Genomic DNA, 106,801 nt, shown 5'->3' with positions numbered 1-106,801 from the left:
GGGAGGTTCAATGGAATGAAACGTCGTTGTTGGGCGGTGTTTTTGTCGGGGTGTTGGGGGGGGGGGGTCCCCCCCCCCCCCCCCCCCCCCCCGCCCCTCTCACGTACGTACGCCACCACTCGTCTCACGTACGTACGCCACCACTCCTCTCGCGTGCGTACGCGACCACTCGCGGCTCAGCCCGCGATCGCCTCGTACAGGCTGAACGCCGACAGCACCAGCATCAGACAGGCCGCCACCTTGGTGATCAGCCGCAGCGGCACCCGCTTCATCAGCGCCTGGCCGCCGACGATGCCCAGGCCCGCGACCGCCCACAGCGCCAGCACCGCGCCGATGCCGACGGAGACGGGGTTGTCGTAACGGGCGGCCAGGGTCGCCGTCATGATCTGGGTGATGTCGCCGAACTCGGCGATCAGGATGAGCATGAAGCCCGCGCCGGAGACCTTCCAGAAGGACTGGTCCTTCGGCGGCTTGATCTCCTCGTCGTCATCGCTCTTCTTCAGCAGGAGCACCAGGGCTCCCACCAGGAACAGCACGCCCACCACCGTCTGCACGATCCACTGCGGCAGCAGGGTCAGCACACTGCCCGCCGCGATGGCGATGCAGACGTGGACCAGGAAGGCGGCGGCGACACCCACGAAGACGTAGCTCGCGCGGTAGCGGGTGCCGAGCATCAGACCGGCGAGAGCCGTTTTGTCGGGGAGTTCGGCCAGGAACACGGTCCCGAAGGTGATGGCCATGATGGTGAAGCTGATCATGGGATGAGGTTTCCTCAATCGGTCGGGCTGCCCGCCGAGAGACCTGCTTGTTTCCGGGGTCGCTTCGGCACGGCAGCGGCATCGAAAACGTTTCGAGTACAACTGCGGCCGAAGGTCTCGCTGGCGGACGGGACCCTTGAGTCCCCACCCGCCTCCGGGCGCCGGCTGAGCGTGCTCAGCAGTATGTCGACGGTCCGGCGAAGAGCTACTCCCCTTCTGCTCGATACAGGATACGGGACAGATGTACGAGCGCGCCCCTCAAGCTCCTCACGCCCCTCACGCCCTTCATGCCCCCCACGCCCCTCACGTTCGGTGCAGCCTCCCCCGCCCCACCAGCTCCAGCACCCCCGCCACCGCCACCGCCTGCACCGCGAGCAGCGCCACCAGTACGAACAGCTGCACCACCCCCGCCATCACCGGTGACGCCCCGCCCAGCAGCATCCCGACGAACGCGCCCGGCAGCGTGACCAGCCCCACGGTCCGCGTCTGGTCGAGCCCCGGAATGAGCGCGTCCGACGCGGCCGGCCTGGCCACCTCCAGCCGCGCGTCCCGGTCGGTCAGCCCCAGTGCGAGCCCCGCCTCCACCTCGCCGCGCCGCACCTTTAGCTCGTCCAGCGCGCGCCGCCCGCCGAGCGCCGTCGCGGTGAGCGCACCGCCGATGAGAATGCCGGTGACGGGGACGAGGGTGATGCCGCTCGGCGGGACGAGGCCGGTGAGCAGGAGGGCCGCGACCACGGGCGCCACCCCGGCGCCGATCGGCACGGCCGCCCACCACCAGGTGCCGTTGGGGGTGATCCGGCGGCCTGCGGTGCGTACGGCGACCCCGTACATCAGCAGCAGGAACGCGAGCAGCAGCCACCCCGAGCGGGCCACCCAGCCGATGGCCAGCGCCACGACCGCGAGCTGCACGGTGGCCCGCGCTCCGGCGACCGCGACGCGGCGGCCCTGCGCGCGGGTGGAGTCGGCGGACAGCCGGGCGCAGGCGGCGACGGTGACCGCGAGGGCGAGGAGTACGGCGAGGACGGCGCCCAGGGTGAGGTTGACGGGGAGCAGCACGGCCCCACCCTAGGCAGGCCCCGCTCCAGGCAGGCCGCGCTCCAAGATCTCCAAGAAGGGCCGCACCTCACGAGCCGACGGCCGCCAACTCCCCTGCGGTGTCGGCCCCGTGTCCACCCGGTGTCGGATCGGTGGATCCGGTGAATCCCTTGATATGACGTGCCCATGTCGCCACGCTGTTACCTGGCGCACGCCTCCCGGAAACCCGGCGTCGCCACGATGGCCGGGCCGCGCGGGAGTTGACGGGACGCGTGGCTCGACTTCCCCCCACATCACGGGAGTTCACATGTCACGCCATGCCTCCACCCGCTCCGCGAAGTTCTACGCGCGTCGCATACCGGTCGCGGGCGGTGCCGCCGCCCTCGCGGTCACCGGCTTCCTCGTCACCACCCCCACCGCCGCCGCCTCGCCGCCCCCGCCGGTCGACGCGGCCACCGCCCGCACCTACCTCGCCGCCCTGAAGGTGCAGGCCGAGGGCAGTTCGGACGGCTACAGCCGGGAGAAGTTCCCGCACTGGAGCACCCAGTCCGGCGCCTGCAACACCCGCGAGGTCGTCCTCAAGCGGGACGGCAAGGACGTCCAGCAGGACGACAAGTGTGCCGCCGTGAAGGGCAGTTGGTACTCGGAGTACGACGGTGCCACCTGGACCGCCGCCTCCGACGTCGACATCGACCACATGATTCCGCTCGCCGAGGCGTGGCGCTCGGGCGCCAAGGCCTGGACGACCTCCGACCGCCAGGCCTTCGCCAACGACCTGACCCGCCCGCAGCTCATCGCCGTCACCGACAACGTGAACCAGGCGAAGAGCGACCAGGACCCGGCGGAGTGGCTGCCGTCGCGGACCGCGTACAAGTGCACGTACGCCCAGATGTGGGTGCACGTGAAGCACCACTGGAAGCTCACCGTCGACCAGGCGGAGAAGACCGCCCTGGAGGGTGTTCTCAAGAACTGCTGACCCCGACGCGGTGACCGGCACGGCCGCCGCCACCGTCAACGGCAAGGTCAACAGCAAGTTGACGCGCGGAACTTACCCGTTCCCCTCCGTCGTTCCGTACCGTACGGGGCTGGCCCCGCACGGGGGACGACGGAGGAGGACACATGACCGGGCTGCGCCTGGGACCAGTACTGAGGTACGTCGACTGGGAGGCCGGCGACGCCGCGACCGTCTGGGTGGAGGCGGACCGGCCCTGCACGGCGGAGGTCGTCTGCGAGGGCGGTGGCGGGGGCACGGCGGAGACCTTCCAGATATCCGGCCACCACTACGCGCTGATCCCGGTGACCGGCCTGCGCCCGGGCACGTCGACGCCGTACGAGGTGCGGCTCGGCGGCACCCCGGTGTGGCCGCTGCCCGGCTCCGGCTTCCCGCCGAGCACCATCAACACCCCGCTGCCGCACGCGGACACGGCCCGGATCACCTTCGGCTCCTGCCGCTGGGCGGCGCCCGCCGAGGGCGAGAAGGACCCGGCGGGACCGGACGCCCTGGACACCCTGTCGGCGCGCATCGCGAGCGACCCCGGCGGCGAGCGACCGGACGTGCTCCTGCTGCTCGGCGACCAGGTGTACGCGGACGAGATATCGAAGGCCACCCGCCGCTGGCTGGCCGCGCGCCGCGATCTGCGCGAGCCGCCGGGCGTGGAGGTCGCGGACTACGAGGAGTACACCCGCCTCTACTACGAGTCCTGGCTCGACCCGGAGGTGCGCTGGCTGCTGTCCACCGTCCCCACCTGCATGATCTTCGACGACCACGACGTCATCGACGACTGGAACACCAGCGCCGCCTGGGTCGCCGACATGCGGGCCACCCCGTGGTGGAACGAGCGCATCCTCAGCGGGCTGATGTCGTACTGGGTCTACCAGCACCTGGGCAACCTCTCCCCCGCCGAGCTGGACACCGACGAGCTGTACGCGGCGGTGCGCGCCACGCCCGACGGCACGGACGCCCTGCGCCGGTTCGCCGCCCGCGCGGACCAGGACCCGGCGTGCGTGCGCTGGAGCTACCGGCGCGACTTCGGCTCCGTACGGCTGCTGATGGTGGACACCCGGGCGGCGCGGGTCCTGAAGGAGGGCGCGCGGGCGATGCTCGACGAGGACGAGGCGCGCTGGCTCGCCGACCAGGCGCTGGACGACTCCCGCCCGTACGACCACCTCCTGATCGGCACTTCGCTGCCCTGGCTACTGCCGCCGCTGATCCACGACGCGGAGGGGTGGAACGCGGCGCTGGCCTCGGGGGTGCGGGGCGGGCGCTGGGCCCGGTTCGCGGAGGACCTGCGCAGGCGCTCGGACCTGGAGCACTGGGCCGCCTTCCCGGCCTCCTTCGAGCGGCTCGCCCGGCTGATCGCGGAGGCGGGCAGCGGGCCCGGCGCCCCGGCGACGGTGTGCGTGCTGTCGGGGGACGTCCACCACGCGTACATCGCCGAGCCCACCCACTGGCCGGCGGACGCGGTGCCGGACACGGCCAGGGTCTTCCAGCTGACCTGCTCGCCGGTGCACAACGGCATCCCGTCGTCGATCAAGCTCGGGTTCCGCTTCGGCTGGAGCGCGACGGGGCAGCGGCTGGGGCGGCGGCTGGCCCGGCACGGCCGGCTGGAGCGTGCGGTGCTGCGCTGGCGGCGGACGGGCGGCCCCTGGTTCGGGAACCAGCTGATGACCCTGACATTGCGCGGCCGGACTGCCGAACTGCGCCTGGACCAGGCACAACGGATCCGCGGCGGGAACAAGGGGAACGGCCCGGCACGCCTGACGACCGCGATGACCACAAATCTGACACACGACTGACACAAAGGAGTCAATTGGCGTAAGAGAAGCGCCACTTGGGAGCTAAAACCGGCCATGACTGGAATGTTGAACTTGCAAGTACAGTGAGGGTTACCTAACCTCCTGGGCATCGCACGTCCCCCTTCGGGCTGCGTCCGCACGACGTCCCCACTGCCCGCGAGGCCTTCCCCGGCCGACCGAAGGAGTCCCCCACCCATGACCCCTCCCGACGCTCCTCCCACCTCCTCCCCGTCGAACGCGCTGTCCGCACGGCTGACGGAGTCCCGTCCGTACGCCCTCGCCCTGTTCCGCTTCGTCACCGGCCTGCTCTTCGCGTGCCACGGCGCCGCGTCGCTCTTCGGCGTGCTGGGAGGCGCGGGCGGCACCGGCGCGACCGTCCCCGCCGGAGCCTGGCCCGGCTGGTACGCCGCGGTGATCCAGCTGGTCGGCGGGACGCTGATCGCGCTCGGCCTGTTCACCAGGTCGGCGGCGTTCATCTCCTCCGGGTCGATGGCGTACGCGTACTTCGTCATGCACCAGCCGGAGGCACTGTGGCCGATGCAGAACGGCGGCGAGGCCTCCGCGATGTTCTGCTGGGTGTTCCTGCTGCTGATCTTCACCGGGCCGGGCGCCGCCGCGCTGGACGGGCTGCTGGCGGGCCGCCGCTCGCAGGCGGCCGTACGCCCGGAGGAGCAGCGGGCCACCGCTGCCGCCGCCTGACCCTCGTGACCCGGCCGGTGTGCCGGGGCTGTCAGGACCGCTCCCGCTCGGCGGACCGGACAGCCCCGGCGCACCGGCCCTCACTCGTTCCTGGAGCCACTTCGCTCCACTGCGCACCCACGGCGCACCGTCGCGCACCGGGCTGCCGTGAAGGCCGTCACACCCGCCCGCCCCGCGACGTGATCTCCCCGACATCACCCGTCCCGGGGGCCTTTCGGCCCTGTCACCGGGCGTAGGCTGGATCGCTGTTAAGCCGCCCCTGCCGCTCCCCATGCGACGTCGCGGCGTTGTCCTGACCAATCGGGGAGTCCGCAGTGCTGGAGAGTCTTGGGTCGTTGACCGGCGGCCCATGGATATACGCCGTGATCGCCGTCTCGATCGTCCTCGACGTGTTCCTGCCGATCCTGCCGAGCGGCGTCCTGGTGATCACCGCCTCCACCGCGGCAGCCGCGGGCGCGACCAACGCCACCGTCCCGGACTCCTTCTCCCAGGACCTTCCCGACCTGCTCCTGCTGGCCCTGTGCGCGGCCACCGCCTCGCTGCTCGGCGATGTGGCGGCCTACCGGCTGGCCTGGCGCGGGGGTGCCCGGCTGGACGCGGCCATTGCCCGCTCCCGCCGCCTGACCGCCGCGCAGGAACGTCTCGGCACCGCTCTCAGCCGGGGCGGCGGCATCCTCGTCGTGATCGCCCGCTTCGCACCGGCCGGCCGGTCGGTGGTCTCGCTGGGCGCGGGCGCGGCACACCGCGCGGCGAAGGAGTTCGTCCCGTGGTCGGCCCTGGCGGGCGTCGCGTGGGCCGTCTACAGCGTGGGGCTCGGCTACTTCGGCGGCCAGTGGCTGGGCGCGAGCTGGCTGAGCACCGGCCTGTCGGTGCTGGCCCTGTTCGTCGCCGGAGCGCTGGCGGCCTACGTGGTGCGGCGCCCCCGCACTTCCAGCCCCGCCAACAGCTTGGCGGTCGCCTCGGCCACCTCCCCCACGGCCTGATCGAACACCGCCTGGTTGTGCGCGGCGGGCGCGCGGAACCCGGAGATCTTCCGTACGTACTGCAGAGCTGCGGCGGCGATCTCCTCCTCGGTGGCCTCTTCGGGAATGGCGGGCGGACGGAGCGTCTTGATGCTGCGGCACATACAACAACCGTAGCCAGCCCCACTGACAACGGCCCGCCGTCAGCCCGTTGATCTCCATCGGGTGACCCTCCGCCGCTCACGGCACGTCGCGCGCGCCGTACGGCTACGACTTGACCGGTCCGTAGCCCGTACGAGACGGAGGCACCCACCGTGCAGACCGCCGCCCTGCTCCTCCTGCCCCTCCTCCTCACCGCCCCACCCCCTCCTGCCGCCCCCAAAGCCCCGCCCGTCACCGTCACCACCACGCTCCACAAGGCACTCGCCGCCCTCCCGCAGGCCACCGACGCCCCCGCCGGATACGCCGCCACCGAGTTCACGCACTGGACGGACGAGGACAAGGACGGCTGCAACACCCGCGCCGAAGTCCTCCTGGAGGAGGCCACCACACCCCCGGCCGCCGACACCCGCTGCATCCTCACCGGCGGCGCCTGGCACTCGTACTACGACAAGAAGGACCACACCTCCCCCACCGCCCTGGCCGTCGACCACCTCGTCCCGCTGGCCGAGGCCTGGCGCTCGGGCGCGGGCACCTGGTCCCCCGACGACCGCCGCCGGTTCGCGAACGACACCGAGGACCCCCGTACCCTCGCGGCGATCACCGCGGCGGAGGACCGCCACAAGGGCGACCAGGACCCCGCCCACTGGGAGCCCTCCGACGACAGCGCGGACTGCCGCTACGTCGCCGAATGGACCGCGGTGAAAAGCCGCTGGCGCCTCACCGCGGACAAGGCGGAACACACCGCCCTGACCACCATGGCGGCCGAGTGCCCGGCAGAACCCCTGACGTACACCAAGGCCCGCTGACCAGGCCACGCATCCCCTGGACACGTCGAAGGCCCCGACCTGGTCAGGTCGGGGCCTTCGACGTTCTTCCTGGTGGGCGCGGACGGTTTCGAACCGCCGACATCCGCCTTGTAAGGGCGGCGCTCTACCCCTGAGCTACGCGCCCGGGCACGAGGCAACAGCGTACATGGCCGCGCGGGCTGCTCCGCAATCCGGATGCCGAGGTCAGGTCGGGCACGGGGCGCGGTCGGATGGGGTGGCCGGACGCGGTGCGGGGGTTAGCCCTACCCCCGATCCGGTGGGCGCCCGGATCGTCCCGGGTGCACACCTCTTTTTAGAGTGAGGTCCACACCGACCGCTTGCAGCAGGGGGAACACCACCATGTCAGTCCGGAAAGCAACCAAGAACCGCGCTCTTCTCGCCGCCGGCGGGGCCGTGCTCCTGGCGCTCGCCGTGACCGGCTGCGGCGGTGCGGAGGCTTCGGACGCACCGGTGGAGAAGAAGTCCTTCCCCTTCAGCGGGAAGGCGCTGAACATCGAGGGCGACAGTACCCGGCTGGAACTGGTGCCCGCCGACGTCAAGGACATCGAGGTCGAGCGGCAGGTGGACGGCTGGGTGTTCCTGGGGAGCGGGCCCGACCCGGTGTGGGAGCTGAAGGGGGACAAGCTCCGTCTGCTGGTGAACTGCGAGGGCCTGTCGGCGAACTGCGAAAGCCGGCACAAGGTGAAGGTGCCGCGCGGCGTCGCGGTGACGGTCGACGACGACAACGGCGCCGTGCACGCCACGGACTTCGACACCGATCTGAAGGTCACTTCCGACAACGGCGAGATCATCGTCAAGAACGTGCGCGGCAAGCTGGACCTGGAGACCGACAACGGGGAGATCAAGGGCGAGGGAATCGGCACGAAGTCGGTGAAGGCGAAGACCGACAACGGCCAGATCGAGCTCGGGTTCACGGTCGTACCCGACCTGGTGGACACCGAGAGCAGTAACGGCTCCGTCCAGGTCTCCCTCCCGAAGGCGACGTACAAGGTGGAGACCAGCACCCAGAACGGCGGGGTGACGGTGGACGTCCAGAAGTCCGACAACAGCCCCCACCACGTGAAGGCGAAGACCGACAACGGCGAAGTCACCCTCCAAAGCGCGAACTAACCGGGCCGTGTGTTCGTCATTACCTGGTGGGACAATGAACCAGGCAGGGCGGACACAGCACGGGAGAGGGATGTGACGGCGACACACGCGCAGCACACGCAGCGAGTAAGCCGTCGGGGAGAACGCCGTCCGGAACCCGGGACCTCTCCGCAACCCGGTCCCCGCACGGGTCCGGGTGCCTTCCGGGACGTGCTGGCGCTGGCGCTCCTGCCGCTTCCGCTGATCGCCGTGGCCGCTGCCGCGCTGCCCCTGTCCTTCGCGGGCGGGGGCACCCGGCGCTGGTTCGGCGGGCGGAACGAGAGCGCGCGGGCGGACGCGCAGGCGGCGAAGGACGCGGCCGCCGCGGCGTTCTACGAGCTGGACACGGCGCAGCGCGACCTGCGGATCTCGATCGAGACGATCACGGCGGTGGACAGTTCCCCGGCCGCGCAGCGCACGGCGCAGCAGTTCGCCTCGCTGGGGCAGCGCATCGACGAGGTCAGTCACCTGTACATCACGGCTGTCGATGCCCACGACCTGGACCGCGACGATCTGGACGCGGGTGACGCCTCGCGCGCCCGGGCCGAGCTGGGCAGGGCCAAGGACGAGCTGGTACGGGTCAAGGGCGAGCTGGACCGCTTCCAGCAGGGGCTCGGGCCGCTGCTGGACAAGGCGGAGACGCAGCTCGCCCGGCTGGCCCCCGCGGTGGAGCGGGCCCGGCAGTCGTTGCTCGCGGCGAGCAACGCCCTCGACGCGGTGAGAGCCGCGGGGCTGCGGGCGGACGACCTCGCGGCCCGGCTGGCGGCGCTGGGCCCCGAGCTGACCCGGCTGAACCAGGGCGCCGGGCAGCACGGAGTGCCCGAGACCCTGGCCCGCGCGGAGCACGTACAGCGGGACGCCGAGGCGGTACGGGCCGAGGCGGCGCGGCTGCCGGAGCGGGCGGCCGAGATCGACAAGCGCCTGGTGTCGCTGCGCACCCGCGCGCAGGCCCTGACCACCCGGGCGGGCAAGGTCGACCCGGTGCTGAGCGAGCTGCGGCGGCGCTTCACCGCGGCGTGCTGGCAGGACCTCCAGCAGGTCCCGGCCCAGGCCAGGGAGAACGTGACGCTGGCCGAGCAGCGCCTCAAGGAGGCGTCGAAGGCACGGGACGAACAGCGCTGGCCCGACGCGACCTCGCTGCTGAGCACCGTACGGGCGCTGCTGAACGGCACGGACGAGGCGGTCTCCGCGGCGGGCGACCGTCTGCAGCGCCTCAACGCCGTGTCGAAGGACCCGGAGCAGGAGATCCAGCGCACCCGCTTCGCCATCCGTGACGCGCAGCGCCTCGCGATGGCGGGCCGGCACACCCCCGATCCGCGCCACGCACGTCCGCTGGACGACGCGGTGGCCCGGCTGGAGCGTGCGATCACCGCCCTGGAGGGCCGTCACCCGGACTACTGGCACTTCCTCACGGAGACCGAGGCGGTACGCCGGACCGTCGCCCGGGTCGTCTCGGAGATCCGCGAGGAGCGGGGCGCGGGAGCGTAGGCGCACCGCCTAGTCTGGTGCCATGCCCCGTTACGAGTACCGCTGCCGGCCCTGTGACTCCACCTTCGAGCTGACCCGCCCCATGGCGGAGTCCGGCGCACCCGCCGTCTGCCCGGACGGCCACCAGGACACGGTGAAGCTGCTCTCCGCGGTGGCCGTGGGCGGCAGCGCCGCCACCTCGGGTCCCGCCCCGTCGGGCGGTGGTGGCGGCTGCTGCGGCGGTGGGTGCTGCGGCTAGCCGCGACAGCCTAAGCGGGTCACCGCTTGCGGGAGAGCGTGATGCCGTCCGAGACCGGCAGCATGACGCTCTCCATCCGTTCGTCCTCCCCCACGTGGATGTTGAACGCCTTGATGGCGGCCGCGCTCCCCGTCGCTTCCGGGTCGACGACCGCGCCGTGGAAGAGCACGTTGTCGCTGACGATCAGCCCGCCCCGGTTCATCCGGGGCACCAACTCCTCCCAGTACGCGATGTAGTTGCCCTTGTCGGCATCCAGGTAGACGAGGTCGATGTGCGGCTCGGCGGGCATCGCCCGCAGGGTGTCCAGCGCGGGTGCGATCCGCAGGTCGATCCGGTCGGCGACCCCCGCCTTGGCCCAGGCCTCCTGCCCGTACGCGGTCCATTCCTCCGACACGTCGCAGGCGATCAGGGTGCCGTCGGCGGGCAGCGCCTGTGCCATGGACAGGGTGGAGAACCCGGTGAACGTGCCGACCTCGACGATGTGCCGGGCTCCGGTGAGCCGGACCAGGAACGCGAGCAGCGGCCCCTGCTCCGCCGCCGACTGCATGCCCGCTTCGGCGGGGAAGCGTGTGTAGGTGGTGTCGATCAGCTCGCGCTGGACAGCGTCCAGCGGCGGGTTGTTGGCCAGGACGTAGTCGTACAACTCAGTGGTGATCGTGGTGCTGTTGCCCTTGGTCATTCACTGCTCCCCAGGTATCTGAGTACGGCCAGAACGCGGCGACTGTAACCGGTGCTCTGGTTCAGCCCCAGCTTGTCGAAGATGGCGTTGGCGTGTTTCTCCACGGCGCTCAGCGAGATGTGCAGCCGCTTCGCCACGGAGGGGTTGGTGTGGCCCTGGGCCATCTCGCCCAGGACCTCGCGCTCGCGCTCGGTGAGCCGGGACAGCGGATCGCTGCCGTTGGAACGCCGCACCAGTTGCCGGACGACCTCCTCGTCGAATGCCGCCTGCCCTGCCGCCACCCGTTCCAACGCGTCGAGGAACTCGTCGACTTGGACCACCCGGTCCTTGAGGAGGTAGCCGACACCGCCGGATGCGTCGGTGAGCAGTTCGGTGGCGTACCTCTTCTCGACGTACTGGGAGAGGACCAGCACCCCGACCCCGGGGCGGCGGCCCCGGATGTCGAGGACGGCACGCAGTCCTTCGTCGGTGTGGGTGGGTGGCATCCGGACGTCCGCGACCACCACGTCGGGCGGGTTTTCCTCGACTGCGGCAAGGAGTGCTTCGGCGTCCCCGACGGCGGCGAGGACCTCGTGCCCCTCCTCGGCGAGCAGTCTCACCAGTCCCTCCCTCAGCAAGGTCGAGTCCTCGGCCAGGATTACGCGCATGGGATCTCCGCGGTGATGGTGGTGGGGCCGCCGGGCGGGCTGTCGACCGCGAACCTGCCGTCGAGGGCGGCGACACGTCTGCCGAGTCCTATCAGTCCTCCGCCGGTCGGGTCGGCGGACCCCGCCCCGTCGTCCGCGACGCTGACCTTCAGGAGGCTGCCGCGCCAGTCGAGTTGGAGCCGGAGCATGGAGGCGCCCGCGTGCTTGACGGCGTTGGTGACGGACTCGGCGACCACGAAGTAGGCGACGCCGGCCGCAGCGGGCGGCGGTTCCGTGTCGAAGCCCTCGTAGTGCACCAGGACCGGCATCTGGACGCGGGAGACGACGGTCTCCACCGCCGCGCGCAGACCGGCCTCGTCGAGCACGGTGGGGTGCACCCGCCAGGCGACCTCGCGCAGTTCGTCGAGGGCCCGCCGGCTCTCCTCGTGCGCCTGGAGCAGCAGGTGGCGGGCACGCTCGGGGTCCTGGCTCCGGCGGGCGCGCCCGATCAGCATGCCCAGGGCGACGAGCCGTTGCTGCACTCCGTCGTGCAGGTCCCGCTCGATGCGCCGGCGCTCGTCCTGGACCGCTTCGACGACCCCGGCGCGGCTGGCGGCGAGTTCGGCGATGCGGTGTTCCAGGAGGGAGGAGTTGCTGGGGCCGAGGAAGTGCCGGGCCAGCCTTCCCTCCAGGACGGCCAGTCCGAAGACGCCCTGGAAGGAGAGCAGGAAGAGCAGGAGCCCGGCGGCACTGGAGTACGCCACCGTGAGCGGGTTGTCGATGTCCTCGATCAGCCAGCCGTAGGCGAAGAAGGTGCCGAAGCCCGCGCCCGCCACCACGTACGCGAGGACAACTGCCCCCAGCAGGCCCGGTATCCAGCGGACGGTGAGGTACCGCAGTGCCTGGGTGCCGTCGTACGCGGCGGAGACCCGGATGTCGAGCAGGGAGGCGAGCCGGGTCCGCTCCACCGCGGCCAGCCGTATCGCCACCGCGCACAGGGGACGCAGCATCATTCGCCGCCCCCTCCGCCAGGCCAGGACGGGCAGCAGGACGATTCCCGCGATCAGGGTGAGGGCCAGCTCGAACGGCGCCGTGCAGGCGCCCAGCGCCAGCCCCGCCGCGAGCTCAACTCCCCTTCGCACCAACGCTTTCATGATCCGAAGGTAGCCCGGCGGGTCCGGCCCGCACATTGCGGGAAACCGCAGTCTTCTCCTGCGGTGTACCGCAGTCGATCCTGCGGTTTCCTTCAGTGTGCCTTCAGGCTCGGTTCACTAGCGTGGAAGGCATGATCGAAAGCAGCGCACCTCAGTGGATCAACACCCTCATGGACACCTTGGGGGCGCCCGGCGCCGGCCTGGCCATCGCCCTGGAGAACCTCTTTCCCCCGCTCCCGAGCGAAGTGATCCTGCCGCTGGCCGGATTTGCCGCGGGGACGGGCCAGATGAGCCTGTGGGCGGCCCTGCTGTGGACCACGGCCGGTTCGGTGATCGGCGCCCTCGCCCTGTACGGGGTGGGCGCGCTGCTCGGGCGCGAGCGGACGGTGGCGATAGCCGCGAAGCTGCCGCTGGTGAAGGTGGCGGACATCGAGCGGACGGAGGCGTGGTTCGCCAAGCACGGGACGAAGGCGGTGCTGTTCGGCCGGATGATCCCGATCTTCCGCAGCCTCATATCCGTGCCCGCGGGGATCGAGCGGATGCCGATACCGGTGTTCCTCGGGCTCACCACGCTGGGCAGCGCGGTGTGGAACACCCTGTTCGTGCTTGCCGGGTATCTGCTGGGCGACAACTGGGAGGAGGTGTCGGGTTATGTGTCCGTGTACTCGAAGGTGGTCCTGGTCGTGGCGGGGCTCGCGGTGTTGGCCTTCGTGGTGGTCCGGGTGGTCAGGAAGAGGAAGGGGCGCAGGCGCCTGGAGCGGACGGGCTCCGGGACGGCTGTCAGCGAGCGGGCCGGTGCCGGTCTGCCGCGCGAATGAACTGCCGCAGGATTTCCTCTCCCGCGGCGATCCCGGTCTCGGGCAGGGCGGTGATCGCCGGGGAGCTCCAGCCGGCGTCGGCGAGTTCGCCGTGGCCGGGGCGCCAGCCGAGGTCGGCGGCCGCCAGGAGGTCCGCGTCGAGCAGGGAGTCCCCGGCGGCGAGGGTGAGCGTGGCACCGGTGCGGCGGGCCACCTCGACGACGGCGGCGCTCTTGGTGAGCGGGTCGGGCACGACGTAGATCTTGCGGCCCTGGAGGGAGACGTTCCAGCCGTGTGGTGCGGCCCAGGCGGCGAGTTCCTTGACCCAGCCGTCGGGGAGCAGGGCGCGTTCGACGACCAGGTACGCGAAGAGGTCCTCGGCGACCCGGTCCTTGAGCAGCCAGCCGGGGTCGGCCGTACGGGCCAGATGGGCGCGGATCTCGGCGAGCGGGGCGCACTCGTCGGCGAGCCGCCGGGTGACCTGCTCCTGCCAGTCCCGGTCGGTGACGCCGTCGACGAGGAGGTGCCCGCCGTTGGCGCAGATCGCGAACCGCGGTGCGGGGCCCGGGAGATGGATGCGGTGGTACTGCTCCCGGGTGCGGGTCGTGGTGGGTACGAAGAGCGTGCCGGGGGCGCCGGACGCCAGCTCGGTGAGCAGTCCGGCGGCGGTCTCCGTGACGTAGGAGAGGGGTTTGCCTTCGTAGACCTCGACGCACAGCAGGCGTGGTGCCTCGGCGTCGGGCATGCGCAGGCCGAGGGCGGCGGACGAGTAGATCAGGGTGCGGTCGAGGTCGCTGGCGACCAGTACGGGTCCGGTCCCGGGGGTGGGGAGGGTGCTCACTTGGTGTCGACCGCCTTGCCGTCGACGCCGGTCGCACCCCGGGTGAAGCGGGGGTGGATGAGTCCGACGCAGGTGTACGGGAGGTGGTCGACCTCCTCGATGGGGACGCCGCGCTGTTCCGCCAGGAGGCGTACGTGGCGGAGGTCGCTGCCCGCGCCGCGTCGGGCGAGGATCTTCCAGGGGACGCGCCGCAGCAGGACGCGGGTGGTCTCGCCGACTCCGGGCTTGACGAGGTTGACGTCATGGATGCCGTAGTCCTCGCTGATCCGCTCGACGGCGGCCCAGCCCTCCCAGGTGGGGGTGCGGTCCCGGCCCTGGAGTGCCTTGACCTCGGTGTCGACGGCGTCGGTCACCTCGTCGAAGCGGGCGGCGATCGTGTCGAGGAAGAGCCCGGAGACGTCGGTGTCCGCGAGTTCCCGGTAGAACTTCCCGCCGTGGAAGTCGTCCGGCCCGACCAGGTCGGAGCGGAGCACGGTGCGCGAGATCAGGCCGGAGACCGTGGAGTTGAGGCAGGCGGACGGGATGAGGAAGTCCTCGCGGGTGCCGAAGGTGCGGACACAGGAGCCGGGGTCGGCGAGTACCGCGATCTCCGGGTCGAAGCCGTGGAGGGTGTCGTCGATGCCCGCGTCCTTGTGGAACTCGGCTATCGCGTCGGCGAGTTCGCGGGTGATGGCTCCCTTGCCGGTCCAGCCGTCGACGAAGACGACGTCCGCCGGGTCGTGGTGGGCGGCGAGCCAGCGCAGGGCGTTGGCGTCGATGCCCCGGCCCCGGACGATGGACACCGCGTAGTGCGGCAGGTCGAGGCCGTGCCGGTACTGGGCCCAGCGCCGCATCAGTACGCCGACGGGGGTGCCGGCCCGGGCGAGCGAGACCAGGACGGGGCGGGGAGAGCGCTCGGCGAGGACGGTTTCGGTGACGGTGCCGACGGCTTGGGCGATCCGGGCCGCCGACTCCTCCAGCGCGGAGCGGAACAGTTCCTGGTACTCGGCCGTCGGCTGGTACTCGACCGGCAGCGACTCCGCGTAGTGCGCGCCGCCCGCCTGGATCGCCTCCTCGCGTTCCTCCGTGGGCGCCTCCAGGGTCAGGTCGGAAAGGTCCTGGAGGAGCCAGCCGACGTCCTCCGGCGCGTAGGAGGAGAAGGCGGGCCCCCTGAGGGGCTCGGGGAGGAGACCGGGGCGGGGTTCGGGCACGGACGGCTCCTGGGCGGGCGGGGAGGGACGGGGGACGTACGAGGGGAGGACCGCGAGCAGGACGCGGTCCGTGTGCGCGGCGAGGCGGGCCAGGAGGCCGTCGGGGGCGTGCAGCGCGGAGGTGTCGGCGACCGAGTCGACGACGACGACCACGGCGTCGAAGCCGGCTCCGGCGACGTTGTAGGCGTAGCGCTCGCCGGGGCCGTCGGCGGGGTCGTCGTGGGCGGGGAAGACCAGCCGGGTGCGGATGGCGTAGCCCGGGTCGTCCACGGCGAGTACGGGCGAGCGGGTGGTGGTGGAGAAGCGGATGTCCGCTCCGGTCCGCTGCTCCAGGGCCTCGCCGATGCGCAGCGGCGCGTACATCAGCTCCTCGGATCCCAGGATCAGCACGCGGGCTCCGGCGTCCGGGCCGGACAGTGCGTCGCCGAGCCTGGCGGCCATGCCGGGGAGGGCCGCCTCAAGGGCCGTTCGGTGCTCGGGCAGGAATCCGTGCCGTCCGCCGTCGGGGACGCCGACGGGCCAGCCGAGGTCCACCCGCACCACCTCGGGGGCGGACGTGGCCTCGGGGGCGCTCTCGGGCGCGGGGGCCGCTTCGGGGGATGCGGGGGAATCCGGGGATCCGGGCAGGCCGTTCGGCGGCTGCTGCGGCTCCTGCGGCTGCTGTTGCCTGGATTCCTCTGCCGCCACCAGGTCCTGTCCCTTGGCCAGGACGCCTTCGGGCAGGCGGACCGTTCCGGAGGCGCGGGCGATCAGGTCGACGCGGGCGCCGATCTCGGCGGCGAAGTCGGTGAGGCGGTCGTGGTCCTGCGGGGAGCGCATGTCGACCAGGGCGACGACGACGTACCGCTCGCGGGGGTGGCGGGCGTGCAGGTCCCGGATGGTGTTGAGGACGGTGTTGCCCGTCGAGAACTCGTCGTCGACGAGCACCAGCGGGCCGTCCCCGGTGAGCAGTCCGGGGTTCTCCGGCAGCAGCAGGTGGGAGGTGGCGTGCGAGTGGGACTCCTCGAATCCGCCCGCCGTCGCGACTCCGGCGACCGGGCGCCGGGTGGAGTGGAGGTAGGGGGCGAGGGCGAGGCCGTCGGCGACGGAGTGGCCCAGGCCGGTCGCGGTCTCGGCGTAGCCGAGGACGACCGCCCGTGCGGCGTCCCGCTCGCCCAGGAGTTCGCGCACCCGCCGGCCCAGCGCGAGCCCGGCGCCGTACACCAGCGAGGGCTTCTGCGGGACGTGCTTGCCGAGGATGTTCGAGACGAGGAGGTGGGCCCGCTTGGGGTTGCGGCGCAGCGCCAGCCCCAGCAGGCCGGCCAGTTCCTCACCGCCCGAGGGGCCCGTGGCACCCGAGACACCCGGGGATCCGGTGCCCGCACCGGCGTGCTCGTCTCCGTGGCCGTGCCCGACGAGCTCCACGCCCAGCCGTTCGGCCACCCAACTACCGGACCACACCACGTCGTTGCTCTCTCTTCCTTGTTCCACGGATCAGTCCGTGAGGCCCGTGAGGCCGGCCGTCAGCAGTTCCACGAAGCCGATGTCCTCGCGCGCCACTCCGAAGGCCTCGGCGCGCAGCAGGGTGCGCTCCGCCCAGGCGCGGTGCGGCTTCACCTCGTTCATCTTGTTGGTGTAGGCCGAGCGCAGCACTCCGCCGCCGTCGCGGTCCGGCTGGAGGATGTCCCGGGCGTCGCTGAACTCCTCGTGGCTGACCACCGACAGCGCGTGCACGGGCAGTACGTGCGAGGGGTGGATGCAGGTCTTGCCCTGGAGCCCGTTGGCCCGGTCGAGGCCGATCTCGCGCAGCAGGCCGTCCATGTCGTGCTCGATGAGGGAGGTGCGCAGTTCCTCGGCGCGGCCCTCCAGGAAGGGGCTGCGGCGCAGCTGCGGCTTGAACATCCGCTCCTGGACCCGGAAGTACTCCCAGACCGGCCCGGTGATGGTGAAGCCGGTGCCGTCCGAGCGGCCGAGGACGTTGACGACGTCGCCGATGGCACCGGCCACGATCTGGACGTCGTACGCCGTCATGTCGGGCGCCCTGCGCAGTCCGTAGGCGGAGCAGAAGTCGGTGACGCCCAGGCGCAGGGCGAGCACCCGGTCCCGGTACTTGTCGACGGTGCGGGCGATTCCGGCGAGGGTTTCGGCCCTTGTCTCCAGGTGCAGGAGTTCCGGGGACTCCAGGACCGGCATCACGAAGAGCCGCTGCCCGCCGACGGCCTCGGCCTCGGCGAGGGCCTCCAGGAAGGGGACGCCACGCTCCTCGGTGAACTTCGGAAGTACGAATCCGGACAACACACGGGCCGAGGCCCCGAACCGGCGCACCAGGTCGGGTATCTGCCCGGGCTCCCGCACCCGCACGAAGAGCAGCGGCGCTGCCGGGACGCTCTCCCCGCCCGGAGTGGCCGGGGTGGCCGAGGTGCGGTCCGCGAGGGCGGCGAACTGCCTCACGAGGTTCTCCTCGGCGCCCTTGACCTCGGCGTCGTCGATGGAGTCCTCCAGGCAGAGCACCATGGACACCACGCCGCGGCCGGCCTGCTTGAGTACGTCGTCGGCGAGGCGGGGCCGGGTCGCCGGGCTGTAGAGCGTGGCGCCGAGCGCGGCCGAGAGCAGCGGCGCCGGGGAGTTCGCGTCGAACTCGCAGGGCTCCTGGTGAAAGATCCGCTGCCGCAGAGCGGACGGGATATGCCCGAAATGACGCATCTGATACCCCCGAATTCCTGCTCTGAGCTGCCTTGTGTGATCCGTCAAAGACCCGCGTGTGCCCTGTCGGGCCCGGATCCGTGGCTTGTTATGGCCGGTAATAGTACGTAGGAGCGCATGTCCAGAGTTCCCCTTGTGCGTGAATTCCAGGTAACCCGGTCCGATCGGTCCTGCTCATGACCGTACGGGAACCGGCCCCCGCGTTGTCCGCACGGGCCGGAGGAAGGCAGGATGACGGGCATGAAGCAAGCGATGCTGAAGGGCGCGAACGTTCCGCTCGCCGCCACGGCCGTCCGGGCCGTGCTCCGCTGGACCCCCGGCCCCGGCATCCCCAGCGTGGACGCCTCCGCGCTGCTTCTGGGCGGCGAGGGCAGGGTGCGCTCCGACGAGGACTTCGTCTTCTACAACCAGCCCCGGCACCCCTCCGGCCTGGTCCGCCGGCTGGCGCTCAAGCGGGTCGCCGAGGGCATGACGGACACCATCGCCGCGGATCTCACCTCGCTCGACGCCTCCGTCGACCGGGTGGTGATCGCCGCCTCCTTCGAGATCAACAGCGGTCCTGCCACCCTCGACCTCGTCCGTGACCTCCGGATCCTGCTGTACGACGCGGGCCCGGGCGCCGCTGCCGACGGCGAGCCGCTCGCGCTGTTCGACGTGAAGCCGGAGACCGGTGAGGAGACCGCCGTCATCTGCGGCGAGATCTACCGGCGCGGTGAGGGCTGGAAGTTCCGCGCGGTCGGGCAGGGCTATCCGACCGGGCTGATCGGGCTGGCCACGGAGTTCGGGATCTCCGTCGACGAGGGCGAGGGCGAGGGCGAGGCGGAGGGTGCGGCCTCGGTCAACGGGGACGGACCCGCGCAGTCCGCCCCGCCCCGTCCGGTGCCGGACCCCTCCGCGGTGACGGCCGCCGTGCCTGCCTCGCCGCCGTTCCCCGCTCCCGCGCAGGGCCAGGCTCCCGTACAGCCGGTGCAGCCGCCGCCCGCCCAGCCGGCCTACGGCTATCCCCCGTCCGCGCCGCCCGCGGCTCCGGCGGAGCCCGCGTACGGCTACCCGCAGTCGGCCTCCGCCCAGCCCGCCTACGGCTATCCGCAGCCGGCCCCCGCTGCCGCGCCCGCCCCGGACCCGAACTTCCGGCTCCCGCCGCAGGGCCCGCAGTTCATCCGCGCCTGACCGGTCCGGCAGGTCCGGGCCACCCCGCAAGTCCGGGCCACCAGGCAGGTCCGGGCCGCCAGGCAAGTCCGGTCCGCCAGCTCCGGCCGGGCCGTCCACTGCGTCCGCACCACCCGGGCCGTCCGCCGCGCTACGCCTTGGCCTTGTAGCCGCGGCCCCACTGGAGGCCCCACCCGTACAGCCGGTCCAGTTCGGCCTGGAAGCCGTACACGAACTTCACCTCGCGGCGCACGATGAGCCCGTCCTTGGCGTTCTCGATGCTGAAGACGGCGCAGGAGCGGGCCTGCGGGGCGCGTTCGTCGAGTTCGATCTCGATCCTCGGCCCGTTGCTCGGGTAGAGCGTGACGACCGCGTGCGTGCGGTCGAAGGCGGGGGTCTGGTCGTAGATGTAGACGAAGACCAGCAGCCGGGCGATCTCGTCGCGGTGGTCGAGGTTGATGAATATGGTCTCGCCGGAGGGGGCGCCGAACCGGTCGTCGCCGCTGAGCTTCACGTACGGCGGGCCGTTCATGTCGCCGAAGAAGCCGCCGAGCGGCTGCACCACGCCCTTGGAGCCGTCCTTGAGCTCGTAGAGGCAGCCGAGGTCCAGGTCGACGTTGACGACGCCCTGGGTGTGCGCCTGGACGACCTCGGGCTGGAAGAACCGCAGGGAGCGCGAGACCAGGTTGCCGCTGTGCTTGGTCCGGCCGCCGATGTCGGAGGTGCGCATGCGCCAGGAGAGGTTGACGCGCAGGCTGCCGGTGTCCGCGCCCTGTTTGCTGAGCGAGACCACCGGGTGCCGTTTGGTCAGCTCGATGGAGTTCGTCGCGGCGCTGCCCGAGTCGAACTGCACCTCGTTGCTCTGCCACAGGCTGCTGATCCGGTCCCAGACGGCCATGCGGTCCTCCCCCAAGATGGCTCTTCGGATGGCTCCGTGCCCACGGCACCCATGCACCCCGGACACCCCAAAAGGGGCGGCCCCGCGGACTCGCGCCGCGCGTGGCCGCCCCGTTTCAGAGCGTTCCTCAATACAGGCCGGGTCACACCCCGGAACCGGACACCGTCAGTGCGGGTCAGACTCCGGAGGGGACTTCGGCCTGTTCACTCGGTTTTTTTCCGCCCTCGGCCGCGATCCGCTTGTTGCGGCGCACGGAGGACCAGAAGGACCAGGCGATCAGGAGGACGCCGATGCCGCCGGTGATGACCTCGTGGATCTCGTACTGGATGGTCACGAGCAGGATCACGGCGAGGGCGCCGATCGCGTAGTGCGCGCCGTGCTCCAGGTAGACGTAGTCGTCCAGGGTGCCCTGGCGGACCAGGTAGACCGTCAGCGAACGCACGTACATCGCACCGATGCCGAGTCCGAGCGCCATCAGGACGATGTCGTTGGTGACCGCGAAGGCACCGATCACGCCGTCGAAGGAGAACGAGGCGTCCAGGACCTCCAGGTAGAGGAACATGAAGAACGCGGCCTTGCCCGCCAGGGCCACGCCGGTGTTCTTCTTGCCGGCGCGCTTGGCCTCTTCCTCGGCCTCGTGCTCGCGCTCCTCCTCCTCTTCGAGCTTGTCCTCGAAGAAGCTGGAGAGACCGCCGACGATCAGATACGTGATCAGACCGGCGACGCCCGAGATCAGTACGGTCTCGGCCTTGTTGACGTGCGTGCCGCCGTGCTGGTGGGCGTTGACGGCGAACGTCATCGAGGTCACGAGCAGGACGATCAGCGCGATGCAGACCGACAGCATGTCGACCTTGCCCAGCTTGGCCAGCGGACGCTCCAGCCAGGCGAGCCACTTGATGTCCCGGTCCTCGAAGATGAAGTCGAGGAAGATCATCAACAGGAACATGCCACCGAAGGCGGCGATCGACGGGTGAGCGTCGGTCACCAGCTGCTTGTACATGTCCTTGTCGGTCATTGCCAGATCGACGGCCTCGATGGGCCCGATCTTGGCGCTGATGGCGACGATGACCACGGGGAAGACCAGGCGCATGCCGAACACGGCGATGAGAATGCCGATGGTGAGGAAGATCTTCTGCCAGAAGGCATTCATCTTCTTCAGGATCCCGGCGTTGACCACCGCGTTGTCGAAGGACAGCGAGATCTCCAGGATGGACAGGATCGCCACGATTCCGAAGCCGGTCCACCCCCCGTAGAGAACCGCCGCGACCAGGCCGAGCGCGGTTACCGCGAACGACCAGCCGAAGGTTTTCAGAACCACTGGCTACCTCTCGTCGAGTACATCTCTCCCCCGCGTGTGCGGGGCTTTACGAAACGTTGACCCCGAAGTCTAGAGCGATGCCCCGCAGCCCGGACGCATACCCCTGCCCAACGGCGCGGAACTTCCATTCTCCGCTGTACCGGTAGACCTCGCCGAAGATCATCGCGGTCTCGCTGGAGGCGTCCTCGCTGAGGTCGTAACGGGCGAGTTCCTGGCCGTCGGCCTGGTTGACGACGCGGATGAAAGCGTTGCTGACCTGGCCGAACGTCTGGCCGCGGTTGTCGGCGTCGTGGATCGAGACCGGGAAGACGATCTTGTCGACGGTCATCGGGACCTTGGAGAGGTCGATGAGCAGCGACTCGTCGTCACCGTCACCCTCGCCGGTGAGGTTGTCGCCGGTGTGCTCGACGGAGCCCTCGGGGCTGGTGAGGTTGTTGTAGAAGATGAAGTACTCGTCACCGAGCACCCGGCCGTCCTTGCACAGCAGTGCGCTGGCGTCGAGGTCGAAGTCGGCCCCGGTGGTGGAACGTGCGTCCCAGCCGAGCCCGATCAGCACCTGAGTGAGGTTCGGAGCGGCCTTCGAGAGGGAGACATTGCCTCCCTTGGCGAGCGTGACGCCCATGATCTTTCTTCCTCCCCGCGGCGGTGGAGCAGTGGATTAGGCGCGTCCGGCGCCGCACTGGTGGGTGCGGCGCCGGACGGAAGTGGGCCTGGCAGGAACCGGGGCCGTGCCTCACTGCGAGGCGTACGAGCCGTACGAGGTCGTACGGGACGCGCGCGAGCGCACAAGGCGCACACGGCGCGCGAGCCGTACAAGCCGTACGAGGTCGCGGGAGGCCCTGGTCCGGCTCAGACGTTGACGCCGAAGTCCTGCGCGATGCCGCGCAGGCCGGAGGCGTAACCCTGACCGATGGCACGGAACTTCCACTCCGCGCCGTTGCGGTACAGCTCGCCGAAGACCATGGCGGTCTCGGTCGAGGCGTCCTCGCTGAGGTCGTAGCGGGCGAGCTCGGCGTTGTCGGCCTGGTTCACGACGCGGATGTACGCGTTGCGGACCTGGCCGAAGCTCTGCTGGCGGGTCTCGGCCTCGTAGATCGAGACCGGGAAGACGATCTTGGAGACATCGGCCGGTACGCCGGCCAGGTTCACCTTGATGACCTCGTCGTCGCCCTCGCCCTCACCGGTGAGGTTGTCACCGGTGTGCTCGACGGAACCGTCGGGGCTCTTGAGGTTGTTGAAGAAGACGAAGTTCGAGTCGTTGGCGACCTTCCCCGCGTCGTTGGTCAGGATCGCGCTGGCGTCGAGGTCGAAGTCGCCGCCGGTGGTGGTGCGCGCGTCCCAGCCCAGACCGACGACGACTGCCGTCAGGTTCGGGGCGGCCTTGGACAGCGAGACGTTTCCGCCCTTGCTGAGGCTGACTCCCACGAGTCCTCCAAAGTGTGTCGAGGGGCTCAGGTGAGGCCCTGCCCCCGTAGTGCAGCTGGCATCGGATCAACGTATTGATCCTAGTGACCGGTTCCCCGTCACGGCAGGACTTAAGTCCCGAATTCCTCGGGGCTCAAGGCTCCCGCCCGGATCAGAGCGTGTCGAGGGCCTTGACGTACTCGTCCGGATCCCGGGCGTCCGGCAGGCCGTTGACGACCGTCCAGCGCACCACGCCCGCCTTGTCGATGACGAACGTGCCGCGGACGGCGCAGCCCTTGTCCGTATCGAAGACGCCGTACTCCCGCGAGACGTTGCCGTGCGGCCAGAAGTCCGACAGGAGCGGGTACTCCAGGTTCTCCTGGTCGCCGAAGACACGCAGGGTGTGCATGGAGTCGCAGGACGCGGCCAGCAGTTGGACGTCGTCGTTGACGAACCTGTCCAGACCGGCCTGGAGGGCGGCCAGCTCGCCGGTGCAGACCCCGGTGAAGGCGAAGGGGTAGAAGAGGAGCAGCACGTTCTTCTCGCCCCGGAAGTCCGACAGGCGCACGGTGCGGCCGTGGTTGTCCTTGAGCGCGAAGTCCGGGGCCTCGGTGCCCACCTCGATCGCCATGGATATCTCCTGCCTCGCGCTGGGCCGTTCGGGTTTCCCCGAAGCCTACGCAAGGACGCGGACAGAACACCGAAGGACCCCCGCCGGCCTGCGCCGGCGGGGGTCCTTGGGGTACTTCGTCTGAGGTGTTTCCGGCTGTTAGCGCTTGCCGGACTTCGCCGCCTTCGGCGAGACCAGGCGGCTGCCCGTCCAGTCCTTGGCCGCGTTGACGCTCTTGGTCTGGGAGAGACCGGCGGTGGTGGCGGCTTCGTTGATGTCGCTCGGCTCGACATAGCCGTCACGGCCGGTCTTGGGAGTCATCAGCCAGACGGTGCCGCCGTCCTCGATGAGCGTGGTGGCGTCCACCAGCGCATCCGTCAGGTCGCCGTCCTCGTCCCTGAACCACAGGACGACGGCGTCAGCCACGTCGTCGTAGTCCTCGTCGACGAGTTCGCCGCCGATGATCTCCTCGATGGCTTCGCGGAGCTCCTGATCGACATCGTCGTCGAAGCCGATCTCCTGGACCACCTGCTCGGGCTGGAAACCCAGCCTCGCGGCAGGGTTGGTCCGCTCCTCCGCGTGGTCCGCGGTCGCGCTCACGGATTGCCTCCTGATCTGTTTTCGGGAAGTGCTTTTTCAGCAATGTGCCTGAGCCGCGCGCGTGCGCGGCATTGGCCGTAGTCCACACGGGCGGGACCGATCGCGCAAGTACCCGGCCGCCCGGACCGCCGAAACGGTGACGGATGGGACGCCTCCGCCGCAACTTCTGACGGCCCGGAAAGGCCGCGCAGTGATTCATCCCACACCATTCGCGACGCTTTGCCACGTTTCGTTCCTCCACTCCGCCAATCGGGGGCGAACGGTTTTACGAAACGCACGAACGGGCGGGGCGTAAGGTTGCGATTTGGTCGATGCCGGTCATTGACGACGGCGGGGCAGTCGGTCCGCGACGGTGGTTACCCCTCGGTAGAGATGACGTTTACGTCCCCTGGGTACACGATGGACAGCGGCGCGACGCCCAGACCGTGACACCCCCATACGTGGTCAATTCCCTACCAGCGAAGGAACAGCGTGGCTTCCGGATCCGATCGCAACCCGATCATCATTGGCGGCCTGCCGAGCCAGGTCCCGGATTTCGATCCCGAGGAGACCCAGGAATGGCTCGACTCGCTTGACGCGGCCGTCGACGAGCGGGGCCGCGAGCGGGCCCGCTACCTGATGCTCCGCCTGATCGAACGTGCCCGCGAGAAGCGCGTGGCCGTGCCCGAGATGCGCAGCACGGACTACGTCAACACCATCGCGACCAAGGACGAGCCGTTCTTCCCGGGTGACGAGGAGATCGAGCGCAAGGTCCTCAACGCGACCCGCTGGAACGCGGCCGTGATGGTCTCGCGCGCCCAGCGCCCCGGCATCGGGGTCGGCGGCCACATCGCCACCTTCGCCTCCTCCGCCTCGCTGTACGACGTGGGCTTCAACCACTTCTTCCGCGGCAAGGACGAGGGCGACGGCGGCGACCAGATCTTCTTCCAGGGCCATGCCTCCCCCGGCATCTACGCCCGCGCGTTCCTGCTGGACCGGCTGACCGAGACGCAGCTGGACGCGTTCCGCCAGGAGAAGTCGAAGTTCCCCAACGGGCTTTCGTCGTACCCGCACCCGCGGCTGATGCCGGACTTCTGGGAGTTCCCGACCGTCTCGATGGGCCTGGGTCCCCTCGGTGCGATCTACCAGGCCCGGATGAACCGCTACATGGAGGCGCGCGGCATCGCCGACACCTCCAAGTCGCATGTGTGGGCGTACCTCGGCGACGGCGAGATGGACGAGCCCGAGTCGCTCGGCCAGCTCTCCATCGCCGCCCGGGAGGGCCTCGACAACCTGACCTTCGTCGTCAACTGCAACCTGCAGCGCCTCGACGGCCCGGTGCGCGGCAACGGCAAGGTCATCCAGGAGCTGGAGTCGCAGTTCCGCGGCGCCGGCTGGAACGTCATCAAGCTGGTCTGGGACCGCTCCTGGGACCCGCTGCTCGCGCAGGACCGCACCGGCATCCTGGTCAACAAGCTCAACACGACCCCGGACGGCCAGTTCCAGACGTACGCGACCGAGACCGGCGCGTACATCCGCGAGCACTTCTTCGGCGACGACCAGCGGCTGCGGGACATGGTCAAGGACATGTCCGACGAGCAGATCCTGCACCTGGGGCGCGGCGGTCACGACCACAAGAAGGTGTACGCGGCCTACGCGGCGGCCAAGGCGCACAAGGGCCAGCCGACCGTCATCCTGGCGCAGACGGTCAAGGGCTGGACGCTCGGACCGAACTTCGAGGGCCGCAACGCGACCCACCAGATGAAGAAGCTGACCGCCGAGGACCTCAAGCGGTTCCGCGACCGGCTGCACATCCCGATCGCGGACAAGGACCTGGAGGACGGCGCCCCGCCGTACTACCACCCGGGCCGCGACTCGGAGGAGATCCAGTACATGCACGACCGGCGGCAGAGCCTCGGCGGCTACGTGCCGTCGCGCGTCGTGCGCGCCAAGCCGCTCGTACTGCCCGAGGACAAGACGTACGCGGCTGCGAAGAAGGGTTCCGGCTCGCAGTCGATCGCCACGACCATGGCGTTTGTACGTGTACTGAAGGACCTCATGCGGGACAAGGAGATCGGCAAGCGGTTCGTGCTGATCGCGCCCGACGAGTACCGCACCTTCGGTATGGACGCGTTCTTCCCGAGTGCGAAGATCTACAACCCGCTCGGCCAGCAGTACGAGGCAGTGGACCGCGATCTGCTCCTCGCGTACAAGGAGTCGCCGACCGGTCAGATGCTGCACGACGGCATCTCCGAGGCGGGCTGCACGGCCTCGCTGATCGCCGCGGGATCGGCGTACGCGACGCACGGCGAGCCGCTGATCCCGGTGTACGTCTTCTACTCGATGTTCGGTTTCCAGCGCACCGGTGACCAGTTCTGGCAGATGGCCGACCAGTTGTCGCGCGGTTTCGTACTGGGTGCGACCGCCGGGCGTACGACGCTGACCGGTGAGGGTCTCCAGCACGCGGACGGCCACTCGCAGCTGCTCGCGTCCACCAACCCGGGCTGTGTCTCCTACGACCCGGCCTTCGGGTACGAGATCGCGCACATCGTGCAGGACGGCCTGAAGAGGATGTACGGCGAGAACGCCGAGGACGTCTTCTACTACCTGACCGTCTACAACGAGCCGATCCAGCACCCGGCCGAGCCCGAGAACGTGGACACCGAGGGCATCCTCAAGGGCATCTACCGCTACAAGGCCGGGGAGCAGGGCTCCATCCCGGCCCAGATCATGGCGTCCGGCGTGGCCGTGCCGTGGGCGGTCGAGGCGCAGCAGATCCTCGCCGACGAGTGGAACGTCAAGGCCGACGTCTGGTCCGCGACGTCCTGGAACGAGCTGCGGCGCGAGGCCGTCCAGTGCGAGGAGCACAACCTGCTGCATCCCGAGGAGGACATCCGGGTGCCGTACGTGACGCAGAAGCTCACGCACGCCGAGGGTCCGTTCGTGGCCGTTTCCGACTGGATGCGTTCGGTTCCGGACCAGATCTCGCGTTGGGTTCCGGGCCCGTACACCTCGCTCGGTGCGGACGGCTTCGGCTTCGCCGACACCCGTGGGGCGGCCCGTCGCTTCTTCCACATCGACGCGCAGTCGATCGTCCTGGCGACGCTCTCCGAGCTGGCCAAGGAGGGGAAGATCGACCGCTCCGCGCTCAAGCAGGCGGTGGACCGCTACCAGCTGCTCGACGTACGGGCGGCCGACCCGGGCGCGGCAGGCGGCGACGCCTGAGCCGGACGAGCAGCACAGGTAACAACTGATGCCCCCACCGGGTAACGGTTGAGGAAGGCGGCGGGCCCCAAGGGTCCCGCCGCCTTTCCGCGTTCCCTACGATGCCCGGCATGAAGCAGCAAACCGCTCAGGTCCGGTGGGAGCGGCGCACCCAGAACCCCCTTCTCGTCCTCGCGCTGGTCTTCGCCGCCGCGTACGCCGTGCCGATCGTCGCGCCGGGCGCGGCGGATCCGGTGCTCCGGGCCTGTTCGCTGGTCGAGTGGGCGGTGTGGGCGATCTTCGCCGCCGACTACCTCGTACGGCTGGCGCTGGCTCCGGGGAAGTGGCTGTTCGTCCGCAGCCATCCGCTGGACCTGCTCGCCGTACTGCTGCCCCTAGCCAGGCCGCTGCGGCTGCTGCGGCTGGTGTCCACCCTGGTGCTGGTGGGGCGGCGGGCCCGGATGGCGTCGCAGATCACCCTGACCGCGTACGTCGGGGGCTCGGTGGTGGGGCTGCTGATGTTCGGCTCGCTGGCGGTCCTGGAGGTCGAGCGCGACGCACCGGGCGGGAACATCAAGACGCTGGGCGACGCGCTCTGGTGGTCCGTCACCACCATGACGACCGTGGGCTACGGCGACCACTCCCCCACCACCGGGCTCGGGCGGGTGCTCGCGGTCGGGCTGATGCTGTCGGGAATCGCGCTGCTCGGTGTGGTGACGGCGAACATCGCGGCCTGGTTCATCTCCCGTTTCGAGCGGGACGACGCCGAGGAGCGCCGTCAGACGGAGCTGATCGAGGCGCTGGTGCTGGAGGTCAAGGAGCTGCGGGCGGAGGTGGGCCGGCTCTCCTCGGACGGTGCGCCCGGGATACCGGCCCAGCGGCCCGCCCCCGGCGTCAGCTCTCCCACACCTTGAACGCCCGCACCCGGTAAGGGGACTGGGGCACCCAGCTGCCGCCGCCGGGGTAGGTGTCGAACTCGCCCGTCTCGGCGCACTCGGCCGACTGGTAGGTGGTGACGGGGCGGCCGGTGCGGTTGGCCAGCGCCTGCGCGTCGGTGCCCGGCGGCAGGGGTACGCAGGACTCGATGTCGGTGCCGGCCAGTTCGTGGGCGTACCGCTTGCCCTTGAAGCCGGGCTTCTGCCAGAGGCAGAGTTCACCGGCGGCACAGCTGCCGAGGGTGACGCCCCGCGCGGGGGCGGGGGCAGGAGCAGAGGCAGGTGCCGTCTGGGGCAGCAGGGTCGTGGCCGCCGTCAGGGTCGCGGCGAGTGCGGTGGTGCGCAGCAGGCTGTTCATCCGGATCGTCCCCCGTGGTCGTGTACGGATCTTCGGTGGATCCACCGTGACCTGCGCGAACGGGCCTGGGAAGGGGCCGCGTACCGGATCACCCTGATAGGCGACAGCCCCGCCGGAACCGGTCCGACGGGGCTGTGGGGGCGCGGAGTTGACGCTTCCGCGAGAGGTGCCGGCGTACGTGGACGTACGTGCCGGCGTACGTCAGATGTGGACTCCGCCGCCCGCGGCGTCCGCGTTCGCGCCGCGCTTGGTGAAGAGAGCGACGAACGCGGCGACCACGGCGACGATTCCGCCGATGGTGAAGGCGAAGCCCATGCCCGACACGAACGTGTCATGGACGACACCGGTGATCGCCTTGATTCCCTCGGGCGTCATGCCCGGTGCCTTGGCGAGCTCCTGCGTCGGGACCATGCCGAACTCGGCGGCCTGCTCCAGCTGCGGCGAGGCCGGACCCGGAATGCCCGCGTCCTTCCAGTTGCCCGCGAACTCGGCGTTGACGCGCGAGGACATCACGGCGCCGAGCACGGCCGTGCCCAGCGCGCCGCCGACCTGCATACCGGCCTGCTGGAGGCCGCCGGCCACGCCGGACAGCTCCAGCGGGGCGTTGCCGACGATGACCTCGGTGGCGCCGACCATGACCGGGGCGAGACCGAGGCCGAGCATCGCGAACCACAGGGACATGGTGAGCGTGCCGGTGCCGGTGTCCAGCGTGGACATCCCGAACATGGCGACCGCGGTGAAGACCATGCCGCCCACCAGCGGGACCCTCGGCCCGAACTTGGTGATCAGCAGGCCCGCGACGGGCGAGGAGACGATCATCATGCCGGTCAGCGGCAGCAGGTGCAGTCCGCTGTCGACCGGGCTCATGCCGTGCACGCCCTGGAGGTAGAACGTCACGAAGAAGAGGCCGCCCATGAACGCGAACGCCATCAGCACCATGAGGACCACACCGGCCGACAGCGGCACGGAGCGGAACATGGCCAGCGGAATCAGCGGTTCCTTCGCCTTGGTCTGCCAGAGGGCGAAGAGGACGAACAGGACCACCGAACCGCCCACGCACAGCCAGGTGTTCGTACCGCCCCAGCCCCAGGACTCCCCGGCCTTGATGAGGCCGTAGACCAGTGCGCCCATCGCGCCGGAGAGCAGCAGGATGCCCGGGATGTCGAAGGAGCGCGGCGCGTTCTCGGCGCGGTGGTCGCGCAGCACGATCAGGCCGAAGACCAGCGCGACGACGGCGACCGGCACGTTGATGAAGAAGACCGACTGCCAGCTGACGTGCTCGACGAGGAGACCGCCGACGATCGGGCCGCCCGCGGTGGAGGCGCCGATGACCATGCCCCAGATGCCGATCGCCATGTTCAGCTTCTCGGCGGGGAAGGTGGCGCGCAGCAGGCCGAGCGCGGCCGGCATGAGCAGTGCGCCGAACAGGCCCTGGAGCACGCGGAAGGCGATGACCAGGCCGATCTCCTGGGAGAAGCCGATGGCGGCCGAGGCGGCGGCGAAGCCCGCGATGCCTATCAGGAAGGTCTGCCGGTGGCCGAAGCGGTCACCCAGCTTGCCCGCGGTGATGAGCGCGACGGCGAGCGCGAGCAGATAGCCGTTGGTGATCCACTGGACGTCGGCCAGCGAGGCCTTGAGGTCGGCCTTGATGGCGGGGTTGGCGATGGCGACGATGGTGCCGTCGAGGGCCACCATCATCACGCCGATGGCCACGGCGAAGAGCGTCAGCCACGGGTGGCCGCGAAGCCCCTTGGCCTTCTGCGGTACGGGGTCGGGGCCCGGCGGCACCTTGTTGAGCGTGGTCTGTGCAGTCATGCGGTCAGATTAGTGTCAGTCGCTGACACTTGACGAACCAATTCACTAGCCGGTAACTGTCACGTAGCTCACAGGTAAGGTGAGCAGGCAAAATTCAGGAGAAACAGGACCCAGGGGCGATGGCGGACAAGCTGAAACGTACGGGCGCCGCACGCGGGCTCACCCCGGTGTGCGGTCTGCGCGAGCGCAAGAAGCAGCGCACCCGGGACTCGCTGCTGCGCGTCGCCCTGGAGCTGTTCACCACCCAGGGGTACGAGCGGACGACGGTCGACGAGATCGCTGCCGCCGTCGAGGTCTCGCAGCGCACCTTCTTCCGCTACTTCGCCTCCAAGGAGGACGTCGCCTTCACCGTGGTGTCGATGGTGGAGGCCCGCTTCCTGGCGGCGGTCAGCGAGCGGCCCGCCGACGAGGACCCGCTGACCGCCCTGCGCAACGCCGTGACCTGGGCGTGGGAATCGGTCGGCGAGGCCATCGAGGCCGTCATCCCGATCGAACTGCACATGCGGACCTACCGGATGATCGAATCCACTCCGGCACTGCTCGCCGTCCACCTCCGGCGCTCCACGGAACTGGAGGACGCCATGGCAGGTGTCATCGCCGAGCGGGAGGGGCTCGACGTGGACGCCGATCCCCGGCCCCGGATCGTGGTGGCCGCGTTCGGCGGGGTGATGCGGCTGACCGGGCGGATGTGGGGGCAGCGGGAGGACGCGAGCCTGGACGCCATACGGGAGATGACCGCGCGCTGCCTGGATCATCTGGGCCCGGCACTGGCCGGGGACTGGCGTCAAGAAATCCGTGCGTAGCACACCCGTATACACAGGCTGACCTCCACACCTTTATCGAAACGTGATCCGCGTCACGGAATACGCACGGGCCCCGGTGAACCTCCTAGGGTGTCCCGCAGTGACTTCCTTCGACTCCTCCCCCTCCGTAACCGCATGGCGGGCACTCCTTGCCCTGTCCGTGGTGTTCGTGATGCTCGCGATCACCGGCTGGACCGCCATCCACCACCAGCGGGACAACGACGTGTCCCTCAAGGAGGCCTTCGCCTCGTGGCAGCACGGCCGGATCGACGGCCGTGACCTTCCCGACCCGCAGGGCCCCCCGCAGCGGGTGGCGAGCTTCTTCGACGGCCTGACCGCGCTCCAGCAGGGGCGGCTGGTCCATGAGTACCCCCTGGTCGTCGGCAACCTCAACGGGGCTCCCGTACCGCTGCGCTTCGAGGCGAACCGGCGGGCGCTGAGCCAGGCGCAGGTGATCGAGCGCAGGCGGATGGAGGACCCCCGGGTCTCCAGGGCGGGGAAGCAGGACGCCGACCGGCGGCTGCACCGGTTCGCGGCGCTGCTGCGCGAAGGACGCAAGGTGCTGGCCTTCGACCCGGACGGCGGCGGACGGGTCGCGGAGGTCTTCGGCGATCTGGAGCGGGCCCAGCGGATCTCGGTCGTGGTGCCCGGTGTGGACACCAACGTCGTGAACTTCGAGCGGACCTACCGCAAGTACTCCTCCCCGGTCGGGATGGCGAAGTCGCTGTACGCGGCGGAGCGCGAGGCGGCGCCCGCCAAGCGGGTCGCCGTCATCGCCTGGGCCGACTACACGGCGCCGGTGGGGCTCGGCATGGACGCGATGGTCGGGGCGCCCGCGCAGGCGGGTGCGCGGCGGCTGGTGGCGATGACCGGGTCGCTGCCCGGGGCCGGCTCCGTACCGGTGTCGCTGTTCTGCCACAGCTACGGGTCGGTGGTGTGCGGGGTGGCCGCGCAGGACCTGCCGGAGCGGGTCACCGACATAGCGGTCTCGGGCAGCCCCGGCATGCGGGCGGACACCGCCGCCGAGCTGGGGACCAGGGCCCGGGTGTGGGCGATGCGGGACGCCGACGACTGGATCCAGGACGTGCCGTACCTGGAGGTCGGCGGGCTCGGGCACGGGACGGACCCGGTGTCGCCGGAGTTCGGGGCGCGGGTGCTGTCGGCGGCGGACGCCGTGGGGCACACCGGCTACTTCGAACCGGGCACGGTCAGCGTCGGCAACTTCGCGCAGATCGGTGTCGGCAGTTACGACGGGGTGAGCTGTGCGGGCGGCGGGGACGCCTGCCGCAACGGAATCGGGGAGAACGGTGGGGACGGCGATGCCAGTGACGACGGGTACGGGGCTGCCTGAGGTGTCTGACGCGCGTAGAAGGCGGGAAATCGAGGTGGCCGCCGAGGGGCGACGTCCGGCCGGACGCCGCATACGATGAGCCGCATGGGTGATGTGCTGGCCGGAATTCATGCCACCTGGGAGTTCGACAGCGACTCCGTGCTCATCCGCTTCGAACGGGGGATACGTACGCCGAAGCTGCTCTCCGCGCTCGGTGAGCGGCGCATCCCGCACGAGGCGCTGGCCGATGTGACGCTGACCCCGGGCAAGCGAGGCACCGTCGTGCTGCACGCGGTGCCCAGACCCGGCGCCGATCCGCTGATGGAGGCGGCCGCCGGACAGCTCAAGGAGAGCTCCGACCCGTACCGGCTGGTGCTGCCCGCCGAGCGCGAGGTGCTCGCCGAGTACTACGCCGACGAGCTGCGCGCCAAGCTGCGCGGCAGCGTCACGGACTTCGGGGAGCCCGCCGAGCGGTTCCTGGTGGCGCCGCCGCAGGGGCCGCTGCACTTCAAGGCGTACGACGGGAAGGCCAGCTTCGACGGGACGCACGTGGCGTTCCGCTGGTTCTGGACCGGTGCGTCGTCGGCGAAGTGGAAGGTCGGCGACCAGAACTTCCCGGTGGCCTCGCTGAGCGGGGTCGAGTGGCGCTCCCCCGATGTCCTCGACGGGCACCTGCGGCTGCTGCGCAGGGACGGCGGTGCCGCGGAGGACAGCCCGGGGCAGGCGGACCAGGACCCGGCGGCGGTGGTGTTCGGCCTGGGCTACGGGCCGGTGCACGAGTCGCTGCCGTTCGCCGCCGCCGTGCTGGCCGCGGTACGGAGCACCCCGGGAGCGGTGGACCCGGGGCGCGAGCGGGTCGCGGTCGAGGCGGGCGTGGGCACCGGGCGGCGCGAGCCTGCGGACATCGTGGAGCGGATCCGCCACCTCGGGGACCTGCACCAGGCAGGACTGGTGACGGACGAGGAGTTCTGCGCGAAGAAGGCGGAACTGCTGGCGGAGCTGTAGTCGCGAGGGGCGGGCGGGACGCCTGGGACAGGAGTGCCCTGAGGTAGTACCGGGGTATGAGGGCCTGCTCAGACCCCGGGTATGACGTGGGAGGACGGGTGCGCTGCCTACGCTGAGGGAGCCATGAACGAACCGAACCGGCCCTCCTCGGCTTCCCCGCCCGCCTCGGCTTCCCCGCCCGCCGCGGCGCCCCCGCCCTCCGAGTCCTCGTCGGCCCCCGGCGGGTCCGCGGCGCCCCCTCGGCAGCCCTCCTATCCGCCCCCGCCCTCGGCCGCGCCGCCGGGCGGCCTGTCGGGCGGCCTGTCGGGCGGCCTGTCGGGTGCCCGGACGATGGACGGGCTGTTCGCGGCCGGGAGGCGCCAGCTGCGTGCGCTGCTGCACGCCGTCACCCATCCCTCGCACCCGCCGACGCCGCTGCTCCAGCAGGCGCCCAAGCGGTGGCAGCGGCTGCTGCCGTACTTCGTGGTGGTCGCCCTCACCGTCACCCTGCTGCCGGTCACGGTGCAGGTGCTGGCCAATGACTACGGCGTGCCGGGCGGCATCGCGGGCGCGCTGGCCGTCGCGCAGTCGGTGCCCTTGCTCCTGATCGCCCACCGGCCGTTGCAGGCCTGGTGGATCGTCTTCCCCGCCGGGGTGATCGGCAGCCTGTTCATCCTGAAGGGATCCGAGGGCAGTGCCATCTGGCCGTGGCCGGCGCCCACCATCGTCGGTTCGCTGTTCCTGCTGTTCGCGCTGGCGCTGCGGGAGCGCCGCCAGGCCCTGATCGGGGTCTGGATCGCCACCGCGCTGGCCGGGATCGTCCTGGGGCAGCTGGAGCCGGAGGCCAGCGACGGCACCAATGTGCTGACGATCGTGCTGAGCGGCGCCGTGCTCGTCATCGGCGGCGCGCTGCGGGAGCGCGGTGAGGCGCAGCGCAAGCTGGTGGAGCAGGAGACCATCAGCGTCGCCGAGCGGGCACAGCGGCAGCTGCTTGAGGAACGGACCCGGATCGCCCGGGAGTTGCACGACGTCGTCGCCCACCACATGTCGATGATCACGGTGCAGGCCGACTCGGCCCCGTACCGGATCAGCGGTCTCCCGCCCGAGGCCGAGGAGGAGTTCGCGTCGATCGCCTCCAGCGCGCGGGAGTCGCTGACCGAGATGCGGCGGCTGCTCGTGGTGCTGCGCAGCGAGGGCACCGAGGGCGAGCGGGCGCCGCAGCCCGGCCTCGACAAGGTGCAGCAGCTGGTGGAGGCGACGGTACGGGCCGGGGTGCCGGCCGAGCTGTCGATGGCGGCCGAACTGGTGGCGACCGAGGGGAAGTTGGCAGTGCCGCAGGCGGTGGACCTGTCGGCGTACCGGATCGTGCAGGAGGCCCTCGCCAATGTGGTGCGGCACGCGCCGGGGGCGGTGACCCGGGTGTCCGTACGGGCGGAGGAGACGGATCTGCTGGTGCTCGTGGTCAACGGGCCCGCCCCCGAGCCCACTTCGCCGAACTCGCGGGCCGCGCGGGTGGAGGCGAAGGGGGCGGGCGGACACGGCCTGGTGGGGATGCGCGAGCGCGTACGGTTGACCGGCGGCACGCTGGACACCGGGCCGCTGGCGGACGGGGGGTTCAGGGTGGCGGCACGGCTGCCCCTGTCGGGGGCGGGCACGACGGCTCCTCCCCGGTCGGCCCGTTCTGCGGGAACAACACAAGAGACGGCTGAGCCGGCAGAGACGGCAGACACAGAGAAGGACTCCCCCGCCACATGACCATTCGCGTGATCATCGTTGACGACCAGGCCATGGTGCGGGCCGGATTCGCCGCACTGCTCTCGGCGCAGGCCGACATCGACGTGGTGGGCGAGGCGCCGGACGGACGGCAGGGCGTGGAGGTCTCCCGTTCCACGCATCCGGACGTGGTGCTGATGGACGTACGGATGCCGGAGATGGACGGACTGGCCGCCGCGCGGGAGATCCTCTCCCCGCCGGTGGGGGTGGTCCACCTGCCCAAGGTGCTGATGCTGACCACCTTCGACGTGGACGACTACGTGTACGAGGCGCTGCGCGCCGGGGCGTCCGGATTCCTGCTGAAGGACGCGCCGCCCGCCGATCTGATCGCGGCGGTACGGGTGGTGGCGGCGGGCGAAGCACTGCTGGCGCCGTCGGTGACACGGCGCCTGATCGCGGACTTCGCGGCGCAGCGCCCCGCCCCCCGGCGGAACCCGGCGCTCCGGCTCAATGGGCTCACGCCCCGGGAGACGGAGGTGCTGGAGCTGATCGCCCGGGGGCTGTCCAACCAGGAGATCGCGGACCATCTGATCCTGGCCGAGCAGACGGTGAAGACGCACATCGGCCGGGTGCTGGCGAAGCTGGACCTGCGGGACCGGGCGCAGGCGGTGATCTTCGCGTACGAGTCGGGGCTGGTGGCACCGGGCGACGCGGGCTGAGTCCGGTCGGGGTACGCACCCGCCATCAGGCCTGACGCCGGGTGCGTACCCAGTACGAGTACGCCGCGACGGTCAGCGCCGCGCCGTACACCGCGAACGCCCCCATCCCCGTCCACGCCACCAGCGTCGCGTCGCGCGAGGTGGCGAAGTCGCCCGGGGGCAGCTCCACCGCCCCGAACGCGGCGAGCGTCAGCTGCCCGACACCGAGCGTCCCGTACGGCGCGAGCGTCGCCGCCCCCAGCGCCGCCGGTGCCAGCGGCAGCCACCTGGGCACCCGGCGGCCCGCCAGGAACACCGTCCACCGGGGGAAGACCTGGCCCCACGGACGGACCAGCCCGTACAGCAGGAAGATGCCGAGCGCGGCGAGCAGGGCCGTCGCGTCGATCCCGTACGACTCCAGCGTCAGCCAGATCCCGGAGGCCCCGTTCCGGCGGGAGATGGCCAGCATTTCGGCGCCGGTCGTTCCCGCGAAGGTGCCGCCGGTCGCCCATACGGTCTTCATCGCGGCGTACGGGAGGAACGCCAACGCACCTGCCAGTGCGGCCAGTTGGACGGGCCGGGGGGCGGCGGCCGGCGGCGGCGGAGGCGCGGCTCCGTTCGCCGGGGCGGCCCCGTCCGCGCGGGCCTGCGCGGCGAGGAGCAGCGCGCCGAGCGCACCGAGGGCGTGGTGCACCGCGGCGAGCGGGCTGTCGGGGAGGCTGCCGGTCAGCACCATGACGACGTCCATCAGCAGGCTGAACCCCGACACGAGGGAGAGGGCGGCGGCGGTCCACAGCGCGGGGCGGACCGCGCGGTGGTGCGGGCGACGGGCCCGGAGGGCGAGCGCGCCGACGGCGAGGGCCGCCACGGCGATCACGTACCCATTCATGTACGGGGGAGCGGAGTGGGGGCCCAGGACGAAGAGGGGGCGGTCGGCGAGGAGGGCCGTGAGGGCCAGCGCGGTGTGCGCCAGGGCCCAGGCGACTGTCGGGCGGGGCAGCGGGGGGACGGTGCGGGCCGTCGGCCCCGGGGCGGTGTGGGTCATGGGGTCACTGTCCGCCCGGCCGCCCCCTCCCGCCTCGGCCCCGGGGACGAAGGAGGTCCGCCGCGCGGGGGAGGCCGGAAGCGCGCGTCGGGGCAGGTCGAGAGCCCGTGGGCGGGGGTCGCACCACCTCCCACAGGGGGGCCAGCCCCACCCTCTGACCTGGGAAAGACCTCCAGTACTGCGGTATCACCCAGGAGTTGGCCCCGTGGTGTGACGCCGCAGCGCATGTCCTCTTCCTACCTTGCTCCACGTCAAGCCGCCGATCACGGCGGCACGTGCGGCAGGGACGGGAAGAGGGGGCGGGGACGATGCGCCGGTTCAGGAGGACGCTGGCCGCCGTGGGGGTGGCGCTGTCCATGGTCGGCGGAACCGCCGGGTGGGCGTCCGCCGACTCGCAGACCGCCGTCACCGGGCCGCCGCCGGGTGCCGAGGCCTGGCGCGCCGAAGGGCTGATCGACCCGGCGGCCGGCACGCCGGAGCAAGTGGCCCGGTTCTTCGGGAAGTTGAGCGAGGAGGAGCGCGCCGGACTCGTCCGCCGCCACCCGCTCGTCGTCGGGAACCTCGACGGCGCCCCGGTCGCCCTGCGGTACGCCGCCAACAAGCGCGCCGTGCGGGCCGACGGGCGCTTCCCCGGGCTCCTCTCCCCCGGGCGGCAGATCCTCGCGTTCGATCCCCGGGGACGCGGTCAAGTCGCTGAGGTGTACGGGGACTTGGGGCGCGCGGCGCACGTCGCGGTCGTCGTGCCCGGGTCGGACATCGACGCATCGACCTTCGACCGCACCAACGACCCGTACGGCACTCCGTCCGGTATGGCCAAGAGCCTGCGCAAGCAGACCGGCGACGGCACCGCCGTCATCGCCTGGGCCGGGTACACCACCCCCGTCGGCGTCGGCATCGACGCCGCGACCGGCCGACTCGCGGAGGCGGGCGCCGAACGGCTGGTCCGCCTGACGGACGGGCTCGACGCCGTCGGCGCCCCGGACCCGGCGGTGTTCTGCCACAGCTACGGCTCCGTCGTCTGCGGACTGGCCGCACCCCGGCTGGACGCCGCCGACCTGGTCGCCCTCGCCTCCCCCGGCATGCACGCGGACAGCGCGGCCGACCTGGGCACGGACGCCCGCGTCTGGGCCGCCAAGGACGCCACCGACTGGATCGACAACATCCCCCACGTCCGCTTCCTGGGCCTGGGCCACGGCGCCGACCCGACCGCCGCCGACTTCGGTGCCCGCCCGGTCCCGGCGGCCAACGCCCAGGGCCACACCGGCTACTTCGCACCCGGCACCGACTCACTGCGGGCCTTCGCCGCGATAGCGCAGGGCCGCCCCGTCACGGATACGGACGCCGCCGGTCCACAGACGGCGGACTCCCCCGCTCCCCCACCAGCGGCCCGGACCTGACCGCGCACCCCGTCGCCGCGCGGCGACGCCACCCGCGCACCCCCGACTTCGCTCCCCCTGGACATCCGAAGGACCCCCGATGAGCATCACCGCCACCGCCCCGGAACCCACCGCCAAGGCCCCCGCCCACAAGACCCGCGGCCCCGCCGCCCTCGCCGCCCTCGCCCGCAAGATCGACGCCCGTACTCCCGCCCACCGCGACCGCGCCATCGACGGCCTCCGCGCCCTCGCGCTCCTCGCGGTCCCCACCGGCCACTGGCTCCTCGGCGGCTTCACCGTGGACCAGGACGCGGGCTCGCTGCACAACGCCAGCCCGCTCTCCAGCTTCGCCGGCCTCGCCCCCGCCAGCTGGATCCTCCAGATGCTGGGCATCTTCTTCCTGGTCGGCGGCTACGCCTCGGTCCTCTCGTACCACAAGCGCAAGGGCAGCAGCGGGGAATGGCTGAAGGGCCGGCTCGTGCGGCTCGGCCGTCCGGTGCTCGGGGTGACCGCCGTCTGGGCGCTGCTCGTTCCCGTGCTGTTCGGGCTGGGTGTGCCCGAGGCCACCCTGCGCACCGGCGCGAAACTGGTGGTCCAGCCCCTGTGGTTCGTGGGGGTGTACGCGGCGATCACCGCGCTCACCCCGCTGTGCATCCGGGCCGCCCGCCGGATCGGCCCCTGGTCGGCCCTGCCGCTGATCGGTTCCGTCGCCGTCGTCGACTTCCTGCGCTATGGGCCGTACGCCGACGCCGTGCCGTCCTGGCTGAGCCTGCTCAACCTGCTCCCCGGCTGGCTCTTCGCCTACCAGCTCGGCGTCGCCTGGGGCGAGAAGAAGCTCACCAAGAAGACCGCGTACGTCCTGCTCGTCGGCGGTACCGCCCTCTTCGCCGCGCTGCTCCTCGCGTTCCACTACCCGGCGTCGATGGTCGGCGTCCCCGGCCAGGACCGCACCAACTCGCACCCGCCGTCGCTGCTGGTGCTCGCCCTGGCCGCCGCCCAGAGCGGTGCCGCGATCCTGCTCCGCGACCGGATCGCCCGGCTGCTGACCCGGCCCGCCCTGTGGGCGCCGGTCGTCGTCATCAACCTGTGCGCGATGACGATCCTGTGCTGGCACCAGACCGCGATGCTGGCCGCCGCCGTCCCCGGCTCGTACCTCGGTACGATCCCGGGCCTGACCGCGGCGCCCGACACGCTGGGCTGGATCGCGGCGCGGCTCGCCTGGATGCCGCTGTTCGCCGTACTGCTCGTCGTGATCGCCAAGTTCACCCACGTCTTCGAGAACCCCGGCAAGAACGCCCGTACGACGACCAGGGCGCGCCGGACGGTCGCGGGACTGCTCGCCGCGGGCTTCACCGCTTTCGCCCTCGGCCTGGCGTGAGCGCCCGCGCGGCAGTGCGCACGCGGGCCCCACGTCCCCTACTCGCCTACTCGCGGCCCGCCGAGGCGAACGACATGTCCGCGTACCTCGGCCCCGCCACCCGGGCCGCGATCGGCTCCAGGAGCGCCAGCTCCTCGGCGCTGAGCACCACCCGGGTCGCCCCGGTGTTCTCCTCGACGCGGGTGCGCTTGCGGGTGCCGGGGATCGGGACCACGGACAGCCCGTGCACCTGCGCCCGCTGCTGCACCCAGGCCAGCGCGACCTGGCCCAGGGTGAGGCCGCGGGCGCGGGCCACTTCGCGCACCGGGTCGAGGAGTTCCCCGTTGGCCTGCGCGTTGTCGCCGTTGAAGCGGGGGTGGTGGCGGCGGAAGTCGCCCGCGTCCAGGTCCTTCTCCGCGCTGGCGAAGGCGCCGGTGAGGAAGCCCCGGCCGAGCGGCGAGTACGCCACCAGGGCCGCGCCCGTCTCCGCGACCGCCGGTACGACGCCCGCCTCGATGTCCCGGCTGAACAGCGACCACTCCGACTGCACGGCGGCGATCGGGTGCACGCCCTGCGCGGCCCGCAGTTCGTCGCCGGTGACCTCGCTCAGTCCGAGCTGCTTGACCTTGCCCGCCGCGACCAGTTCGGCCATCACGCCGACGGTCTCCTCGATGGGGACGTTCACATCGCGCCGGTGCATGTAGTAGAGGTCGATGACGTCGACGCCCAGGCGGTCCAGGCTCTCGTCGATGCTCGCCCTGATGTGGGCGGGGTCGTTGTCGATGATCCGCTTGGTGTTGTCGGCGGGGTCGACGGCCAGCCCGAACTTCGTGGCGAGGACGATCTCGTCGCGGTGCGCCTTCACGAAGGGGGCGAGGAACCTCTCGTTCTCGCCGTCCCCGTACGCGGCGGCCGTGTCGTACAGGGTGACGCCCAGCTCCAGGGCGCGCTCCAGGGTGGCCCGTGCCTCGGTGGCGTCGGTGGGCCCGTACGCGAAGCTCATGCCCATGCAGCCGAGGCCCTGGACGCCGACCTCGGGGCCGGTGGTGCCGCCGAGACGGGTGGTGGCGAGGGGTGCGGTGGTGCTCATGAAGGAATCAGAACCTCTCCGACGCCCTGCGGGCTTCCGCATAGACGTCGATCTTGTAGTCGAGTACGGCGAGGGTGTCCCGGAGCTCGTCGATCCGGGTCAGTACGTCGCGACGGGTGGACTCCAGCAGTTCCTGCCGCGCCTCGAAGGTGTGCTCGCCCTCGCGGACCAGTTCCGCGTAGCGCACCATGTCGGCGACGGGCATCCCGGTCAGCCGCAGCTTGCCGACGAACGCCAGCCAGTCCAGGTCCCGGTTGCGGAACCGGCGCTGGCCGGTGTGCGAGCGGTCCACGTGCGGCATCAGGCCGATCCGCTCGTACCAGCGCAGGGTGTGCGCGGTGAGTCCGGTGGCGACGGCCACCTCACTGATCGTGTAGTGGTCGCGCCCCTCGGGCAGGGGGTGCCCGGCCGGCAGGGAACAGTCGCGGAAGTGGGGCCGGGATTCGGTGTGCACTGGCGGGGGGCTGCTGTCGATCACCGTCATGTCCTCCACGCTAGAACGTTGGAGTGCACTCGAAGCAAGTGGTCCCGGCGAGAACTTCTGGGCCGCGGCTTCCCGGCTGCGCGGCACGGGGCCGCACAGTAATCTGCGCCGCATGGATCACGGAACGGTACGGCGTGCGACCGCCGACGACGCGGCGGAAGTGCTGCGCCTGCGCCAGATATTGATCGAATCCCTCACGAACGAGGCCGCCCCCACCGACTGGCAGGAGGCCTCCCTCCCCCAGCTGCGCAAGAAACTCGGCGCCCAGGACGGCGACTTCGCGGTCTTCGTGAGTGAACACCCGGACGGCGGCGGCAGGTTGGGCACCACAGTCGTCGGTACGGTCGACTACCGGATCGGCAATCCGCCCGCCCCCCTCGGCAACCGGGGACACATCTTCGGCGTCGTCACCGAGCCCGGCGCCCGCCACCTGGGTGCGGCCCGCGCCTGCACGGTGGCACTGCTGGACTGGTTCCGCGAGCAGGGTGTGACCCAGGTCGATCTGAGCGCCTCGCCGGACGCGGAGCCGCTGTACGCCTCGCTGGGCTTCGTACGCCGCGACGAGCCGGCCATGCGGCTGAGCCTCACCTGAGGGACGCCCCCGGGCTCCGGTTAGGCTCGACGTCATGCAGAGCGTGACGATGATCGAGTCCTGGCCGGTGCCCACGGCCGCCGCAGCGGTCGTACGGGCGGACGGCACCGTCCTCGGGTCGCACGGCCCGTCGGGCCACCGCTTCTCCCTGGCCTCCGTCACCAAACCGCTCGCCGCGTACGCGGCCCTGGTGGCGTACGAGGAGGGGGCGATCGAGCTGGACGAACCGGCGGGTCCGCCCGGCTCCACCGTCCGCCACCTGCTCGCGCACACCAGCGGGCTCGCCTACGACGAGCAGCGGATCACCTCCGAGCCCGGCACCCGCCGCCTCTACTCCAACGCGGGCTTCGAGGCGCTCGGCGACCACCTCGCCAAGGCCACCGAGATCCCCTTCCCCGACTACCTCCGCCAGGCGGTCCTGGAGCCCCTCGGCATGACGGCGACCGCCCTCGAGGGCGCCTGTTCCCCGGCCCGCGACGGCGTCTCCACGACTCACGACCTGCTCCGGTTCGCCGCCGAGCTCCAGGCCCCGCGCCTGCTGGACCCCCGTACGGTCGCCGAGGCCAGCCTCACGGTCCACTACCCCGGCACCAAGGGCGTCCTCCCCGGCTTCGGCCACCAGAACCCCAACGACTGGGGCCTGGGCTTCGAGATCCGCGACTCCAAGTCCCCGCACTGGACGGGCAGTTCGTCCTCTCCCCGTACTTTCGGCCACTTCGGCCAGGCCGGTACCTTCCTGCTGGTCGACCCGGACGCGGGCCTGGCAGCGGTCGCCCTGACCGACCGCCCCTTCGGCCCGTGGGCGGCGGAGGTCTGGCCGCCGTTCGTCGACGCCCTGCTGGCCGAGGCCCGCGCCGCCGCCTGACCGGCGGGGGGCTCCGCACCGGGGGTGGGCCACACCGGTGCGGCGTTGGGCTACCCTCCCACCCGACGAGTGCGACACGGTTCGACGGGCGGGACATCAGATGCACCAGGGCGGTACGGGCGGACAGTTCCAGCCATTGCGGGACGATGATCCCCGTACGGTGGCCGGTTACCGCATTGCCGCCCGCCTCGGCGCGGGCGGCATGGGCCAGGTCTACCTGTCGTACACCCCCGGCGGGCACCCCCTCGCCGTCAAGGTGATCCGGCCGGAGCTGGGGGACGACGCCGGGTTCCGGCAGCGGTTCAGGCTCGAAGTGCAGGCGGCACAGCGGGTGCAGGGGCTGTACACCGCGCCCGTCATCGACTTCGACACCGAGGACAGCACGCCCTGGCTGGCCACCGCGTACGTGCCGGGGCCCTCGCTGGCCGTCGCGGTCGCCGAGCACGGGAAGCTGCCGGTGCCCGTGGTGCTGCGGCTGCTCGCCGGGATGGCGGAGGCGCTGAAGGTCATCCACGCGGCGGGCATCGTGCACCGGGACCTCAAGCCCGCCAACGTCCTGCTCGGGGCCGACGGGCCGAAGGTCATCGACTTCGGCATCGCGCGGGCGGCCGACGCCACCGCGCTCACCGGGACCGGGATCACGGTCGGCACGCCCGCCTTCATGTCGCCGGAGCAGGCGGCGGGCAAGGAGCTCGGGCCCGCCTCGGACGTCTTCGCGCTCGGCCAGGTCGGGGTGTACGCGGCGCTCGGCAACACCGCGCACGGCGAGGGCAATTCGCATGCGGTGCTCTACCGGATCGTGCACGAGGAGCCGGACCTGACCGGGCTTCCGGAGGAGCTGGGCTTCCTGGCGCGCTGTCTGGCCAAGGATCCGGCGCAGCGGCCCGAGCCCGGCGAGATCATCGAACTGTGCCGGGCCGCGTCCGCCAACCCGCTGAGCCAGCAGGGCAGTTGGCTGCCGGAGCCGATGAGCGAGGACATCGACCGGCGGACCCGGGCCTGGGCGGAGATGCGGACGACGATGAAGGAGCCGGCGAGCGAGGGCGCCGGGGTGCACCATGCCCCGACCCAGGCCGCGACGCCGCCGCCGGACACTCCCGCGCCCCAGGCCGCACCCGCACCCGCACCCGCACCTCAGGCCACACCCGCACCCCAGGCCGGCCCGCCGACCCCGCCGCCGTACCCGGGCACGTATCCCGGCCCCGGGCCCGCCGCCCACCCCACCCACCCCACGTACCCCGCCCAGACCCCGGCCCAGCAGCCGCAGCACAGCCTGCACGCCGCGCCCTATCCGATGCAGCCGCAGCCGGGCTGGGCGCCGCAGCCGCCGCCGAAGAAGAAGATGAGCGGCGGGGCCATCGCCCTGATCGTGATCGCCGCCGTCCTGCTGCCGGTCGGCGGCTGCGCCGCGTTCATGGCCAATCTCGCCCTGGACCGCAAGCCCTCCCCGGGCAGCTCCGCCGCCGGGAAGGGCTCAACCCCGCGCCCCGACCCCAAGCCCGTGACGTACAAGGGCATCAACGTCCCCAACGACTACTACGTCCGGTTCGCCGACAACCCCCTCAAGCCGATCCACTCCGGCGACGCCGCCTACGAGGACGACGCGGACTTCTACTACTGGAGCGACGACCGCTACCTCGGCAGCAACAGCGAGAAGGTCGTCCTGCTCAACAACTCCCAGAAGGGCTCGCTCAAGACCTGCCGCGCCGAGACCCGGTTCACCGAGCGCGTCACGCTGGGCCAGGCGAGCCCCGGCTCGCAGTTCTGCGTGCACACCAAGTCCGGGCACATCGCCCTGGTGACCTTCCGGGCCAAGTCCGGGGCCTCGGACCCCAGCGACTACGTCACCCTCGACTTCACGCTGTGGCGCAACGCCGAGGAGCCGGACTCCGCCTACTGAGCACCGGCTACCGGGTACCGGCGAACTCCCAGACCAGCACCTCGGCAGGCTCCGCGGCGACGAGTGCGAGCCCGCCGCCGGTGCCGGTGCGCACCGAGTCGCCGGGCCCCAACTCCTCGCCGCCCAGCGCGAGTCGGCCCCGTACGACATGGAGGTAGCCGGCCTCGGGCACCGGCACCCGCTCCCCCGCCGCCGGGCGCCGCACCCGCAGCACCGCGCCCGCCGCCGGGAGGTCGTACGGGTCGGATCCGGCCAGGCCGCGCACGACGTCGTACGAGGGGTCGCCGCCGGGGGCGAGCGGGGCCAGCCACATCTGCACGAACACCAGCGGACCTGGCCCCGCGTTGCGCTCCACGTGCCGCACGCCGTCCGCCGCGCTGAGGTGCTGGACGTCGCCGGGGCGCACGACCGTCTCGTGGCCCGCGCTGTCGGAGTGCGTCAGTTCGCCCTCGACGACCCAGGTGACGATCTCGGTGTGGCTGTGCGGGTGTTCGTCGAAGCCCGCGCCGGGGGCCAGGCGCTCCTCGTTGCAGGCCAGGACCGGGCCGAAACGGAGGTTGTCCGGATCGTAGAAGTGGCCGAAGGAGAACGCGTGCAGGGACTCGATACCGGCCGAGGGCTCGCCGCCCCGGTAGCGGTCGGCGGCGCGGTGCAGGGAGGTCACGGGGACCACGGTAGCCCCGCCACACCGCGCCGCTCGCCGGATAAGGCAGTCTTGTCACCGTGCCCCGACCCGATCCCGCGCAGAAGTCAGCGCCGCAGCCCGAGCCGTCCGCGCCCGCAGAAGGGTCCGCCGCGGCGTCCTCGGACGGGCCGGTGAAGCGTGCAGCCCATCCGCACACCGCGACCCTCAAGCGGCTGGAGCAGTCCTCCGGCTCCCTCGCCGCGAGCGCCATCGCGCGGATGGACGAGACGCTGTCCTGGTACCGGGCGATGCCACCGGAGAACCGCTCGTGGATCGGTCTGGTCGCCCAGGCCGGCATCGCCGCGTTCACCGAGTGGTTCCGGCATCCGGAGACCCCGCAGGCGATCTCGACCGATGTGTTCGGGACGGCACCGCGCGAGCTGACGCGGGCGATCACCCTGCGGCAGACCGTGGAGATGGTCCGTACGACCATCGAGGTCATGGAGTCGGCGATCGAGGAGGTCGCCGCCCCCGGCGACGAGTCGGTGCTGCGCGAGGCGCTGCTGGTGTACGCCCGGGAGATCGCCTTCGCGACCGCCCAGGTGTACGCGCAGGCCGCGGAGGCCCGGGGCGCCTGGGACGCCCGGCTCGAATCGCTGGTGGTGAACGCGGTGCTGTCCGGCGAGGCCGACGAGGGCGCCGTCTCGCGGGCCGCCGCCCTCGGCTGGAACGCGCCGGAGCATGTGTGCGTGGTGCTCGGCACCGCCCCCGACGGGGACTCCGAGCTGACCGTGGAGGCGATCCGGCGGGCCGCCCGGCACGCGAAGCTGCAGGTCCTGACCGGGGTGCTCGGCACACGGCTGGTCGTCATCGCGGGCGGCAGCGACAACCCGATGCATGTGGCGAAGGCGCTGATCGGGCCGTACGCCGCCGGGCCCGTGGTCGCGGGCCCCGTGGTGCCCGACCTGCTGGCCGCCACCAGGTCCGCCCAGGCGGCGGCCGCCGGACTCAAGGCGTGCACCGCCTGGCAGGACGCGCCCCGGCCCGTACTCGCGGACGATCTCCTTCCGGAACGGGCCATCGCCTCCGACCCCGCCGCCCGGGACCAGCTGGTAGAGGAGATCTACAGACCGCTGGAGGAAGCTGGCTCCGCGCTCCTGGAGACACTGAGCGTCTATCTCGAACAGGCGAGCAGTCTCGAAGGGGCGGCCCGGATGCTCTTCGTACACCCCAATACCGTGCGCTACCGGCTGCGACGTGTGACGGACGTCACCGGGTGGTCACCCTCCGACGTCCGCTCGGCGTTCACGCTCCGCATCGCCCTGATCCTGGGGCGTCTGGCCGACGGTGATTCTCCGGCCTAGACTTTTGTCGGATACAAACAATTCCCCTGACGGTTCTTCGTCCCAGTCCCCACCGGCAGAAGACGCCGACCACAAGAGAGAGTGTGAGGGTGCTCGTACTCGTCGCTCCCGGCCAAGGCGCTCAGACGCCCGGCTTCCTGACTCCCTGGCTCGAACTCCCCGGCGCTGGTGACCGCATCGCGGCCTGGTCCGACGCCATCGGGCTCGACCTCGTCCACTACGGCACGAAGGCCGACGCGGACGCCATCCGTGACACCGCCGTCGCCCAGCCCCTGCTGGTCGCCGCCGGTCTCCTCTCGGCGTCCGCCCTCGGCGACATCTCCTCGGCCGGCGCGGTCGCCGGACACAGCGTCGGTGAGATCACCGCCGCGGTGTTCGCCGGTGTGCTGACCGACGAGGCGGCGCTGCGTTTCGTACGTACCCGTGGACTCGGCATGGCCGAGGCCGCCGCGGTCACCGAGACCGGCATGGCGGCCCTGCTCGGCGGCGACCCCGCCGTGACGATCCCGCACCTGGAGAAGCTCGGCCTGACCCCGGCGAACGTGAACGGCGCCGGCCAGATCGTCGCCGCCGGTACGGCCGAGCAGCTCGCGGCGCTGGACGCCGACAAGCCGGAGGGGGTGCGCCGCGTCGTCGCCCTGAAGGTCGCCGGTGCGTTCCACACCTCGCACATGGCTCCGGCGGTCGCCGAGCTCGGCAAGGCGGCGCAGGACCTGGTCGTGTCCGACCCGGCCCTGACGTACGTCTCGAACGCCGACGGCCAGTCCGTCGCCGCCGGTTCCGAGATCGTCGCGCGCCTGGTCAGCCAGGTCTCCAACCCGGTCCGCTGGGACCTGTGCATGGAGACCTTCCAGGCGCTGGGCGCGACCGCGATGATCGAGGTCTGCCCGGGCGGCACCCTGACCGGCCTCGCCAAGCGTGCGCTCCCGGGGGTCAAGACCCTCGCGCTCAAGACCCCCGACGACCTCGACGCGGCCCGCGCGCTCCTCGCCGAGCACGCGACCGCGTAAGGAGCGAGCACCCATGTCGAAGATCAAGCCCAGCAAGGGCGCCCCGTACGCGCGCATCCTCGGTGTCGGCGGCTACCGCCCCACCCGGGTCGTGCCCAACGAGGTGATCCTCGAAAAGATCGACTCGTCCGACGAGTGGATCCGCTCGCGCTCCGGAATCGCCACCCGCCACTGGGCCTCCGACGAGGAGACCGTGGCGATGATGTCGATCGAGGCGTCCGGCAAGGCCATCGCGGACGCCGGGATCGCCCCGGAGCAGATCGGTGCGGTCATCGTCTCCACGGTCACGCACTTCAAGCAGACCCCCGCCGTGTCGACGGAGATCGCGCACAGGATCGGCGCGGGCAGGCCCGCGGCGTTCGACATCTCCGCCGGATGCGCCGGCTTCGGCTACGGGCTGACCCTGGCCAAGGGCATGATCGTCGAGGGCAGCGCCGAGTACGTCCTCGTCATCGGCGTGGAGCGGCTCAGCGACCTCACCGACCTGGAGGACCGCGCGACGGCCTTCCTGTTCGGCGACGGTGCGGGCGCGGTCGTGGTCGGCCCCGCCCAGGAGCCGCACATCGGTCCCACCGTGTGGGGCTCCGAGGGCGACAAGTCCGAGACCATCAAGCAGACGGTGGCGTGGGACGACTTCCACGCCGGCGATGCCTCGAACCTGCCGCTCGACAGCCTCGGCGCGGTCAAGTTCCCGGCCCTCACGCAGGAGGGCCAGGCGGTGTTCCGCTGGGCCGTCTTCGAGATGGCGAAGGTCGCCCAGCAGGCGCTGGACGCCGCCGGGATCTCCGCGGACGACCTGGACGTCTTCATCCCGCACCAGGCCAACATGCGGATCATCGACTCGATGGTGAAGACCCTCAAGCTGCCGGAGCACGTCACGGTCGCCCGTGACATCGAAACCACCGGCAACACCTCGGCCGCCTCGATCCCGCTCGCAATGGAGCGGCTCCTGGCGACCGGGCAGGCGAAGAGCGGCGACACCGCCCTCGTCATCGGCTTCGGGGCGGGTCTCGTGTACGCCGCGACGGTCGTTACCCTCCCCTAGGGCATTTGCTTCGGTTTCCTCCGGACAACGCCCACTCTTTGAACCCTCTGATACACACACACCGAAGGAGCGCCATCATGGCCGCCACTCAGGAGCAGATCGTCGAAGGTCTCGCCGAGATCGTCAACGAGATCGCCGGCATCCCCGTCGAGGACGTCCAGCTGGACAAGTCCTTCACCGACGACCTGGACGTCGACTCGCTGTCCATGGTCGAGGTCGTCGTCGCCGCCGAAGAGCGTTTCGACGTGAAGATCCCGGACGAGGACGTCAAGAACCTCAAGACCGTCGGCGACGCCGCGAAGTACATCCTGGAGCACCAGGCCTGATCAGGCCCCGGCTGCTCGAAGTGTCGCCACCCGGCGGTGGCGCCGGTAAAAAACTTCCCCCTCTACACGTGGAGAAAGAATTCCTGTGAGCCCGACCAATCGCACCGTGGTCGTCACCGGTATCGGCGCAACAACCCCGCTGGGTGGCGACGCCGCATCGACCTGGGAGGGTCTGCTGGCAGGCCGGTCCGGCGTAAGCCCCCTGGAGGGCGAGCGCTTCGCCGAGCTTCCGGTACGCATCGCCGCACAGGCGGCCGTGGACCCCTCCGAGGTGCTGCCCCGTCCGCTGGCCCGCAAGCTGGACCGTTCCGCGCAGTTCGCGGTCATCGCCGCGCGCGAGGCCTGGGCCGACGCGGGCTTCACCGCCAAGGCCGGTGAGGACGAGAACATCGCCCCCGAGCGGCTGGGCGCGGTCGTCTCCTCCGGCATCGGCGGCATCACCACCCTGCTCGACCAGTACGACGTGCTGAAGGAGAAGGGCGTACGCCGCGTCTCCCCGCACACCGTCCCCATGCTCATGCCCAACGGCCCGTCCGCCAACGTCGGCCTGGAGATGGGCGCCCGCGCGGGCGTGCACTCCGTGGTCAGCGCGTGCGCGTCCGGCGCCGAGGCGGTCGGCTACGCGATCGAGATGATCCGCTCCGGCCGTGCCGACGTCGTCATCGCCGGTGGTACGGAAGCGACGATCCACCCGCTGCCGATCGCCGCGTTCGCCAACATGATGGCGATGTCGAAGAACAACGACGAGCCCGAGCTGGCCTCGCGCCCCTACGACACCGCCCGGGACGGCTTCGTCCTCGGCGAGGGCGCCGGCATCGTCGTCCTGGAGTCGGCGGAGCACGCCGCCGCGCGCGGCGCGAAGGTCTACTGCGAGGCCGTCGGCCAGGGTCTGTCCTCGGACGCCCACCACATCGCGCAGCCCGAGCCGACCGGCCGGGGCATCGCCGCCGCCCTCCAGCAGCTGCTGGACTCCACGGGCCTGGACCCGGCCGAGATCACGCACCTCAACGCGCACGCCACGTCCACCCCGCAGGGCGACGTCGCCGAGATCAAGGCGCTCCGCAAGGTGCTGGGCGACGACCTCGACCACGTCGCGGTGTCCGCGACCAAGTCGATGACCGGTCACCTGCTGGGCGGTGCGGGCGGCATCGAGACGGTCGCCACCGTCCTGGCCCTGCACCACCGCACGGCCCCGCCGACCATCAACGTCGACGACCTCGACCCGGAGGCGGCGGAGGCGGACATCGTCCGCGACAAGCCGCGCGCACTGCCGGCCGAGGGCACCATCGCCGCGCTCAACAACTCGTTCGGCTTCGGCGGCCACAACGTGGTGCTGGCGTTCCGCACGGTCTGACCGGCAGACAGGTACGCACAAGGCCCCGCCCCGTGTTCCGGGGGCGGGGCCTTGTGCGTACGACGACTAAGGGCGGGGCCTTCCGCTACTGGCGGACCGCGAACAGCCGGGATTCGGCGGTCGTGCTGCTGCTGATCGTGCTGCTGCTGTCGATGACGACCAGGGTGCCGTCGGAGGCGGTCAGCAGTTCCGCGCTCCTGGGCTTCGGGGCGGCCTTGCCGAGGATGGGCCGGGCGGCCTGGATCGTCCTGCCGGTACGGGCGTCGAGCGTGCTGAGGAAACCGGCTTGCGTGGAGGTGGACAGCACCGTCAGCCGCCGCCCGTCGCCGGTGGCGCCGATACCGCTCACCCCGTCCGGGAGCCGCTTGATCCACTTGCGGGAGCCGTCGGCCAGCGAGAATCCGCCGAGCCACAGGGCAGACCCCTCCCTCGGCGTGCTCACCGCGCTGACCAGCAGGCCGCCGACGACCTGGGTGCCGTCGGAGCTGAGGTCGCCGCGGGGCCCCGACAGGGGCAGCACCGCACCGGCGCGCCCCCGGTCGTCGTACACCAGGTACCCGTCGATGCCCCGCTTGTCCATTTCCTTCATGCGCAGCACGACCGGGTCGGCGGAGACGAAGTGGCTGAAGACCCCGCGCGTCTCGACCGGCAGCCTGCTGCGCCAGAGCTGCTTCCCGGTGGCGGCGTCCAGGGCGATCAGATGGCTGACCACCTGGTCGCCGACATAGCTCGTACGGCACTCCTCGACGAACAGCACCCGCTTCGCGGACCCGGCCAGCGCGTTGGCCTCGCACTCCTTGGCGACCGGCCGCAGCCAGCGGGGCTTCCCGGTGGCGAGGTCGTGTCCCCGTACGCCCCTGGAGTCCACGACGGCGGCCGTCGTGTCGGCGAGGGCGGTCAGGCCCGGCTCCGTGGTGGAGTCGTCCGCGCGCTGCACCACCGGCTGCTGCCAGCGCGTCGCACCGGTGGCCAGGTCCACCGCGGCCAGTACGGTGCACGGCCTGCCGTGCTTGGCGTAGCCGATCAGACCGACGCCGCCGACGGTACGGACGCTCCTGGCGCACACCGAGTGTCGGACCGGCGGCGGGGTGTGCCAGCGCCGCCCGCCGTCGGTGGCGGAGACGGCGGTGAGGCCGTCGTCGCGGACCCGGACGACGTTCTGGCCCGCCATCCAGGTACGGAAGTCGCTGTTGACGACGCCCCCCGCCCGCGGCGGCTCGGGCGCGGTGAGCCACCGCACGGTGTGGGCGCTGCCCGGGTACGCGGCGGCCCAGGCGCCCGCGGGCCACAGCGAGGCACCGATGCCGACGAGCAGCAGCGGGACGATCCACCAGGCGCGCTTGCGGTGTTCGCTGGCCTCGCCGTTCTCCGGCGACGGCACCACGAGGCCGATGAACGCCAGCACCGCGATGAGCACGGCGATGATCCCGAGGACCGTGAACGCGTGCGCCCAGCCGTCGACGGCACCCGAGCCCGGCAGGCAGTTGGCCCCCTGACAGATGCCTTCCACCTTCTCCAGCCGGGAGTCCTCCCGGTGGAACATGATCGCGGCGCCGACGAGGCCGCCCGCGAGAACGACAGGGGCCGATCCGGCCACCCCACGAAAACGCACTTCCCTTACCCCCCACAGGTAAAAGTTCCTTCAACTGTGGGCGGAATCTATCCCGTCGGGGTCGTCCGTGATCACGCGGGCCGCGCTCGGATCCGGCGGATCAGACGACCTGGTGGAGCCAGCGCACCGGGGCGCCCTCTCCCGCGTACCGGAAGGGTTCGAGTTCGTCGTCCCAGGGCTTGCCGAGGAGCTGGGAGACCTCGGCCTCCAGATCGCTCTCGCCGCGCACCGAGCGGGCGAGCGCGGCGCGCAGCCGGTCCTCGGGGATGAGGATGTCGCCGTGCATGCCGGTGACGGCGTGGAAGATGCCGAGCTCGGGGGTGGAGCTGTAGCGCTCGCCCTCGGCGGTCGGGCAGGGTTCGGCCGTCACCTCGAAGCGCAGCATGTCCCAGCCGCGCAGGGCGGACGCCAGCTTGGACGCCGTACCCGCACTGCCCTGCCAGGAGAATTCGGATCTCCAGGTGCCGGGCGCCGCCGGCTGCCTGATCCAGTCGAGACCGACTCGCACGCCGAGCACGGAACCCACCGCCCATTCGACATGGGGGCACATCGCGCGCGGCGCGGAGTGGACGTAGAGAACTCCACGTGTCGTCACCGGGACCTCCTGCTGTGTGGGTCGAGGTTCGCCTTCACCAGCGGCCTCGTGCTCCCTGGCCGTGCGGTCGAGGTGACACGCCTGGCCGGCTCCCGAGGTTGTCAACAGTAAACAGCATCGGGAGTGAATCTCCTGAAAAGGGACAGTATGTGACGTCATGTAATTTACCGGTACGGGAGGGGCGGGGTACCGGCGGTGGTGCCGTGGGGCAAAAGCTACCGTGCGGCGTGCGCCGGGGTGTGACGTACTGTCGGTCCGGGGGCGGGGAATCGCCGGCTTTTCCGGGGATTCCCGGACGTACACACCGCCGCGCGGAGGGAAGCACAGGCATGCGGGACAGCGGTCGGAACGCGGCACGGGTGCGCCGGCGCGCGGGGGGCGTGGCCGCGGGGGCGGTGGTGGGCGCGTTGCTCGCGGTGGCGGGGTGCGGGGGCGGGAACTCGTCGGACACGCGGCCCCAGGGCGAGCGGCGCACTGCGGCCACTCCTACACCGACGGCCACTCCGACCCCCCGCCCCACTCCCACTCCCACGTGGGACCGGTCGCCGTCCTCGCTCGTTGCCGTCGGCGATTCGATAACACGTGGGTTCGACGCGTGTTCGGTACTGGCCGACTGTCCCGAGGCGTCCTGGGCGACGGGTACGAACGCGTCGGTGAACAGTCTGGCGGTGCGGCTGCTGGGGCCGCAGGGGGCGGCGCAGCGCAGCTGGAACCTGGCGGTGTCCGGCTCCCGGATCTCCGACCTGCCGCAGCAGATGGCGCGGGCGGCCGCGCATCGGCCGGAGCTGGTCACGGTGATGACCGGGGCGAACGACGCCTGCCGGAGTTCGGTGTCGGCCATGACCTCGGTGGCGGACTTCCGCGCCTCCTTCGAGAAGGCACTGCGCACGCTGCGCGCCGAACTCCCCCGGACGCAGGTGTACGTGGCGAGCGTCCCGGACCTCAAGCGGCTCTGGTCCCAGGGCCGGGGCAACCCGCTCGGCAAGCAGGTGTGGGCGCTGGGGGTGTGCCCTTCGATGCTGGGTGACGCGGAGGCGATGGATGCGGCGGCGGTGGCCCGGAGGGGGGCGGTGCGGGAGCGGGTGGTGGGGTACAACGGGGTGTTGCAGTCGGTGTGCGCCAAGGACAGGCACTGCCGGTACGACGGCGGGGCGGTCTTCGAATACGCCTTCGGCGCCGGGCAGTTGAGCCAGTGGGACTGGTTCCACCCGAGCATCAACGGCCAGTCCCACCTGGCGGAACTCGCCTACCGGGGCGTCACGGGCCCCAAACCCCTCTGACCCCGGGCGCCCCACCGCGCCCCTGAGTGTTCAGGGGCGCGGGGAACCGGGAGTCAGGCCTGGGCCCGCAGCATGGTCGTCAGCATGGGGGCCGTGAGGGAGCGCGAGGCCTGGACCTCGTATGCGCCCTCCACGTACGACCACGCCCCGGCCTCCTCGTCCCAGATCTCGAACACCCTGCGCGGCAGCTCGACCCGCACCTCGACCGTCTCCCCCGCCGCGGCCTCCACACTCGCGAACCCGGCCAGCCAGCGGTCCGGCCGCTCCACCGGGTCCGCCGTCGGTGCCAGGTAGAGCTGGACCACCTCACGGCCGGTGCGCTCGCCCGTGTTGCGGATGCGGACCGTGGCGTGAGTGCCGTCGGTGTCGGTGGACACCGTCAGGGACTCGTAGTCCCAGGTCGTGTAGCCGAGGCCGTGGCCGAAGGGGTACGCGGGCGCCGTGCCCGCCTTGTCCCACGCCCGGTAGCCGATGAAGACGCCCTCGGTGTAGTGGAGTCGGCCGTCCGTCGGGGTGACCTCCGTGACCGGGACGTCCGCGAACGCGACCGGCCAGGTGGTGGGGAGCCGGCCGCCCGGCTCCTCCTTGCCGAGCAGCACGTCCGCGAGCGCCGCGCCGCCCTCCTGGCCGGGGAACCAGCTGAAGAGGACCGCGGCGACGTCGTCGCGCCACGGCAGCTCCACCGGGGAGCCGGAGTTGACGATGACGATCGTGCGGGGGTTCACGGCCGCGACGGCGGACACCAGGTCGTTCTGGCGGCCGGGGAGTTCGAGGTTGGTGCGGTCGAAGCCCTCGGATTCGACCCGGTCCGTCGTGGCCACCACGACCACCGCGGCGTCCGCGCCCCGCGCCGCCTCCACCGCCTGAGCGATCAGCGCGTCCTCGTCCTGCTGCGGCGCGAGGTGGGTGAGCGAGAACATGATCGCCGTGAGCGGCGAGCCGGTGTTCTTCAGGACGGTGTGGTGCAACGAAACGTCGATCGTCTCACCGGCGGCGAGGGTGCGGCGGCCGCGCTCCGTCGGGGCGCCGAAGAACGCCTCGAAGGGGTCGGCGGCGGCACTCATGCCCTGGACGTCGTCGTAGACCTTCTCGCCCGCGAGGGTCATCGCGAAGTGGCCGATGCCCCGGGTGCCGAAGGCGTGCTCGCCGCTCTCGCGGGCCGTGAAGGTGCCGGTGACCTCGACGGAGTGGAGCGCGGCGTGGGTGACGCCGGCCGGGAGGTCGTCGCCGATCCACTGGACCTGGCCGTTGGGCAGGGTGCCCTCGCCCAGGACCGCGCCGGACTCGTCCCGGCAGATCGCGCGGAGGGTGAACCCCTTGTCGGCGACGGCCAGTTCGTCGCTCGGGTCGGCGCCGACGGAGTAGGAGACGGTGCCCTCGGGGAGGGCCGCCAGCAGGCCGTCGAGCGGGGCGACCACGCGCTCCGGGAAGACCGTCGCGGAGCCGCCGCCCAGGACGCGGGCGTCGCGGGCCGCCGCGCCGCTGAGGGCCAGTTTGCGTACCGACGCAGGGTTCAGGGGGAGTGCCGCCTCGTCGTTCTTGACCAGGACGAAGGCCCGGTGGGCGACCTCGCGGGCGACCGCCTGGCCGTCCAGGGCCGCGGGCAGCTCGCTGACCACGGCGGGGGCGCCGTCCAGGATGCCGACGCGGGCGGCGAGCCGGAGCACGTTGCGGACCGCGTCGTCGACCAGCGCCTCGTCGACGTCGCCCGCGCGGACGGCGCCGGCGAGCGGCTCGCCGTACACGGTCTTCGGGCCGGGCATCGCCACGTCCAGGCCGCCCTCGATGTCGCCCTTGGTGGAGCGGGCCGCCATCCAGTCGGAGACGTTGATGCCGTCGAAGCCCCACTCGCCGCGCAGCACCTCGTTCACCAGGTAGCGGTGCTCGGTCATCGTGGTGCCGTTGACCTGGTTGTAGGCGGTCATGATGCCCCACGGGTGGGCGTTCTTGACGATGGCCTCGAAGGGGGCCAGGTAGAGCTCGCGCAGCGGGCGCGGGGCGATGACGCTGTCGACGGTGAAGCGGTCGGTCTCCGCGTCGTTGCCGACGAAGTGCTTGACGGTGGTGCCCACCCCGCCGTCCTGGACGCCGCTGACGTAGCCGCTGCCGATCTCGCCGGTGAGGTACGGGTCCTCCGAGTAGCACTCGAAGTGGCGTCCGCCGAGCGGCGAGCGGTGCAGGTTGACGGTGGGGGCGAGGAGGACGTGCACGTTCTTGCGGCGGGCCTCCTGGGCGAGCAGCCGGCCGGCCCGGCGGGCCAGCTCCGGGTCCCAGGTGGCGGCCAGCGCGGTCGGCGAAGGAAGCGCGATCGACGGGTCGTCGGCGGTCCAGCGGACGCCGCGCACACCGATCGGGCCGTCGGACATCACCAGCGACTTCAGGCCGATCTCGGGGAGCGCGGGCAGCGTCCACATGTCCTGGCCGCCCAGGAGCCGGGCCTTCGCGTCGAGGTCCAGCTTGCCGAGGGCCGCCTCGACCGCCTGCTCACGGAGCTGTTCGTCCTGCTGGGCGCTGGTGGACCGGTTGGTGGACTCGCTTGCCACGGCCGTACCTCCTCGTTGGGACCTGCTGTTCACCCCATATGTACTCCCGATACCTGTGAACCGGTAGGCTTTGTGACTCATTCGTGATGTGACGGCATGGCGTACCGTCCTGACCAGCGAGTTCATCGGGGAAGGGGTACGCACGATGGCAAGAGCCAGGAGTGAGGAGCGGCGCGCGGAGATCCTGCGCGCGGCCTTCGAGGTCATCGCCGAGCGCGGCTACCGGGGGGCCTCGCTCGCCTCGGTGGCAGAGCGCGTGCACCTCACCCAGCAGGGCCTACTGCACTACTTCCCCACCAAGGAAGCCCTGCTGGTCGCGGTCCTGGAGGAGCGCGACCAGTGGGACACCGGCGGGGTGGGGCTGAGCGCCCAGGCCTGGCGGCTCGACCTGCTGGACTCGCTCGTCGAGTACAACGCGATGCGCCCCGGCGTCGTACAGACCTTCTCCGCCCTGCTCGGCGAGAGCGTCACCGACGGGCACCCGGCGACGGACTTCTTCACCCACCGGTACGCGGCCGTGCGCGAGGGCATGGCGCTGGCGCTGCGCGCCGAGTTCGGGCAGCGGCTGCCGGGCGGGCTGACCCCCGAGCAGGCGGCGCCGCTGGTGGTGGCGGTCATGGACGGGCTGCAGTTCCAGTGGCTGCACGACCCGGAGTCGGTCGACATGCCGGGGGCGTTCCGGAACTTCCTGGGGCTGCTGCGGGGCGGGGCGGGGACCGCCGGGGCGTGACGCGGCCTCCCGCCCCGCCGAGGAGCCGGGGAGGGGTCAGCGGGCCAGGCCCAGGGTCACACCGAGGCCCACGAGGACCGAGCCGATGCCCCGGTTGAGCGCCTTCTGCCGGCGCAGCATCGCCGCGCGCAACCTGCCGTCCGAGAAGAAGAGGGCCACCAGCGCGAACCAGCCGAAGTGCGCCGCCGACATGAAGAGCCCGTACCCGGCCTGCTGCCACAGCGCCGTGTCGGGGCCGACGACCTGGGTGAAGGTGGAGACCACGAAGAGGGTGGTCTTCGGGTTCAGGACGTTCGTCAGGAAGCCCGCGCGCATCGCGCCGAGCGGGGACAGTTCGCGCTTGCCCTCCAGGTCGACGGCGAGCTCGTCGCGGGCGAAGAAGGTGCGGATGCCGATGTAGACGAGGTACGCGGCGCCGAGCAGCTTGATCGCGGTGAACAGGGCGGTGGACGAGGCGATCAGCAGGCCGACGCCGAGCATGGTGTACGTGACGTGGACCAGGACACCGGCCGCGACCCCCGCCGCGCCGAGCAGGCCGGTCGTACGGCCGTAGAGGTAGCTGTTGCGGACCACCATGGCGAAGTCGGCGCCGGGACTGATGACGGCGAGGACGGTGATCAGGGCGACGGCGAGAAGTTCGGTCATGGGGGTGATGCTCCCGGCAACACCCGTGCTGATCAAGGGACTTCCGGATGCCGGGCGGGCTCTTTGGATGGTCGGCGCGGTAGCATGGTTGGTGCTACTGTCGTTCCATGAGTGGAACCACACGCAAGTACTCGGTCAGCATTCCGGAAGACCTGGCGGAGACGGTACGGGCGAAGGTCGGGCCCGGCGAGTTCTCGGCATACATCACGGCAGCACTGCGCCAGCGCGTCGCGATGGAGCGGCTGTCCGAGCTCGTCGACGACCACGAGGCACGGCACGGGGCGTTCTCCGAGGCCGAACTGGCCGAGGCCGACGCACTGCTCGGTGGCGGCGCCGCCGACGGTGCCCAGCACGAGGGTGAGCGTTCTGCCGCATGACCGCACCGCTCATCGGAACCCTGGTCCTCGACTGTCAGGGCCTGTCGAAGCTCGTCGGGGACGACCGTGAAGTGACCGCGCTGGTACGGCGTGCGCGCGACCACGGAGCCCGTGTCGTCATCAGCGCGATGACCGCGGTGGAAGCCCGCAATCCGAAGATCAAGCAGCCTCGGTTCGACTGGGTGCTCTCCCGTATCGAGATCGAACCGGTCACCGAGGACACCGCACGCGCGGCCTGCGCACTGCTGGCGGCCGCCGGTCTGCACGGTCACAAGTACGCCATCGACGCGGTCCTCGTCGCCACCGCGCTCCAGCAGCCGGGGCCCGTGGTCGTTCTCACCTCCGACCCCGACGACCTTCAGGTCCTGAGCGACCGGAGGCTGCGCACCGTCAAGGTGTGACCGTCAAGGCGTGAGGGGCGCGCCGTCCGGTACCGGCCCGTCCAGCGACGGCTCGTCCAGCATGTCCCGCACCATCAGCGTCGCCCCCGCCACCGCGCCCGGCATCAGGAAGACCGCCACGAACGGCACCAGGAACGCCAGGGTGAGCGGCACTCCGAAGCCCAGCACCAGCGCCCGCCGCCTGCGCAGCAGTGCGAGCCGCTTCTTGAAGTCGACGTTCCTGCGCTGGAGGGCCACTGCCGTCAGCTCCTCCGCGAGGAAGAAGCCCGAGACGCAGAAGCCGAGGACCGGGACCACGGTCTGGCCGATAACCGGGATGAATCCGCAGGCGAACAGCAGGATGCCGAAGAACAGGACGCGCAGCAGGACGCGCACGCTGTCCCGCGCGGAGATCCACAGCTCGCGGACGAGCGGCAGGCCCGACTCGGGCGCGCTCCCGTCGGGGGACCTGGAGCGGTCGACACGCTCGGAGAGGGTCTCGTAGAAGGGCTGGCCGACCAGCAGGGTGACGGCGGTGAAGGTGATCACCGCGAGGAACAGGGCCAGGCCGAAGAGCAGGACGCGCAGCAGCCCCCGGAATATCGTCAGCCAGGTGTCGCCCCAGTCGTCGGCGAAGGGTGTCACCCAGCTGACGAAGTCGCCGGACCAGGTCACCAGGCCGACCAGCGCGGCGAGGTACAGCACGAGCGTGACGAGTCCGGGCAGCAGCCCGAACCCGTAGCTGCGGCCGTGCTGCGCCATCCACTGCTGGCCCTTGGCCAAGTACTTGAAGCCCGTACCGAGATCACTCATGGGCCCCACCCTAGGGGCCTCCTCGACGTACCTCAGCCTCGTACCGGGCCGGGCGAGGGGCTCGCCGCCCGGGTGCGGAGTTGCCTCCTGGGCCCCAATACCCCCTTGTGAAGCGGATAGTTGGGAGATAGACCTTCGCGTAGCCGTCTTCCGCACGCCTTTGGAGGTACGTACGCGCATGGGTCCCACCAGAAACCGCATTCCCAGACCGGTCCTCGTCGGTGTCGCCGCACTCACCGGTGCGGTCCTGCTCGCGCCCGCCCCCGCGGTCGCCGAGCCCGTGCCGGGCGGCCCGCGCGGTGACGGGCCGCCGCACTCCCGCGAAGGGGTCTCGGCGGCACAGGAGTTGAAGGACTCCCCGGCCGCGAAGGGCCCGGCCGCGTCGGCCGCCCGCGCGCTCGACGCCGCCACCGGTCAGGGTCTGCGGCACGACCTCGGGTATCCGCGCAGGACCGCGCTGCGGGTGCCCGCGCCCGACCCCGCCGACAAGTCGATCAAGCTGGGGCTGACCCCGTACCACGCGATAGCCCCGCAGCTGAACTCGCTCCAGAAGCTGGGCGACCGGGTCAGTGTGGAGATCGCCGGGAAGTCGGCGGGCGGGCACGACCTGTACCTGGTCACCGTGACCGCGCCGGAGAGCGCCGGGCAGGCGCGCGAGCAGGAGCGGATGCGCGAGAAGATCGAGAACTCGCCCGCAGACGCCGCCAGGGACCGGCGGATCAAGGACACGTACAAGACGCCGGTCTTCATCAACAACAACATCCACGGCAACGAGTGGGAGGGGACGGACGCGTCCCTGAAGCTGATCGAGGAGCTGGCGCGGGCGAACGACGCCAAGACCGGCAGGCTGCTCACCCAGAACCGGATATACATCAACGTCACGGCCAATCCGGACGGCCGAATAGCGGGCACCCGGCCGAACGCCAACGGCTTCGACATCAACCGGGACTTCATCACCGCCACCCAGCCCGAGGCGCGCGCGATCCGGCAGATCGCCATCGACAAGCAGCCCGCCGTCATGCTCGACATGCACGGCTATGTGAACGGCACGCTCATCGAGCCGACCACCCCGCCGCACGGCGAGAACTACGAGTACGACCTCTTCCTGAAGAACTCCTACGCCAACGCGCTGGGCATGGAGGCCGCCGTCAACGGCCTCGGCTACACGCCCGCCAAGGACGGCGTCGAACCGGTGGTCATCCCCTTCCGCGACCAGAAGGAAGGGTGGGACGACTGGCCGCCCGTCTTCACCCCGCAGTACATGCCCTTCCAGGGCGCGGTCGCCACGCACACCATCGAGATCCCGCTCCAGGTCAACAACGAGGAGTACGACACCCAGCCGGTCGCCGAGCTGCGCAGGCGCTCCGCAGTGAACAAGGACGTCGCGGGCGCGGCCATCAAGGCGGCGCTCGACTACACCGCCTCGCACCGCACCTCGGTGATCGCCGACCAGATCGAGACGTTCCGCCGGGGTTCGGTGGGCGCGGCGCAGGTACCGGTGTCGGAGGAGACCGTGCCGGGCGTGCCGGGCATCGGCCCGGAGGACGTCTACACGACGAAGTTCCCGCGCGCGTACGTGATCCCGGTCGGCTCCGGCGGTGGTCAGCGCTCCGGCGGGCAGCGCTCCGACGTGGCCGCCGCCCGGCTCGTCGACCACCTCGTCGCCAATGACGTGAAGGTGGAGCGGGCGCTGCGCGCCTTCCGGCTCGGCGGGAAGGACTATCCGGCGGGTTCGTACGTCGTCGACATGCGCCAGCCCAAGCGCGGCATCGCCAACGTGATCCTGGCCGAGGGCCGCGACATCAGTGCGGACGTCTCCGCGATGTACGACATCTCCGGCTGGAGCCTGGGCCTGCTGTGGGGCGCGAGCGTCGACAAGGTGATGGACGGGCGGCTGGACGTCAGGGGCCGCCCGGTGCACGCCGCTTCCCCGACCGGTTACGTCGCCCCGTGGGGCGACCTGCGGCTGCGACTGGACGACCCGAAGGAGATCACCGCCCTCAACTCCCTGCTCGCGGACGGGGTGAAGGTGACCCGGGCCGCCGACGGGACTGCTGTGGTGCCGGGTTCGGCGCGCTGGAAGGCCGTCCGGCTGGCGGACCGGCTCGGGGTGGCGTTCCACACCACCCGGGCCAAGGGCGTGGAGGCGATCCGGCGGACCCGGGTCGCGGCGGCCGTGACCCCCGGCGAACTGTTCGCGCTGCGGGAGATGGGCTTCGCGGTGACGCCCGTGTCGACGGACGTGCTGAACAAGGGATTCGACCTCACCTCGGTCGACACCCTCTACGTCTCGGCCGACCTGGCGTACGGAAAGCTGAACGCGGCGGCGAAGAAGGCCCTGGACGTCTTCCTCGCCTCCGGCCACGGTCTGGTCGGCCTCGGCGCCGACGGGGCGAGGTTCAACGCGGACGCGGGGCTGCTCGCCGCGAAGGCCGTCCAGGGCACCGGGGACGCCAACGGCGTGGTCCAGGTGGACAGTTCGGGCGCCAGCCCGGTGACCGCCGGGGCTCCGGCGCACACGTTCGTCTACTCGCCGATGTGGTTCACCGACCTCGGCAAGGGCGTCCGCACCGACCAGTCGTACGGGAAGGCGGGCAACAACCCGCTGGTCTCCGGGCACTGGCGCGCGGGCGAGGACGGCACCGGCGGCCCGAAGGACGCGGCGGGCCGGGCCTCGGTCGTCAGCGGTACGTCGGCGAAGGGCGCGGAGGTGGTCCTGTTCGGCACCGAGCCGCTGTTCCGGGCGCACCCCAAGGGCGAGTTCGCGCAGATCGCCCGGGCGCTGTACGTAACGGCTGGATGAACGGGCAGGTGAGAGCGGAATAGCGCGCGGCGGCGGTGGCTTGATCCCCGGTACAGGAACCACTCGGGCACCTCGTGCCACGGGCAACAACAGGGGAGCTGATCGAGCGATGAGCGAGATCGACGTACAGGCCACCGCCGTCCAGGGCACCGCCGTCAAGGACACGACCGTCCAGGGCACCGTCGCCGCCGGATACGAGGACGTCCGCGAGGAGTTCGCGGCCGCCCTCGCCCACCCGGACGAAGGCCCGGACCACGCCGCCCAGCTCGTCGCGTACGTACGCGGCGAGAAGGTCGTGGACCTGTGGGGCGGCCCGTACATCGGACCCGACTCGCTGACTCCGGTCTACTCGTCGACCAAGGGCGCCGCCCATCTGGTGGTGGCGCTCCTCGTGCAGGACGGAACGCTGGACCTGGACCGCACGGTGGCCTCGTACTGGCCGGAGTTCGGGGTGCACGGCAAGGACCGGCTGACGCTGCGCGAGCTGCTGGCGCACCGGGCCGGGCTGGTCGGCGCGGACACCGGGTTCAGTGCGGAGGAAGTGATCGACGACCGGCTGATGGCGGAGCGGCTGGCCGGGCAGCGGCCGTACTGGCGGCCCGGCACCGCCTTCGGCTACCACGCGTACGTCATCGCCGCACTGACCGGCGAGGTGGTGCGGCGGGTCACCGGCAGGACGGTCCAGGAGTGGTACGAGGAGCGGGTGCGCGCCCCGTTCGGCCTGGACTTCTACCTGGGCGAGCCCGACGAGGTCACGCCGCGCTTCCTGGACACGCTGCCGATGACGCCCACCCCGGCGCAGCAGGCCGAACAGGCGGCCAATCCGGTCGGTGCGCACAGCCTCGGCGGGATCGCGTTCAACCTGAACGGCAAGGAGCCCACCGACCTGGTGGCGACGGCCAATTCGGCCGCGAGCCGGAAGGCCTCTCCCGCGTCCTACGGCGGAGTCGCCTCCGCACGCGGCCTCGCGGGAATGTATCTGGCGATACTCGGCGGCGGACCCGACGGGGCACAGCCGCTGCTGAACGCGGACACCCTCGCCGAGTTCGGGCAGATCCACTCCGAGGGCATCGACCTGGTCGGCGGACAGCGCGCGGTCTTCGGGCTGGGCTTCGCGGCGGTCGCCGCCGACAAGTACCCGGTGCTCGGGCACGGCTCGATCGGGCACAGCGGCGCGGCGGGCTCCGAGGCCTTCGCCGACCCGCGCAACCAGATCGCGTACGGGTACAACCGGCGCCGGTTCGCCTACCCGGGCGGGGCCGCCCCGGAGAACGTGCACCTGATCCGGGCGCTGGTGCGGGCCGCGTCGGCGTAGTCCCGCGTCGCAGCACCCGTACGGCACTCGTACGGCACTCGTACGGCCCTCGTACGGCAACCGGCGGCACGGGGGTCCACCGGCGTCCCGGACGGGAGAGGGGCCGCCCCGGATCACTCCGGGGCGGCCCCTCCGCCTTCGTCGCGCTACCGTCGTCAGCCGACGGAGAGCTCGACCTTGATGTTGCCGCGGGTGGCATTGGAGTACGGGCACACCTGGTGCGCCTTCTCCACCAGGGACTTGGCGGTGGCCTCGTCCACGTTCGGGATGGTGGCCGAGAGGGCGACCTCCAGGCCGAAGCCGCCTTCCTCGGTCGAACCGATGCCGACCTTGGCCGTCACCGTGGAGCCGGAGATGTCGACGTTCTCCTTGCGGGCCACGACGCCCAGCGCGCCCTGGAAGCAGGCACTGTAACCGGCGGCGAAGAGCTGCTCGGGGTTGGTGCCCGCGCCGCTTCCGCCCATCTCCTTGGGCGGGTTGACGACCACGTCCAGCTTGCCGTCGTCGGTGGCGACGCGGCCGTCACGGCCGTTCTCGGCGGTGGCGACGGCGGTGTACTTGACGTCGATCTTGCTGATGCTCATGCGGGTGGATCCTCCTGCTTGGTTCGCCGCGACTCGCGCCCACGGATCGCGGCGGCTGCCAGCGAGCTTAGCGGGTGAGCGAGACGATCATCTTTCCGGTGTTCGCGCCGCGCAGCATGCCGAGGAAGGCCTCGACGTTGTTCTCGATGCCCTCGACAACGGTCTCGTCGTACTTGAGCTCACCGGAGCGGATCCAGCCGGAGACCTCCTCGACGAACTGCTTCTGCAGGTCGGCGTGGTCGGCGACCAGGATGCCCGTCAGGCGCAGCCGCTTGCCGATGACCATCATCATGTTGCGCGGGCCGGGGGTCGGCTCGGTGTCGTTGTAGCCGGAGATCGCACCGCACAGGGTGGCGCGGCCGTGCACGTTGAGCGCGCCGATCGCGGCTTCGAGGTGCTCGCCGCCGACGTTGTCGAAGTAGACGTCGATGCCCTCGGGGGCGGCCTCGCGCAGCTGCTGGGCGACCGGGGCGTCGTCCTTGTAGTTGAACGCGGCGTCGAAGCCGTACTGCTCGGTGAGCAGCTTGATCTTGTCGGTGGAGCCGGCCGAGCCGATGACCCGCGCCGCGCCCTTGAGCTTGGCCATCTGGCCGACCTGGCTGCCGACGGCGCCGGCCGCGCCGGAGACGAAGACGGTGTCGCCCGGCTTGAAGGAGGCCACCTCGAAGAGGCCCGCGTAGGCGGTGAGGCCCGGCATGCCGAGGACGCCGAGGTAGCTGGAGAGGGGGGCGAGCTCGGCGCTGACCTTGGTGGCGAAGTCGGCCTTCACATCGGCGTAGTCGCGCCAGCCGAGGTCGTGCAGGACGTGGTCGCCGACCGAGAAGCGCTCGTCGCCGGAGGCGATGACCTCGCCGACGGCGCCGCCGGTCATCGGCTTGTCGAGCTCGAAGGCGGGAATGTACGACTTCACGTCGTTCATCCGGCCGCGCATGTAAGGGTCGACGGAGAGGTGCAGGTTGCGGACCAGGATCCGGCCCTCGGCGGGCTCGGACACCGGGAACTCGACCAGCGAGAAGTCCTCGGGCACGGGCCAGCCGTTCGGACGGCGGACGAGGTGCCAGGCGTGGCCGGTGGTGGGGAGAGTGGTCATGGGGGTTCGGCCTCCGGGTCGGCGTACACAAAACTTTACGATCTGGATGAACCTTGCTCCTCAATGATTGAGATTGTCAAGTAAGTGAGGTGGATCATGGTGGGAGTGTCGGGTGGCGCGGGTGGGTCCGGCGGCGCGGGTGGGTCCGGGCCTTTCGGGCCGCAGGACTTCCAGCTCGTGCTGCTGCGCCGGATGGCCGACCACCAGCCGGGGCTGGCCGAGGACGCCCGGATCTCGATGGGCGTCTCGCTCACCGCGATGCGGGACGTGAACCGGCGCTGGCAGGCGATGGTGCGCTCGCCCCGGGCCCGCGACGCCGTGGCGCGTTACCACTCCGTGCTCGGCCGCCCGGAGACCGTCGTACGGCGCAGGATCGGCGACCTGGAGTGCGAGGCGCTGCTGTGGCGGCTGCCGCTCTGGCCGGACCTGCGGTTCGAGGCGATGTGCGGGCCCGACGGGCGGGTGTGGAACGAGTGGCTGGTGCGGGCGCCGGACTCCCCGTCCCCCGTACTGGAGTCGGCGGACGATCTGAGCCCCTGGTCGGCGACGGTGGACGAGGTGGCGCGGGCGTTTCCTCCCGTACGCATGCGGGACGGCGGCACTCCGCACCGCTCGCACCTGGAGGTGACGCTGCCGGGCGGGGAACGGCTGGTGGCGGAGTTCACCTGGGGGCTGTTGCAGCGTGTGCTGACGGTGGATGGGGAGGAGGTTCCGGGACCGGCGGCGGACTGACGCCCCGTGAGCCGGTGGTCTGGCGCTGCGTCAGCTCGCCTACCCCGTGCGGCGCATCCCAGCGCGCGGCAAGTCCGGGCCAACCGCACGATGCCACTATGACCGTCAGTCTTGAGCAGTTGCGCCGTTGCCATGTCGCCGTCGATCTGGGGGCCTCCCGGACCCGCGTGTTCGTGAAGGGGCTCGGTCTCGTGGTCGACGAGCCGAGCTGTGCCGCAGTCAACACCCGGACCGGGGCGCTCATCGCGGTCGGCGCGTTCGCGGAGAAGATGACCGGCCGCACCCCGGACTACATCCGGGTGGTGCGCCCGGTCTCCGGCGGCACCGTCGTCGACGTGGAGATGGCCCGCCGGATGCTCCGTCAGCTGCTCGGCGACAAGCTCCGCCGCCAGCTGCGCCGCAAGCCCGGCCTGCGGGCCGCCGCCAGCACCCCGCACGACGCGGATCCGCTCGCCCAGCGCGCCACCATCGAGACGCTGGTGGGCATCGGGGCCCGCAAGGTGGAGCTGGTGGACACCCTCATCGCGGCGGCGGTCGGCTGCGGGCTGCCCGTCGAGCAGCCGTCCGCCACGATGATCATGGTGTGCGGGGCTGCGACCACCCAGATCGCGGTCCTCTCGCTCGGCTCGATCGTCGCCGCCGAGCGGATCCCGGTCGGCGGCAACGCCATCGACCACGCCGTCATCCAGCACCTGCGCCAGGCGCACGAGCTGATGCTGCCCTCGCAGTCGGTACGTCCCCTGCAGCTCGCGCTCAGCGGCACCGGGCTCGCGGCCGGGGGCCCGGCCTCCACCGAGATCCACGGCCGGGACGTGGCGACGGGCCTGGCCCGTTCGGTGCTGGTCGACACGGCCGCCGTACGGCACGCCATCCACACACCGCTGACCGCCGTCGTCGACGGCATCGGCCGGATCCTGCGGGTCTGCCCGCCCGACCTGGTGGCCGACCTCGCGGACTGCGGGATCATGATGGTCGGCGGCAGCGCCCTGCTGCCCGGCCTGGACCAGATGCTGCGCGACTCGACCGGGATGCCGGTACGGATCGCGGAACGGCCGGATGTGTGCGCCGTACTGGGGCTCGGGGAGATGCTGGAGGGCAAGGTCAGTCCGATGGCACTGGAGCCCACGGTGGCCGAGTCCCGGCCGGAATGACAGCCAGAGCGACAGCCGGGCCCTGAGCGACCGAGCGACGGGGCCACGCACGGACGAGCGGCGGAAGGATCCCGGGACCCGATGCACGACGAGGTACGACACACCTCCCCCGGCCTTCCGCTCCTCCTCGACGCGGTCCTCAACGTCGGTACGGACCTGGAGCTGCGCGCCACCCTCCAGCACATCGTGGACTCCGCGCTCGAACTGTCCGGGGCGCGGTACGGGGCGCTCGGCGTGCTCGACGCCGAGGGCGGCCGGATCACCGAGCTCTACACGGCGGGGCTCGACGAGGAGGCCAGGCAGCGCATGGACCGGCTGCCGGACGGGCACAGTGGGCTGCTGGGCGTCCTGGTGCAGGAGCCGCGCCCGCTGCTCGTGCCGGACATCTCCGCCGACGTCCGGTCGGCCGGACTGCCGCCCGGCCATCCCTCCATGAACTCCTTCGTCGGTGTCCCGGTGAGGGTGGGCGCCACGGTCTTCGGCAACCTCTATCTGACCGACCGCCGCGACGGCACCGCCTTCACCCAGGACGACCTGTCACTGCTGCGGGTGCTCGCCGCGCAGGCCGGCATCTCGATCGGCAACGCCCGGCTGTACGAGACGGCGCGGCTGCGCGAGCGCTGGATCGAGGGCGCCGCCGCCGTCACCACGGCCCTGCTGCACGACGGCACCGTCTGCGACGCGCTGACGACCGTCGCGGAGAAGGCCAGGTCGCTGGCCGGGGCGGCGGCCGGGATCGTGCTCCAGCCGACGGAGTCCGGCGGGATGGAGATCGTCGCGGCGGCCACCGAGCCCGGCGACGACAGCGCGGACTACCTCGGCGTCGCGATCGCCCCCGGCAGCGCCGTACTGGAACAACTCCTGGGCGGGGAACCGGTGTTCGTGGCGGACTCGGCGACCGACGAGCGGATGACGACCTCGGTGCGGTCGCGGTTCGGCCCGAGCATGCTGCTCCCGTTGCAGAGCGGCGGCAAGCTCATCGGCACGCTGGCGCTGCCCAGGCGGCGCGGGGCGGCCCCGTACACGGGTGTGGAACGCCTGCTCGCCTCCCAGTTCGCCTACCAGGCCGCGATGGCGATGGTGCTGGCCGACGGGCGGGGCGCGCGCGAGCGCCTCGCGGTCTTCGAGGACCGGGACCGGATCGCGCGGGACCTGCACGACTTGGTGGTGCAACGGCTGTTCGCCACGGAGATGATGCTGGAGTCGACCCGGCGCAGGGCGGGGTCGGTCAAGGGGACCTCCGACGCGTCCGAGGCGATGGACGAGCTGCTGGGCCGGGCGGTCGACGAACTGGACTCGACCATCCAGGAGGTGCGCACCGCGATCTTCGCCCTCCAGCAGCCCCCTGCGGACGCCCCCACGACGGTCCGGGGCAAGGTCCTGAGGGAGACCGCGGGCGCGGGCACCCTCCTCGGCTTCGCCCCGTCGGTCCACTTCGAGGGCGCGGTGGACTCCCTGGTGGGACCCCCCGTCGACAAACAGCTGGTGGCGGCCCTGCGGAGCGCACTGGCGGCGGCCCACCGGCGGAGCGGGGTGACGTACGTGAGGGTGCGGGTCGACGCGACGGCGGTACTGGAGGACGGCCGGCCGGGGGTGCGGCTGACGGTCACGGACGACGGGGTGGGCGGGGGCGAGAACGGGGGCGGTGTCGGGAACGGGAACGGGAACGGCAACGGGACCAAGGACGCGGGCCCCGGCTCCGGCTCCGGCGGTACGACGGTGACCTGGCAGGCCCCGCTGTGAGCCCCCGCCCTCAGGTGTTCCGCAGCCCGTAGACCCGGTCCGCCACTCCCCCGAACACCTCGTCCCGCTCGCTCGCCGAGAGGGACGCCATCAGCTCCCGTGCCGTCGTCAGCACCTCCTCGTACGAGGAGGCCAGCAGGCACACCGGCCAGTCCGAGCCGTACATCAGCCGCCCCGGCCCGAAGGCCTCCAGCACGGTTTCCGCGTACGGGCGCAGATCGTCGGCCGTCCACCGCTGCCAGTCCGCCTCGACCACCATCCCGGACAGCTTGCACACCGTGTTCGGCAGTGCGGCCAGCTCGCGCAGAGCCGTGGCCCACGGTTCCAGGGCGCCGGAGGCGATCGGGGGCTTTCCCAAGTGGTCGAGTACGAAGGTGAGTTGCGGGTGCCGTTGGGCTGACCTGGTCGCGGCGGGGAGCTGCGAAGGGGTGATCACCAGGTCGTACACCAGGCCCGCGTCCGCGACCGCCGCCAGGCCCCGGCGCACCTCGGGCCGCAGCAGCCATTCCGGGTCCGCCTCTCCCTGCACCTGGTGGCGGATGCCGACCAGGTGGGTGCCGCCGGGCAGGGCGCGGAGCTGGGCCAGGCGTTCGGCGACGTCCGGGGAGGTGAGGTCCGTCCAGCCGACCACGCCCGCGATCAGCGGGTGCTCCGCCGCCAGGGCCAGGTACTCGGGGGTCTCCTCGGCGACCGTGACCGTCTGGACGACCACGGAGGCGTCGACACCCGCCGAGGCCGCTTCCGCCGCCAGCTCGTCGACGAGGAAGTTGCGGCGCAGCGGGGCCAGTTGGGGGCCGCTGATCCAGTCCTGGTCGCGGACGGAGAGGTCCCAGAGGTGGTGGTGCGCGTCGACCACGCGGGAGGCGGTCCCCCGGCCGGCCACCCGGTCGGTCATCGCGCCTCTCCCTCCACTCCTTCCACTCCTTCCACTCCTTCCAGCAGGCCCTCGGCCCGCAGTTCGTCCCAGAGTTCGTCCGGTACGTCGACGGCGAGCATGGCCGCCGCGTCCGCCGCCTCGGCCGCCGTCCGCATGCCGACGAGCACGCTCGCCACGGCCTCGTACCGGAAGGGGAAGTGCAGGGCCGCCGCCCGCAGCGGTACTCCGTGGCCCTCGGCGACCGCCTTGATGCGCAGGGCGCGGCCCAGCAGGTCGACGGAGGCGGCCTTGTAGTCGAAGGTGGCACCGGGCTGGGGGTCGGCGAGGAGGCCGGAGTTGAAGACTCCGCCGATGACGACGGAGCGGCCGCGCTTCTCGGCCTCCGGGAGGAGGGAGAGGGCGGCCCGCTGGTCGAGCAGGGACAGGCGGCCCGCGCAGAGCACCACGTCGGCGTCCGTTTCGCGGAAGTACCTCTCCAGCGGGGCGACTTGGTTCATGCCCGCCCCGATGGCGCCGACGACTCCCTCGGCGCGGAGCCGTTCCAGGGCGGGGTAGGCCTCGCGCAGGGCCTGTTCGCCGCCGTCGCCGCACTCGTCGGCGTCGTGGAGGTAGACGATGTCGACGCGGTCGAGGCCGAGCCGCTCCAGGCTGGCTTCGAGGGAGCGGCGTACGCCGTCGGCGCTGAAGTCCCAGACCCGGCGGTGGGTCAGCGGGACGGCGAAGCCGGAGTCCGTGCCGCCCGCGTCGGTGGGCTCCAGGAGGCGGCCGACCTTGGTGGAGAGGGTGTACGAGTCCCGGGGGCGGTCGCGCAGTGCCTCGCCGAGGCGCCGTTCGGAGAGGCCGAGGCCGTAGTGCGGGGCGGTGTCGAAGTAGCGGACCCCACAGTTCCAGGCGGTGTCGACGGCGGCGTGCGCGTCCTCGTCGGTGACGGGCGCGAAGAGGTTGCCGAGCGTCGCCGCCCCGAAGCCGAGCGCGCTGACGGGCACGGAACCGGCGCTCCCGGCCGCCGGGAGCCCTTTGCCCCGGCCGCCGCCGCTGCCCGGGCCGCTGCCCCGGCCGCCCACTACTGCCCCTCCGGGCGCAGCCGCAGGCCCTGCATTCCGCCGTCCACGGCCAGCGAGGTCCCGGTGACGGAACCCGCTGCCGGGCTCGCCAAGTAGGCGATGGCGGCGGCCACTTCGGATGCGCTGACCAGTCGGCCCATCGGCTGGCGGGCGTGGAGCGCGGCCCGCTCCGCCGCCGGGTCGTCGGCTGCGTCCAGGAGCCGGCCGACCCAGGGGGTGTCGGCGGTGCCCGGGTTGACGCAGTTGACGCGGATGCCCTCGCGGACGTGGTCGGCGGCCATCGCCAGGGTCAGCGACAGTACGGCGCCCTTGCTGGCGCTGTAGAGGGCGCGCTGCGGGAGTCCGGCGGTGGCGGCGATGGAGCAGGTGTTGACGACGGAGGCGTGCGCGGAGGCGCGCAGGGTGGGGAGGGCGGCGCGGGTGACCCGGACCATGCCCAGCACGTTGACGTCCAGCACCCGGTGCCACTGCGCGTCGTCGTTGTCCTCGACGGTGCCCGCGGCGCCGATGCCCGCGTTGTTGACGAGGATGTCGAGGCCGCCGAGCGCGTCCACGGCCGACGCGACACCGGCCCGTACCGACTCGTCGTCCGAGACGTCCGCGGTGAAGCCGAGCAGCGGGGCGACGGCTCCCGAGGGGTCCAGGTCCAGTACGGCGACCTGTGCGCCGCGCTCGGCGAGGAGCTGTGCGGTGGCCAGGCCGATGCCGGAGGCACCGCCGGTGACCAGGGCCTTCAGCCCAGCGAGCTCGCTCATACGATGGCCTCCTCGGCTATGTCCTTCGGGTTCGCTGCGGTCGGTGCGTCAGGCGCGCTCCGTGCGCCCTGTGCGAGGTCGGCGGCCCAGAACCGGCCGTCCGGATAGGTGAATTCGGCGATCGAGGCGGGGTGCATGGCGGCCGAGAAGCCGGGTGTCACGGGCGCGACGTAGTGTCCGTCGCGCATCACCACGGGGGTCTCGAAGTGGTCGTGCAGATGGTCGACGTACTCGATGACCCGGTCCTCGGTGGTGCCGCTGAGGGCCACGTAGTCGAACATCGACAGGTGCTGGACCAGCTCGCACAGTCCGACGCCGCCCGCGTGCGGACAGACCGGCACCCCGAACTTCGCGGCGAGCAGCAGGATCGCGAGGTTCTCGCTCACCCCGCCCACCCTGGCCGCGTCGATCTGCAGGACGTCGATGGCACCGGCCTGGAGGAGCTGCTTGAAGACGATGCGGTTCTGAACGTGTTCGCCGGTGGCGACCTTGATGCCGTCGGGGGCGACGGCCTCGCGGATGGCGGCGTGGCCGAGGATGTCGTCGGGGCTGGTGGGCTCCTCGATCCAGTACGGGTCGAAGGCGGCCAGGGCCCTGGTCCACTCGATGGCCTCGCCGACGTTCCAGCGCTGGTTGGCGTCGATGGCGATGCGGATGTCCGGGCCGACGGCCGCGCGGGCCGCCCGCATCCGGCGTACGTCGTCGGCGAGGTCGGCGCCCACCTTGAGCTTGATCTGCGTGAACCCGTCGGCCACCGCCTGCTGGGCGAGCCGGGTCAGCTTCTCGTCGGTGTAGCCGAGCCAGCCGGGCGAGGTGGTGTAGCCGGGGTAGCCGCGCTCGCGCAGCACGGCCTCCCGGCCGGCCGCTCCGGCCCGGCCCGCGCGCAGCAGTTCCAGGGCTTCGGCGGGGGTGAGGACGTCGGCGATGTAGCGGAAGTCGACCTGCTCGACCAGCCACTCGGGCTCGGCGTCGGCGAGGAACTTCCACAGCGGCACGCCGGCCCGTTTGGCGGCGAGGTCCCAGGCGGCGTTGACGACCGCGCCGATCGCCATGTGCATCACGCCCTTCTCGGGGCCGAGCCAGCGCAGCTGGCTGTCGCCGATCAGGGCGCGGCCCAACGTGCCGGGGTCCGCGGCGAGTTCGTCGACGGAGCGGCCGATCAGGTGCGGCTTCAGGGCGTTGATGGCGGCGACCTGGACGTCGTTGCCACGCCCGATGGTGAAGGTGAAGCCGTGGCCCTCGATGCCGTCCCCGGCGTCCGTACGCAGCACGAGGTAGGCGGCCGAGTAGTCCGGGTCGGGGTTCATCGCGTCGGAGCCGTCGAGCTCGCGCGAGGTGGGGAAGCGGATGTCGTACGTGTCGACTTCGCGGATGACGGCGCCGGTGGCGGGCGCGGCGGTGGTGCTCACGTCGGTTCTGGTCACGTGGCTGGGCCTTTCACGCCTGGGCGAAGGTCTGGCGCTGGCTGCCGAGGCCGTCGATGGACAGCTCCACGGTGTCGCCGGCGCGCAGATAGGGGTTTCCGGGCAGGCCCAGGGCGACGCCGGCCGGGGTTCCGGTGTTGATGACGTCGCCGGGTTCCAGGACCATGTACCGGCTCAAGTAAGCGATCACCTCGGCCACTTGGAAGATCATGTCCTTGCTGTGGCCGTCCTGCCTGCGGACGCCGTTGACGTCGAGCCGCAGCCGCAGGTCCTGCGGGTCGGCGATCTCGTCGGCGGTGACGAGCCACGGCCCCAGCGGGTTGAAGGTCTCGCAGGACTTGCCGAGGTCCCACTGCGAGGAGAAGTCGAGCTGGAACTCGCGCTCGGAGACGTCGTGACTGACCGCGTACCCGCCGACGCAGGCGAGCGCCTCTTCGGGTCCGGCCAGGTAGCGGGCCCGGCTGCCGATGACGACGCCGAGCTCCACCTCCCAGTCGGTACGGGTGGAACCGCGCGGGATCAGCACCTCGTCGTACGCCCCCACGACGGTTCCGGGGTCCTTCATGAAGACGACGGGGCGGGGCGGGATGGCGGCCCCGGTCTCCTCGGCGTGGTCCCGGTAGTTGAGCCCGATGCACACCACCTTGCCGGGCCGGGCGACGGGCGCCCCGACCCGCAGCAGGTCCGCCCCTTCGAGGAGCGGCAGCTCCCCGGCCGCGTGTGCGGCCCGTACCCGCTCCACACCGCCGCCGGCGAGGAAGGCCCCGTCGATTTCGGCCGTGATCCCGGCCAGGTCATGGACCCGCCCGTCGTCGGCAAGCAGCGCGGGCCGCTCGTGCCCCGCATCACCAAGTCGCTGCAGTTTCACGTAAGTTGACTCCTCAGTGAGGGCGCACCTCAGGGCGCGCTGAGCAGTGTTGCGGAGCTGTGTGGCCGGGCGGTGTGGCCGAGCTGTGTGGCCGGGCGGTGTGGCCGGGCTGTGCAACGGAGCCCGGCCGGACGCCTCAGTCCTGGGCCCGGCCGGTCGTCACCCGGGCGATCATCAGCGCGATCAGGATGATCGCCCCGTAGATCGCGTCGACCCAGAACGAGGGCACCTGGGCCAGGGTCAGCAGGTTCTTCACGACTCCCAGCAGCAGCACGCCGGTCAGCGCACCGAACATGCTTCCCTTGCCGCCGTCCAGGCTGATCCCGCCGATCACCGCGGCCGCGAACACCGTGAAGATCATGTTCTGGCCCTGGTTGGCGTTGATCGCCCCGACGTAGCCGGTCTGCATGAGACCGCCGAGCGCCGCGAGCACACCGGCCGTGATGAAGACGCCGAGCATCACCCGGTCGACCCGGATGCCCGCCGCGCGGGCCGCCGCCGGGTTGCCGCCGATGGCGTACAGGGCGCGGCCCACCCGGTGGTACTTCAGTACGAAGCCCGCGATGCCGAAGGCGATCGCCGCGACCCACACCGACAGCGGGATGCCGAGGAAGGTGGAGGTGGCCAGGGCGAAGAAGCTGTCCGGCATGCCGAAGAGCGTCTTGCCCTCGGTGGCACCGACCAGCAGTCCGCGCAGCACGATCAGCATGGCCAGGGTCACGATGAACGCGTTGAGCTTGAGTTTGACGACGAGCACGCCATTGCAGGCACCGATCAGCGCACCCACAAGCAGCATCGCCAACAGCCCGACGCCGACGGGCAGTTCGGTGCCGAACCCGGCCTGGAGCGCGGGCAGCACCAGCAGCGCACCCACGGCGGGGGCGATGCCGACCACCGACTCCAGCGACAGGTCGAACTTGCCGGTGATCAGCACCAGCGCTTCCGCCAGCACCACCATGGCGAGCGCCGCGGAGGCGCCCAGGATGGAGATGATGTTGCCCTGGGTGAAGAAGGTGTCGTTGGTTATCGCACCGATCACCACCAGCACCACCAGGGCCGGTACCAGGGCGAGTTCACGCGCCCGGCTGAGCAGCAACGACTTCTTGCGGTGCGCTCCGGCGTCGCCGCCGGAGGGGGCGCGCTTGTCGAGCCGAGGGCCACTCGCGCCCGTTGCCTGCGAGGCCGTCGTCTCAGCCACGGTCTACTCCTTCAATGGATGCGATCAGCTCGTGGTCGTTCCAGCCGGCCGCGTGGTCGGCGACCACCTGGCCGTGGAACAGGACCAACACCCGGTCGCAGCGCCGCAGATCATCTATCTCGTCCGACACGACGAGCACCGCCGTGCCGTCCTCGCGCGCACTGTCCATGCGCGCGAGGAGGGATTCCTTGGACTTCACGTCCACACCGGCAGTCGGGTTGATGAGCACCAGGAGCCGGGGATCGGACGCCAGCGCCCGGGCCATGACCACCTTCTGCGCATTGCCGCCCGACAGGTCGGAGACCGGCTGGTGCGGGCCCTCGGCGTGGATGTCGAGGCGCTGGATCAGCTCCTCGCCGACCGCCCGCTTCTTCTCCGTACCGACGAAGCCGTACGAGCCGAGCTTTCCCAGGACGCTCATCGTGGCGTTGTCGCCGATGCTCATCCCGGAGACGAGGCCCTGCTCGTGCCGGTCGCGCGGTACGCACCCGACGCCCGCCTTGAGGGCGGCGGGCACGTCCCCGAAGGGCAGTGCCCGGCCGTCCAGCCAGGCGGTGCCCCGGTCCGGGGAGTAGAGCCCGGCGAAGGTCTCGGCCAGCTCGATCTTGCCGCTGCCGCTGGTGCCCGCGAGGCCGACGACCTCGCCCCTGCGCACCGTCAGACCGATGTCCCGGTACGCGGGTGAGGACAGGCCGGACACTTCCAGGCGTATCGCGGCGCCCGCCGAGACCCCCGCCCCGGCCGCGCTCCGGGCGGCCGTGACCGCCTCGCCCGCCATGGCCTCGACCAGGGCGGCGCGGGGCAGTTCGGCGACCGGGGCGGTGGTGATCCAGCGTGCGTCGCGCAGCACGGTGACCGCCTGGCACACCTCGTACACCTCTTGCAGGTGGTGGGAGATGAACAGGAAGGTCACCCCGGACTCCTGGAGGGTCCGCATGCGGGCGAAGAGCCGCTCGATCTCCTTGTTGTCGAGCTGTGCGGTCGGCTCGTCCAGGACGATGAAGCGCGCCCCGAAGGACAGCGCCCGGGCGATCTCGACCATCTGCCGGTCCTCGACCTTGAGGTCGGCGGTCCTGGCGTCCGGGTCGACCCGTACGTCCCACGTGCCGAGCAGCTCGGCGGCGTCCGCCCGCAGCTTCTTCCAGTTGATCATTCCGCCGAAGCCGGTGGGCTGCCGGTGGATGAACAGGTTCTCCGCGACGGTCAGTTCGGGCACGACCGTCGGCTTCTGGTAGACGCAGGCGACCTTGCGCCGCCATGCGTCCCTGTCGTGCAGCGCGGGCGCCGGTTCCCCGTCGAAGAGGACGGTGCCCGCGTCCGGTGCCTGCAGTCCGGTGAGTACGGTCACGAGGGTGGACTTGCCCGCCCCGTTGCGTCCCACCAGGGCATGCGATTCACCAGGCAGCACGGTCAGGCGGCCGTCCTGGAGCGCGGTCGTCGGACCGTACCGCTTGGTGATCCCGGACGCCTCGACCAGCGGTCGCATCGAGGCGTCAGTCCGGGTCACTTCATTCACTTGAGGTTGTTGCCCCAGAGCTTCGGGTCATCGACGTTCTCCTTGGTGACCAGCGGCGCGGGCAGCTGGTCCTCCAGCGACCCGTTCGGGTGCTTGACGATGGTGGAGCCGTGGTCGGTCGGGCCTTCCTTGAAGGTCTCGCCCGCCATGGCCTTCTTGATGTAGTACATGCCGTACTTGGCGTAGGTGTCGGCCGGCTGCGAGACCGTCGCGTCGATCTCGCCCTTCCTGATCGCCGCGAACTCCTGCGGGATGCCGTCGTTGGAGACGATCGCGATGTGCTTGGGGTCGCCGGCCGGCTTGAGCAGGCCCTTGCTCTTCAGGGTCTGCAGGGTGGGGGCGAGGTAGACGCCGCCCGCCTGCATGTAGATGCCCTTGAGGTCGGGGTTGGAGTTGAGGAGGGTGTCCAGCTTGGAGGCAGCCGTGTCCGACTCCCACTTCGCGGGGATCTCCAGGACCTCCAGGTCGGGGAACTTCGACTTCACACAGCTGCGGAAGGCCTCCGAGCGCTCCCGGCCGTTCACCGAGGCCAGGTCGCCCATGATCTGGACGACCTTGCCCGACTTGACCTTCCCGCCGAGGAACTCACAGGCCTTCTGGCCGTACGCGACGTTGTTGGCGCGCACGATCATCGCGACCTTGCCCTTTTCGGGCGCCACGTCGACGGCGACGACGGGGACGCCCTTGCGCTCGGCCTGGTCGAGGCCGGCGGCTATGGCGGCGCTGTCGAGGGGGGCGACAACGATGCCCTTCACACCCTGGTTGAGCTGGTTGTTGATGTCGGTGATCTGCTGTGCCGGGTCGCTGTTGGAGTTGACGGTCTTCAGTGCCTCGACCTTCTCCTCCTTGGCCATCTTCGGCACGTAGTCGTTGTACGACTGCCAGAACGGCGAGGTCAGCAACGGAAGGATCACTCCGACCTTGCCCTCGCCACCGGCCGCACCCGAGGCCCCGTCGGTGGTACTGCCACATGCGGTGAGTGCCAGGGAAGCACCTGCCGCGAGAGCCACCCAGCCCATCGCACGTGCCTTCGCCCCGTGCCCCGTACCCACTGCTGTCCTGCCGGTCATCTGACGGCTCCTCGTCGCAAAGATTGGGTGCACGGCCGCGCCGGGCCGTCGCACGTCACCCGCCCTCGCACAGCAGAGCGCCAACTCGGCCGGACGAAAAAGAGGTTGTCGACGGGCCCCACAAGGCCGCGCAGAATATTTATCAGACCTATCCGGGCTTCCAACACCCCTCAAGGCCCTTTTTCCCGAGAAAGTGACCACATTGGTCCGATGACTAGGCCATCGCTGACCCATGGCGCCGGGCTAGACTCGCGACTCGAAACTCGCGACTCGCATGCAACCGTCGAGCCCCCGGAGGGACCCCATGGCCGTCAGCAGCGCCGAGAGCACTCCCACGAACAATCCCGAACTCCCCTCCGAGAAGGGGACGGTGACCCACCGCGCCATCGAAGCCATCAAAGCAATGATCACCGAGGGGCAGCTTACGTCGGGGCAACGACTGCCCACTGAACGGGACTTGGCCGTACACCTCGGGATCTCCCGCAGTTCCATGCGCGAGGCCATCCGCGCGCTCACCGTGCTGGGCGTCCTGGAGTCCCGCCACGGCTCCGGCATCTACGTCACCAACCTGGAGGCGGTCGACCTCCTGGACACCTTCGGCATCGTCGCCGAGATCTCCCCCAAGTCCCGCCTGGTGGAGTTCCTTGAGGTACGCCGCATCCTGGAGGCCTCCGCGACGGCGCTGGCCGCGGCCCGTATCGACGCCACCCAACTGGCCGCGCTGTCGGACCAATTGGACGCCATGAACGGAACGGACGACCCGGAGGAGTTCCTGGCCGCCGACATGTCCTTCCACCGCACGATCACCCAGGCGGCCGGAAACGAGGCACTGGCCGCGATAGTGGAGGGCCTGTCCTCCCGCACCTTCCGCGCCAGGGTCAGCCGGGGCCACCAGGAGGCGGACGCCTTCGCCCGGACGAGGGAGGAACACGCCCGCATCTACCAGGCATTGGCCGACCGCGACCCGGAAGCGGCCAGAACGGCGGCGGCGGCACACGTGGGCGCGGTGGAAAACTGGCTGAGGGGCCAGCTGACGTAACCCAGCCCGTCCGGCGTTTGAGGACGCACGGGCGCAGCCCGTGCACGGGGGCGCAGCCCCCACCCTCACACCACCACTACTCCCCGCACCACCCCCCGAACCCCCTCCGGCCCCCTCTCCCACCCCTCCCCGTACGCCGCCTCATAGGCGGCACCACAACCCCCCATCCCCTCCCGGCACTTCGCCTCGATCCGCGCCACATCCCCCCGCTCCGCCACCGGCAACGGCGCCCCGGCCGACTCCCGCGCCGCAGCCGCCGCCCCCAGCAGCCGGGCGGCGTCCTCGTACCCGCCGCGCATCGCAAGCGCCCCCGCCACCCCCTCCAGCCCCAGAGCGATGGCCCGGGGGTCCCCGGTGCCGAGCGCGGTCGCATGCCCTTCCACCTGCAGCTCCATCGCCCCCTCGGCGTCCCCCCGCAGCTCCGCCACGAACCCCAGCTCCGCCAGGATCAACCCGTTGGCCCCGTCGAGCCCCACCTCCCGGTGCCACTGGAGGACCCGCCGCAGGTACTCCTCCGCCGCGTCCAGGTCGCCCGCCCGCCGCGCCCCGAGCCCGAGCCCGAGCTCCGCGTTGGTCTCCCCCGCCCGGAACCCCTGCGCGGCGGCCAGCCGGCGGGACTCCTCGTGGTACTCGCGGGCCTCGGCGAGGTTCCCGGTGAGCAGGGCGATCCGGCCGAGCCCGGAGAGCAGGTCGGCGGCCTGGGTGGCGAGCCCGAGACGGCGGGCGGTGCGCAGGGCGGCGTGCTGGAGCCGGGCGGCGGTGGCGTAGTCGCCGTGGATCTCGGAGATCGATGCCTGGGTGTGCACGGTCCACAACCGGGCGGCCTGGTCGCCCAGTTCACGGAAGAGCCGGTCACTGTTCACCGCGTCTTCCCCGGCCCCGTCGAGGTCGCCGCGCAGCAGCCGCTGCACGGAGCGGTCGGCGAGCGCGGCGGCGGTCCCCCAGTCGTCCCCGTACTCCCGGAAGCTCTCCAGGGCACCGGCGGTGAGCCTCTCGCCCAGCGTGGTGTCCCCGGTGCCGCACAGCGCGTGCGCGAGGAACCAGCGGGCCCGCGCCTGTTCGTGCGTCTCGCACAGACCCTCGTACGCCTTCAGGGCGGCGGCGATCCGGCCCGTACGGTCCCTGCCGTCGCCGGAGAGGATGTCGACGCCGACCCGCCACGCCCCGACGCACGCCCGCAGCGCCTCGTGGTCCCCGGTGGCGGGGACGGAGAGGGCGTCGGCGAGCGCCCTGCGCCCCTCCACGATCCGCCCGCGCAGCACCCACGACCAGGACAGCGCGGCCACCAGCCGCAGCGCGCCCTCCTCGTCCCCGCCGCGTACCGAAGTGTCCAGTGCGGTACGGAAGTTGGCGGATTCGGCGGTGAGCAGCTCCAGCCACTCCTGGGCGTCGCTCCCGCACACCAGGGGCTCCGCCCGCTCGGCGAGGGCGGTGTAGTGGGCGAGGTGGCGGGCCCGTACGCCGCTCTCCTCGTCCGCCTCCCGCAGCCGTTCGACGGCGTACGCGGCGACGGACTCCAGCAGCCGGTAGCGCGGCTCGCACGCACCGGCCCGCACGGGCACCACGAGGGAGCGGTCGACGAGCCGGGTCAGCAGGTCGAGTACGTCGTCGGCGGCGACCTCCCCGCCCGCGCACACCGCTTCGGCCGCTTCGGCGGTGCAGCCGTCGGCATGGGCGGCGAGACGGCGCAGCACGGCGCGTTCGGGTCCCGAGAGGAGTTCCCAGCTCCAGTCGATCATCGCGCGGAGGGTCTGCTGACGTGCGGGGACTCCGCGCGAGACGGAGGTGCCGAGCGCCCGGAAGCGGTCGTCGAGGCGGTCGAGCAGCCGGTGCACGCCCAGCGCCCGGACGCGGGTGGCGGCCAGTTCGAGGGCGAGCGGAATGCCGTCGAGACGGCGGCAGATGGCTTCCACCGCAGCGGAGTCGGCGTCGTCGGGTCCGATGCCCTGGGCGCGGGCGGTGAAGAGCGCGACGGCGTCGGCGAGGCCGAGGGCCGGCACGTTCCGGACGCTCTCGCCCGGCACGGCGAGGGTCTCCTGGCTGGTGGCGAGGACGCGCAGGCCGGGTGCGGCCGCGAGCAGTGGTCCGGCCAGGGCGGCGACGGCCTCGACGAGGTGCTCGCAGTTGTCGAGCACGAGGAGGGTGTCGCGGGGCTTGAGTGCCGCGGCGAGCCGCCCGGACGCGGTGGCGGTGTCGGCGTCCGCGCCCCAGGTGCCGTCGTCGCGGATGCCGAGGGCTCCGGCGACCGCGGCGGCCACGTCCTCGGTGTCGGCGGTCGCGGGCAGAGCGGCCAGTCCGGTGAGCCAGACCCCGTCGGGGAACTCCGGGACGAGGCGCTCCCCGACCGCCACGGCCAGCCGGGTCTTGCCGACCCCGCCGGGCCCGACGAGCGTCACCAGCCGTGCGGCGCCCAGCAGTTGGACGACTCCGTCGACCTCTTCCGCCCTGCCGACGAGTTCGGTGAGGGCGGCGGGCAGGTTGCTGCGCGGGGCGGCGGGTGCGGGCGGCACCGGGGCGGCGGTGAGCCCGGGGTCCTGGGTCAGCACCGCCTGGTGGAGGGCGACCAGTTCGGGCCCGGGGTCGAGTCCGAGCTCGTCGGCGAGCCGGCCGCGCAGCTCCTCGTACGCGGCCAGGGCCTCGCTCTGCCGTCCCGCCCGGTAGAGGGCCTTGAGCTGTACGGCACGGAGGCGTTCGCGCAGCGGGTGGCGGGCGACGAGGTCGGCGAGCTCCCCGATGAGCGCGGCGTGCTCCCCGAGGGCGAGCCGCGCCTCGGCCAGCTCCTCGGCCACGACGGCCCGGTCCTCCTCCAGCCGGTTGGCGGCGGCGAGCGCGAAGGGTTCATCGGCGAAGTCGGCGAAGGCGGGCCCACGCCACAACTCCAGTGCGGAGGTGAGTATTTCGGTACGGGAGCGGGGGTCGTCGGCGCCCCTGGCGCGGGCGAGGAGGTCCGCGAACCGGTGCGCGTCGAGGGCTCCGGTGCCCGGCTCGATCAGATACCCGGGCGGCCGGGACACGACGGCGTCCCTGGCCCCTGGCTCGGCCTCGTCCAGGACGCGGCGCAACTGGGAGACCTTGGCCTGGAGGGCACGCAGGGGCTGCCCGGGGTGCCGGTCGGGGTAGTCGCCCCACAGCGCGTCGATGAGCCGGTGCGAGGGAACGGGGCGGCCGGGGTCGACGAGGAGGGCCGCGAGCAACGCCCTGACCTTGAGCTCCGGCACCCGGACGGGCGCCCCGGCATCGGTGACGACCTGGACAGGACCCAGCACTCCGTATCGCATGCGCCACGGTAACCCGGCCCCCGAACAGGCCCGTAACAGTGTCCGAGCAGGGCCCGAACAGGGCGGCCGGAGAGTGAGGTTCACCGAGAGCGGGGCGCACGGCCCCCTCCGGAACATGCGGAACACCCACCCCAAGGAGCCCTGCCCCCATGACCACCCCCACCACTCCCACCACTCTCACCTCCCCCACCCGCCCCCTCACCGGCAAGACCGCACTCGTGACGGGCGGCAGCCGGGGCATCGGCCGGGCGATCGCCCTGCGACTGGCCCGCGAGGGGGCCCTGGTCGGCGTCCACTACGCCGCCAACGAGCAGGCCGCCAAGGAGACGGTCGCCGCCATCGAGGACGAGGGCGGCCGCGCCTTCGCCCTCCGTACCGAACTCGGCATCCCGGGCGACGCGCAGGCCCTCTGGGCGGCCTTCGACCTGCACGCGGACGGCGTGGACATCCTCGTCAACAACGCGGGGATCGCGGGCCCCGGCCAGATCCAGGACGTCACCGAGGACGACTACGACCGCGTCTTCGCGGTGAACGCGAAGGCCCCCTTCTTCATCATCCAGAAGGGCCTGGAGCGGCTGCGCGACGGCGGTCGCATCATCAACGTGTCGTCGGGCGTCACGAAGGTCGCGTTCCCGGGCATGACGTCGTACGCGGCGAGCAAGGGCGCGGTGGAGGTTCTGACCCTCACCCTGGCGGCGACGCTGGGCTCCCGGGGCATCACGGTCAACGCGGTGTCGCCCGGCACCATCGAGACGGACATCCACCCGTGGATGGCGGACGCGGACGCGAAGGCGCACGCGGCGGCGTTCTCGGTCTTCAACAGGGTGGGCCAGCCGGCGGACGTGGCGGACGTGGTCGGCTTCCTCGCCTCGGACGACGCGCGCTGGATCACCGGCCAGAACATCGACGTGAGCGGCGGCTCGGGCCTGGGCGTCTAACCCGGCCCTCACCCCAACTCCCCCTGCACCAGCACCACTCAACCAGGAGCACCCCATGCCCCACACCCTTCTCGTCGTCGCCCACCCCCGCCCCGACTCCCTCACCGGCAAGGCCGCCGCCCGCACCCGTGAACAACTGGAGGCGTCGGGCCGCACGGTGGACTTCCTCGACCTGCACGCCGAGGACTTCGACCCACGCATGACGGAGGCCGACGAACCGGACTGGTCGGACCCCCACAAGACGTACAGCCCCGAAGTGCGGGCCCACATCGAGCGGATCGGGGCGGCGGACGAGGTCGTCGTGGTCTTCCCCCTCTGGTGGTACTCCTTCCCGGCGATCCTCAAGGGCTGGTTCGACCGCACCTGGACGCACGGCTTCGCGTACGGCAACCGCGCGTCGCGCACCCCGTTCGCCGAGAAGCGGATGCTGTGGCTGGTACTGGCGGGGGCGGGCCCCGAGGACATGGCGGAACGAGGACTGGACGAGGCGCTGGACCGGCAGTTGCGGGTGGGCATCTCGGAGTACACGGGCATGACGGACACGCGGATGAAGGTGGTGTACGGAACGGTGGTGGAGGACGAGGTGGACGCCAAGCGCGTACTGATGGAGGCGGAGTCGACGGTCGCGGAGTTCCTCGCGGCCCCCTGACCCCTCCCGCACCCTCCCGAAGCCCCCGGACGGCAACAGCCGCCCGGGGGCTTCGGCGTTCACTGCCCGGGGTTGACGGTGCTGTACGAGGTGGTACGCGCGCTGCTCGTCCGCCCCGACGTGGCGACGACCAAGGTGCACGCGCAATACCGAACGCCCGAAGACGAGCCGCTCTACGTGATGCTCAGGGGGCGGGCAACGGCACCTAACCGCCTGCCAGAACACGGAGCCACTCGCCTGACAGCGAGCACACGGCCACACTGCCACGCGCCCGTGCCCCCGTACCGCCCCCCGCCCAATTGACCGTATGGCCACACCGCTGCACCACCACGCGCCCGTGCCCCCGCACTCTGCCACGCCCCCCGTACCGCTTTACTGCCACGCGTCCGCACCTCCACACTGCCACGCGCCCGTACCGCCGTGCCCCCACACCCCTGTACCGCCACGCCCCCGTACCTCCGTACTGCCACGCCCTCGTGCCCCCGTACCGCCACCCGTCCGTACCCCACACCGCCGCACCTCAGCACCGTGCCCCGAGGGCCGGTCATCCCCCCCCGACGCCGATGAGGGGCTTGCCGCTCAGCGGCAAGCCCCTCATCCCCTGGGCCCCCCTCGGCCCCCTCGGCCCCCTCACTCGCCCCCGACCACCGGCACCTTCCTCAACAGCACCACCACCAGCACCCCCGCCAGCACCGCGACCGCCCCGCTCATCACCGCCGCCACCTCGAAGCCCCCGACGAAGGCCGTTCGGGCCACCTCCACCAGACGGTCCCCCAGCGCGCCCAGTGGTTCGGCCGCGGCGATCGCGCCGCCCACCGTGTCGCCCGCCGCGGCCACCGCCGATTCCGGCAGCCCCTCCGGTGCGCCCTCCGCGACACCGCCCCGGTAGACCGCAGTCGCCACGCTGCCCGTGACCGCGATGCCCAGCGCCAGGCCCAGGTCGTACGCGGTCTGGCCGACGGCCGCCGCCGAACCGGCCTTCTCCGGCGGGGCCGAGCCCACCGCGAGCGCGGTGCCGAGCACGCTGATCGGGGCCACCCCGAACATCACCAGGGCCGCGCCCACGGCCGCACCCGCCACTCCGCCCCCGTACACGACCCCGAAGCCGACGAGCGCGACGGTCAGGCCGCCGGCCACAACCCACGCCGGGCGCACCCGCCGCGCCAGCACCGGCGTCAGCTGCGAGCCGAGGATCAGGCCCACCGCTCCCGGCAGCAGCCACAGGCCCGCCACCAGCGGGGACAGTCCGCCCACGGAGAGGAGGTACTGCGGGACCAAATACTCGATCCCGTTCAGCGCGGCCATGCCGAGCAGGAGCATCACCAGCGCCCCGGTGAACGCCCGGTTCCCGAAGAGCCGTACGTCCAGCAGCGGCGACGCGAGCCCGAACTGCCGCCGTACGAAGGCGACTCCGACGCCAAGACCCACCACCAGCGCGATGCCGGACGCACCGCCGGGCCCGTGCTCCGCGGACTTCTTGATCCCGTACACCACCGGCAGCACAGCCCCGAGGAACAGCACCACGCTGACCCCGTCGATCCGCCCGGCCGCCGGGTCCCGGTACTCCGGCAGCAGCAGCGGCGCCGGTGCCATCGCGAGCAGCATCACCGGCACGCCCACCAGGAACACCGAGCCCCACCAGAAGTTCTCCAGCAGCACGCCGCCCACGATCGGGCCGATGCCGACACCCACCGACAGCGCGGTGACCCACATCGCGATGGCCGTGGCCCGCTGCCGGGCGTCGGCGAACATGTGGCTGATCAGGGAGAGGGTGGAGGGCAGTACCGCCGCGCCCGCGACCCCGAGCAACGCCCGTGCCGCGATGAGGACTTCGGGGCTCCAGGCGTACGCCGCGAGAAGCGAGGCCGCGATCACCCCGGCCGACCCGTACAGCAGCAGTCTGCGCCTGCCGATCCGGTCGCCGAGCGACCCCATCACCACCAGGAACCCGGCGGTCATGAACCCGTACATGTCCGTCGCCCACAGCAGCTCGGTGCCGGTGGGACGCAGATCGGCGGTCAGGTACGGGGTGGCCAGCCACAGCACGCCGAGGTCGGCGGTCATCAGGGTGACGGGCAGCAGCAGTACGGCGAGGCCGAACCACTGGCGGGCGGTGGCTCTCGGTGCGGCGGATACGGGTGTGTCGGCGTCGAGGGACATCTCTTCTCCCAGGGGTGCGTCGGGTCGTCGGCACGGCACTCGTGCTGACCACCGGACTCTCGCCCCGGGCGGCTCGGATCCCGTTCGGAACGGGTTCGGGCCGAGTTCGGGCCGGTTGGGCCCCGGTCCGCACACCGGGGCCCCGGTCCGTACACCGGAACCCCGGCCCGTACACCGGAGCCCAGGCCCGTACTCCGAGGCCCTGGCCCCCTACTCCGGAGGAGTCGGCGTGTCCGGCCCCTGGAACATCGTCTGCACGTCCATCTCCAACCGCACCGTGGGCCCCACGATCGCGATCCCCCTGGCCAGCATGTTCCGCCAGTTCAGCGTGTAGTCCTCCCGGTGCAGCTCCGCCGTGGCCCGCGCCGCGCACCGCAGCTCCTCGCCGTAGCCGCCGTTCACCGCGCCCAGGTACGCGGTGTCCAGCGCCACCGAGCGGCTCACCCCGTGCAGGGTCAACGCCCCTTGCACGGACCACGAGTTGCCGCCCCGGTAGACGAACCGCTCGCTCACGAAGTCGATGTACGGGTAGTTCTCCACGTCCAGGAAGTCCGCCGACCGCAGGTGGTTGTCGCGCGTCTTGTTGCCGGTGGTCAAGCTGGCGGCCTCGATGCGCACCCGTACCTCCGACTCCTCCGGGTTCTCCGCCACCCGCACCCCGCCCTCGAACTTCTGGAACCGCCCGTGCACATTGGCCATGCCGACGTGCTTGGCGATGAAGCGGATCGCGGTGTGCGGCGGGTCGATGGTCCACATCCCCGGCGACGGCGGCTCCAGCTGCTGCGCCACCTCCATCTCGACGCGCCCCATGGTCAGCGCCTCGCCGGGCTCGATGTAGAAGCTCCAGCTGGCGGGACTCATCCCGTCGGCGGTCATCAGCAGCCCGTACTCCCCGGCCGGCAGCGCGGCGGTGAACAGGCCGAACAGGTCCGTGGTGCCCTTGGCGGCGACGCGCCCGTCGGCCTTGGAGGTGACGGTGATCTCCGCCCCGCCGAGCTTCTGCCCGACCGGGTCCACCACCTCGCAGCCGACCGTGCCCGCACCCCTGGGCACCGGCAGCACCAGCCCGCCGCCCCTGCCGCCTGCCGAACCGGTCTTCGCCCGCGCACGCCTGAGGAGGGAGAGGACCATGGAGTACACCTTTCAACGGACCGGAATGTTCCGTTCAGTTGTCTCATAAACCAAACGAAGATCCGAAACCGCCCCGATGCCCCACCCGAACCTGCCGTCGCCCCTTCGGGCCTCAGGTCCGGTCCGCCGGCCGATCCGGCGTGATCCGCTGCCCCTTGTGCTGCCGCCGGTACCTCCGGTCCCACTTGTCCCGCTGCTCGCGCCGCAGGCGGTACTCCTCGTACCCGCCGGGCTCGGCAACCCTGCGGATCCCGTTCCCGTACCGTACGAACGCGTAGATCAGGACACCCCCGATGAGCCACCACACCGGCTGCGGAACCCCGAGCGCGAAGAGAACGACCACACCCACAACCAACAGAACGACCATGACATGCCCCCATGTCGTCGCACGCCCCTCGGCAGAGAACTCATGCCGGGTACAGCGTGGAGAGGGCCCAGCCTAGACCCGCCGGATGCCCGCGAGAAGAGTCGTGCAGAGCGTCGCGCAAAGCTCGTACGGCGCATCGCCCACGGTTCAGCCGCTCCGCCGGACCCGGACGCCTACCCCCGTGCCCCCACCCCACTCCATGAGTTCGATCATGGGCAATCTCCGCAGGTCGGCCTACGCTTTCGCGCCGTGAACACTGACCAGGCAAGCCCGGTACGCCCGATGCGCAAGAAGTCCGTACTGCTCGCGGGGGTGGGTGTCCTCACCACCGCCGTCGTCGCCGCCACCGCACTGTGGCCGGACACCGAGGCGACCGCCGCCGACGGCGCCCAGCAGCGCACGCAGCACGCGGTGAGGGCCGAGCTGAAGCACTGGCCGGCGCCCGTGGCGAAGCAGCTCGCGAAGACCGTCGCCGCCCACGAGAACCGGGGCGCGTACGCGGTCTTCGACGCGGACAACACCTCGTACCGCAACGACCTGGAGGAATCCCTCCTCCCCTTCCTGGAGCAGAAGGGCGTCCTGTCCCGCGCCACCATGGACCCCTCCCTCAAGATCATCCCCTTCAAGGACACAGCCGCCCGCAAGGAGACCCTCACCGAGTACTACGAGCGCCTCTGCGAGCTCGACGACCAGGTCTCCTACCCGTGGGCCGCCCAGATCTTCTCCGGCTTCACCCTGAAGCAGCTCAAGGGGTACGTGGACGAACTCCTCGCCCACAAGGGCCCACTGCCCGGCGGCGCGAAGCCCCCGCAGCTCTCCACCGGCATGCAGGAGCTCTACCGCACCCTCACCAAGCACGGCATCGAGGTGTACGTGGTGAGCGCCGCGCACGAGGACCTGGTGCGGATGGTGCTCGCCGACCCCAAGTACGGCTACGGGGTGAAGCCCGAGAACGTACTGGGCGTCTCCACCCTCCTGAAGGACCGCCGCACCGGCGAGGTCACCAGCTCCCGCAAGGAGATCGCGGCCGGCACCTTCGACCCGAAGAAGCTCGCAAACCACGAACTGACCCCGTCCCTGTGGGCCCCGGCCACCTGGTACGAGGGCAAGCCCGCCGCCATCAGCACGTACATCGACCCGTGGCAGAAGCCGGTCCTGTCCGCCGGCGACACCCCCAAGAGCGACGGCCCGATGCTCTTCCGCTCGACGGACGTGGAACACGGCGGAGTCCGCGTCTGGGTCAACCGCAAGGACAGCTACCTGAAGGAACTCAACGGCATGAAGGCCGCAGGCGCGAAGCGCCAGAAGGAACTCCACCAGAAGGTCACAGCCGACAAGCACTGGCTCACGGTGACCCCGGACCAGATCCGCTGACCGACCTGCAACCAGGTCAGAACGTTTCTGCTGAGCTTGCCGAAGTGGGGCGGGTGGGACTCGAACCCACGGCCGACGGATTATGAGTCCGCTGCTCTAACCGGCTGAGCTACCGCCCCCACTCGGCGTGGCGCGTACAAATGTGCGCGCCGTCTGCCGCAGCATAGCCGGTCATACGATCTCCTGCCTCGGATGGTCGGCAACGCATGACCATGAGGACCGCAGGGCTGCCGGGACGGTTCCCCAACGTGCCGCACGCCACACCAAAGTGGTGAAGTGGAACGGGTGGGCGGACGAAAAAGAGGGCCTCCGAAGAGGCCCTCTTTCCTTACTGCTCCCCCGACTGGACTCGAACCAGTAACCCTCCGGTTAACAGCCGAATGCTCTGCCAATTGAGCTACAGGGGACCGCGCTCCCCCGACTGGACTCGAACCAGTAACCTGCCGGTTAACAGCCGGCTGCTCTGCCAATTGAGCTACAGGGGATTGCTGCGGTTGCACCGAATGCACCTCCCGCCGGGTCTCCCGGGGGCGTGCGCTCGCTGCGAGACATACATTAGCGCAAGCAGGGGGGTGCTCCGCCAATCGGTATGGCCCGGGATGATCAGCGGGCACCGCGGGTAGGCGGATCGCACACCGACACCGTTGCAGGAGAAGGGTGGCAGCCATGCGCTACCGGCTCACGTTCGTCGCCGGACTGGCCCTCGGATACGTGCTCGGCACCCGGGCCGGGCGCGAGCGGTACGAGCAGATCAGGAAGTCCGCCCGGCGGATCGCGCAGAACCCGGCCGTGCGGAACACCGCGGAGTCGGCGGCGCAGACCGGCCGCGAGTTCGCGGGCCGGGCGATGCACACCGTCACCGACAAGGTCGGGGAGATGGGCGGCCGGGTTCCCGACTCGGTGGCCCAGCGGGTGCGCTCGCTCAGGGAACGCGGGCAGAGCGGTGAGGACGACTGGGGGACCAGTAACACCTGAGCCGCTTCCCCTCCGAAGGAACAGGCACGGTCACGGCTGCCGCATTCCGCCCCGGTGGAGTGCGGCAGAATCGTGTCCATGGGCATAGTCGCGGGGTTGGACAGTTCCTCCGGTTTCACACACGTCGTGGTCTGCGACACGGACACGGGCGCGGTACTGCGCGAGGGGTACGCCCCTCATCCGGTCGAGGAGAAGGCCACCGAGGCGGATCCGCAGGCATGGCTGCTCTCGCTGGGCGAGGCCGCGGCGGACGGGCTGCTGGACGACGTCCAGGCGATCGGGGTGGCCGCGCAGCAGCACACTCTGGTCACCCTGGACCAGGCGGGCAGTCCGGTGCGGGCGGCGCTGCTCGGCAACGACAAGCGGGCGCAGGTCGCCGCGGCCGATCTGGTGGAGGCGCTCGGCGGGAAGCAGGCGTGGGCCGAGGCGGTCGGGGCGGTGCCGACGGCGCCGTTGCCGGTGGCGAAGCTGGCCTGGCTGCGGCGGCACGAGCCGCAGAACGCGCAGCGGATCGCCGCCGTGATGCAGCCGCACGACTGGCTGGTCTGGCAGTTGCTCGGCCGGCCCGCGCAGCAGACCACCGACCGGGGTGCCGCGTCCGCGACCGGGTACTGGTCGGCGGCCACGGGTGCGTACCGGCCGGACCTGGTGGAGCTGGCGCTCGGGCACCAGGCCGCGCTGCCGCAGGTGCTCGGTCCTTCCGACAGTGCGGGGACGACTCCGGAGGGGCTGCTGATCTCGGCCGGTACGGGCGAGACGATGGCCGCCGCCTTCGGGCTCGGCGTCGGGGTCGGGGACGCGGTGGTCTCGCTGGGGGCCTCGGGGTCCGTGACGGCGGTGCACCACGAGGCGCTCGCCGACTCCAGCGGGATGATCACCTCGTTCGCCGACGCGACCGGCATGCACCTTCCCGTGGTGCACACCTCCAACGCGGTACGGGCGCTGCGCGGCACCGCCGAGATGCTGGGCGTGGAGAGCCTGGAGGAGCTGTCCGCGCTGGCGCTGAAGTCGACGCCGGGCGCCTCCGGTCTCGTACTGCTGCCGTACCTGGAGGGTGAGCGCACCCCGTGGCTGCCGCACACCGCGGGCACGCTGTTCGGGCTGCGGCGGGAGTCGATGAAGCCGGAGCACCTGGCGCGCGCCGCCTTCGAGGGGATGCTCTGCTCGCTGGCCGACGCGATGGACGTGCTGCGTTCGCGCGGGGTGCAGGTGCGGCGGGTGTTCCTGCTGGGGGCGGCGGCCGAACTGCCCGCCGTACAGGCGATGGCGCCGATGCTGCTCGGCACCCAGGTGGTCGTCCCCCAGCCCGCGCAGTACGCGGCACTGGGCGCGGCCCGGCAGGCGGCGTGGGCGCTCGGGGTGGCGCAGGGCACGCTCGCCCCGCACACCCCGCCGGCCTGGCAGGGTGCGGTGGCGCAGGTGCTGGAGCCGGGCGACGACCTGCCCGTGGGCAAGGCGCTGCGGCAGCAGTACACGGCGGCCCGGGACCAGATCCACCCGGAGGCTTTCGGTCCGGTTCACTAGGCCGGGGGCCGGTCCGGTCTTGACCCGGGTTTGGGGAAATCCCTTGGGCGCGGGCGCGGCGGTTGACGGAGGATGGGGGCCGATCCCTGTCCCGAGCGACCACCGCCGCGACAACCGCCGCCGCCCGACGAAAGACTGCGCGTGCTCCTGAAGCTGCTGCGGGCCCATCTCGGCCCGTACAAGAAACCCATGGCACTGCTGGTGCTGCTGCAACTGCTGCAGACGAGCGCCTCCCTCTATCTGCCCACCCTCAACGCCGACATCATCGACAACGGTGTCGTGAAGGGGGACACGGGTTACATCCTGGAATTCGGCGCGATCATGATCGGCGTCAGTCTCGTCCAGGTGGTCTGCAACATCGGGGCTGTCTTCTACGGTGCGCGGACGGCCGCCGCCCTCGGGCGGGACATCCGGGCCGCCGTCTTCGAGCGGGTGCAGAGCTTCTCCGCGCGGGAGGTCGGGCAGTTCGGGGCGCCGTCGCTGATCACCCGTACGACCAATGACGTCCAGCAGGTCCAGATGCTGGTGCTGATGAGCTTCACGCTGGTGGTGGCCGCGCCCATCATGTGCGTCGGCGGCATCGTCATGGCGCTCGGCCAGGACGTGCCGCTGTCGGCGGTGCTGCTCGCGGTGGTGCCGGTGCTCGGCATCGCCGTCTCGCTGATCGTACGGAGGATGCGTCCGCTGTTCCGGTCGATGCAGGAGCGGCTGGACAACGTGAACCGGGTGCTGCGCGAGCAGATCACCGGCAACCGGGTCATCCGGGCGTTCGTGAAGGACGACTACGAGAAGGGCCGCTTCCGGAAGGCCAACGAGGACCTCACCGAGGTGTCCCTGGCCACCGGCCGGCTGATGGCGCTGATGTTCCCGATCGTGATGACGGTCGTGAACGTGTCGAGCGTGGCGGTGGTCTGGTTCGGGGCGCACCGGATCGACAGCGGGGGCATGGAGATCGGGGCGCTGACCGCGTTCCTGGCGTATCTGATGCAGATCGTGATGTCCGTGATGATGGCCACCTTCATGTTCATGATGGTGCCGCGCGCGGAGGTGTGTGCCGAGCGGATCGAGGAGGTGCTCGGTACGCACTCCAGTGTGGTGCCGCCGGTGGCGCCGGTCACCGAGCTGCGCAGGCACGGCCAACTGGAGCTGCGCAACGTCGAGTTCAGCTACCCGGGCGCCGAGGAGTCGGTGCTCAAGGACATCGTGATCGAGGCCAGGCCGGGCGAGACGACGGCGATCATCGGCTCCACGGGCAGCGGCAAGTCGACGCTGCTGGGGCTGGTGCCCCGGCTGTTCGACGCGACCGGCGGCGAGGTGCTGGTCGACGGGGTCGACGTACGCACCCTGGATCCGGTGCTGCTCGCCAAGACGGTCTCGCTCGTCCCGCAGAAGCCGTACCTCTTCTCGGGGACGGTCGCGAGCAATTTGCGATACGGAAATCCGGACGCCACGGACGAGGAGCTGTGGCACGCGCTGGACACTGCGCAGGCCAAGGACTTCGTGGAGCTCCTGGAGGGCGGGCTCGACGCCCCGATCTCGCAGGGCGGCACGAACGTGTCCGGCGGCCAGCGCCAGCGCCTGTCGATCGCGCGGACCCTGGTCCAGCGCCCGGAGATCTACCTCTTCGACGACTCCTTCTCCGCCCTGGACTACGCGACGGACGCGGCCCTGCGGGCGGCGCTGGGGCGGGAGACGGCCGAGGCGACCGTACTGATCGTCGCCCAGCGGGTGTCGACGATCAGGGACGCCGACCGGATCGTCGTCCTCGACGAGGGCCGGGTCGTGGGCACCGGCCGGCACCACGAGCTGATGGACACCAACGAGACCTACCGGGAGATCGTGCTCTCCCAGCTGACGGAGGCTGAGGCGGCATGAGCGGGCCCGGTGGACGGATGATGGGACCCCCGGTCGAGAAGTCGACGGACTTCAAGGGGTCGGCGAAGCGGCTGGTGCGGCAACTCGCGCCGGAGAAGGCCGTGTTGTGGGTGATGTTCGTGGCGCTCGTCGGAAGCGTCGCGCTGTCGGTGATAGGACCGAAGATCCTCGGCTCGGCGACCGACCTGCTGTTCGGCGGGATAATCGGCCGGACCATGGAGCCGGGCACGACGAAGGCGCAGGCCATCGAGGGCCTGCGGCAGGACGGCCGGGGCGGGTTCGCCGACATGCTCACCGGGGTCGACTTCACCCCGGGCCGGGGCATCGACTTCGGGGCGGTCGGCGAGGTCCTGCTGATCGTGCTCGTGGTGTACGTCGGGGCCGGGCTCCTGATGCTCGTCTCGACGCGGCTGGTGAACCTGGCGGTCAACCGCACGGTGTACCGGATGCGCCAGGACGTACAGGCGAAGCTGTCGCGCCTGCCGCTGTCGTACTTCGACCGGGCCAAGCGCGGTGAGGTGCTCTCCAGGACGACCAACGACATCGACAACATCGGCCAGACCATGCAGCAGACCATGGGCCAGCTCATCAACTCGGTGCTGACCGTGGTGGGCGTCCTGATCGTCATGTTCTGGATCTCGCCGCTGCTCGCGGTGGTCGCGCTGGTCACGGTGCCCTTGTCGGTGGTGGTGGCGGCGAAGGTCGGCAAGCGGTCGCAGCCGCAGTTCGTGGCGCAGTGGAAGACGACGGGCACGCTCAACGCGCACATCGAGGAGATGTACACCGGCCATTCGCTGGTGAAGGTCTTCGGCCGGCAGGACGAGTCGGCGGCGGCCTTCAAGGAGCAGAACGACCAGCTCTACGAGGCGAGTTTCAAGGCCCAGTTCAACAGCGGCATCATGCAGCCGCTGATGATGTGCGTGTCCAACCTGAGCTACGTCCTGGTCGCGGTGGTGGGCGGTCTGCGGGTCGCCTCGGGCGCCCTGTCCATCGGTGACGTCCAGGCCTTCATCCAGTACTCGCGGCAGTTCTCGATGCCGCTGACGCAGATCGCTTCGATGGCGAACCTGGTCCAGTCGGCGGTGGCGTCGGCGGAGCGGGTCTTCGAGCTGCTGGACGCCCAGGAGCAGGAACCGGACGCGGCGACGGCGGAGCTGCCGGTGACGGACCCCGACGTGCCGCGCGGCGCGGTGGAGTTCGAGAACGTCTCCTTCCGCTACGAGGCGGACAAGCCGCTGATCGAGGACCTGTCGCTGCGGGTCTCCCCCGCGCAGACGGTCGCGATCGTCGGCCCGACGGGTGCCGGGAAGACCACGCTGGTCAACCTCCTGATGCGGTTCTACGAGGTCACCGGTGGGCGGATCACCGTGGACGGCGCGGACATCGCGAAGATGTCGCGGGAGGAGCTGCGTGCCGGGGTCGGCATGGTCCTCCAGGACACCTGGCTGTTCGGCGGGACGATCGCGGACAACATCGCGTACGGGGCGAGCGGCGAGGTCGGCCGGGAGGCGGTGGAGGCCGCGGCCCGGGCGGCCCACGCCGACCGCTTCGTACGGACGCTGCCGGACGGGTACGACACCGTCATCGAGGACGACGGGGCAGGGGTCAGCGCGGGCGAGAAGCAGCTGATCACGATCGCGCGGGCGTTCCTGTCGGACCCGGTGATCCTGATCCTGGACGAGGCGACCAGCTCCGTCGACACCCGTACCGAGGTGCTGATCCAGAAGGCGATGGCACGCCTCGCCCACGGGCGCACGTCCTTCGTGATCGCGCACCGGCTCTCCACGATCCGGGACGCGGACGTGATCCTGGTGATGGAGGACGGGTCGATCGTCGAACAGGGCACGCACGAGGAGCTGCTGGCGGCGGAGGGCGCGTACGCGCGGCTGTACGCGGCCCAGTTCGCCCAGGCGGTGGTGGAGGTGGAGTAGGCGCAGTGGTGGGCGGAGCGGTGGCCCGGACTCCGGTGTGCGGGGCCGGAGTTCAGTCCAGGTAGCCCCTCAGCTGGTCCGCGAAGGCGTGGTCGCGGAGTTTGTTGAGGGTCTTGGACTCGATCTGGCGGATGCGTTCGCGGGTGACGCCGAAGATGCGGCCGATCTCCTCCAGGGTGCGCGGACGGCCGTCCGCCAGGCCGTAGCGGAGCTGGACGACCTTGCGTTCGCGCTCGCCGAGGGTGGAGAGGACCACCTCCAGGTGTTCGCGCAGGAGCAGGAAGGCGGCGGACTCCACGGGGGACGTGGCGTCGCCGTCCTCGATCAGGTCGCCCAGGGCGACGTCGTCCTCCTCGCCCACGGGGGCGTGCAGGGAGACGGGTTCCTGGGCGAGGCGCAGGACTTCGCCGACGCGCTCGGGGGTGAGGTCGAGCTGGGCGGCGACCTCGTCCGCCGTCGGTTCGCAGCCGCGTTCCTGGAGCATGCGGCGCTGGACGCGGACGACGCGGTTGATGAGTTCCACGACGTGGACCGGGACCCGGATGGTGCGGGCCTGGTCGGCGAGGGCCCGGGACATGGCCTGGCGGATCCACCAGGTCGCATACGTCGAGAACTTGTAGCCGCGGGCGTAGTCGAACTTCTCGACGGCCCTGATCAGGCCGAGATTGCCCTCCTGGACGAGGTCGAGCATGGTCAGGCCGCGCCCGACGTACCGTTTCGCCACGGAGACGACCAGGCGCAGGTTGGCCTCGATGAGACGCCGCTTGGCCATCCGGCCGCGTACCACCAGCTTGTCGAGGTCCAGGGCGAGTTGGGTGTCCAGATCGGTGGAGCCGGCGAGCTTCTCCTCGGCGAAGAGGCCGGCTTCGACGCTGCGGGCGAGTTCTACCTCGTCGGCGGCGGTGAGCAGGGGGATGCGGCCGATCTCCCGTAAGTACTGGCGGAAGAGGTCGGAGGAGGGGCCGGCGGATTCGGCGGCACGCAGGGGGCGTTCGGGCGGCTCGGGGCGTTCCTGCTCCTGCTCCCGCTCCTGTTCCCGTTCGCGGTCCTGGTGTTGTTCCTGGCCCGGTTCGTCCACGGGGACCTCGGCGGGCTCGGCGGCTGCTTCCGGGTGGTGCTCGGCGCGGCTCTGTGCGGGTACGGCCGCGACCGGATCGGTCAGGGTCTGGGTCTGCACGGGGGCGACCTCCAGGGTGAACGCTGCCGGTTCGGGGCCTCAGGCACCGCAACCAGTGTGGGGTGCGACACATGGCCGCCGCGAGGGGCGTGCGTTGACTTTTTGAGTCCGGTCCGTGACCGGGTGGTTACCCGGACGATCCCTGGACGTGCCCCGTGGCGCACCGGCAGTGCCTGCCGGCCGTTCCGCTCGGCAGTGCTTAGAGGGCTGCCGCGCCGTGGTTGCGGAGCGACTGGGCGTACTGCTGGAGGACCCACAGCTCGTTCTGGACGGTGGCCAGGGTGGCCGGGTCGCCGTGGCTGCCCGCGCGGGACAGGGAGCCCTGGACCTCCAGGATGCGGCGGTCCACGGCGCGCAGCCGGACCTGGACGAGCTGGACCCCGGCGTAGATCTCGTCGACCGACTTGGCGTGGATCGCTTCGACGGCGAGCTCGGTGACCATGGCCCTGACCTGGTCGTTGACGGCGGACTCGCGGACCCGGGCGAGGTAGTCGGCGGGGGCCTGGGCGCCCAGTTCCGCGCCGCCCGAGTCCTCGATGGTCTGCCGGACGGCGGCGTACGGCGGGGCGGTGAACTCGTCGGCGCCGTAGGCGTCGAAGGCGGGCGAGACGAGGTCCGGGCGCTGGAGGGCCAGCTTGAGGAGTTCGCGCTCGGTGCGGTGGACCGGGCTGCGGAGGTTGAGGGCGGGGCCCGCGACGACGGGGGCGGCGGGCGCGGCGGCCTCGTAACCCTGGCCGCCCTGCCTGCGCTGCTGCTGCGGGCCGCCCCGGCCGCCCTTGTCCTTGGCCCAGCGGGCGAGCTGCCCGATGCGCTTGACCACGAACTGGGTGTCCAGGATGCCGAGCATGCCCGCGAGCTGGACGGCGACCTCGTGCTGGGAGGCGCTGTTCTTGATGCGGGCGACGACCGGGCCCGCCTCGTCGAGGGCCGCCGCGCGGCCGGCCGGGGTCTCCAGGTCGTAGCGCGCGATGATCTGGCGCAGCGCGAACTCGAAGAGGGGGGTGCGCGGCTGGGTGAGGTCGGCGACCGCCTCGTCGCCCTTGGCCAGGCGCAGGTCGCAGGGGTCCATGTTGTCGGGGGCGATCGCGATGTACGTCTCGGCGGCGAACTTCTGGTCGTCCTCGAAGGCGCGCAGCGCGGCCTTCTGGCCGGCCGCGTCGCCGTCGAAGGTGAAGATCACGCGGGCGCTGCCGTTGTCCATGAGGAGGCGGCGGAGGATCTTGATGTGGTCGTTGCCGAAGGCGGTGCCGCAGGTCGCGATGGCCGTCGTGACCCCGGCCAGGTGGCAGGCCATGACGTCGGTGTAGCCCTCGACGACGACCGCCCTGCTGGTCTTGGCGATCTCCTTCTTGGCCAGGTCGATCCCGTACAGGACCTGGGACTTCTTGTAGATCGGGGTCTCGGGGGTGTTGAGGTACTTGGGCCCGTTGTCGGTGCCGTCGTCGCGGAGCTTGCGGGCGCCGAAGCCGACGACCTCGCCGCCGATGTCGCGGATCGGCCACATCAGACGGCCCCGGAAGCGGTCGATGGGACCGCGGCGGCCGTCCTGGGAGAGGCCGGAGGTGATGAGTTCCTTGTCGCTGAAGCCCTTGCCGCGCAGGAAGCGGGTGAGGTGGTCCCAGCCGGCCGGGCTGTAGCCGACGCCGAAGTGGGCGGCGGCCTGCTGGTCGAAGCCGCGCTCGGCGAGGAACTTCCGGCCGATCTCGGCCTCCGGGCTCTCCAGCTGCTGGATGTAGTAGTCGGCGGCCGCCTTGTGCGCCTCGACGAGGCGGGTGCGCTCGCCGCGCTGGGTGGAGGGGTTGTAGCCGCCCTCCTCGTACCTGAGGGTGATGCCCGCCTGCGCGGCGAGGCGCTCGACCGTCTCCGCGAAGGTGAGGTGGTCGATCTTCATCACGAAGGCGATCGTGTCGCCGCCCTCCTGGCAGCCGAAGCAGTGGAAGAGACCCTTGCTCGGACTGACCTGGAAGGACGGGGACTTCTCGTCGTGGAAGGGGCAGAGGCCCTTGAGGTTGCCGCCGCCCGCATTGCGGAGCTGAAGGTATTCGGACACGACGGCGTCGATCGGGAGCGCCTCCCGGACCGCCTTCACGTCGTCGTCATTGATCCTGCCTGCCACGCGTGAAGTGTACGGGGAGGGTCGGACAGTCCGGCGTCCAAGGGGCTCCCGGTGATCACCGGTCAGGAGGTGAGCAGCGACTCCAGGGGTACGGAGGGGTCGGCCAGGGCGTGCTGGTCCACGGGTTCGCCGCTGCTGATGAGCCGCTTCACGTGGTCGGTGACGTCCCACACATTGACGTTCATCCCGGCCAGCACCCGCCCGTCCTTCAGCCAGAAGGCCAGGAACTGCCGCTTGCCCGCGTCGCCGCGCACCACCACCTGGTCGTAGGTCCCCGGCGGCGCCCAGCCCACGTACTCCAGGCCGAGGTCGTACTGGTCGGAGAAGAAGTACGGGATGCGGTCGTACGGTGCCCCGCGCCCGAGCATCGCCCTGGCTGCCGCCGGTCCGCCGTTGAGGGCGTTCGCCCAGTGCTCCACGCGCAGCCGCTGCCCGTGCAGGGGCGAGCCCGGCAGGTGCAGGGGTACGGCGGCGACATCGCCGGCCGCGTGGATGTCGGGGTCGCTGGTGCGCAGGTGGGTGTCGACGGCGATGCCGCCGCCGTGCGCACGGTCGACGAGGGCGAGTCCGGAGGACTCGGCGAGGACGGTGCGCGGGGCGGCGCCGATGGCGGCGAGGACGTCGTGGGCGGGGTGTTCCTCGCCGTCGTCGGTGCGGGCGGCGAGCACCATGCCGTCCTGGCCGACGATCTCGGTGAGCCTGGCGCCGAAGTGGAAGCGGACGCCGTGCTCGGCGTGCAGGTCGGTGAAGAGCTGGCCGAGTTCGGGGCCGAGGACGGCGTGCAGGGGGGTGGGCTCGGCCTCGACGATGGTCACCTCGGCGCCGTAGCCGCGGGCGGCGGCGGCGATCTCCAGGCCGATCCAGCCCGCGCCGGCGATCACCAGGTGGCCGTTGTCGCGGCCGAGGGTGGCGAGGACCCCGCGCAGCCGCTCGGCGTGGGCGAGGCGGCGCAGGTGGTGGACCCCGGCGAGGCCGGTGCCGGGGATGTCCAGGCGGCGGGGCTCGGAGCCGGTGGCCAGCAGGAGCTTGTCGTAGCGGATGAGGGTGCTGTCGCCGAGGCGGACGGTCTTGGCCTCGCGGTCGAGGTGCACTACGGGCTGGCCGAGGTGCAGCTCGACATCGTTGGCGGCGTACCAGCCGGTCTCCTGGACGAAGACGCTGTCGCGGTCGGCCTTGCCCGCGAGGAAGCCCTTGGAGAGGGGCGGCCGTTCGTAGGGGTGGTCGCGTTCGTCGCCGATCAGGATCACCCGCCCGGTGAAGCCCTCGGCGCGAAGGGTTTCGGCCGCTTTCGCCCCGGCCAGCCCTCCGCCGACGATCACGAACGTCTGATCTGCGTCGACCACTTGATGCCTCCACCACTGTGCCCTGTGCTGCTTTCGCGCTGCTCCGGCGCGCTGTCCCCGGACGCAGTACACACGAGCTTCGCCCGTACGGCGTCCCCAGCGAGCGTCCCGCACCCGGTGACCACACGGAAGAGGGGGGTGGGGTTTAGGGCGGCGGCACCCGGTACGACGTGCGGGGCGGGGTCAGGGGTGGGGGTTGGTGTCGAGGAGGGCGTCGCCCAGGGGGGTGCGGTGGTGGAGGACGGTGGGGCCGCGGCGGTGGGAGGTGACGAGGCCGGCCTCGCGCAGGACGGTGGCGTGGCGGCTGGCCGTGGAGAGGGTCAGGCGCAGGGCCGAGCCGAGCTGGGTGGTGGTCATCGGGCGGTCGAGCACGTCCAGGACCGCCGCTCTGGTGTGGCCTATCAGCTGGGCCACCGGGAGTGCGGCCGTGCCGTCCCTGGCGGCGCGCGAACGCACCAGCCAGCCGGGCTCCGGCGTCAGCGGGTGCACCAGGACCGGTGGCAGCAGCGGGTCGGCGAGTGCGACCGGGCGGCGTACGCAGAAGAAGGCGGGGATGAGGGTCAGGGAGCGGCCGTCCAGGGTGAGTTCGCGGTCCACCGGGTACTCCGCTTCGAGCAGCCGGCCGCCCTCCCGCCAGATCAGTTCGGGCTGGTAGCTGGCGAGGAGGCCGTCCGCGCCGCCTTCCAGGGCGGCTTCCGCGCGGGCGGGCCGGTCGGCCGCCACCGCAGCCCGGATCTCGCCGAGGTAGGGGGCGACCAGGACCGCGTAGACGCGGCGCAGTGCCTCGCCCAGGCGGGCGAGCGTCGGTGGGTCGCCCTCCGCGAGGCGGCGGGCGAGGGCGGGGGCCGGTCCGCTCTCGGGGAACACCTGACCCAGTTCCGCCGCCAGCCGCTGCTTGGGGGTCGACAGCACCTGGTCGAGGCCGGTCTCCAGGTCGGGGGTGCCCCGGCCGGGGGTGAGGAAGTCGGGGAAGTACGCGGCCCACGGGCACAGCCGGTTCAGCGCGGCCACCGTGGACGTCAGGCCCTCGCGGGCGAGGGCGCACTGCACCTCGCGCCGCCACGGGTCGAAGACGAGTGCGGCCTGCCGGTTCTGGAGGAGGTGGAGTGCGTGGACGAGTTCCCAGAGCGGGTCCGGGCGGGCGGCCACCCGCAGCCGGTGCAGGTCTTCGGCGGTGAAGTGGATACGTAGCACGCGTGCCGGCCCCTTCCTCCTCCGCAGCCGCGCGGTTCACGCCTCCCCGGCGCTTTCACGAGCGTAGCCACCCTTCACCGGAAGGGGTGGCTCCCTTTGCGTTGTGCACGAAAGCCCCGCCGGTCGTCCACATCGGTACGACCCTGGGGTGGCGGCGGCCGCGGAGGTCCGGCGGGGGAAACCTCTGCGGCCGTTGCGCGCGGGTGGCAAGTGCGCGGCGCTCCGCCGGGGGCCCGGGGGCCCGGGGGCTTCGGGTGGCCCGGGTGCTCCGGGATCTCCGGGTGCTCAGCGGCGCACCGTGAGGCGTGCGTGCAGGGAGCGGGCCGAGGAGTCCGTGAGGGCGGCGATCTGGTCGACCAGGACGCGCTTGCGGGCGCGGTCGTCGGGTGCCGTGTCGAACAGGGCCCGGAACTGCGGGTCGAGCCCCTCCCCCGGTGCCCGCAGCGTCAGCGCCTCCGCCAGTTCGGCGATCACGATGCGCTGGTCGGCGCGGAGCCTCTCCTGCTCGTCGCGCTGCATGACGTACCGGTCGGCGACGGCCTTGAGCACCGCGCACTCGTTGCGGGCCTCGCGCGGCACGACCAGCTCCGCCCCGTACCTGGTGAGCCGTCCGCTGCCGTACGCGGCCCGGGTCGCGGTCTCGGCCGCCAGGCAGAACCGGCCGATGAGCTGGCTGGTCGCGTCCTTGAGGCGGGCCTGGGCGAGGGCGGAGCCGTCGTAGCCGTGCGGCCACCACTCCTGGTCGGTCAACCGGTCGAGGGCGTCGGCCAGTTCGGCGGGGTCGGTGTCCTCGGGGACGTAACGGCCGAGGGCGACCCGGTAGATCTCCTGCCGCTCGGGTTCGGCGAGGAGGAAGTTCGGGTCGATGTGGCCCGCGTGCAGGCCGTCCTCGAAGTCGTGCACCGAGTAGGCGACGTCGTCGGACCAGTCCATGACCTGGGCCTCGAAGCACTTGCGGAGCTCGGGGGCGCCCTCGCGCACCCACTCGAAGACGGGCAGGTCGTCCTCGTAGACCCCGAACTTCACCGAGTCGGGTTCGGTGGGGTGACCGCCGCGCGCCCAGGGGTACTTGGTGGCGGCGTCCAGGGCGGCGCGGGTGAGGTTGAGGCCGACGCTGACCAGTTCGCCGGTGGCCGAGCTGGGGACGAACCGCTTGGGTTCGAGGCGGGTGAGCAGGCGCAGCGACTGGGCGTTGCCCTCGAAGCCGCCACAGTCCTTGGCGAAGTCGTTGAGCGCCTGTTCGCCGTTGTGGCCGAAGGGCGGGTGGCCCATGTCGTGGGAAAGGCAGGCTGCTTCGACCAGGTCGGGGTCACAGCCCAGGGCGGCGCCCAGCTCACGGCCCACCTGGGCGCACTCCAGGGAGTGGGTGAGCCGGGTGCGGGGGCTGGAGTCCCACACCTGGCTACGCGAACCGGGCGTCACCACCTGGGTCTTGCCCGCCAGTCTGCGCAGCGCGGCGGAGTGCAGCACCCGGGCGCGGTCGCGCTGGAACGCGGTCCTGCCGGGCCGTTTGTCGGGCTCGGCGTCCCAGCGCTGCGTCGCGGCCGTGTCGTATGCGGTGCTTTCCATGGGACTGACCGTAACCGCACCCACTGACAGCCGTCCCCACCCGCCGTGGGCCCCCACCCGCCGTGTGCAGCTCAGGCGGCGGGCAGGGGCGAGGGCGGTATGCCGGGGCCGCCGTCGAGCCGGCGGCGCCCGTCCGGCGAGATCCGGCCGAGCTGGGCGGCGAGCTGGGAGGTGATGCGGGTGAGGAGTTCGGTGGTGCTGTCGAGGGGCAGGGTCGCGTGCTCTCGCGGTAGTGCCGACTCAGGCGTCATGCACCGAATGCTCCCGGTCCGACGTTGCGCCGGCATTGCGCGAGGGTGACGGCTGCCGCTCGGCGCCGGGCGCCCGGTCCGCGGCGAGCTCCTTGAAGAAGTACACGTCCTCGTTGCCGCCCGGGATGCCGGGCAGGCGGCCGACCTCCCGGTACCCGAGCCCCCGGTAGAAGTCCGGCGCCTGGAAGGTGAAGGAGGAGACCGTCATGCGGTCGCAGCCGCGCCGCAGGGCCTCCGCCTCGGCCGCCCGCATCAGCCTGCCGCCCCAGCCCGCGTGCCTGGCGTCCTCGCGCACCCACAGCATGTGCACGACGCCGAGGCCGCCCCAGGTCCAGCCGGTGAGGCCGCCGATCAGTTCGCCGTCGTCGCCGGTGACGCGTACGGACAGTTCCCGCTCGTCGTAGGCGCCGGTGGCCGCGCTGTTGAAGGCGGTGAGCTCCTTGTCGAGCCGGTCGCTCAGTTCCTTGTCGTCCTCGCCGACGCTCAGGGCGGCGTTCTGGTCGGTCGTCATGCGGGGAGTATGCGGGCGGCGGGTGCGACGGCTCCAACGAATTGCGGGGCCGGCCGGGTGTGGTCCCGGCCGGCCCCGCGCGGTCCGGTGCGCTGCCCGTCGCAGGGCTGCCGCGAACCGCTCGGATGCTGGTTCCTCGGACGCGTGTCCCGGACGCGTTTTCTCGGACGCGTCTCTCAGACGCGGCGGTGCTTGCCGTAGTAGCCGCCGATCTGCTCGTGGTAGCCCGGGTCACCGAGGTGCTTGTCCTTGTCGAACTCGGGCGCGTCCTTGATCTGGTCCTTGGTCAGACCGACATAGATCTTCTTCTCGGCGGCGTCGATGCGCTCGACGGTGCCGGCCGGCAGCAGCACGTGCTTCCCGAAGATCCAGACGCCGGTGTCGACGACCAGATAGGCGGAACCGACCTCGTCGGAGTACTTGTCGACCTTGCCGATGCTTCCGTCGGTGGCCTCGACCTTGAATCCGGCCAGGGTGAGACCGGAACGGTGGCCGGTCGTCGGCCGGTAGCCCCAGATGTTCTCGCTCATGAATGGCTCCTTCATCTTCGGCGTGCGAACGGTATGTGCAACGGTGGAAACCCATCCGCCGGGCAAGCGGAATTCCCCACCGCCGGTCGAGTGCCCCGGCTTCCCTCCGCTACACGGGGAGGTTCGGGGATTCCCGAATCGGCCGGAATTCATCATGCCGGTGGCCCGGACGGAATTCCGCCCGGGCCACCGGCACCTCGACGCCGCAGCTACGCAGCTCCTTTTACACCTCACCTACCAGCGGTACCAACGTCCGCGTCGGCCACCGCTGCCACCGGACCGGGCCACAAATCCGAGCAGCCACAATACGAGTACCGCGATGGCGATCCACCAGAGAATTTTGACCGCGAATCCCGCACCGAAAAGGATCAGGATCAGCAGGAGTACCAGAAGCAGGGGAACCATGATTATCAACCTCCAGGCAGACGTGTGCCCCGAGAAATCCGCGCCATGCACCACACATTCGAACCCCCGTGCCCGGGCATTGCGACCAGGAGAAGATCGCCTGCACCTGATCGACCGAGCGGGGCCCGTGGCCGACCGTCCGCGCCGGGGCCGGAACTTATCCGGCCCCCCGGGCGTCGGAAGGGCAAGGGATCACAGGAGGCCGGTACGCGGCCGACGGGGGGAACGACATGCGGCTCTGGCGCTTCGAGGTGAAGCGGCCCCGGCTGCCCGAGGGACGGCGGGGCAGACGGCGCCTGGTGCAGGCGGTGATGGCCGGGTGCGTGCTGGCGCTGCTGCCCTCGACCTGGACGTACGCGGCGACCGGCGGGCGGGTCGGTGAGGTGGCCGAGGCGCCCGACAGCCAGGTCGCGATCGTCTTCGGCGCGGGCCTGTGGAACGGCGAGCCGACCCCCTACCTGGCACGCCGGCTGGACGCGGCGGCCGAGCTGTACCGGGCGGGCAAGGTGCGCGTGGTGCTGGTGACCGGGGACAACGGGCGCGAGGAGTACGACGAACCGGACGCGATGCGCGGGTACCTGGTGCGCCACGGGGTGCCGGACAGGCATGTGGTGAGCGACTACGCCGGGTTCGACACCTGGGACTCGTGCGTACGGGCCAAGAAGATCTTCGGGGTGGACCGGGCGGTACTGATCAGCCAGGCCTTCCACATACGGCGGGCCGTCGCCCTCTGCGACGCGGCGGGGGTCGAGGGCTTCGGGGTCGGCGTCGACGACGTGCACGACGCGACCTGGTACTACGGCGGCGCCCGGGAGATGTTCGCCGCCTCGAAGGCCGCGCTGGACGCCGTGCTCAAACCCGATCCGCACTTTCTCGGTGAGCGGGAAAAGGGTGTGACCGAGGCGTTGGCAGACGCACCCGGGCGCTGACACACTGACCGCCGTCCAGATCGGGTATGCCGGTTAGGCATACGAGCGGGAGGCGGGTGGGCCGAGTGGCCGTTGCGGGCGGGGCGTCGGGCGGGCTGGACGGCAAGGTCGTGCTGATCACCGGGGGTGCCCGGGGGCTGGGAGCGGCCGCGGCCCGGGCCGTGGTGGAGGGCGGCGGGCGGGTCGTCATCGGTGACGTACGCGAGGAGGAGGGGACACGGCTGGCCGGGGAGCTGGGGAAAGCGGCGGCGCGGTTCCTGGCGCACGACGTGACGAGCGAGGAGAGCTGGGAGGAGGCCGTCGGGTTCGCGGTCGACGCGTTCGGGCGGCTGGACGGGCTGGTCAACAACGCCGGGATATCCAGCGGGGAACTGCTGGCCGAGGCGAGCGCCGAACGGTTCCGGGCGATCGTCGAGGTGAACCTGGTGGGGGTGTTCCTCGGGATGAGGACGGTGGTGCCGGTGATGCGCGAGGGCGGCGGCGGATCGATCGTCAACGTCTCGTCCGCCGCCGGACTCACGGGGATGGCACGGACCGCCGGGTACGGGGCGTCCAAGTGGGGTGTGCGCGGACTGTCCAAGATCGGGGCGGTGGAACTGGCCGGGGCACGGATCCGCGTGAACTCGGTGCACCCCGGGATGACCTACACCGATATGACGGCGCACGTGGGCATCGAGGTCGGCGAGGGCAAGTACCCCGGCGCCCCCATGGGCCGGGTGGGAGTGCCCGAGGAGATCGCCGCCGCGGTGGCCTTCCTGCTGTCCGACGCGGCCGGTTACATGACGGGGGCGGAGCTGGCCGTGGACGGGGGGTGGACGGCGGGGGTGGTGCCGGCGAGGAAGGACGGCTGAGGGAGCGGCGGTCCGGAACAGCTGGGGGCCGGCCGGGTCAGCCGAAGTTGATGCGCGTGATGGTGCCGTTGTCGTCGACGTAGAGGTTCAGCCGGTCGGGGCTGTACTCCTGCGTCACGAAGGAGCCGGGGGCGATGATCCGGTACGGCTTCGGGAGGTCGCGCTCGTGGACGAGCCGGTCGGCGGGGAGACCGGCCGGGGGCTCAGCGCCGTCCCGGACCAGCGTCCTGCCCACCCACTGGGCGTAGTCGGGTGCGGCTGCCACCGGGGAGTGGGGCTCGGCGGCGCGGGATTCGGCTGCGTGGGACTCGCCGGTGGGGGCGAAGAAGGTGGCTGCCAGGGCTGCGGCGGTGACGAGGGTCTTCAGGTGGGAGCTGTGCATGCAGGGCAGGTTGCTACTGGGGGTGTGCAACTACCAAACCCGTTACACCCGTTCGGGTGGGCAGGGCGGTGGAGTGTTCGAGAGGAGGAACATCCGGAGGGGGGCGGGGCGAGGGCCGGCGGGTGGATGGGTGGCTGTTACAGAATGTCTTGGTTGCCGTGATGTGTAGTACTTAGGGTCATAGGGAGACTCCCCCTCCCTCCTTCTTCCCCCCGGCTCACAGGCGGCATCCATGAGTAGCAGCACGCGCAGGCCGGGCGTGGTGGTCGCGCTCGTGACGGCCGGGGCCGTCGGGGCGGCCGGGGCGCTCAGCGGGTGCGGTGCCCCCTCGGGGCTGGGGAAGGGCGAGCCCGCACCGTCGGCCAGTGCCCAGCCGGTCCCGCAGACGCTGTGGCCCGCCTGGTCGCCGACGTCCTCCTCGCCGTCCGACGCCGTCACCGACCCCGAGCTGCTGCCCACGCCCGAACCCCTGGCGCACGGGCCCGCCGTTCCGCCGGGCGGGCTGGCCGCGATGGACCAGCTGGCCGTGCTGCGGGCCGACCCCCGGATGAAGCGGCTCACGCGGTACGGGGTCGTCGACGAGCCGGGAAAGCCCGGTGTCCGCCCGGCGGTGCTGCACGACCTGACCAGCGACAAGCAGCCCGAGCTGATCAGTGCGGTCGACCTGGAGAGCGGGCGGGTGCTGATGGCGGTGTACACGGTGCGCGAGGGGAAGATCGTGCCGATCCTCTACACCAGCGGGCTGCGGCCGGTGATCGAGGCCGTCGGGCCGGACCTGGTGGTACGGAGTTCCTCGACCGACGGGGGCGAGCAGTCGATCCGGTACCGGTGGGACGGGAACCGG

97 protein-coding genes and 4 tRNA genes (1 of these 101 running past the window's edge) are annotated in these 106,801 nt (G+C 71.4%); 47 read left to right on the top strand and 54 right to left on the bottom strand.

What is annotated here, in order from left to right:
• Positions 1-176 precede the first annotated feature (176 nt).
• Together ACZ5PB_RS08250 and ACZ5PB_RS08245 are read right to left on the bottom strand one after the other, a co-directional pair.
• On the bottom strand, positions 177-758 hold the full coding sequence (locus ACZ5PB_RS08250; RefSeq protein ID WP_468688885.1) for a TMEM165/GDT1 family protein: 582 nt from the start codon (positions 756-758) through the stop codon (positions 177-179).
• Positions 759-1,061: 303 nt separating this feature from the next.
• Positions 1,062-1,814 carry an ABC transporter permease gene (locus ACZ5PB_RS08245; RefSeq protein WP_468688883.1) on the bottom strand — a complete coding sequence of 251 codons (753 nt, stop codon included), beginning with the start codon at positions 1,812-1,814 and terminating at the stop codon, positions 1,062-1,064.
• Between the two features lie 286 nt (positions 1,815-2,100).
• Between ACZ5PB_RS08245 and ACZ5PB_RS08240 the strand changes: the two genes are divergently transcribed.
• The 4 genes from ACZ5PB_RS08240 (at position 2,101) to ACZ5PB_RS08225 (ending at position 6,271) form a co-directional block, all read left to right on the top strand.
• Positions 2,101-2,769: an HNH endonuclease family protein gene (locus tag ACZ5PB_RS08240; RefSeq protein ID WP_468688881.1), complete on the top strand. Its 669-nt coding sequence runs from the start codon at positions 2,101-2,103 to the stop codon at positions 2,767-2,769.
• Positions 2,770-2,912: 143 nt separating this feature from the next.
• A complete protein-coding gene (locus ACZ5PB_RS08235; RefSeq protein ID WP_468688879.1) occupies positions 2,913-4,589 on the top strand; it encodes an alkaline phosphatase D family protein in 1,677 nt (558 codons plus the stop codon).
• A 240-nt stretch (positions 4,590-4,829) separates the two neighbouring features.
• Complete coding sequence (locus ACZ5PB_RS08230) at positions 4,830-5,288, top strand: DoxX family protein (protein ID WP_468688940.1); 459 nt, start codon at positions 4,830-4,832, stop codon at positions 5,286-5,288.
• 314 nt (positions 5,289-5,602) lie between these two features.
• Complete coding sequence (locus ACZ5PB_RS08225) at positions 5,603-6,271, top strand: DedA family protein (RefSeq protein WP_468688878.1); 669 nt, start codon at positions 5,603-5,605, stop codon at positions 6,269-6,271.
• On the opposite strand, the gene ACZ5PB_RS08220 is transcribed toward ACZ5PB_RS08225, so the two are convergent.
• Positions 6,193-6,414, bottom strand: coding sequence for a DUF2277 domain-containing protein (locus tag ACZ5PB_RS08220; protein WP_468688876.1), 222 nt, complete (start codon positions 6,412-6,414; stop codon positions 6,193-6,195). The genes ACZ5PB_RS08225 and ACZ5PB_RS08220 overlap by 79 nt on opposite strands.
• A 150-nt stretch (positions 6,415-6,564) precedes the next feature.
• On the opposite strand from ACZ5PB_RS08220, the gene ACZ5PB_RS08215 reads away from it, so the two are divergent.
• On the top strand, positions 6,565-7,218 hold the full coding sequence (locus ACZ5PB_RS08215) for an HNH endonuclease family protein (RefSeq protein ID WP_468688874.1): 654 nt from the start codon (positions 6,565-6,567) through the stop codon (positions 7,216-7,218).
• Between the two features lie 70 nt (positions 7,219-7,288).
• Here the strand turns inward: ACZ5PB_RS08215 and ACZ5PB_RS08210 are convergent.
• A tRNA-Val gene (locus tag ACZ5PB_RS08210) sits at positions 7,289-7,363 on the bottom strand.
• Positions 7,364-7,578: 215 nt separating this feature from the next.
• On the opposite strand from ACZ5PB_RS08210, the gene ACZ5PB_RS08205 reads away from it, so the two are divergent.
• The 3 genes from ACZ5PB_RS08205 (at position 7,579) to ACZ5PB_RS08195 (ending at position 10,093) form a co-directional block, all read left to right on the top strand.
• On the top strand, positions 7,579-8,349 hold the full coding sequence (locus ACZ5PB_RS08205) for a DUF4097 family beta strand repeat-containing protein (protein WP_468688872.1): 771 nt from the start codon (positions 7,579-7,581) through the stop codon (positions 8,347-8,349).
• 189 nt (positions 8,350-8,538) lie between these two features.
• Positions 8,539-9,855, top strand: coding sequence for a hypothetical protein (locus ACZ5PB_RS08200; RefSeq protein WP_468688870.1), 1,317 nt, complete (start codon positions 8,539-8,541; stop codon positions 9,853-9,855).
• 22 nt (positions 9,856-9,877) lie between these two features.
• Entirely contained in the window at positions 9,878-10,093 is a 216-nt protein-coding gene (locus tag ACZ5PB_RS08195) for an FmdB family zinc ribbon protein (protein ID WP_468688868.1), read from the top strand.
• A 19-nt stretch (positions 10,094-10,112) separates the two neighbouring features.
• On the opposite strand, the gene ACZ5PB_RS08190 is transcribed toward ACZ5PB_RS08195, so the two are convergent.
• Genes ACZ5PB_RS08190 through ACZ5PB_RS08180 form a run of 3 tightly spaced genes read right to left on the bottom strand, consistent with a single transcriptional unit; the run spans position 10,113 to position 12,552 of the window.
• Positions 10,113-10,772, bottom strand: a complete 660-nt coding sequence (locus ACZ5PB_RS08190) for an O-methyltransferase (RefSeq protein ID WP_468688866.1) — start codon at positions 10,770-10,772, stop codon at positions 10,113-10,115.
• Positions 10,769-11,419 (bottom strand): response regulator transcription factor, encoded by a 651-nt coding sequence (locus ACZ5PB_RS08185; protein WP_468688864.1) that lies wholly within the window; start codon positions 11,417-11,419, stop codon positions 10,769-10,771. Before ACZ5PB_RS08185 ends, ACZ5PB_RS08190 begins: the two co-directional genes overlap by 4 nt.
• The gene (locus tag ACZ5PB_RS08180; RefSeq protein WP_468688862.1) at positions 11,410-12,552 is read right to left on the bottom strand and encodes a sensor histidine kinase; all 1,143 of its coding nucleotides are present in this window, start codon (positions 12,550-12,552) and stop codon (positions 11,410-11,412) included. The genes ACZ5PB_RS08185 and ACZ5PB_RS08180 overlap by 10 nt, the downstream gene beginning before the upstream one ends.
• Before the next feature lie 131 nt (positions 12,553-12,683).
• Between ACZ5PB_RS08180 and ACZ5PB_RS08175 the strand changes: the two genes are divergently transcribed.
• A complete protein-coding gene (locus ACZ5PB_RS08175) occupies positions 12,684-13,370 on the top strand; it encodes a DedA family protein (RefSeq protein WP_468688861.1) in 687 nt (228 codons plus the stop codon).
• Here ACZ5PB_RS08175 and ACZ5PB_RS08170 read toward each other — a convergent pair.
• Genes ACZ5PB_RS08170 through ACZ5PB_RS08160 form a run of 3 tightly spaced genes read right to left on the bottom strand, consistent with a single transcriptional unit; the run spans position 13,333 to position 18,062 of the window.
• Entirely contained in the window at positions 13,333-14,190 is an 858-nt protein-coding gene (locus tag ACZ5PB_RS08170) for an HAD family hydrolase (protein ID WP_468688860.1), read from the bottom strand. The genes ACZ5PB_RS08175 and ACZ5PB_RS08170 overlap by 38 nt on opposite strands.
• Positions 14,187-16,850 (bottom strand): phosphoribosyltransferase, encoded by a 2,664-nt coding sequence (locus ACZ5PB_RS08165; protein WP_468688858.1) that lies wholly within the window; start codon positions 16,848-16,850, stop codon positions 14,187-14,189. The genes ACZ5PB_RS08170 and ACZ5PB_RS08165 overlap by 4 nt, the downstream gene beginning before the upstream one ends.
• 3 nt (positions 16,851-16,853) lie before the next feature.
• The gene (locus ACZ5PB_RS08160; protein ID WP_468688856.1) at positions 16,854-18,062 is read right to left on the bottom strand and encodes an HpcH/HpaI aldolase/citrate lyase family protein; all 1,209 of its coding nucleotides are present in this window, start codon (positions 18,060-18,062) and stop codon (positions 16,854-16,856) included.
• A 240-nt stretch (positions 18,063-18,302) separates the two neighbouring features.
• On the opposite strand from ACZ5PB_RS08160, the gene ACZ5PB_RS08155 reads away from it, so the two are divergent.
• Positions 18,303-19,232, top strand: coding sequence for a TerD family protein (locus tag ACZ5PB_RS08155; RefSeq protein ID WP_468688854.1), 930 nt, complete (start codon positions 18,303-18,305; stop codon positions 19,230-19,232).
• A gap of 130 nt (positions 19,233-19,362) precedes the next feature.
• On the opposite strand, the gene ACZ5PB_RS08150 is transcribed toward ACZ5PB_RS08155, so the two are convergent.
• From ACZ5PB_RS08150 to ACZ5PB_RS08125, 6 genes are all read right to left on the bottom strand, one after another.
• Positions 19,363-20,109 (bottom strand): TerD family protein, encoded by a 747-nt coding sequence (locus tag ACZ5PB_RS08150; RefSeq protein WP_468688852.1) that lies wholly within the window; start codon positions 20,107-20,109, stop codon positions 19,363-19,365.
• Between the two features lie 175 nt (positions 20,110-20,284).
• The gene (locus ACZ5PB_RS08145) at positions 20,285-21,427 is read right to left on the bottom strand and encodes a DUF475 domain-containing protein (RefSeq protein ID WP_468688850.1); all 1,143 of its coding nucleotides are present in this window, start codon (positions 21,425-21,427) and stop codon (positions 20,285-20,287) included.
• A gap of 46 nt (positions 21,428-21,473) precedes the next feature.
• The gene (locus ACZ5PB_RS08140; RefSeq protein WP_468688848.1) at positions 21,474-22,049 is read right to left on the bottom strand and encodes a TerD family protein; all 576 of its coding nucleotides are present in this window, start codon (positions 22,047-22,049) and stop codon (positions 21,474-21,476) included.
• Between the two features lie 227 nt (positions 22,050-22,276).
• Positions 22,277-22,852, bottom strand: a complete 576-nt coding sequence (locus ACZ5PB_RS08135) for a TerD family protein (protein ID WP_468688846.1) — start codon at positions 22,850-22,852, stop codon at positions 22,277-22,279.
• A 151-nt stretch (positions 22,853-23,003) separates the two neighbouring features.
• Positions 23,004-23,462, bottom strand: a complete 459-nt coding sequence (locus ACZ5PB_RS08130) for a peroxiredoxin (protein WP_468688844.1) — start codon at positions 23,460-23,462, stop codon at positions 23,004-23,006.
• 138 nt (positions 23,463-23,600) lie between these two features.
• Complete coding sequence (locus tag ACZ5PB_RS08125; protein WP_468688842.1) at positions 23,601-24,041, bottom strand: DUF3052 domain-containing protein; 441 nt, start codon at positions 24,039-24,041, stop codon at positions 23,601-23,603.
• Between the two features lie 471 nt (positions 24,042-24,512).
• Between ACZ5PB_RS08125 and aceE the strand changes: the two genes are divergently transcribed.
• Positions 24,513-27,245, top strand: a complete 2,733-nt coding sequence (gene aceE, locus ACZ5PB_RS08120) for a pyruvate dehydrogenase (acetyl-transferring), homodimeric type (RefSeq protein ID WP_468688840.1) — start codon at positions 24,513-24,515, stop codon at positions 27,243-27,245.
• A 101-nt stretch (positions 27,246-27,346) separates the two neighbouring features.
• Entirely contained in the window at positions 27,347-28,138 is a 792-nt protein-coding gene (locus tag ACZ5PB_RS08115) for a potassium channel family protein (protein ID WP_468688838.1), read from the top strand.
• Here ACZ5PB_RS08115 and ACZ5PB_RS08110 read toward each other — a convergent pair.
• Positions 28,119-28,505 (bottom strand): peptidase inhibitor family I36 protein, encoded by a 387-nt coding sequence (locus tag ACZ5PB_RS08110; protein ID WP_468688938.1) that lies wholly within the window; start codon positions 28,503-28,505, stop codon positions 28,119-28,121. The two genes, ACZ5PB_RS08115 and ACZ5PB_RS08110, sit on opposite strands and share 20 nt — an antisense overlap.
• A gap of 213 nt (positions 28,506-28,718) precedes the next feature.
• Positions 28,719-30,332: an MFS transporter gene (locus tag ACZ5PB_RS08105; protein WP_468688836.1), complete on the bottom strand. Its 1,614-nt coding sequence runs from the start codon at positions 30,330-30,332 to the stop codon at positions 28,719-28,721.
• A gap of 119 nt (positions 30,333-30,451) precedes the next feature.
• Here ACZ5PB_RS08105 and ACZ5PB_RS08100 point away from each other — a divergent pair, with 119 nt between their 5' ends.
• From ACZ5PB_RS08100 to ACZ5PB_RS08080, 5 genes are all read left to right on the top strand, one after another.
• Positions 30,452-31,135 carry a TetR family transcriptional regulator gene (locus ACZ5PB_RS08100; RefSeq protein WP_468688834.1) on the top strand — a complete coding sequence of 228 codons (684 nt, stop codon included), beginning with the start codon at positions 30,452-30,454 and terminating at the stop codon, positions 31,133-31,135.
• Between the two features lie 100 nt (positions 31,136-31,235).
• Entirely contained in the window at positions 31,236-32,486 is a 1,251-nt protein-coding gene (locus tag ACZ5PB_RS08095) for an alpha/beta hydrolase (protein ID WP_468688832.1), read from the top strand.
• An 84-nt stretch (positions 32,487-32,570) separates the two neighbouring features.
• Entirely contained in the window at positions 32,571-33,470 is a 900-nt protein-coding gene (locus ACZ5PB_RS08090) for a DUF4429 domain-containing protein (protein ID WP_468688831.1), read from the top strand.
• Between the two features lie 330 nt (positions 33,471-33,800).
• Positions 33,801-35,204 carry a sensor histidine kinase gene (locus ACZ5PB_RS08085; RefSeq protein WP_468688936.1) on the top strand — a complete coding sequence of 468 codons (1,404 nt, stop codon included), beginning with the start codon at positions 33,801-33,803 and terminating at the stop codon, positions 35,202-35,204.
• A complete protein-coding gene (locus tag ACZ5PB_RS08080) occupies positions 35,201-35,881 on the top strand; it encodes a response regulator (RefSeq protein ID WP_468688829.1) in 681 nt (226 codons plus the stop codon). The genes ACZ5PB_RS08085 and ACZ5PB_RS08080 overlap by 4 nt, the downstream gene beginning before the upstream one ends.
• Before the next feature lie 25 nt (positions 35,882-35,906).
• On the opposite strand, the gene ACZ5PB_RS08075 is transcribed toward ACZ5PB_RS08080, so the two are convergent.
• Positions 35,907-36,905: a hypothetical protein gene (locus ACZ5PB_RS08075; RefSeq protein ID WP_468688827.1), complete on the bottom strand. Its 999-nt coding sequence runs from the start codon at positions 36,903-36,905 to the stop codon at positions 35,907-35,909.
• A gap of 308 nt (positions 36,906-37,213) precedes the next feature.
• On the opposite strand from ACZ5PB_RS08075, the gene ACZ5PB_RS08070 reads away from it, so the two are divergent.
• Positions 37,214-38,302 carry an alpha/beta hydrolase gene (locus ACZ5PB_RS08070; RefSeq protein ID WP_468688825.1) on the top strand — a complete coding sequence of 363 codons (1,089 nt, stop codon included), beginning with the start codon at positions 37,214-37,216 and terminating at the stop codon, positions 38,300-38,302.
• 79 nt (positions 38,303-38,381) lie between these two features.
• Positions 38,382-39,659 carry an acyltransferase family protein gene (locus ACZ5PB_RS08065; protein ID WP_468688823.1) on the top strand — a complete coding sequence of 426 codons (1,278 nt, stop codon included), beginning with the start codon at positions 38,382-38,384 and terminating at the stop codon, positions 39,657-39,659.
• Positions 39,660-39,705: 46 nt separating this feature from the next.
• Here the strand turns inward: ACZ5PB_RS08065 and ACZ5PB_RS08060 are convergent, their stop codons facing one another.
• Positions 39,706-40,728, bottom strand: coding sequence for an aldo/keto reductase (locus ACZ5PB_RS08060; RefSeq protein WP_468688821.1), 1,023 nt, complete (start codon positions 40,726-40,728; stop codon positions 39,706-39,708).
• A gap of 7 nt (positions 40,729-40,735) precedes the next feature.
• Positions 40,736-41,212: a MerR family transcriptional regulator gene (locus ACZ5PB_RS08055; RefSeq protein WP_468688819.1), complete on the bottom strand. Its 477-nt coding sequence runs from the start codon at positions 41,210-41,212 to the stop codon at positions 40,736-40,738.
• A 112-nt stretch (positions 41,213-41,324) separates the two neighbouring features.
• Between ACZ5PB_RS08055 and ACZ5PB_RS08050 the strand changes: the two genes are divergently transcribed.
• The 3 genes from ACZ5PB_RS08050 to ACZ5PB_RS08040 all read left to right on the top strand — a co-directional run bounded on the left by ACZ5PB_RS08050 (position 41,325) and on the right by ACZ5PB_RS08040 (position 44,569).
• Entirely contained in the window at positions 41,325-41,804 is a 480-nt protein-coding gene (locus ACZ5PB_RS08050; protein WP_468688818.1) for a GNAT family N-acetyltransferase, read from the top strand.
• 34 nt (positions 41,805-41,838) lie between these two features.
• Positions 41,839-42,669: a serine hydrolase domain-containing protein gene (locus ACZ5PB_RS08045; RefSeq protein ID WP_468688816.1), complete on the top strand. Its 831-nt coding sequence runs from the start codon at positions 41,839-41,841 to the stop codon at positions 42,667-42,669.
• Between the two features lie 100 nt (positions 42,670-42,769).
• Positions 42,770-44,569 (top strand): serine/threonine-protein kinase, encoded by a 1,800-nt coding sequence (locus ACZ5PB_RS08040; RefSeq protein ID WP_468688814.1) that lies wholly within the window; start codon positions 42,770-42,772, stop codon positions 44,567-44,569.
• Between the two features lie 7 nt (positions 44,570-44,576).
• Here ACZ5PB_RS08040 and ACZ5PB_RS08035 read toward each other — a convergent pair whose 3' ends face one another.
• Entirely contained in the window at positions 44,577-45,233 is a 657-nt protein-coding gene (locus ACZ5PB_RS08035) for a pirin family protein (protein ID WP_468688812.1), read from the bottom strand.
• A 59-nt stretch (positions 45,234-45,292) separates the two neighbouring features.
• On the opposite strand from ACZ5PB_RS08035, the gene ACZ5PB_RS08030 reads away from it, so the two are divergent.
• The 5 genes from ACZ5PB_RS08030 to fabF all read left to right on the top strand — a co-directional run bounded on the left by ACZ5PB_RS08030 (position 45,293) and on the right by fabF (position 50,293).
• On the top strand, positions 45,293-46,558 hold the full coding sequence (locus ACZ5PB_RS08030; protein ID WP_468688810.1) for a PucR family transcriptional regulator: 1,266 nt from the start codon (positions 45,293-45,295) through the stop codon (positions 46,556-46,558).
• Between the two features lie 89 nt (positions 46,559-46,647).
• On the top strand, positions 46,648-47,568 hold the full coding sequence (locus ACZ5PB_RS08025) for an ACP S-malonyltransferase (protein WP_468688808.1): 921 nt from the start codon (positions 46,648-46,650) through the stop codon (positions 47,566-47,568).
• Between the two features lie 13 nt (positions 47,569-47,581).
• The gene (locus ACZ5PB_RS08020; protein ID WP_468688806.1) at positions 47,582-48,613 is read left to right on the top strand and encodes a beta-ketoacyl-ACP synthase 3; all 1,032 of its coding nucleotides are present in this window, start codon (positions 47,582-47,584) and stop codon (positions 48,611-48,613) included.
• A gap of 77 nt (positions 48,614-48,690) precedes the next feature.
• Entirely contained in the window at positions 48,691-48,939 is a 249-nt protein-coding gene (locus ACZ5PB_RS08015) for an acyl carrier protein (RefSeq protein WP_468688805.1), read from the top strand.
• An 85-nt stretch (positions 48,940-49,024) separates the two neighbouring features.
• Complete coding sequence (gene fabF / locus ACZ5PB_RS08010) at positions 49,025-50,293, top strand: beta-ketoacyl-ACP synthase II (protein WP_468688804.1); 1,269 nt, start codon at positions 49,025-49,027, stop codon at positions 50,291-50,293.
• An 85-nt stretch (positions 50,294-50,378) separates the two neighbouring features.
• Here fabF and ACZ5PB_RS08005 read toward each other — a convergent pair whose 3' ends face one another.
• Together ACZ5PB_RS08005 and ACZ5PB_RS08000 are read right to left on the bottom strand one after the other, a co-directional pair.
• Positions 50,379-51,905, bottom strand: coding sequence for an outer membrane protein assembly factor BamB family protein (locus tag ACZ5PB_RS08005; RefSeq protein WP_468688802.1), 1,527 nt, complete (start codon positions 51,903-51,905; stop codon positions 50,379-50,381).
• 100 nt (positions 51,906-52,005) lie between these two features.
• Positions 52,006-52,500 (bottom strand): DUF3145 domain-containing protein, encoded by a 495-nt coding sequence (locus ACZ5PB_RS08000; RefSeq protein WP_468688800.1) that lies wholly within the window; start codon positions 52,498-52,500, stop codon positions 52,006-52,008.
• A gap of 329 nt (positions 52,501-52,829) precedes the next feature.
• Here ACZ5PB_RS08000 and ACZ5PB_RS07995 point away from each other — a divergent pair, with 329 nt between their 5' ends.
• A complete protein-coding gene (locus tag ACZ5PB_RS07995) occupies positions 52,830-53,780 on the top strand; it encodes an SGNH/GDSL hydrolase family protein (protein ID WP_468688798.1) in 951 nt (316 codons plus the stop codon).
• Positions 53,781-53,833: 53 nt separating this feature from the next.
• Here the strand turns inward: ACZ5PB_RS07995 and ACZ5PB_RS07990 are convergent, their stop codons facing one another.
• A complete protein-coding gene (locus tag ACZ5PB_RS07990) occupies positions 53,834-56,404 on the bottom strand; it encodes a beta-glucosidase (protein WP_468688796.1) in 2,571 nt (856 codons plus the stop codon).
• 64 nt (positions 56,405-56,468) lie between these two features.
• Between ACZ5PB_RS07990 and ACZ5PB_RS07985 the strand changes: the two genes are divergently transcribed.
• Positions 56,469-57,053, top strand: a complete 585-nt coding sequence (locus tag ACZ5PB_RS07985) for a TetR/AcrR family transcriptional regulator (RefSeq protein WP_468688794.1) — start codon at positions 56,469-56,471, stop codon at positions 57,051-57,053.
• A gap of 36 nt (positions 57,054-57,089) precedes the next feature.
• On the opposite strand, the gene ACZ5PB_RS07980 is transcribed toward ACZ5PB_RS07985, so the two are convergent.
• Positions 57,090-57,698 carry a LysE family transporter gene (locus ACZ5PB_RS07980; RefSeq protein ID WP_468688792.1) on the bottom strand — a complete coding sequence of 203 codons (609 nt, stop codon included), beginning with the start codon at positions 57,696-57,698 and terminating at the stop codon, positions 57,090-57,092.
• 107 nt (positions 57,699-57,805) lie between these two features.
• Between ACZ5PB_RS07980 and ACZ5PB_RS07975 the strand changes: the two genes are divergently transcribed.
• Together ACZ5PB_RS07975 and ACZ5PB_RS07970 are read left to right on the top strand one after the other, a co-directional pair.
• The gene (locus ACZ5PB_RS07975; protein WP_468688790.1) at positions 57,806-58,075 is read left to right on the top strand and encodes a hypothetical protein; all 270 of its coding nucleotides are present in this window, start codon (positions 57,806-57,808) and stop codon (positions 58,073-58,075) included.
• Positions 58,072-58,476 (top strand): PIN domain-containing protein, encoded by a 405-nt coding sequence (locus ACZ5PB_RS07970; RefSeq protein WP_468688788.1) that lies wholly within the window; start codon positions 58,072-58,074, stop codon positions 58,474-58,476. The genes ACZ5PB_RS07975 and ACZ5PB_RS07970 overlap by 4 nt, the downstream gene beginning before the upstream one ends.
• A 3-nt stretch (positions 58,477-58,479) precedes the next feature.
• Here ACZ5PB_RS07970 and ACZ5PB_RS07965 read toward each other — a convergent pair whose 3' ends face one another.
• Positions 58,480-59,268 carry an EI24 domain-containing protein gene (locus ACZ5PB_RS07965; protein ID WP_468688786.1) on the bottom strand — a complete coding sequence of 263 codons (789 nt, stop codon included), beginning with the start codon at positions 59,266-59,268 and terminating at the stop codon, positions 58,480-58,482.
• A 178-nt stretch (positions 59,269-59,446) separates the two neighbouring features.
• On the opposite strand from ACZ5PB_RS07965, the gene ACZ5PB_RS07960 reads away from it, so the two are divergent.
• Both ACZ5PB_RS07960 and ACZ5PB_RS07955 read left to right on the top strand, forming a co-directional pair.
• Complete coding sequence (locus tag ACZ5PB_RS07960) at positions 59,447-62,071, top strand: M14 family zinc carboxypeptidase (protein ID WP_468688784.1); 2,625 nt, start codon at positions 59,447-59,449, stop codon at positions 62,069-62,071.
• A 109-nt stretch (positions 62,072-62,180) separates the two neighbouring features.
• Positions 62,181-63,386, top strand: a complete 1,206-nt coding sequence (locus ACZ5PB_RS07955) for a serine hydrolase domain-containing protein (protein ID WP_468688783.1) — start codon at positions 62,181-62,183, stop codon at positions 63,384-63,386.
• A gap of 155 nt (positions 63,387-63,541) precedes the next feature.
• On the opposite strand, the gene ACZ5PB_RS07950 is transcribed toward ACZ5PB_RS07955, so the two are convergent.
• Both ACZ5PB_RS07950 and ACZ5PB_RS07945 read right to left on the bottom strand, forming a co-directional pair.
• Entirely contained in the window at positions 63,542-63,970 is a 429-nt protein-coding gene (locus ACZ5PB_RS07950; protein WP_468688782.1) for an organic hydroperoxide resistance protein, read from the bottom strand.
• Between the two features lie 67 nt (positions 63,971-64,037).
• Positions 64,038-65,060, bottom strand: a complete 1,023-nt coding sequence (locus ACZ5PB_RS07945; RefSeq protein WP_468688780.1) for an NADP-dependent oxidoreductase — start codon at positions 65,058-65,060, stop codon at positions 64,038-64,040.
• A 96-nt stretch (positions 65,061-65,156) separates the two neighbouring features.
• Between ACZ5PB_RS07945 and ACZ5PB_RS07940 the strand changes: the two genes are divergently transcribed.
• The 3 genes from ACZ5PB_RS07940 to ACZ5PB_RS07930 all read left to right on the top strand — a co-directional run bounded on the left by ACZ5PB_RS07940 (position 65,157) and on the right by ACZ5PB_RS07930 (position 68,686).
• Positions 65,157-65,792, top strand: coding sequence for a hypothetical protein (locus ACZ5PB_RS07940; RefSeq protein ID WP_468688778.1), 636 nt, complete (start codon positions 65,157-65,159; stop codon positions 65,790-65,792).
• A 98-nt stretch (positions 65,793-65,890) separates the two neighbouring features.
• A complete protein-coding gene (locus ACZ5PB_RS07935) occupies positions 65,891-66,943 on the top strand; it encodes a rod shape-determining protein (RefSeq protein ID WP_468688776.1) in 1,053 nt (350 codons plus the stop codon).
• An 81-nt stretch (positions 66,944-67,024) separates the two neighbouring features.
• Positions 67,025-68,686 carry a GAF domain-containing protein gene (locus tag ACZ5PB_RS07930; protein WP_468688774.1) on the top strand — a complete coding sequence of 554 codons (1,662 nt, stop codon included), beginning with the start codon at positions 67,025-67,027 and terminating at the stop codon, positions 68,684-68,686.
• Positions 68,687-68,696: 10 nt separating this feature from the next.
• Here ACZ5PB_RS07930 and ACZ5PB_RS07925 read toward each other — a convergent pair whose 3' ends face one another.
• From ACZ5PB_RS07925 to ACZ5PB_RS07890, 8 genes are all read right to left on the bottom strand, one after another.
• Positions 68,697-69,581, bottom strand: a complete 885-nt coding sequence (locus tag ACZ5PB_RS07925) for an amidohydrolase family protein (protein ID WP_468688773.1) — start codon at positions 69,579-69,581, stop codon at positions 68,697-68,699.
• Positions 69,578-70,549 (bottom strand): aldo/keto reductase, encoded by a 972-nt coding sequence (locus ACZ5PB_RS07920; RefSeq protein WP_468688772.1) that lies wholly within the window; start codon positions 70,547-70,549, stop codon positions 69,578-69,580. Before ACZ5PB_RS07920 ends, ACZ5PB_RS07925 begins: the two co-directional genes overlap by 4 nt.
• Positions 70,550-70,626: 77 nt before the next feature.
• Positions 70,627-71,382 (bottom strand): SDR family NAD(P)-dependent oxidoreductase, encoded by a 756-nt coding sequence (locus tag ACZ5PB_RS07915; RefSeq protein WP_468688771.1) that lies wholly within the window; start codon positions 71,380-71,382, stop codon positions 70,627-70,629.
• Entirely contained in the window at positions 71,379-72,689 is a 1,311-nt protein-coding gene (locus ACZ5PB_RS07910; RefSeq protein WP_468688933.1) for an enolase C-terminal domain-like protein, read from the bottom strand. The genes ACZ5PB_RS07915 and ACZ5PB_RS07910 overlap by 4 nt, the downstream gene beginning before the upstream one ends.
• 130 nt (positions 72,690-72,819) lie before the next feature.
• Positions 72,820-73,674, bottom strand: coding sequence for a fumarylacetoacetate hydrolase family protein (locus tag ACZ5PB_RS07905; protein WP_468688769.1), 855 nt, complete (start codon positions 73,672-73,674; stop codon positions 72,820-72,822).
• A 136-nt stretch (positions 73,675-73,810) separates the two neighbouring features.
• Positions 73,811-74,770, bottom strand: coding sequence for an ABC transporter permease (locus tag ACZ5PB_RS07900; protein WP_468688931.1), 960 nt, complete (start codon positions 74,768-74,770; stop codon positions 73,811-73,813).
• 94 nt (positions 74,771-74,864) lie between these two features.
• Positions 74,865-76,358, bottom strand: a complete 1,494-nt coding sequence (locus ACZ5PB_RS07895; RefSeq protein WP_468688929.1) for a sugar ABC transporter ATP-binding protein — start codon at positions 76,356-76,358, stop codon at positions 74,865-74,867.
• Between the two features lie 26 nt (positions 76,359-76,384).
• Entirely contained in the window at positions 76,385-77,458 is a 1,074-nt protein-coding gene (locus ACZ5PB_RS07890; protein ID WP_468688767.1) for a sugar ABC transporter substrate-binding protein, read from the bottom strand.
• Between the two features lie 304 nt (positions 77,459-77,762).
• On the opposite strand from ACZ5PB_RS07890, the gene ACZ5PB_RS07885 reads away from it, so the two are divergent.
• On the top strand, positions 77,763-78,497 hold the full coding sequence (locus ACZ5PB_RS07885) for a FadR/GntR family transcriptional regulator (protein ID WP_468688766.1): 735 nt from the start codon (positions 77,763-77,765) through the stop codon (positions 78,495-78,497).
• 65 nt (positions 78,498-78,562) lie between these two features.
• Here the strand turns inward: ACZ5PB_RS07885 and ACZ5PB_RS07880 are convergent, their stop codons facing one another.
• Positions 78,563-81,775, bottom strand: coding sequence for an AfsR/SARP family transcriptional regulator (locus ACZ5PB_RS07880; protein WP_468688764.1), 3,213 nt, complete (start codon positions 81,773-81,775; stop codon positions 78,563-78,565).
• Between the two features lie 149 nt (positions 81,776-81,924).
• On the opposite strand from ACZ5PB_RS07880, the gene ACZ5PB_RS07875 reads away from it, so the two are divergent.
• Both ACZ5PB_RS07875 and ACZ5PB_RS07870 read left to right on the top strand, forming a co-directional pair.
• Positions 81,925-82,713 carry an SDR family oxidoreductase gene (locus ACZ5PB_RS07875; protein WP_468688763.1) on the top strand — a complete coding sequence of 263 codons (789 nt, stop codon included), beginning with the start codon at positions 81,925-81,927 and terminating at the stop codon, positions 82,711-82,713.
• Between the two features lie 55 nt (positions 82,714-82,768).
• Positions 82,769-83,362 (top strand): NAD(P)H oxidoreductase, encoded by a 594-nt coding sequence (locus tag ACZ5PB_RS07870; protein WP_468688761.1) that lies wholly within the window; start codon positions 82,769-82,771, stop codon positions 83,360-83,362.
• Between the two features lie 630 nt (positions 83,363-83,992).
• Here ACZ5PB_RS07870 and ACZ5PB_RS07865 read toward each other — a convergent pair.
• The 3 genes from ACZ5PB_RS07865 to ACZ5PB_RS07855 all read right to left on the bottom strand — a co-directional run bounded on the left by ACZ5PB_RS07865 (position 83,993) and on the right by ACZ5PB_RS07855 (position 87,020).
• Positions 83,993-85,522 (bottom strand): MFS transporter, encoded by a 1,530-nt coding sequence (locus ACZ5PB_RS07865; protein ID WP_468688759.1) that lies wholly within the window; start codon positions 85,520-85,522, stop codon positions 83,993-83,995.
• Positions 85,523-85,732: 210 nt separating this feature from the next.
• A complete protein-coding gene (locus tag ACZ5PB_RS07860; RefSeq protein ID WP_468688758.1) occupies positions 85,733-86,653 on the bottom strand; it encodes a YceI family protein in 921 nt (306 codons plus the stop codon).
• Positions 86,654-86,765: 112 nt separating this feature from the next.
• On the bottom strand, positions 86,766-87,020 hold the full coding sequence (locus ACZ5PB_RS07855) for a hypothetical protein (RefSeq protein WP_468688756.1): 255 nt from the start codon (positions 87,018-87,020) through the stop codon (positions 86,766-86,768).
• A 249-nt stretch (positions 87,021-87,269) separates the two neighbouring features.
• Between ACZ5PB_RS07855 and ACZ5PB_RS07850 the strand changes: the two genes are divergently transcribed.
• Entirely contained in the window at positions 87,270-88,394 is a 1,125-nt protein-coding gene (locus ACZ5PB_RS07850; RefSeq protein WP_468688754.1) for an HAD family hydrolase, read from the top strand.
• Positions 88,395-88,439: 45 nt separating this feature from the next.
• On the opposite strand, the gene ACZ5PB_RS07845 is transcribed toward ACZ5PB_RS07850, so the two are convergent.
• From ACZ5PB_RS07845 to ACZ5PB_RS07835, 3 genes are all read right to left on the bottom strand, one after another.
• Positions 88,440-88,513 (bottom strand) — tRNA-Ile (locus tag ACZ5PB_RS07845).
• A gap of 215 nt (positions 88,514-88,728) precedes the next feature.
• A tRNA-Asn gene (locus tag ACZ5PB_RS07840) sits at positions 88,729-88,801 on the bottom strand.
• A gap of 5 nt (positions 88,802-88,806) precedes the next feature.
• Positions 88,807-88,879 (bottom strand) — tRNA-Asn (locus ACZ5PB_RS07835).
• 181 nt (positions 88,880-89,060) lie between these two features.
• Here ACZ5PB_RS07835 and ACZ5PB_RS07830 point away from each other — a divergent pair.
• From ACZ5PB_RS07830 to ACZ5PB_RS07815, 4 genes are all read left to right on the top strand, one after another.
• Complete coding sequence (locus ACZ5PB_RS07830; protein WP_468688928.1) at positions 89,061-89,369, top strand: YtxH domain-containing protein; 309 nt, start codon at positions 89,061-89,063, stop codon at positions 89,367-89,369.
• 78 nt (positions 89,370-89,447) lie between these two features.
• Positions 89,448-90,893 carry an FGGY family carbohydrate kinase gene (locus tag ACZ5PB_RS07825; protein WP_468688752.1) on the top strand — a complete coding sequence of 482 codons (1,446 nt, stop codon included), beginning with the start codon at positions 89,448-89,450 and terminating at the stop codon, positions 90,891-90,893.
• 141 nt (positions 90,894-91,034) lie between these two features.
• Positions 91,035-92,768, top strand: a complete 1,734-nt coding sequence (locus ACZ5PB_RS07820; protein WP_468688750.1) for an ABC transporter ATP-binding protein — start codon at positions 91,035-91,037, stop codon at positions 92,766-92,768.
• Complete coding sequence (locus ACZ5PB_RS07815; RefSeq protein WP_468688748.1) at positions 92,765-94,699, top strand: ABC transporter ATP-binding protein; 1,935 nt, start codon at positions 92,765-92,767, stop codon at positions 94,697-94,699. The genes ACZ5PB_RS07820 and ACZ5PB_RS07815 overlap by 4 nt, the downstream gene beginning before the upstream one ends.
• 52 nt (positions 94,700-94,751) lie before the next feature.
• On the opposite strand, the gene ACZ5PB_RS07810 is transcribed toward ACZ5PB_RS07815, so the two are convergent.
• The 9 genes from ACZ5PB_RS07810 to ACZ5PB_RS07770 all read right to left on the bottom strand — a co-directional run bounded on the left by ACZ5PB_RS07810 (position 94,752) and on the right by ACZ5PB_RS07770 (position 103,795).
• Complete coding sequence (locus tag ACZ5PB_RS07810; protein WP_468688926.1) at positions 94,752-95,891, bottom strand: RNA polymerase sigma factor; 1,140 nt, start codon at positions 95,889-95,891, stop codon at positions 94,752-94,754.
• Between the two features lie 184 nt (positions 95,892-96,075).
• A complete protein-coding gene (gene dnaG, locus ACZ5PB_RS07805; RefSeq protein WP_468688747.1) occupies positions 96,076-97,992 on the bottom strand; it encodes a DNA primase in 1,917 nt (638 codons plus the stop codon).
• Between the two features lie 62 nt (positions 97,993-98,054).
• The gene (locus ACZ5PB_RS07800; RefSeq protein WP_468688746.1) at positions 98,055-99,335 is read right to left on the bottom strand and encodes an NAD(P)/FAD-dependent oxidoreductase; all 1,281 of its coding nucleotides are present in this window, start codon (positions 99,333-99,335) and stop codon (positions 98,055-98,057) included.
• 183 nt (positions 99,336-99,518) lie between these two features.
• Complete coding sequence (locus tag ACZ5PB_RS07795) at positions 99,519-100,529, bottom strand: ArsR/SmtB family transcription factor (RefSeq protein WP_468688744.1); 1,011 nt, start codon at positions 100,527-100,529, stop codon at positions 99,519-99,521.
• A gap of 285 nt (positions 100,530-100,814) precedes the next feature.
• A complete protein-coding gene (locus tag ACZ5PB_RS07790) occupies positions 100,815-102,098 on the bottom strand; it encodes a deoxyguanosinetriphosphate triphosphohydrolase (RefSeq protein WP_468688743.1) in 1,284 nt (427 codons plus the stop codon).
• A 71-nt stretch (positions 102,099-102,169) separates the two neighbouring features.
• Entirely contained in the window at positions 102,170-102,349 is a 180-nt protein-coding gene (locus ACZ5PB_RS07785) for a hypothetical protein (protein WP_468688742.1), read from the bottom strand.
• Positions 102,339-102,860 carry a GNAT family N-acetyltransferase gene (locus ACZ5PB_RS07780; protein ID WP_468688740.1) on the bottom strand — a complete coding sequence of 174 codons (522 nt, stop codon included), beginning with the start codon at positions 102,858-102,860 and terminating at the stop codon, positions 102,339-102,341. The genes ACZ5PB_RS07785 and ACZ5PB_RS07780 overlap by 11 nt, the downstream gene beginning before the upstream one ends.
• A 176-nt stretch (positions 102,861-103,036) precedes the next feature.
• Entirely contained in the window at positions 103,037-103,390 is a 354-nt protein-coding gene (locus tag ACZ5PB_RS07775; RefSeq protein WP_468688739.1) for a PRC-barrel domain containing protein, read from the bottom strand.
• A 234-nt stretch (positions 103,391-103,624) separates the two neighbouring features.
• Positions 103,625-103,795, bottom strand: a complete 171-nt coding sequence (locus ACZ5PB_RS07770; RefSeq protein ID WP_399437965.1) for a hydrophobic protein — start codon at positions 103,793-103,795, stop codon at positions 103,625-103,627.
• A gap of 230 nt (positions 103,796-104,025) precedes the next feature.
• Between ACZ5PB_RS07770 and ACZ5PB_RS07765 the strand changes: the two genes are divergently transcribed.
• Together ACZ5PB_RS07765 and ACZ5PB_RS07760 are read left to right on the top strand one after the other, a co-directional pair.
• The gene (locus tag ACZ5PB_RS07765; protein WP_468688738.1) at positions 104,026-104,724 is read left to right on the top strand and encodes a SanA/YdcF family protein; all 699 of its coding nucleotides are present in this window, start codon (positions 104,026-104,028) and stop codon (positions 104,722-104,724) included.
• Positions 104,725-104,789: 65 nt separating this feature from the next.
• Complete coding sequence (locus ACZ5PB_RS07760; RefSeq protein WP_468688737.1) at positions 104,790-105,575, top strand: glucose 1-dehydrogenase; 786 nt, start codon at positions 104,790-104,792, stop codon at positions 105,573-105,575.
• A gap of 37 nt (positions 105,576-105,612) precedes the next feature.
• Here the strand turns inward: ACZ5PB_RS07760 and ACZ5PB_RS07755 are convergent, their stop codons facing one another.
• Positions 105,613-105,957, bottom strand: coding sequence for an I78 family peptidase inhibitor (locus tag ACZ5PB_RS07755; protein ID WP_468688735.1), 345 nt, complete (start codon positions 105,955-105,957; stop codon positions 105,613-105,615).
• A 232-nt stretch (positions 105,958-106,189) separates the two neighbouring features.
• Here ACZ5PB_RS07755 and ACZ5PB_RS07750 point away from each other — a divergent pair, with 232 nt between their 5' ends.
• Positions 106,190-106,801: the 5' portion of a hypothetical protein gene (locus tag ACZ5PB_RS07750; RefSeq protein WP_468688734.1), read on the top strand. It continues 192 nt past the right edge of the window; only the first 612 of its 804 coding nucleotides appear in the window; its start codon is at positions 106,190-106,192; the stop codon falls past the right edge of the window.

The sequence above is a fragment of the Streptomyces sp. NPDC032721 genome, from assembly GCF_055579625.1.
The sequence above is the reverse complement of the archived record's forward strand: the minus strand, read 5'-3'. Positions and strand labels throughout refer to the sequence as shown.

Bases quoted from the DNA above. Each gene is read 5' to 3' on its own strand.
- ACZ5PB_RS08250 (WP_468688885.1), bottom strand. From the start codon at position 758: ATGATCAGCTTCACCATCATGGCCATCACCTTCGGGACCGTGTTCCTG.
- ACZ5PB_RS08240 (WP_468688881.1), top strand. From the start codon at position 2,101: ATGTCACGCCATGCCTCCACCCGCTCCGCGAAGTTCTACGCGCGTCGC.
- ACZ5PB_RS08235 (WP_468688879.1), top strand. From the start codon at position 2,913: ATGACCGGGCTGCGCCTGGGACCAGTACTGAGGTACGTCGACTGGGAG.
- ACZ5PB_RS08220 (WP_468688876.1), bottom strand. From the start codon at position 6,414: ATGTGCCGCAGCATCAAGACGCTCCGTCCGCCCGCCATTCCCGAAGAG.
- ACZ5PB_RS08205 (WP_468688872.1), top strand. From the start codon at position 7,579: ATGTCAGTCCGGAAAGCAACCAAGAACCGCGCTCTTCTCGCCGCCGGC.
- ACZ5PB_RS08195 (WP_468688868.1), top strand. From the start codon at position 9,878: ATGCCCCGTTACGAGTACCGCTGCCGGCCCTGTGACTCCACCTTCGAG.
- ACZ5PB_RS08190 (WP_468688866.1), bottom strand. From the start codon at position 10,772: ATGACCAAGGGCAACAGCACCACGATCACCACTGAGTTGTACGACTAC.
- ACZ5PB_RS08185 (WP_468688864.1), bottom strand. From the start codon at position 11,419: ATGCGCGTAATCCTGGCCGAGGACTCGACCTTGCTGAGGGAGGGACTG.
- ACZ5PB_RS08180 (WP_468688862.1), bottom strand. From the start codon at position 12,552: ATGAAAGCGTTGGTGCGAAGGGGAGTTGAGCTCGCGGCGGGGCTGGCG.
- ACZ5PB_RS08175 (WP_468688861.1), top strand. From the start codon at position 12,684: ATGATCGAAAGCAGCGCACCTCAGTGGATCAACACCCTCATGGACACC.
- ACZ5PB_RS08160 (WP_468688856.1), bottom strand. From the start codon at position 18,062: ATGCGTCATTTCGGGCATATCCCGTCCGCTCTGCGGCAGCGGATCTTT.
- ACZ5PB_RS08155 (WP_468688854.1), top strand. From the start codon at position 18,303: ATGAAGCAAGCGATGCTGAAGGGCGCGAACGTTCCGCTCGCCGCCACG.
- ACZ5PB_RS08150 (WP_468688852.1), bottom strand. From the start codon at position 20,109: ATGGCCGTCTGGGACCGGATCAGCAGCCTGTGGCAGAGCAACGAGGTG.
- ACZ5PB_RS08140 (WP_468688848.1), bottom strand. From the start codon at position 22,049: ATGGGCGTCACGCTCGCCAAGGGAGGCAATGTCTCCCTCTCGAAGGCC.
- ACZ5PB_RS08130 (WP_468688844.1), bottom strand. From the start codon at position 23,462: ATGGCGATCGAGGTGGGCACCGAGGCCCCGGACTTCGCGCTCAAGGAC.
- ACZ5PB_RS08115 (WP_468688838.1), top strand. From the start codon at position 27,347: ATGCCCGGCATGAAGCAGCAAACCGCTCAGGTCCGGTGGGAGCGGCGC.
- ACZ5PB_RS08105 (WP_468688836.1), bottom strand. From the start codon at position 30,332: ATGACTGCACAGACCACGCTCAACAAGGTGCCGCCGGGCCCCGACCCC.
- ACZ5PB_RS08100 (WP_468688834.1), top strand. From the start codon at position 30,452: ATGGCGGACAAGCTGAAACGTACGGGCGCCGCACGCGGGCTCACCCCG.
- ACZ5PB_RS08090 (WP_468688831.1), top strand. From the start codon at position 32,571: ATGGGTGATGTGCTGGCCGGAATTCATGCCACCTGGGAGTTCGACAGC.
- ACZ5PB_RS08085 (WP_468688936.1), top strand. From the start codon at position 33,801: ATGGACGGGCTGTTCGCGGCCGGGAGGCGCCAGCTGCGTGCGCTGCTG.
- ACZ5PB_RS08080 (WP_468688829.1), top strand. From the start codon at position 35,201: ATGACCATTCGCGTGATCATCGTTGACGACCAGGCCATGGTGCGGGCC.
- ACZ5PB_RS08075 (WP_468688827.1), bottom strand. From the start codon at position 36,905: ATGACCCACACCGCCCCGGGGCCGACGGCCCGCACCGTCCCCCCGCTG.
- ACZ5PB_RS08070 (WP_468688825.1), top strand. From the start codon at position 37,214: ATGCGCCGGTTCAGGAGGACGCTGGCCGCCGTGGGGGTGGCGCTGTCC.
- ACZ5PB_RS08065 (WP_468688823.1), top strand. From the start codon at position 38,382: ATGAGCATCACCGCCACCGCCCCGGAACCCACCGCCAAGGCCCCCGCC.
- ACZ5PB_RS08060 (WP_468688821.1), bottom strand. From the start codon at position 40,728: ATGAGCACCACCGCACCCCTCGCCACCACCCGTCTCGGCGGCACCACC.
- ACZ5PB_RS08055 (WP_468688819.1), bottom strand. From the start codon at position 41,212: ATGACGGTGATCGACAGCAGCCCCCCGCCAGTGCACACCGAATCCCGG.
- ACZ5PB_RS08050 (WP_468688818.1), top strand. From the start codon at position 41,325: ATGGATCACGGAACGGTACGGCGTGCGACCGCCGACGACGCGGCGGAA.
- ACZ5PB_RS08045 (WP_468688816.1), top strand. From the start codon at position 41,839: ATGCAGAGCGTGACGATGATCGAGTCCTGGCCGGTGCCCACGGCCGCC.
- ACZ5PB_RS08040 (WP_468688814.1), top strand. From the start codon at position 42,770: ATGCACCAGGGCGGTACGGGCGGACAGTTCCAGCCATTGCGGGACGAT.
- ACZ5PB_RS08020 (WP_468688806.1), top strand. From the start codon at position 47,582: ATGTCGAAGATCAAGCCCAGCAAGGGCGCCCCGTACGCGCGCATCCTC.
- ACZ5PB_RS08015 (WP_468688805.1), top strand. From the start codon at position 48,691: ATGGCCGCCACTCAGGAGCAGATCGTCGAAGGTCTCGCCGAGATCGTC.
- ACZ5PB_RS07995 (WP_468688798.1), top strand. From the start codon at position 52,830: ATGCGGGACAGCGGTCGGAACGCGGCACGGGTGCGCCGGCGCGCGGGG.
- ACZ5PB_RS07990 (WP_468688796.1), bottom strand. From the start codon at position 56,404: ATGAGTCACAAAGCCTACCGGTTCACAGGTATCGGGAGTACATATGGG.
- ACZ5PB_RS07985 (WP_468688794.1), top strand. From the start codon at position 56,469: ATGGCAAGAGCCAGGAGTGAGGAGCGGCGCGCGGAGATCCTGCGCGCG.
- ACZ5PB_RS07980 (WP_468688792.1), bottom strand. From the start codon at position 57,698: ATGACCGAACTTCTCGCCGTCGCCCTGATCACCGTCCTCGCCGTCATC.
- ACZ5PB_RS07975 (WP_468688790.1), top strand. From the start codon at position 57,806: ATGAGTGGAACCACACGCAAGTACTCGGTCAGCATTCCGGAAGACCTG.
- ACZ5PB_RS07970 (WP_468688788.1), top strand. From the start codon at position 58,072: ATGACCGCACCGCTCATCGGAACCCTGGTCCTCGACTGTCAGGGCCTG.
- ACZ5PB_RS07965 (WP_468688786.1), bottom strand. From the start codon at position 59,268: ATGAGTGATCTCGGTACGGGCTTCAAGTACTTGGCCAAGGGCCAGCAG.
- ACZ5PB_RS07960 (WP_468688784.1), top strand. From the start codon at position 59,447: ATGGGTCCCACCAGAAACCGCATTCCCAGACCGGTCCTCGTCGGTGTC.
- ACZ5PB_RS07955 (WP_468688783.1), top strand. From the start codon at position 62,181: ATGAGCGAGATCGACGTACAGGCCACCGCCGTCCAGGGCACCGCCGTC.
- ACZ5PB_RS07950 (WP_468688782.1), bottom strand. From the start codon at position 63,970: ATGAGCATCAGCAAGATCGACGTCAAGTACACCGCCGTCGCCACCGCC.
- ACZ5PB_RS07945 (WP_468688780.1), bottom strand. From the start codon at position 65,060: ATGACCACTCTCCCCACCACCGGCCACGCCTGGCACCTCGTCCGCCGT.
- ACZ5PB_RS07940 (WP_468688778.1), top strand. From the start codon at position 65,157: ATGGTGGGAGTGTCGGGTGGCGCGGGTGGGTCCGGCGGCGCGGGTGGG.
- ACZ5PB_RS07935 (WP_468688776.1), top strand. From the start codon at position 65,891: ATGACCGTCAGTCTTGAGCAGTTGCGCCGTTGCCATGTCGCCGTCGAT.
- ACZ5PB_RS07930 (WP_468688774.1), top strand. From the start codon at position 67,025: ATGCACGACGAGGTACGACACACCTCCCCCGGCCTTCCGCTCCTCCTC.
- ACZ5PB_RS07925 (WP_468688773.1), bottom strand. From the start codon at position 69,581: ATGACCGACCGGGTGGCCGGCCGGGGGACCGCCTCCCGCGTGGTCGAC.
- ACZ5PB_RS07915 (WP_468688771.1), bottom strand. From the start codon at position 71,382: ATGAGCGAGCTCGCTGGGCTGAAGGCCCTGGTCACCGGCGGTGCCTCC.
- ACZ5PB_RS07910 (WP_468688933.1), bottom strand. From the start codon at position 72,689: ATGAACCCCGACCCGGACTACTCGGCCGCCTACCTCGTGCTGCGTACG.
- ACZ5PB_RS07895 (WP_468688929.1), bottom strand. From the start codon at position 76,358: ATGCGACCGCTGGTCGAGGCGTCCGGGATCACCAAGCGGTACGGTCCG.
- ACZ5PB_RS07890 (WP_468688767.1), bottom strand. From the start codon at position 77,458: ATGACCGGCAGGACAGCAGTGGGTACGGGGCACGGGGCGAAGGCACGT.
- ACZ5PB_RS07885 (WP_468688766.1), top strand. From the start codon at position 77,763: ATGGCCGTCAGCAGCGCCGAGAGCACTCCCACGAACAATCCCGAACTC.
- ACZ5PB_RS07880 (WP_468688764.1), bottom strand. From the start codon at position 81,775: ATGCGATACGGAGTGCTGGGTCCTGTCCAGGTCGTCACCGATGCCGGG.
- ACZ5PB_RS07875 (WP_468688763.1), top strand. From the start codon at position 81,925: ATGACCACCCCCACCACTCCCACCACTCTCACCTCCCCCACCCGCCCC.
- ACZ5PB_RS07870 (WP_468688761.1), top strand. From the start codon at position 82,769: ATGCCCCACACCCTTCTCGTCGTCGCCCACCCCCGCCCCGACTCCCTC.
- ACZ5PB_RS07865 (WP_468688759.1), bottom strand. From the start codon at position 85,522: ATGTCCCTCGACGCCGACACACCCGTATCCGCCGCACCGAGAGCCACC.
- ACZ5PB_RS07860 (WP_468688758.1), bottom strand. From the start codon at position 86,653: ATGGTCCTCTCCCTCCTCAGGCGTGCGCGGGCGAAGACCGGTTCGGCA.
- ACZ5PB_RS07855 (WP_468688756.1), bottom strand. From the start codon at position 87,020: ATGGTCGTTCTGTTGGTTGTGGGTGTGGTCGTTCTCTTCGCGCTCGGG.
- ACZ5PB_RS07830 (WP_468688928.1), top strand. From the start codon at position 89,061: ATGCGCTACCGGCTCACGTTCGTCGCCGGACTGGCCCTCGGATACGTG.
- ACZ5PB_RS07825 (WP_468688752.1), top strand. From the start codon at position 89,448: ATGGGCATAGTCGCGGGGTTGGACAGTTCCTCCGGTTTCACACACGTC.
- ACZ5PB_RS07815 (WP_468688748.1), top strand. From the start codon at position 92,765: ATGAGCGGGCCCGGTGGACGGATGATGGGACCCCCGGTCGAGAAGTCG.
- ACZ5PB_RS07790 (WP_468688743.1), bottom strand. From the start codon at position 102,098: ATGGAAAGCACCGCATACGACACGGCCGCGACGCAGCGCTGGGACGCC.
- ACZ5PB_RS07785 (WP_468688742.1), bottom strand. From the start codon at position 102,349: ATGACGCCTGAGTCGGCACTACCGCGAGAGCACGCGACCCTGCCCCTC.
- ACZ5PB_RS07780 (WP_468688740.1), bottom strand. From the start codon at position 102,860: ATGACGACCGACCAGAACGCCGCCCTGAGCGTCGGCGAGGACGACAAG.
- ACZ5PB_RS07775 (WP_468688739.1), bottom strand. From the start codon at position 103,390: ATGAGCGAGAACATCTGGGGCTACCGGCCGACGACCGGCCACCGTTCC.
- ACZ5PB_RS07770 (WP_399437965.1), bottom strand. From the start codon at position 103,795: ATGGTTCCCCTGCTTCTGGTACTCCTGCTGATCCTGATCCTTTTCGGT.
- ACZ5PB_RS07765 (WP_468688738.1), top strand. From the start codon at position 104,026: ATGCGGCTCTGGCGCTTCGAGGTGAAGCGGCCCCGGCTGCCCGAGGGA.
- ACZ5PB_RS07755 (WP_468688735.1), bottom strand. From the start codon at position 105,957: ATGCACAGCTCCCACCTGAAGACCCTCGTCACCGCCGCAGCCCTGGCA.